Genomic DNA, 115,343 nt, shown 5'->3' with positions numbered 1-115,343 from the left:
TCATCGCGCACCCGCTCAGCCGAAATAATCTGAATGCGGTCGGCCATATCAACCATGGCCTCAAAAACCTCAGGGGCCAGATCAATATCCAGGCGGGAGGCAAAACGAGCGGCCCGCATCATGCGCAGCGGGTCGTCCGAAAAGGACGCCTGCGGGGTGCCGGGGGTGCGGATAATACCCTTCTGCAAGTCCTCCTGACCCCCAAAGGGATCAACCAGTTCAAGGGAGGGCAGGCGCAGAGCCATCGAATTAATGGTGAAATCGCGGCGGAAGAGGTCTTCCTTCAAATCTGTACCGAAAGCGACCACCGGCTTACGGGAATCAGGGTCGTACTTTTCAGCCCGGTAGGTGGTGATTTCAACCATCTCATTGCCCTTGCGGATGCCGATGGTGCCGTACTCCTTGCCGATCTCCCAGGTAGCGTCGGCCCAGCCGTCCACCACAGCCAGGGTTTGATCGGGAGTGGCGTTGGTAGTGAAGTCCAAATCTACCGAGGTTTCCCCCAAAAACAGGTCACGGACGGGCCCGCCCACCAGGGCTAGTTCAAAGCCCGCGCGGGCAAAGAGCTCACCCGCCTCTAGGGCAACGGGGTGAATGAGAGAAGTATCAAAAACATGCGCCATAACCCTTCAATCGTGCCAGCAAACCACACAAGTTACCACTTACACCCCCGCATTTAAACACACACCCTGCTCTATCGGTTAAGGTAGAGACATGACTTTTCCTATTCCCCGGGCACCCAAGAGGCGGGCTTTCACGCCCGTAGCTGCCATGCCCACGGTAGAGGAGGTCTCAGCAGGTGGCGTCATCGTCAACTTCGATGACCGCAACCTCCCCGTTGCCATCATCGCCCGCGTCAACCGCGGCGGCCGCCTCGAATGGTGCCTCCCCAAGGGCCACCCCGAAGGCAAAGAAACCAAAGCGCAGGCAGCAGCCCGCGAAATCGAAGAAGAAACTGGAATCGCCGGTGAGGTTATCACCTCCCTAGGCTCCATCGACTACTGGTTCAACGTGTCAGGCCACCGCGTCCACAAGACCGTCCACCACTTTCTCTTCTCGGCCACCGGCGGGGAACTCACCACAGAAAACGATCCCGACCACGAAGCCGTCGACGTCGCCTGGGTCAATATCGACGACCTGGGCCGCAAACTCTCCTTCCCCAATGAGCGGCGCATTGCTGAAATCGCCCGTGAATACATCATTCACCAGCTCACCTAACTAAGTAGATAAGGATTCCCGTGGCACGTTCCGGTGCTCTCTCCAGCGCGATCATGGCCGCAGGTACCCTGGTCTCTAGGGTTCTAGGCTTCGTCAAAACCTTCCTCATCACCGTCGCCTTAGGTGCCACCACCACCGTGGGCGACATTTTTGAAACCGCCAACACCCTACCCAACCTGATTTATGTCCTGGTAGCTGGCGGCATTTTTAACGCTGTGCTGGTGCCGCAAATTATCAAGGCCGCCAAGCACGACGACGGCGGCTCCGACTACGTCTCCCGCCTAGTGACGCTGGCAGTCAGCGGTATCGCGGCAGTGACTGCCATCGTCCTGCTCTTCTCCTGGCCCATCATTACCGTCATGGGCAGCAAATGGACACCCGAGCAGCAGCATTTCGGCTGGATCTTCGCCCTCTGGTGCCTCCCCCAAATCTTCTTCTACGGCCTCTACACCGTCCTGGGCCAGGTCCTCAACGCCCGCGGGGCCTTCGGCTGGTACATGTGGGCGCCCGTCCTCAACAACGTCGTCGCCATTGCCGCCCTTATCCTCTTCATCTTCGCCTTCGGCCCCCAGGACGTCACCACCAACCCGCCCTTCCACAACCTCGAAAGCTGGACGTCCGCCCAAACCCTCGTTCTGGCAGGTTCGGCAACCCTGGGCGTCGCCCTGCAGGCTCTCATTCTCTTCATCCCCCTGCGAAAAGTAGGGCTTACCCTCCGCCCGAAATTCGGCTGGCGCGGCATCGGCCTCAGCACCGCAGCCCACCTCGCAGGCTGGACGTTGGCCACCGGTGTCATCTCCAACCTCGCCTTCATGTACCTCACCAAGGTCGCCGCCGACGTCGTCGGTGCCCGCGAAGAATTCCTGGCCATGGGCGTCCAAATCCCCGGAGTGCAGGCCCTCAACTACTCCTCCATGCTCTACTCCCTGCCCCACGGCGTCATCGGCCTCTCCATCGCCACCGTCCTCTTCAACCGCATGTCAGCCGCCTCGCAAGACGACGACCACAGCACCGTCGCAGCAGCCCTCTCATCTGGCCTACGGACCGCCTCCATCGCCACCATCTTCTGCGCCGTCGCCCTCATCGTCTTCGCCGGCCCCATCGGCATGATCTTCGGTGGCGGCTCCCCCCAAGCAGGCGCCGTCATCGGCCAAACCATCACCGTCATCGCCCTGGGAGGGCCCTTCCTCACTATCTCCTTCATGATGGCCCGCGTCTTCTACTCCCAAGAAGACGCCAAAACCCCCTTCTACATCCAGCTCATCTCAGCCTTCGTCATCATCGCCCTCGGCTTCACGGCCTCCCGCCTAGCCCCCCAACACATCATCTACGGCCTGGCCCTCACCTACGCCCTCCAAAACGTCCTGGCGGTCTACCTCAGCCACCGCGTCCTAGCCCGCCGCCTTGGCGACTACGGCGTTGCAGACATCATCTCAACCCACGCCCGGGTCTCCTTCGCCTCCATCGGAGCAGGCCTCGCAGGCGTCGCCGCCCTCTACCTCCTCGGCGGCTACGACTTCACCGGCTTCGCCTGGGCCTCCAGAGGCACCGCCTTCATCACCGTCATGATCGGCGGAATCGTCATGGGCCTGGCCTACTACGCCATGCTCATGCTCTTCAGAGTCCGAGAACTCGACACCCTCATCAACCCAATTCTGAACAAACTCGGCGCCCGGCGACGCACCACCGCAAGCTAACGGGTAATATCAGATACCAGACGCAATCACCCACCTTACTTTTCCGCATGGGAGGCTACCCCTTTGACACAGCAGATCCCTCTGAGCACCATGCTCGGCGACCGCTACAAGGTCACCGCTCACATCCTCGAAACCGCTAGCGGCGACCTCGTCCTCGACGGCCTCGACCAGGTACTTTCCCGCAAGGTATCCATCGTCGTGGCAGCCCCCTCCCACAACCGACTGCTGGTTGCTAACGCCCGCAATTCAGCGGCGCTCTCCCGCTCCAACGTGCAGGTCCTTGACCTGGGCAACACCGGCGACAGCACCTACCTCATCACCTCCCACTCCCGCCCGGACGTCCTCCTCGACGCCCTGCTCACCGACTCAGACTCCGGCTCCTCCGAAAAATTCGGCGAAGAGATCTTCGGTGACACCGGGCCCATGAGCGCCCCCAACACCTACGTCCGGGCAAAGGACGCAAGCCCCGCAGCCGCCGCAGGCACCGCCGCCCCCATCAGCGCAACCCGCACCATCGAAACCGTCCCCCAGGACGAATTCGAAGAATACGACGCCGAACAAGACGGCTACTACGAAGGCGAAGAATCACCCGAACGCAATGGCGGCAAATGGGCCATCGGCATCGCAGCCATCCTCCTGCTCGTCATCGCAGCAGGTGTAGCCTTCAACGGCCTTGGCACCATGGTCGACTCCGACGCCTCCCAGGAGGCCTTCGGCCGCACCACCGCCACCCCCACCGCAACAGCCCAGGCCAGCACAACCCCCACGCCCTCCCCCACCCCCACCGCAGAGAAGAAGCTCCCCGCTCCCAAGCTGGACGGCAACTTCACCCGCACCGTCCCCTCCAGCCCCAACCTCATGGCTGAAAGCGACGCCCTGCTCGGCACCATCACCGACGGCAACCCCGAAACCCACTGGATCTCCCTGGCCTTCGGCTCAGCTAACTTCGGCGGCCTCACCGACTCCTTCTACCTGGCCGCCAAGCTCGACGAAGCAACCACCGTCAACTCCCTGACTATCAACCAGATCTCAGGCACCGGTGGCGCCTTCAAGGTGTTCGCTTCATCCTCCGCTTCTATCGACGGCGCCAAAGAAATCGGATCCGGCACCTTCGCCAACCCCGGTGAAACCACCGTTGAACTCAACAAGGACGTCCAGGACGGCAATACCGAGTACATCATCGTCCAGTTCACCAGCGCCCCCCAGCTCACCCAGCCCATCGTCGGGAACTTCCCCTTCGGCCTGCGTCTTGCTGAAATCAGTGTCAAATAAGTTTTAGCCCTACCGGCGGGTGGGTGGGAATAAGACCCACCCACCCGCCGTTATATTGCATAAGTTCACCTCTCACCCATCCACAAGGAGAACCATGACCGACTCTGCACTCGGCGGCCTCTTCGGCGGCACCGCAGCCGGCCTCAACCTGGCTGCAGCTACCGACTCCGCACCTGCTACTGCAGCAACCGAAGCTGGCGACCAGACCGTCCACAATGTCATCATCGTTGGCTCAGGCCCTGCAGGCTACACCGCAGCTATCTACACCGCCCGGGCCAACCTCAAGCCCGTCCTCTTCGCTTCTTCTATCTCCCCCGGTGGCGACCTCATGACCACCACAGAGGTTGAAAACTTCCCCGGCTTTATCGAGGGCATCCAGGGCCCTGAGCTCATGACCAACATCGGAGCTCAGGCCGAGCGTTTTGGTGCTGATATCCGTTACGAGGACGTCGCTGAGGTTGAGCTGGACGGCGACGTCAAGAAAGTTATTTTGACCGACGGGTCAGTTCACCTGGCTAAGGCCGTGATTTTCTCCACCGGCTCCGAATACCGCAAGCTGGGCGTGGACGGCGAAGCCCGCCTCTCAGGCCACGGCGTCTCCTGGTGTGCAACCTGCGACGGTTTCTTCTTCAAGGAAAAGGCCCTGGCTGTGATCGGCGGCGGAGATTCAGCTCTTGAAGAGGCCCTCTTCTTGACCTCTTTTGCCTCCAAGGTCTACCTGGTCCACCGCCGCGACTCCTTCCGCGCCTCAGAAATCATGGCCCAGCGGGCCCTGGCCCACGAAAAGATCGAGGTCATCTGGGACTCCGTCGTCAAGACCATTGACGGCGACGAGAAGGTCTCCGGCCTGACCCTGACCAACGTCAAGACCGGCGAAGAGTCTGTTCTGGACGTTGAAGGCGTCTTCGTTGCTATCGGCTCAGACCCCCGCACCGCCCTGGTCGAGGGCAAGCTGGAGCTTACTGAGGCCGGCACCATTGCCGTCGACGGCCGCTCTTCCCGCACCTCTATTCCCGGTGTTTTTGCCGCCGGTGACGTTATCGACCCCACCTACCGCCAGGCTATTACCGCCGCCGGTTCAGGCTGTGTGGCCGCTATCGACGCCCAGCACTACCTGGAATCCCTCTAAGTTTTATTCACCCTCTAGAAAAGGAAAAATTATTATGGCAGCTCAGGTTACTGACGCTACTTTTGCTGACGAAGTTCTGAAGTCAGACAAGCCCGTTATCGTTGATTTTTGGGCTGAATGGTGCGGCCCCTGCCGCATGGTTGGCCCCATCATCGACCAGCTGGGTGAAGAGTACGGCGACAAGGTCAAGGTTCTCAAGCTGGACGTCGAGAACAACCCCGCCACCGCCATGAAGTACGGCATCACCTCTATCCCGGCAATCTACGTCTTCAAGGACGGCGAGGTTGCCAAGCAGACCGTGGGCGCTAAGCCCAAGGCTGCCCTGGAGCAGGAATTCGCTGAGTTCCTCAAGTAGGAAGTAGCCCCTGTAGGGCCCCTAGGGGTCTTTACCCAATAAGCTGGCCCCAAGGCCCCTCAGAGCGATCTGAGGGGCCTTTGCATGTTCTCTTTTAGGGGTCTCTCCTTTGGGGGCGCGGTGGTGCTTGAGCGCAGGTAGGGTACGGACGCCCAGGAGGTCAGGAAAGTTTCACGTGAAACATAGGAGGCTAACTGCCAACGAGGTCAGGGGCGAATGGCACAAGACACGAGAAAACGCATGAGCTGAGTTGCGTTATCACTCGTGAAAAGGGTATCAAGTGCCTGATTAAACTCCAGGCGCCTAGCAAATGGAATGTTGATGGCATCAAAACCGTGAGACATGAGTTCCCCAGCCATCATCAAGCGGGCTGTACGTTTATTGCCGTCGAAATAGAACTGAGAACGCACGGCAGAGCAGAAATAGGCCAGGGCCCGTTCCCGAGGATCTGTTATCTGACTCAAGGATGCCAGGAGGTTTGCGTAGTCTGCCAGGAGGTTTTGCCCTTGTTCACCGTGATCGTCACCGTCGATGACACCACCCTGGGAAAGGCGCACCGTGCCGCCACCGGTCACAGCCCCCTGCCCGCGAAAGAATCCGCTCTCGATAGCCTCATGACGAGCGACAAGGGCATGGACTTGGTTGGAGAACTCCCGGGTCAGAGCAAAGGTTCCAGAGGCAACATGGTCGGCTACAAAATTGTACCCCTCGCTCAAGGCAAGAATTTGTTCCTCATCTTCAATACTCTTTCCCCCTACCGTTACCCCATCGAGCAAGGTGATCACCTCAGGCAGGGTAAAGGCATTCCCCTCCAAGGCTGCAGTGTTCCAGATGAGTTCGCTCAGGTTGTGTTTAAAGCGGGCTAGGGCCCGTTGAGGCATGCTGGAAAGGATAGGGGAGGTGTCTAATGGGACCGCCCAGTACACTCGGCCGGTTGTGCGGCTCTGTCCGGGAGGACCTTGGGGCTTTTCTCCGGGTGACGGCACTGAGGGGGGTTGCGACAGTCTTTTTCTGCCCCAGTGTATGCGTTGAGGTGGGTTGTTCACGACTAGTTTTCTCCCCAGTGGCTTGTGATGTCTTGGGCCAGGGATCCAAATCCGAGTGAGTGCAAATCGAGGACACCCTGAATGGGGGCAACCAGGTTTACACCTCCATCTTGGGTAGCAGCTTCAAGTTCAAGAGTTTCAGCCTGCACGAGGACAACACCTGCTGGTTGAAAAATCGGTGTTTCGGTGAGAGTCAGGGAGAGGTTTCGGGCGGCAGGATTGAGGTCCCCTTCAACCCAGAGGACGGTGGGTCCCTGGGTAGCCTTTTGCCCTAAGAAGTGGGAAGCTATGGGGGCACCAGAAAGAGCCCAGGAGGCCCCGGCTTGGTCGCCTGCTGAGGCGACGCGCAGGGCAAGTTCGGCGGGTGACAGCAAGGGGGTTGGAGCATAGAAATATACCCCAGGGCGCTGGGGGAGGTTCCCGTAAGGGGCGGCTTCTTCAGCAAGTTTTTCCGGGTCTGGGGCTACCCCGGGGGCACTGGGGATAACCCCCCACCGTGCATATCTGGCTAGCCATTGGGCTATTTCAGGACGCTCCTGGGGTAGGTTTTCTGGCAGGGTTGGGTCAAGCAGGTAGCGTGCTGCTGTGATGGCCCAGGGATCTGATGCTGGCTTGAGCGAGTAGTTGAGATCGCATCCATGGGCTAGGGCTATTTCACGCAAGGTCGCGGGTGTGGGCTCAGTTTTTTCTTGGGTGATTCGGAGAAGGGTTGAACGAGCTATGCCGGCTTTTCTGGCTGTTTGCGTAGGGTGCTCTGCAGCTTCGCGGAGGAGTTCAATAATTTCCACACTCCCATCATAAGATGCCTGTTGCACGTGTGCAACACCTGGTGCATGTGTGCAACTGTTTTCTCATTTTAACGCCACACGCACCCCGCCTACCCCCACCCATAAACAAAACCAGAATATAGAATTTTATTTAGAGAGAACCCAGCAAATGCAAAATAATAAATATATTTCAAAACTTTGAGGGGTAGTATAGGATTAGATTACCTCAATTGATATTCCTATATTTTCCCTAAAACACTATATTTATTTATTTTAAATCCCCACCACCGCCCAAATTAACTACCCTATAAGACACCCAGCTCAAAGAATTTTCTATTCCTATACCCAAAAGGTGGCACTCTATATCCAGATCATACAAGCCCTACACACTTACCTAAATACCTAGACATCTCAGCCACAGGACACTACAAGGAACCCTCGCCACCAACCCGGAAAAGGTGCAAAAAACGCCCAGAAGGGTGATTTTGCCTACTAACCACCATTATTACGCTTCCTCAAACCGCCCCTTAAATATGCATTAGCACAGGCAATTCATACTACTAATTACTGATTCCCAATTGATTTCTTAGAACAAAATCCTTCTCCCTTGACAAAACGATTCTTTACATATCAATTTTGCCTATTTACAATTATTTTCACACCTCGCTACTTCACCCTTGAATCGTTCCCCACTCCGCTTTTAACGCTCATTTCACCCCCATAAAGACAAGAAGAATATCCTTCATATATTTTTCATGAGATAAAAAATGAACTCCCCAAGGGGAGTTTTCATTTGATTTCCTTGCATTATTCTAGGTATTCAATACCTGCCTACTGAGATTCTCTAAACCCTGAATAGAAGGCAGAAACATAGAGGAGCAGGGGTCCACACAGCCCTAGCGAACCAGGGCATGTTTCACGTGAAACAAGGTAGGCTTTTGGAGGCCCTGCAGGGCGGGTTAGCAAACCGAGATACCCCTGGTTCAAAGACCCCCTCACCAACCCACTCGATGCCGGCAGGTAAAGGTAAAGCCAAAACCGGAGCTTTGCATAGACCAGAGAACCTTGAGAATAGAACGACTAAAGGATTATGATCCCCCGGCATCACCGGCAGATTGTTGGGCAGGGTCCTGTTTAGTATTCTGCAAGCCCTGGTGGGGCCTACCCAGCACCCTCTTCTTGATAAGGAGAGCTGAAGCCAGCCAGGGAAGAAGCATCAAGAGGGCACCAAGACCCCACCCTGCAATCTCAATAAGCCAGGGTTCCCCAGACAGAAGAAGTATCGATTGAAAATTTATCCTCTTAAACACTTGCCTTACCTCCTACAGTTTTTCCCAGTATAGGGGCAGGCAGCACATAGCGACGATAGCTAATGAAACGTTGTGCCTATATGCCAGACCAAACCATATCTGGCAGTGAATGCGCCAAGAACGGTGGACGCTGCCGCCCCTAGGAAGGGGCTCCCTAATAGACATACCCCTGAATATCACCACGCTGAGTCACCCAGTTCGAAACACCAGAAGATCCCAACCGCCACTTCTTGTATGGTTATTTCGTGCAATTTGGTGTAACAATCCACAAAAACACCCCCTCCAGAAGCCGCTCTGAGCGCCTAACACCAGCAGGCTGGGGTGATTGCTCATTTTTTCCGCAACAGGCCACCAGAGGGGCTTCTAGCGCCTTCAAAGCCAGCAGCTACTCTCAAAACCAGCAAAAGTCCCCACCAAAGACCCCAAGCTTGGTTTTGGGGGACAAAATGGGGGACAAAACCCCAATTTCACCCCTCGCCCCCTTCCTACAGGAGAACCATAGACACCGACAGGCTGAACAAATAGGGGACAAACAGGAGGCAATCAACCGCAAAAGGCCTAGCCAGCAGGTTTTAGGGGACAAATAGGGGGCAGATTGCCCCCAAATCCTTCCCTGCGCCCACCCCTACTTCCCCTTTATGCCGCCCCAGCCGTCCTTTTGGGGGACAAAATGGGGTACAAGTAGCCATGTGCACCCCTATTTGATCCAGAGATGGTCCAAAAGAAGAGTTTTGGGGGACAAACTCAACCTGCTTTACTTAAAAAATTTTCGCTATTTTGCCTAGATAGAGCAGTTTAGGGGACAAGTTCAAAACATTATCCAAAAAAATTTTCAGCCTCATAACCCTGCACTGACTAGTGTAAACATTATTGCTTTCAGCTGAAAGCATCAGATTTGTCCCCATATCGACTTGCCTTGTCCCCCAAACGTCCGTAAAGTTATCTACCGAAGCACGGCGGGCCACCCAGCCAGCCAGGGATCCTCCCCAAGGAACCCACCCCGAAGAACTTCCCCAAAGGTTCTTCAGATTCCTCCCCAAGGAATCACCCAACACCCCAAAGGTTCCACCCAGAACCTCCCAACCCAAACAACTGAAAGCGAAACCCAAACCATGATCTCCGTATCACGTCGCAACTTCCTGTCCCTGACCGCCGCAACCGCAGTCGCAGTTGCACTGACCACCCAGTCAGCCCAGGCTGCCACCGTAGCAACCCCCCTCAACGGTGCAAACCTGAAGTCAGGCACCATGCGTGTAGTCCCCCTGGCAGACGTCAACTACACCTCCCCCTTCGCCCAGGCATTCACCAACGCAGCAGCCTTCACCGCTGCAGGCCTCAAGGCATCAGATGCTCTAGTGGAAGCTACCTTCACCACCTCCCGTCCGGCAACCGGCGCCATCTACACCCGCGTCCACGCCCGCCGCTCAGCCAACGGCCGCGACACCTACGCAGCCCTGGTCGAGCTCAACAACGCAGGCCGCCTGCGCCTCATCATCGAGCGCACCATGGCAGGTCGCACCACCGTCCTGGCCCAGAAGGTCCTGACCTCAAAGGCACCCGCAGGTACCTTCGCCTTCGACCTGGCCCTCTCCGTCCGCGCCACCCGCCTGGTTGCCCAGACCATCATCAACGGTGTTGCAGAAAACCTGACCTTCGACGACGTCAACGTTCCTTTCCAGAACACCCCCGCAGGCGTCGGCACCGCAGCCTCCGTCTACGCAGGCAAGACCGCACCCGCAACCCACGCCATCGAACTCACCGCCGCCAAGGCTGATAACTGGGGCGAACACCGCGGTGCCCTCACCGCAGCCGGCTGGGGCCGAATGATCTTCGAGGACGACTTCAACAACGGCGCTATCGACGGTGCTAAGTGGCGCGTCCGCGACAAGTCCTACGTAGGTTACGACTCATCCGTCAACCTCAAGGAAGCCGTCACCATGGGTGACTCCTCCGCTAAAATCTGGCTCAAGAAGCTGGCTACCCCCGTCACCTACAAGGACGGCAAGACCCGCGAATGGGCCACCGGCTACATCGACACCATGGGCAAGTTCTCAGCAGAAAACTTCCGCCTGGAATACCGCGCCAAGCAGCCCGCTTCAACCGTTGAGCACATCGGCGCCTGGGGTGGCATCTGGATGCGCCCCGACAACACCACCCTGCTCGGTGAAATCGATATCTCTGAGTCCTACGGCTACACCTCCGGCAAGCAGAAGATCGACATCTCCAACCGCTCTGAAGGCACCGTCCACTACGGCCAGCAGCAGGGTAACACCGCTAAGAAGTCAGCAATGATCCCCGTCCTCGGCCAGAACCTGGCTGACGAGTACCACACCTGGGCCATTGAAAAGACCCCCGCAGGCGTCAAGTTCTTCTTCGACGGCGTTGAATACCTCTTCGTTTCATCTGAAGATCCCCGCTACCAGGCAGCCCTGCCCAAGGGTGAAAAGTTCAACATCCGCCTCTGCATGCAGGCAGGCAACGCCTACTGGGGTGGCTTGGCCTCCACCACCGCAGACTGCGCCGTTGAGGTTGACTACGTCCGTGTCTGGGAATACACCGGCAAATAAGCCACATAGATTTCAAATCCCCTGGGAAGGATTTGTTACAGGCAGATCGGGGCTTTGGCCCCCTGCTTGAATAGCTCACCGAGCTAGTTTGGGAATGAGAGCCTACCGCTGTTTGGGTGCGGTAGGCTCTCGCTTTTATCTGCAGGGCAGCTACCGGTTTCGCTCCTTTGTTTCACGTGAAACAAGGACGGCTGGGGCAGGTTTTCTGCCCCCCGACACCGGCAGCTTCAGGCCAAGTTTCAGGCTATGCCGCCAGCGCCCCCCTAGGCAGGCCGACCCCACGCTGCAGCAAATACAAAGCGGCCCCCACCGAGGTTGGTGGGGGCCGCTTCGTCCTGAGCCGGGATAACCAGTCTGCGGTTACTTCTTCAGGCCGGGATTTACAAGGTCAATAATCCGGTTGAGGTCTTCAACCGAGGCAAACTCAATGGTGACTTTACCCTTGCGGGCACCCAGATTGATCTTGACGTCGGTATCGAGATAGTCCCCCAGGGCATCGGCTAGGTAGTCCAGTCGCTCTGTGTGGCTCTGGACGGCAGGGGCCTTCCGGGGCTTGGCGGGCTTGGCATCAGATGCCTGGGCGACCAGCTCTTCAACAGCCCGCACAGAAAGGCCCTCGTTGACGATCTTCTGGGCCAGGGTTTCGATGTCAGCTGCCTTCTTGAGGCCCAGCAGGGCCCGGGCGTGGCCAGCTGATAAGGTGCCTGCAGCAACCCGGCGCTGCACCAGAGCAGGTAGCTTAAGCAAACGGATTGTATTGGAAATCTGCGGTCGTGAGCGGCCAATCTTCTGGGCCAGCTGCTCCTGGGTGGTGCCAAATTCTTCCAGGAGCTGCTGGTATGCCGCAGCTTCTTCAATGGCGTTGAGCTGGGAGCGGTGCAGGTTTTCGAGCAGGGCATCACGGAGCAGGTCTTCGTCCTGGGTTTCGCGGATGATAGCCGGAATGGTGGTGAGGCCTGCCCGCTGGGTCGCCCGCCAGCGACGCTCACCCATAATCAGTTCATATTTCTGCTCCCCGTCTTCCCGGCTGGGACGGACCACGATCGGCTGCAGAATACCGATTTCCTTGATGGAGTGGACGAGCTCCTGCATATCGTGCTCGTCAAAGTCGGTGCGGGGCTGCTTGCGGTTGGGGTGGATGTCTGTGACGTCCAGGGTAGCGAAATCTGCACCGGGAACTGGAACCAGGCCGTCCCCTGCAGCGGCAGTCTCATCGCCGAAGAAGAAATCTACTGGACGGCGGGAAGCGGTGGTAGAGCGCAGGGCGGCCCCCATATCTGCCCGCTTCTTCTTCGATGTTTCACGTGAAACAGGCTTCTTGACGCCCCTCTTTCCTGTGGGCGTCTCAACACCCAGGTCCAGCTCGTCCTGAGGCTGAGCCAGGGTGCTTTCCGGAATAAGGGCCCCCAGGCCGCGTCCGAGTCCTCGCTTTTTTTCTGCCATGGCTTCCTCCATCGTCGTGTAGTCCTCCCCCAGTTTAGTGGAGAAAACCTAGAAACCCGAACAAAAAATCCGTCCCCGGCGCTGTGCTGGGAACGGACTTTTGTAAGTTTTTCGGCTTCAATATTACAGAAGAACTACCTATATATAGTGTTTATACTTTTTCTGCAATTTCAACAGCCGCCTTGAGGTAGGCAATTGCACCGGGGGAAGCCGGGTCGTAGCTGATGACGGTTTGCTGGTAGCTGGGCGCTTCTGAGATACGCACAGAGCGGGGAATCGGGGTGGTGAGAACCTGATGGGGGAAGTGCTCCCGCACCTCGTCAGCCACCTGGGATGAGAGGTTGGTGCGGCCGTCGTACATGGTGAGAAGGATTGTGCTGATGGCCAGCTGGGGGTTGAGGTGTTTTTGGATCATGCTGATGTTTTTCAGCAGCTGGCTCAGGCCTTCGAGGGCGTAGTACTCACACTGAATGGGAATGAGGACTTCGCGGGCAGCGCAGAAGGCGTTGATAGTGAGTAGGCCCAGGGAGGGCGGGCAGTCGATGAAGATGTAGTCGAGGCGGGGCTGGCCAGCTGCCTCCCGGGCGGCGGCATAATCGGAGATTGCCGTGGAGAGGCGGGATTCACGGGCCATCATGGACACCAGCTCAATTTCGGCACCGGCCAAATCAATGGTGGCCGGGGCGCACCAGAGGTTGTCGACGTCCGGGCAGGGTTGAATAATGTCAGCCAGCGGGGTGTCGTTGATGAGGACATCGTAGGTAGAGGGGACATCAACACCGTGGTCGATCCCGAGGGCGGTTGATGCGTTGCCCTGGGGGTCGTTGTCAATCACCAGGACGTTCATACCCCGGTGGGCGAGCGCGGCGGCCAGGTTTACTGCGGTGGAGGTTTTTCCGACCCCACCTTTCTGGTTGGAGATAGTGAAGATGCGGGTTTCGCGGGGACGGCTCAGGGTTCGACTGGTGAGGTCAGCGAGTTGTTCGCGGGCGCTGGCAGCCTGCTGGCCCAGGGGGCTATCTGGCATGACAGCGGCATCTGAACGACCCAGTTTTTCGAGTGTTTCACGTGAAACAGCAGAACCCTTGTCGGGCTTGCTAGCTGCCGCAAGCGGTTCGGGTGGGAGGCCAAAATCAGGAATGTTAGGCATGGTGGACACTGTTTTCTCCCCTGGGGTTTGCTCAGATTTCTGTTCCCTACAAGACTACCCGCTCCCCTGACGACCTCAAACCATTCGCTTTTAAACAACTTATCAAGAGCGCTTATCTGATGTTTCACGTGAAACCTAGCGGCCGACTATAATCACGAACCATGACAACCATTCGCCCTGCCACCCCCGCCGACGCCGCCGAGCTGGCCGTCCTTTCAGCCACAACTTTCTCTGAAACCTTCACCTACTACCCGCCCGAAGATTTAGCCACCTACCTGGCTGAGGCCTACACCGAAGAAGGGTACGCCCGTGAGATTGCCAGCCCCGACTACGGTATCTGGGTGGCGGAGCAGGACGGCTCCCTCATCGGCTATGTGGTGGCCGGCAGCGCCCACCTCCCCCACCCTGAGCTCAAGGGCGCTGACGGGGAGATCAGGCGGCTCTATGTGCGTTCTGAGTACCAGGGGCAGGGTCTGGGCTCCCAGTTGCTTGAAAAGGCCCTCCAGTGGCTCCTGAAGGACAATGACCAAAGAACCCTCTGGCTGGGGGTCTGGTCTGAAAACTACGGGGCCCAGCGCCTCTATAGCCGCTACGGTTTTGAACGCGTGGGCGACTACTACTTTGAAGTCGGTGCCACCCGAGATTTTGAGTTCATTTTCCGACGTAACCCCCGCTAGGTGCTAAGAACAAAGCCCGGCTTCCCCACTACAGGGGAAGCCGGGCTTTGCCGTCCGCAGGTAAGACCTAGAGGGTTACCCGCACAACGGTGGTGGGCTCTTCCAGCAGGTCCTCACCGGCGACCAGAATCTCAGTCTGGCGAGCGCCGTAGCGGTTGAGCTTCTTCTGGGCCTTCTCGATTTCTTCGGCGGCGCTGCGGCCCTTGAGGGCCAGCAGCTGGCCGGTTCCGCGCAGGATCGGCAGGGTGATGTCCAGCAGGCCCACGAGGGCAGAAACAGCGCGGGCGGTGACGTAATCAGCGTCAACGTAACCGACGGCCTGCTCGGCGCGAGAACGCATGATGTCCACGTTCTCTAGGCCCAGGTCATCTACCACCTCGGTCAGCCAGATGACGCGGCGCTCAAGCGGCTCAATGAGGGTCAGCTGCAGGTCGGGGCGGGCAATAGCCAGGCAGAGGCCGGGAAGGCCTGCACCGGAGCCGACGTCAGCCACAGAGGCGCCTTCTTCGATGAACTCTTCAACGACAGCGCAGTTGAGCACATGGCGCTCCCAGAGGCGGGGAACCTCACGGGGGCCGATCAGTCCGCGTTCGATACCGCTGGTGGCCAGGTGTTCGACGTATCGTTCTGCCAGGGGCAGGCGGTCGCCGAAGATTTGGTCGGCAGCAACGAGGGCGGGACCTGCGAGCGCGGGGATTTCAGTCTTGGTTTCGCTCACGGTTTAGTCCTCTGCCGGCATGATGACGATGTGGCGGTCTGCCCCGGCGCCTTCAGATTCTGAGTAGAGGCCGGCTGCGGCCACGATGTCATGGATGAGTTTGCGCTCGTAGGAGCCCAGGGGTTCGAGGTGGACTTCGTCGCCGGTTTCCTTGACCTCGGCGATGGCTGTTTCCGCCAGGGTGACGAGGGCTTTTTGGCGGTCTGCGCGGTAGCCTGCGATGTCGAGGATCAGGCGGGTGCGCTGGCCGGTGGCTGCCAGGACGGAGAGGCGGACGAGTTCCTGGAGGGCGTCGAGGACTTCGCCGTCGGCACCGACGAGGGCATCGAGTTCTTCGGTGTTTCCGTCTTCGGTGACAACGGAGAGGTAGGTGCGGCCGTTGCGGATTTCGATGTCGATGTCGCCGTCGATGTCGGCGATGTCGAGGAGTTCTTCGAGGTAGTCGGCTGCGATGTCGCCTTCGTCGTCAAAGGCTTCTTCGATGACCTCTTCGGGGGTGGTGGGGGTTTCAGTCATGGGGTGGTCCTCCTTTGCTGACTAGTTCTTTTTCTTCTGCTGCTTTTGGCGCTTCTTGCTCATAGGCTGCTGACGCTGGCCACGGTTGGCGCGTTCGCGCTGTTCGGCGATTTCAGCTTCGTGCTGTTCCTTGGTTTTGCCGACGGGGGGCAGGCCCTTGGCGGCGCGGCGTTCGTTGAGTTCGCGTTCTGCCTGGGAGCCGGGGGTGGGGTTGTTCTTGATGACCCAGTACTGCTGGCCGAGGGACCAGAAGTTGGAGACGGTCCAGTAGACGAGCACGCCCAGGGGGAAGTTGATGCCGGAGACAGCGAAGATGAGGGGCAGCACGTAGAGCATGATCTGCTGCTGGCGGTACATGGGGGACTGCTTGGCGGCGTCCGACATGTTCTTCACGGAGAGCTGCTTGGTGATGTAGAACTGGGTGGCGCTCATGAGCACGACCATGATGGCGGCAATGATGATGGTAGCGACGTGGTTGCCGTTGCCGGGGTTCAGCATGGTGGAGAAGAGGGGGGCGCCGAAGATGTAGGCGTCGTTGAACTGCTCTACCTTGTCGTTGGAGAGCATGAGGATGCTCTCGTTGTTAGCTGCTGCGCTGGGGACGCCGTTGAGCACCTGGAAGAGGCCGAAGAAGATGGGCATCTGCACGAGGATGGGCATGCAGGAGGCCAGGGGGTTGGAGCCTGATTCCTTGTAGAGGGCCATTTGCTCCTGGGCCATTTTTTGGCGGGAGAGCTGGTCGGTCTTGCCCTTGTATTTGGCTTGAAGCTTGGCGAGTTCGGGCTGCAGTTCCTGCATTCCGCGCATGGCCTTGATTTGCTTCATGAAGAGGGGGATGGTGAGGGTTCGCATGACGATGGTCAGGCCGATGATGGCGAGGACCCAGGTGGTGCCGGAGGCGGGGTCCATGCCGATGGCTGCGAAGATTTCGTGGAATGCCCAGAGGATCGCTGAGACGATCCATTTGAAGGGCCAGAGAATGATGTCGAACATGGTTCTCTTCCTGGCTCGGTGTGTGGTGAGCCGGTTGTTGGGGCACGGTCAGCGTCGGTGCTTTTAGCTGCTGGTGTGCTGGTGGGGGTGGTTTAGAAGAATGATTTTGGGTTCGGTGCCGGGGGTGAAGGTTCGGCGGCCGGTGGGGACGGGGTCGAGGCCTCCGGTTGCCCAGGGGTGGCAGCGGAGGATACGGCGGACGGTCAGAGAGAGTCCCCGGACGGCTCCGTGGGTGGTGAGGGCTTCGAGCCCGTAGGCGGAGCAGGTGGGGTAGTACTTGCAGACGTCGCCGTAAAGGGGGGAGACGATGGCCCGGTAGAGCTTGATGAAGGCTATGAGGGCGTTTTGGGGCAGGGTGATGAGGGCCTGCGTGAAGGTGGCGGGGACGACGAATTCGTGGGGGGCTTTGTTGAGCAGGACGTCGTTGTCCGTTTCGGGGGTGGGGTGGGAGGTGCCCATGGTGTTAGAGCTCCTCTCGGGTGGGGTTGGGGGGAGCTGCCTGCGGGGCGCTGAGTTTTTTTAGGGTGGCAGCCAGGGCTCCGGTGAGGTCGGCGGCAAGTTCCCGGTAGGACGCTGTTGCGGCAGGTGGGAGGGCTCGGACGACGATGGAGTAGCCGGTGGGGTTTTCGGCGACGAAGGGGGCTATGGCTTCCCGTAGGCGGCGTTTGGTTTTGTTGCGGGTGACGGCGTTGCCGACGGCTTTTGAGACGATGAAACCGATAGTGGTTGCTTGTTCGTCTGTTTTGGCTGTATATAGAACTAAGTTCCGACGCCCTGAGCGGGCGCCGGAACGTGTAGTTGCTGAGAATTGAGCCGAGGCTCGCATCCGGTGCTGTTGTGCCAGCACGTATTCTCCTTTTCGGGTTCGGTCGTCTCTTGGCGGGCTGCGTTATCACGCTGGCCTGCGAAGCTAGGCCGAGGCGAGGAGATGAAAAGCCTTATGCTGAGAGGCTTGCGCGGCCCTTTGAACGACGGTTCGCGAGGATGGCGCGGCCTGCACGGGTACGCATGCGAAGACGGAAGCCGTGCTTCTTGGCGCGGCGGCGGTTATTCGGCTGGAAAGTCCGCTTGCTCATTTGGTTACTCCAAAAATGGTTGGTACGGGGGCCAACCTTTCAACAGTTCTTCGAACAGGTTGACGCTTCTTGCTGGTGTGCTGCCCTTAGGGTGCGCTGTGGTGCGCGGTCTAAGGTCATGCCCCGCGTGTGGGCATAGTTTTAGCACACTTTGACTAATCAACTCTAGAAGAGGTCTTGATACAAGGTCAAGCCCACAAGCGGTAGGTCTTTAATCACAGGCTGGCAAGAGAGTTTGGGCACACCTGTGGATAGCGACAGAAAACCTTCCCCCTAGCCGGAGTTATCCACAGAAGCACGGAAGGTTTTGTAAGTTACAAATTTTTGGGCTTTGGAGCTAGCGGTGGGAGGTTTAATCACATACTGTAAACAGGTATCCCACCGATAAATCACAAGTTTTCCACTCTGTGGATAAACCTGGTGATAACTGTGGAGAACCGCCTAACGGTGTGGATATCATGTTGATAAATTTTTTCGTATGAGGAGGCCTGCGTGGGCGATTATTTGGATCCTGAGCTGCAGAAGCAGTGGATGCGGCTGGTTGCGCTCTTACGCGCTGATACGTCGGTTGCCCAGCGCCATCGGGCCCACATTGGGTTGGCCCAGCCTCATGCCTTTATGGGGAATGTGCTGCTGATTGCGGTTCCCAGTGAGTTCACCCGCGATATCTTCCAGCACGAGCTCAAGGACACCCTGCAGGAGGCCATAACGGCAACCTTCGGCCAGGGGGTCACAGAGGCCTTCATTATTGATACCAGCCTGGAGAGCTCCCCGGAGAAGGCTGCCCCTGCGGTGGAGCGGGTTATTCCAGACCAGCAGGCACCGGTTGCGCCAGCTCCCGGGGCTTTTGAGGACGGCCCTGCCCCCGCCCCGGTGGCTGCAGATGAGGATTATTCCCCCCTTCTTGCTGAAGAGCCTGCTTCTGCGGAGGAAGAGGAGGTGGCTGCGTCCGCACCCGGAGCCCCTGCCGAAGCAAGCGGGGCGACCGTCACGACCTGGGATTCCACAGCCCGTCTGAACCCCAAGTACACCTTCGATAGCTTCGTGATTGGCCAGTCCAACCGTTTTGCCCACGCGGCAGCTTTCGCGGTGTCGGAGACCCCGGCCTCGGCCTACAACCCCCTCTTTATCTACGGTGGCTCGGGCTTGGGCAAGACCCACCTCTTGCACGCTATTGGCCACTACGCCAAGAGTCTCTACCCGGGCCTGCGCGTGCGCTACGTGAATTCTGAGGAGTTCACCAACGACTTCATTAACTCGCTGGCTAATAAGAACGACAACTCTTTCAAGCAGATTTACCGCAACGTCGATATGCTCCTGATCGATGACATCCAGTTCCTGGCAGGTAAAGAGAGCACCCAGGAGGAGTTTTTCCATACCTTCAATGCCTTGCATAACCACCAGAAGCAGGTGGTCATTACCTCTGATTTGCCGCCGAAGCAGCTGACCGGATTTGAGGAGCGCATGCGCTCGCGCTTTGAGTGGGGTCTGATTACGGACGTCCAGCCGCCGGAGCTTGAGACCCGTATTGCGATTTTGCGGAAGAAGGCCCAGAACGAGGGCCTGGATGTGCCTGATGATGTCATGGAGTACATTGCGTCTCGGATTTCAACCAATATCCGGGAGCTGGAAGGTGCCCTGATTAGGGTGACGGCCTTTGCTTCCTTGCAGCAGCAGGCCGTGGATATGCAGTTGGCTGAGCAGGTTCTCAAGGATCTTCTTCTGGACGACGGGGTGCAGGAGATTACGGCCTCGCAGGTGCTGGCGGCTACCGCTGAGTATTTTGAGGTGACGATTGAGGATCTGCGGTCGAAGTCTCGTAGCCGCACCCTGGTGAATGCCCGGCAGATCGCTATGTACCTGTTGCGGGAGCTGACGGATATGTCCCTGCCCCGGATTGGTCAGGAGCTGGGCGACCGCGATCATACAACCGTGATGTACGCAGACCGGAAGATTCGCAGTTTGATGGCTGAGCGCCGTCCGATCTTCAACCAGGTAACGGAGCTGACCAACCGCATCAAGCAGGCCTCCAAGGAGTAAATCTGCCAGTTTATGGGGTTTGACGTGGGTAAATACTGCTTCAAGCCCCTTACGCAGGCCCTGTGGATAACTTAATGAAGAAGGGCTGAATTAATGTGGATGTTAAGTGCATAGATATGCAGAAGCTGTGCAGATTCTTTTATGCATAAATATCCATCCACTATTCATTCACAGAAGTGGGTAACCTTATGCACACTCGGTTCACAAGCTCTTCCTTGAGTTTGCGGGGCTAAAACTGGTTTTCCACAGTTTTCACAAGGGCTATTAACACTACTTTCCCTTAAGAAAAAACGTCAAATAACAATAAATGCTCTGCGGATGGCGGTGCGGCGGGTTGGTTTCTGTAATTACATGTTTCGCGCCAGGGGGCTACTTGGGGTCAGTAGATTTTTGAAATTACACAAATTTCGTCAGGCCTTGTTCGGGTAGACTGAAAGACTGAGTTATGCCCTGCGCTCTGCACGGCTTTGTCTTTGTTCATCTGAAAGGTGCTCCAGTGAAATTTACTGTTGAACGCGATACCTTGGCCGATGCGGTAACCTGGACCGCCCGCTCCCTATCACCGCGTCCCCCGGTGCCGGTACTCTCCGGTCTACTCATGCGTGCGTCTGCCGGTGAAGTATCCATTGCCAGCTTTGACTACGAGACCTCAGCTAAGCTCACTATCGAAGCCAATATCGCTGAAGAAGGCGAAGCTCTGGTTTCAGGTCGTCTTTTAGCAGATATTTGCCGCTCCCTGCCCAAGTCCAACGAAGTCACTTTTGAACTTCGCGACAGCAAAGTCCATATCTCCTGCGGTACTTCTAACTTCAACCTGGCATCGATGCCGGTTGCTGACTACCCGGAGCTCCCTGCCCTTCCCGCTTTGTCAGGTACCGTCGAAGGCTCCGAATTCGCCCAGGCAGTTGCTCAGGTATCGGTAGCAGCCTCTAAGGACGACACCCTGCCGATTCTGACCGGCGTCCGCATGGAAATTGAGGGCGACCAGATTACCCTGCTCGCCACCGACCGTTACCGCCTGGCCATGCGCGAACTGACCTGGTCACCGGCTGATTCCTCTATCTCAACCGCAGCGCTTGTCAAAGCCAAGACCCTCTCTGAGGTCGCTAAAACCCTGGGCGGCGCAGGAGACTTGTCTATCGCCCTCTCCGACGCCCACGAACTTATCGGCTTCGAGTCAGATTCCCGCCGCACCACCAGCCTGCTGGTTGACGGTGAATACCCCAAGATCCGCTCCCTCTTCCCTGAAGTTACCCCCGTCCACGCCATTGTGCGCACCTCAGACCTTATGGAGGCCGTCCGCCGTGTCTCCCTGGTCGCTGAGCGCAACACCCCCGTCCGCCTAGCCTTTGCCCAGGGCCAGGTCACCCTGGACGCCGGCACCGGCGAGGACGCCCAGGCAACGGAAGTAATTCAGGCCCAGCTGCACGGCGAAGACATCACCGTTGCCTTCAATCCCAGCTACCTCTCAGAAGGCCTCCACACCTTCACCGCCAACAAGTTCGTGCGGTTCTCCTTCACCGACCCGCGCAAGCCCGTCGTGCTCTCTGAACAGGATGACTGGCAGGCTGATGACGAGAAGAACTACCGCTACCTGCTCATGCCCATCCGCCTCCAGAACAACTAACACCGCCATCAGGTGTAACCCTCACCCAAGGAGTTAGCGCTGTACATCGACCATCTTTCGTTGATGGACTTCCGCACCTACCAGCTCCTGAACCTGCCGCTCACCCCCGGTGTCACGGTTTTTCTCGGCTCCAACGGAGTCGGTAAAACCAACATTGTGGAAGCTGTGGACTACACCGCCCAGCTCTCCTCCCACCGGGTGAGCCAGGATTCTCCGCTGGTCCGTGTGGGCGCTGACCGCGCCTACATTCGAACCCGGACGATTCGGGGCAACCAGCAGACCGTCCTGGAGTTTGAACTGGCTCCCGGCAAAAGCAACCGGGTACGGATCAACCGGGCGGCCCCCGTCCGCGCCCGCGAGGCCCTGGGGGTAACCCGCACGGTGCTCTTCTCCCCCGAAGACCTGCAGCTGGTCAAGGGGGACCCGGCAGGCCGCCGCCGTTTCATCGACGACCTTGCAGTTTCCCTGCGCCCCTCTGTAGCCTCCTACCGGGCTGACTACGAGAAAATCCTGCGCCAGCGTAATTCTCTGCTCAAGTCCATGCGCTCGCGGCGGGTTTCATCTGGGGACGATCTCTACACCCTTGAGGTTTGGAATAAGCAGCTTGCGGACGTCGGCGCCCATCTCTTGCAGGCAAGGCTCCGCACGCTTGACTTGCTCCTCCCCCAGCTTCAGAAGGCCTACGGCCAGCTAACTGACGGGTCGAAGTCGGTGGGGATTACCTACGAGTCCACCATTTTTCCAGCGATTTCAGGGGAGGTACTCCCCCGCGCTGCCCTCATGTCCGCTGACGATATCCGGCAGGCTATGCTGCGCGGGTTTGCCGAGAAGCAGCGGGAAGAGCTTGAGCGCGGTGTCACCCTGGTTGGCCCCCACCGTGATGATCTTGCCTTGGAATTGGGAGGTATTCCGGTCAAGGGATTTGCCTCCCACGGGGAAAGCTGGTCTTTTGCCCTGGCTTTGAAGCTGGCGGCCTGGTATGTTCACCTGGCTGATAATGAGACTCCCGGGGCTTCTCCCATTCTGATTCTTGATGATGTCTTTGCTGAGCTTGATACTGCCCGCCGCCACCGGTTGGGGGCTATTGTTGCAGGGGCTGAGCAGGTCTTAGTTACCTGCGCGGTGGCCAGCGATATTCCCCAAGAGCTGGGGGAGATTACCCTGGTGAGGGTTGAGCCTGGCCAGGTGAGGATAGAATCCCCACCTGCGAATATGCAGAGTGAGGCATAAATGGATTCTCGGGATGATATTTACGAGTCGGAATATTCCGAAGATGTGCTCGATGCCCCCCATGCCCTCCTTTCTCGGATTCGGGCCTCAAAAGAAGCCCGGGGGGAACTCAGAGTGCAGGGGGCTGCCGGCCGAAAGATCATCAAAGACTTCAGTAAGGTAATGACAGCAGAGCCCGGCACGAAGCTGCGCACCTACCGCTCCCCTGGCTCAAACAACCAACTGGGCGGGTATACCGGCCCCGGCCCCAGTGCCCGTGACCCCCAGCCCCTCAGTGGCCTCATCGGCCGGATCATTATGGAACGGGGATGGACAACCCCGCTTGCTGTTTCATCTGTCATGGCCAGATGGCCCGAGCTGGTGGGGCAGAACGTGGCCGGTAAGACCACCCCTGAAAGTTTCGACCAGGGTGTGCTTGTTGTGCGCTGTGAATCAACGGCCTGGGCGGTGCAGATCCGCCATATGAAGTACGACATCATGCGCCGCTTCAACAGTGAACTCGGTGATGAGGTCGTCACCGACATTCAAGCCTTTGGCCCCCACGCCCCCAGCTGGAAGAAGGGGCGCTACCGGGTGCCCGGCGGCCGTGGCCCCCGCGATACCTACGGATAAGCTGCCCGCTTGCCGTCCTGCCCCCGGGTGTGCAGGGAGGGGAGACGGGATATGGAAAAATCGCTTCTGCGCCCCCGACCCCCGCTGGCTGTATGAACCCACAGCAAGCGGGGGTTATTCGCTCCCGTGGCCAGCTAAGGCGGTTTAAGCCGGTAGGCCCCTGCTGAAACATCACAAAACCGGTCGATAAAAGCTAAATTGCGGTAGAATTGGCAGAGAATACGCGCACCTCTCTGCGGGCCCTCCAAGCGCTCTCCGCCCCGGCGGAGCTGAGCTTTGGTCACCTTTCCCTGGCCTGGTGCGATACCGACCATGCAAGGAGCCTAACTACCTGTGGCAACTGAAGAAACAACCCATGAATACGGCGCCGCCGATATTACCGTTCTTGAAGGCCTCGAAGCGGTCCGCAAGCGTCCCGGTATGTACATCGGCTCAACCGGCGAACGCGGCCTGCACCACCTGGTCTACGAAGTCGTTGACAACTCCGTTGACGAAGCCTTGGCCGGGCACGCTGACCTGATTGAGGTCGTCATTCAGAAGGACGGCGCCGTTCGAGTTGCCGACAACGGTCGCGGCATTCCGGTGGACGAACACCCCACCGAGAAGAAGCCCACCGTCGAGGTCGTGATGACCATCCTGCACGCTGGCGGTAAGTTCGGCGGTGGCGGTTACGCTGTCTCCGGCGGTCTGCACGGCGTGGGTATTTCTGTTGTGAATGCGCTCTCGACCAGGGTTGAAACCGAGGTGCGTCGCCAGGGCTACAAGTGGCACATCAGCTACGCCAACGGCGGCAACACCGTCAAGCCCCTGACCCGCGGGGAGGCTACCGACGAAACCGGCACCACCCAGACCTTCTACCCCGACCCCGACATCTTCGAAACCGTCGAGTTTGATTTCGAGACCCTGCGGGCCCGCTTCCAGCAGATGGCTTTCCTCAACAAGGGTCTGACCATCCAGCTGACCGATGAGCGTGAGCTGCACGAGGGGGATGAAGTTACCGGTGAAGAGAAGCCTGCGACCCTGCCCCTCAACCAGGTAGGGGCTGACGCCAACGGCTACAAGACCGTCACCTACATGTACAAGGACGGCCTCTTTGACTACGTCAACTTCCTGAACACCTCCAAGAAGCTCACCACCGTGCATGAAGACATCATCGCCTTCGAAAGCGAAGATACTGACCGCATGATGAGCCTGGAAGTGGCTATGCAGTGGACCACCGCCTACAAGGAATCGGTGCACACCTACGCCAACACCATTAACACCCACGAGGGCGGCACCCACGAAGAAGGCTTCCGCACCGCCCTGACCACCCTGATTAACCGCTTCGCCCGCGATAACAAGCTGCTGCGCGAGAAGGACGATAACCTCACCGGTGAGGACGTCCGCGAAGGTCTGACCGCCGTCGTCTCCGTCAAGATCTCTGAGCCCCAGTTTGAGGGCCAGACCAAGACCAAGCTGGGCAATTCCGAAGCCAAGGCTTTCGTCCAGCGCGAGACTATGGATCAGCTGGGTGACTGGTTGGAGCGCAACCCCGGCACCGGCAAGGAAATCGTCCGTCGTGCCATTACCGCAGCCCAGGCCCGCCTGGCTGCCCGTAAGGCCCGTGAGACCACCCGCCGCAAGGGCCTGCTCGAAACTGGCTCCATGCCCGGCAAGCTCAAGGACTGCTCCTCCAAGGACCCCTCAATTTCCGAGATTTACCTGGTGGAGGGTGACTCCGCGGGTGGTTCAGCTGTGCGCGGCCGCAACCCCGAAACCCAGGCCATTCTGCCCCTGCGCGGTAAGGTCCTGAACGTCGAACGCGCCCGCCTCGACCGGGCCCTGTCCAACGCTGAAATCCAGTCGCTGATTACCGCCTTTGGTACCGGCATCGGCGAGGACTTCGATATCGAGAAGGCCCGATACCACAAGGTCGTACTGATGGCAGACGCGGATGTGGACGGCCAGCACATCACCACCCTGCTGCTGACCCTGCTCTTCCGCTACATGCGTCCCCTCATCGAGGCCGGCTACGTCTACCTGGCCCAGCCCCCGCTCTACCGCATCAAGTGGTCTAATGCCCCGCACGACTACGTCTTCTCGGACGCCGAGCGCGACGCTGCCCTGGAAGCTGGCTACGCCAAGAACCAGCGCCTGCCCAAGGACAACGGCATCCAGCGCTACAAGGGTCTGGGCGAGATGGACTACACCGAGCTCTGGGATACCACCATGGACCCCGAGCGTCGCACCCTCCTGCAGGTCAAGATGGAGGACGCGGCTGCGGCCGACCAGATCTTCTCCGTCCTGATGGGTGAGGACGTCGAGGCCCGCCGAGAATTTATCCAGCAGAACGCAAAGGACATCCGATTCCTTGATATCTAAAAGGTTTCCGCATGAAAAATGCGCTATATAACCTTTAGGGAATAAAAGAAGTCAAGGATACGAACAGAGGAATTTATGAGCGACGAGAACACCACTAGCTCACACCAGCCCGTCGAAGGCGAGATTGTTGCCCCCACCGCAGGGAACGTGCCTCCCGGTGGCAACGTCGAGGTTGTCGACCTGCGTTCTGAGATGGAACGCTCCTACCTGGACTACGCCATGGCCGTCATTATCGGCCGCGCCCTGCCCGATGTGCGTGACGGCCTCAAGCCCGTGCACCGCCGCGTCATCTACGCCATGTACGACGGCGGCTACCGCCCCGAGCGCTCCTTCAACAAGTGCGCCCGCGTCGTCGGTGAAGTCATGGGCCAGTACCACCCCCACGGCGACGCCGCTATCTACGACACCCTGGTCCGCCTGATTCAGGACTGGGTTATGCGCTACCCCCTGGCTCTTGGCCAGGGCAACTTCGGCTCCCCCGGTAACGACGGCGCTGCAGCCCCCCGTTACACCGAAACCAAGATGGCCCCCCTGGCCCTCGAAATGGTGCGAGACATCAACGAGGACGCCGTGGACTTCCAGCCCAACTACGACGGCAAGAACCAGGAACCGGTTGTCCTGCCCTCCCGTATCCCCAACCTGCTGGTCAACGGCTCATCAGGTATTGCGGTCGGCATGGCCACCAACATTCCCCCGCACAACCTGCGCGAAGTAGCCGACGGTGTGCAGTGGTTCCTGCAGAACCCCGAAGCCTCCAACGAAGAGCTGCTGGAAGCCCTGATCGCCCGCATTAAGGGCCCCGACTTCCCCACCGGCGCCACCATCCTGGGCCACAAGGGAATCGAGCAGGCCTACCGCACCGGCCGCGGCTCCATCACCATGCGGGCTGTAGTCAACGTCGAGGAAATTCAGGGCCGCACCTGCCTGGTCGTCACCGAGCTGCCCTACCAGGCCAACCCCGATAACCTGGCCATCAAAATTGCTGAACTGGTCAAGGACGGCAAGATCACCGGCATCGCTGACCTGCGCGATGAAACCTCCGGCCGCACCGGCCAGCGCCTGGTCATCGTCCTTAAGCGCGATGCTGTGCCCAAGGTGGTGCTGAACAACCTCTACAAGCACACCCAGCTGCAGGAGAACTTCTCCGCCAATATGCTGGCGATTGTGGACGGCGTGCCCCGCACGCTTTCTCTCGACGCCTTCATTCGCCACTGGGTCAACCACCAGCTCGAAGTCATCGTGCGCCGCACCCGCTACCGCCTGCGTCAGGCTGAGGAAGAAGCACATATCCTGCGCGGCCTGCTCAAGGCCCTCGATGCCCTCGACGAGGTCATCGCCCTGATCCGCCGCTCCCCCACCGCCGACGACGCCCGCACCGGCCTCATGGACTTCCTCGATATCGACGAGGCCCAGGCCCAGGCCATTTTGAACATGCAGCTGCGCCGCCTGGCCGCCCTGGAACGCCAGAAGATTCAGGACCGCCACGACGAGCTCATGCGCATGATCGATGAATACAACGCGATCATCGCCTCAGAAGACCGCCAGCGATCCATCATCTCCGAAGAACTGGCCGAAATCGTTGGCCGCTTCGGCGATGACCGCCGCACCAAGATCCTCATGGGCTACGACGGTGACATGTCCATGGAAGACCTCATTCCCGAGGAAGAAATGGTCGTCACCATCACCCGCGGCGGCTACGTCAAGCGCACCCGCAGCGACCAGTACCGCTCCCAGCACCGCGGTGGCAAGGGCATCAAGGGTGCCTCCCTGCGCGGGGACGACGTCGTCCAGCACTTCTTCGTCACCTCCACCCACTCCTGGATCCTCTTCTTCACCAACCTGGGCCGTGTCTACCGCACCAAGGCCTACGAGCTCATGGAAGCCGGCCGTGACGCCAAGGGCCAGCATGTGGCTAACCTGCTAGCCTTCCAGCCCGAGGAAACCATTGCCAAGGTCATGGAGCTCAAGTCCTACGAGGACGCCCCCTACCTGATCCTGGCCACCAAGAAGGGCCTGGTGAAGAAAACCGCCCTGTCGGACTACGACACCAACCGCGCCGCCGGCGTCATCGCCATCAACCTGCGTGACGGCGACGAACTGGTCTCAGCCCAGCTGGCCAGCGCCGAGGACGACCTGCTGCTGATCTCCCGTCAGGGCCAGTCCCTGCGCTTCACTGCCACCGATGAAGCCCTGCGCCCCATGGGCCGCGCAACCTCTGGTGTGACCGGCATGAAGTTCCGCGAGGGCGATGAGCTGCTCTCAGCCAACGTCGTCACCGACGACTCCTTCGTCTTCGTTGTCACCGCAGGCGGCTACGCCAAGCGCACCCAGGTCGACCAGTACCGCGTCCAGGGCCGTGGCGGCCTCGGTATCAAGGTTGCCAAGCTGGCCGAAGACCGCGGCGACCTCGTTGGAGGCCTCATCGTCAGTGAAGAGGACGAAGTCATGGTCGTTATGCAGTCCGGCAAGGTCGTGCGTACCGCAGTCTCAGAAGTACCCGCTAAGGGCCGCGACACCATGGGCGTCATCTTCGCCAAACCCGGCAAGAACGACGAAATCCTCGAAGTTGCCCGCAACTACGAACGCAACCTTGATGAGTCAGACGACACCGACGAAAACAGCGCCGAAGGTACCGAAAAGTCGGCAGATGAAGTACCTTTAGAAAACAAGACCACACCGGCGGACCTAGAGACCGCAGACATCACTGGAGGTAAGAGTGAGCAATAACAGCACCGCAGCCCGCCCCGCGCCGCGTGTAGGAACCCCGCGCGCCGCCCAGGGCAAGGGTCGCCCGCAGGCTCGCCCCCAAGCCGGTGTCGCCCCTGGCGGCCAGCGCAAGCCCCTCGTGCGTCCTGCCCCCCGCTCCAAAATCCGCCGCGCCCGCCTCGTCGTCGCGAAGGTAGATACCTTCTCCGTCGCCAAGCTGGCCTTCCTCCTATCCGTGGCCATCGGTATCGTTACCGTCGTCGCTGCCGTCATTCTCTGGCTGGTCATGCAGGCTACCGGTGCCTTCCAGAGCCTGAACGACCTGCTGCAGCTGCTCGGCACCACCAGCAACGCTGTTGATATCTCCGAATACCTGTCCCTTGGCCAGGTAGCCCTCTACAGCACCATCGTTTCTGTCGTCAACGTCGTTCTGCTGACCATTCTCGGCGCCCTCTCTGCCATGCTCTACAACGTAGCAGCCCGCCTCGTCGGTGGCATTGGGGTTACCCTCACCGACGAATAAGTCGACAAGCGGCCCCCTGAACCCCGTGACGACCCCCTGGCCATTGTCAGGGGGTCGTTGCCTATCCCCCACCCCCAGGAAAATATGTGACTCAGAACATGCTTTTTCGATTTGGCAAGGGCTGGAAATCTGTGTAAAGTTATATCTCGTTCTGATGAACACCAAGGGCGTATAGCTCAGACGGTTAGAGCGCTACACTGATAATGTAGAGGTCCCAGGTTCAATTCCTGGTACGCCCACCACCTTGGTCGAAGGGTTGACATGAAGAAATTTATGACAATCGCAATCGCCGCAGTCCTAGCAACTGTCGCAGCGAAACAAGCCAAGAATTCTCAAGAGAATAAAAAGACTTGGGAAGAAGCTACAGACAAAATTTCATAGGTAGCACCCGATGGGGGCGTGGCGCAATTGGTAGCGCACCTGCTTTGCAAGCAGGGGGTTAGGGGTTCGAGTCCCCTCGCCTCCACTCTTCGGTGATTATAGCAAGAGGGAAACACCCGGTCCCATCCCGAACCCGGAAGTTAAGGCTCTTAGCGCCGATGGTACTGCACTGGCGACGGTGTGGGAGAGTAGGTCATCGCCGAATTAAATTTGGTGAGGAACCCCCGGTCGAAAGACTGGGGGTTCCTTTTTTGTATGCGGGGGCAGGTGTGCCTGGGGTGTTCGTGCCTGGGGGGCAGGTGGTCTGTAGCTCCTGGTTTGTGTTTCTAACGGCTTCGCCGATTCAGCAAACTTTTATTTTCCTCGCTCGCTCGGAAAAGTTTGCCTCATGGTGTGGGAGAGTAGGTCATCGCCGAATTAATTTTCAAGGGAAACCCCCGACCAGAGATGGTCGGGGGTTTTTCTGTTTCTAGTGGCTGTTTGCGCGGCTGGCTTCCCGCAGAATAGGCCCCACAGCGTGGGCCTCTGGTTTTAGACGGTTTATCCGGCAGGTCTCAAGTGAAACTTGAAACTCTTTCCTGCCCCGTGGGTGATGCCACACGATTTAAAGGTGAACAGTAGGTAAACAAACCGCCCCGGGGTGCTCCCTCTCCAAGGTTTAAGAACCTCACGGGCTGCATAAAGCCAAGTAAAGCCATATGGCCCAAAAAGGGGATACCCGCGTATTCCCTTGAAACCTGGGAAATCGCCTCTGTTCCCGGAAATCTCCCCCCAGTCTGTATTTGTTTATGTGGGTTTAAGAAGACTTAAGCAACATTTAAGAATCTGGCAACACTTCAGTTCCCTGATGTTTCCCAAAATAGGCTGAACACAGAACAATAGATTCGTGACTACAGAACTCATTATCCTGGTGATCGTAGTGCTGACCGCACTTGCCTTCGATTTCACCAACGGCTTCCACGACACCGCCAACGCCATGGCGTCCTCCATAGCGACCGGTGCCCTCAAGCCCAAAGCAGCAGTAGCCCTCTCAGCTCTCCTCAACCTCGTTGGAGCTTTCCTCTCCATCGAAGTGGCAAAGACCGTTGGCTCCGGCCTCATTGACCTAGAAACTGCCGGCGGCGGGCCCAACCTCATGCTGATTGTCTTTACCGGCCTGGTCGGCGCTATCCTCTGGAACGTCTTCACCTGGCTGCTGGGTCTGCCCTCCAGCTCCTCCCACGCCCTCTTCGGCGGCCTCATCGGCGCCACCCTAGCCTCCTTGGGCACCGACGGCGTGCTCTGGAACGGCGTGCTCATGAAGATCATCGTCCCCGCCCTCATGGCCCCGCTAATCGCAGGTGTGGTTGCCTGCATCGGTACCGCCACTATCTACGCCCTCACCAACAAGGTCTCAGAGAAGAACAAGACCAAAAACTTCCGCTTCGGCCAAATCTCAGCAGCCTCCCTCATGTCACTGGCCCACGGCACCAACGACGCCCAGAAAACCATGGGTGTCATCTTCCTGGCCCTGGTAGCTGCCAATGAAATCAACCCCGAAGCTGATATTCCCTTCTGGGTTCGTTTCGTCTGTGCTGTTGCTATCGCCCTGGGCACCTACCTGGGTGGCTGGCGCATCATCAAGACCATGGGCAAGGGCATTGTCGACATTGACGGCCCCCAGGGCTTTGCCGCCGACGGCTCCTCGGCAGCTATCATTCTGACCTCCTCCCACTTCGGTATGGCTCTATCCACTACCCATGTGGCAACCGGCTCCATTATCGGCTCCGGCGTTGGCCGCCGCGCCAAGGTAAGCTGGTCAACCGCCCGTCGTATGGTGATTGCCTGGATCATCACCCTGCCCGCCGCTGGCTCTGTCGGCGCCATTACCTGGTTCGTTGGCAACGGCATCAACTCAATCACTGGGAGCGCCTGGATGGGTGAGGCAACCGTCTTCCTGATTCTCATTGGCTTCTGCTTCTGGATGTGGGCCCACTCCCGCAAGAACGCAGTCACCCACCTGGACATGCACTCCGGCGAAGCAAGCAAACTGCGCGAGGTACACACCGAGTCCCTCCCTATCGTTGAGAAGGCAGGTTCCTAATGCTCATCCTTGAAATCTTCCATAAGATTTACCCCGTCTTCCTGGCCGGCCTCTTCTTCGGCGCTGGCCTCCCCGCCCTTTACGCCCTGGGGGTGCGCCTGATGAGTGGCACCGCCGCGGACGGGGACAACCCTGCCCTGGCCCAGGTTAGCCCGGTGGCCCGCGTCCTGGCCTACCTCATTTTCGCGGTGCTGGCCCTGGCTGTTCTCAGCGGGATTCTGTGGATCGCCAAGGACTTCCTCTACGCCTACACTGGCTTCAACTTCCTGGGAGCTGCAGGCTAAAAGTTCTGTCAACACACGGCGGGGGCCGGTGGTTTCGTCTGAACCCACCGGCCCCTGCTGGTTTTAAAGGGTGGACGCCGGTGGGTTGGCGAGCGCCGCGAGGGAGGCTGCAATATCACCCGGGATGAGAAGAGAGCGGTCTGCAATTTGGGAAGGGGCCTGGGCTTCGAAGCCAAGAGCTGCGTAGACAGCCTGGGGGTTGGAGTTGGTGAGCCTCCAGAAGGGGTATTTGATAATGCCCGGGGTGTTAGCGCCAACCCCGAGTTCTAGATAGAGGATTGTTCCCCCTGCATGGGTGGCAATGAAATTTTGGTAGCGGGCGGACGCGCCGTCCCACCCTGCGTCCTGCACAAAACGGTGGTCAATGCGCAGGTTGGTATCCATAGGAGCACCGCACCTGGGGCAGGTGGGAATCAGGTGGGTGGGAACCTCACGGCCGACCTGCTGTTCAACCAATTGGCGGATAGTCTCTTCGTTATCGTAGGTGCCCTGGTGGCAGGGGACAGAGCACTGGAAAAGGCCGAAGTCTCCCTGCATGTAGTAGAGGCGGTCCTTGTCGAAGCCAGCCCTTTGAAAGCAGTGATCGACGTTGGTGGTTACGACAAAGTAGTTTTTATCTGCAACCAGTGAAAGCAGGTCGCGGTAGGCCTGGCCCGGTTGCTGGGCATAGCGGTTAAGGTAAATGAAGCGGCTCCAAAAACCCCATTTTTCTTCCAGGGTGGGGAAGGGGTAGAAGCCTGCGCTGTAGGCGTCGGTGAGCCCGTAGGCGGTAGCAAAATCTCCGAAGTGTTCGGTAAACCAGATGCCGCCGTACTGGTAGCCGTCGGCTGCCGACAGCCCAGCACCTGCCCCGACGACGACGGCGTCAGCGTCCTTGAGGGCCTGGCTTAGGCTCTGAATCTGTTGGGTTGAGGAGGGTGCTGTAGATGTCATGGTCTCTTTCTGAAAATACGTTGAAAATAATGGTGAAGTTTTCATGGGCAGGTAGCTGGTTGAGGAAGCGCTGGGCCTCTTCCACTGCCACCTGGGCGGCCTGTTCCTGGGGGTAGCCGAAGACCCCCGTTGAAACACAGCAGAGGGCTATGGAACTTAGCCCTGAATCCCGAGCCAGGGTGAGGCAGGAGCGGTAGCTTGAGGCTAGTTCTTCCTTCTGAGTGGCTGTGGGGGAGTGGTGGCTAACGATAGGGCCTACCGTGTGAATAACCGCCTGAGCCGGCAGATTGTAGGCCGGGGTGATGACAGCTGACCCTGTGGGCTCGGCATAGCCCGGAGCCTGCTGGCGCATGTAGTCTGCACAGGCAAGGCGTAGCTGTAGTCCCGCCGCTGAGTGGATGGCGTTATCAATGCAGTGGTGCCCCGGTGCGAAGCAGCCGAGCAGGGCGCTGTTGGCGGCGTTAACGATTGCCCCTACCTGCAGGCGGGTAATATCGCCCTTCCACAGGCGGATCCTCTGATCACTACCGCTGGCAGGTAGGCTCTCTAACCCCACTACCCCTTGACGGGCCGTGAGGGCCTGCAGAGCGGCGTCCTGAATCTGCCAAAAGTCGGCGGGAAGTTCACCTGGCTGCCAGGTATTCATCAGGGCCCGGAGCAGGGCCAAGAGGTCAGGCTCGGTAAGGTGCCCGAGCTGGGCTTCGGTCAGAGCGGACGTACCCGCCCTACCGCCGGTCGTTAGGGTAGGCTGGGCGCTCGCCAAGGTTGTCACTAGGTAGCGAAGTTTCTCGGGGGTGAGGGCGGGGTGCATGGGATTTCCTTGGGGCGGTAGGGCGCGTGGGGTAACAGCAGCATCTTTTGGTATCTCTTAGATACTTTAGTATGTATAGGATATTAGTAACCTAATGGTGACTATATATCTTTTGTGTTTATGGAATTGATCAGGGGAAACAATGGAGAGTAGCGAGCAGAAACTAGAAGTGACCCGGTGGGACCCCTATAACCGCAACTGTCCCACCCGGAAAATCCTCAACAAGATAGGGGACCAGTGGACTGTCTTGGTCATCGGCTCTCTCGAACAGGGCCCCCTGCGGTATGGGGAGCTCAAAAAGAAAATAGATGGAATCTCCCCCAAGATGCTGACCCAGACCCTGCGCGGTCTTGAAGAGGACGGGCTGGTGCAGCGGACCGTCACTGCCCAAATACCACCGCGCGTAGACTACGAACTGACTGAGCTGGGCCGGACTCTCATCGAACCCCTCGCTGAGTTGGAACGTTGGGCTACAACCTATATGGGTCGTATTCTCGATGCTCGAAATTCTGAGTAAACAAGTATGAAGTAGGTTTCTATAATGGCGAAGTGTGACCCCTTTAATGTCTAAAGCACCGAGTAAACACCCTGCCGGTGGATCGGTACTCCTGGCTGTTCTGGCTGTTCTAGCTGTCACCATGACGTCGATCCTGCGGGGGACAACTGGGGCCGTGGCAGCCTATGCTCCAGATCTGAGTTCCCTAGCTGTAGGAGCAGCTGCGCTTGGGCTTGCCGGGTTACTTCTGGTATTAGTTGCCCTGCCCCGTATCAAGAGTGGAACGCCTATAAGAGAGTCAGCGGGGCACCATGAGCATTAATGACCTACCCCTGCGCAGTATCACCGCCCGCAGTGACTTCGAGCCGCTCACGGACGTCCGCGCACAGGCCTGGCCCTATTGTCTTGCGGTTACTCGGGCAGCGCTCGCCGGCCTCAGCTTCGGGCAGCTCACGGTTATCGTGGGAGAAAACGGGGCTGGCAAGTCTTCCCTGGTTGAATCCATCGCAGAAGCCTATGGCCTGCCACTTGGCGGTGGAGATAACCGGGTTGCCCGGCCTACCTTTGACCAGGCCTCCGCTTTTGGGGCCGACCTGCAGGTAGTGCGAGGTGCGGCAGGACGCCGGGCAGGGCTCTTCCTGCGAGCTGAAGGAATGCTGGGGCACCTAGAATACATGGCTAGTCTCGAATCGAAACAGGCAACCGATATTCTGCGCCTCTCTCACGGGGAGGGTACCCAGCGTTTACTTGAAGAATCCTTCGAAGATTACGGCCTCTGGATCCTTGATGAACCAGAATCGGGCCTATCTTTCTCCGGGCAGCTTGAGTTGTGTGCCCGCGTCCTTGCCTTCCTTGAACGGGGCGGGCAGGTAGTGCTCTGCACCCATAGCCCCCTGCTTGCAGCCCTCGCCGCCCACCGCAACGAGCTGGTGTGGGAGATAGGGGAGTGGGGCGTGCGCCAGCTGGCCTGGGCTGAACTTGATATGACCGTCCACTGGCGCAATATGCTCGATGACCCCGAGATGTACCTGCACCATCTGGGATAAATCGGGGTGGAGAGTCTGTTTTTCAGATTTTTATCTAAAATCTGTGGCGGAGCTAACCGCGCATTTGGTAGAATTGGTTTGCGCGTGCAAAAAACCTGTAGTAAGGTAGAAGCATAACACCACGGGGGCGTGGCGCAATTGGTAGCGCACCTGCTTTGCAAGCAGGGGGTTAGGGGTTCGAGTCCCCTCGCCTCCACTCTTCGGTGATTATAGCAAGAGGGAAACACCCGGTCCCATCCCGAACCCGGAAGTTAAGGCTCTTAGCGCCGATGGTACTGCACTGGCGACGGTGTGGGAGAGTAGGTCATCGCCGAATTAAATTTGGTGAGGAACCCCCAGTCGAAAGACTGGGGGTTCCTTTTTTGTGTGTGCGGTTTTCGTGGGGTGCAGGCTGGTGGCTGGCGGGAGGCGGCACGCATGCGAGCGTGCGTGATATCGCTGAGCGTGTGCCTGCCGTGTGCACGCTCGGCGATTTGGTGCACTCTCGCAATTTGCCCCGTCATAAATAGCCAGGTGCAACCCAGTATGGGTAAACTGGACACTCAAAAAGTAAGTAGTATTGCAATCTCTGTGATTGCAGGTGCAAGGACGCACCAGCGAGAGCAAAGGCAAAACCATGTCACCACAAGCAGTTGGCTTCGCCCTCCTGATACTCGGCGTAGCCCTTCTTATCGGAAAAATTATTCGAGTCAAAGTGGGCTGGGTGCAGACCCTCTTTTTGCCCAGCTCCATTGTGGCGGGCGTCCTGCTGCTCCTACTCGGCCCGCAAGTACTCGGCCGCTTCTCCGGCCCCTGGGGTGAAAACGGACTCTTCACCGACGCTATGCTCACCACCTGGGGTGCCCTCCCCGGGCTGCTGATTAGCGTCATTTTTGCCACCATGTTCTTGGGCCAAGAACTCCCCACCCCTAAGCGAGCAGTGCAACTGGCCGGGCCCCAGCTCTCCCTGGGCGTAGCGCTGGGCTCTGGCCAGTACGTGGTGGGTCTGCTGCTTGCAGCCCTGGTGCTTGTGCCGATTTTCGCAGCATCCCCCATGACCGGTGCCCTGATCGAAATCGCCTTTGAAGGCGGGCACGGTACCGCTGCCGGTATGCGCGGAGTGATGGAAGATCTCGGCTTCGGTGAAGGTGCCGACCTGGCTGTCGGTCTGGCAACCGTCGGTATTGTGGGAGGTATAGTTATCGGTATCGCTCTCATCAACTGGGGTGTACGCACCGGCAAGACCGAGATTCTTAAGGGCGATGCCAAGATGTCGATTGCTGAGCAGAAAGGGCTCTTCCGCGAGGACGAGCACTACTCGGCTGGCACGATGACCTCCCGCCCTGCGTCCGTTGAACCGCTCTCCCTGCACATGGCGATTATGGCTCTGGCCGTGCTGATTGGCTGGCTAATTTTGGAGGCCCTGCGTTGGATTGAGCAGCAGACCTACGCCTCCATCATGCTGGATGAAAATACCCCGCTTGAAATTTTTGCTTACGTGCCGCTCTTTCCTATGGCCCTGCTCGGCGGCGTTATCGTGCAGATGGTTGCTAAGGCGGTGTGCGCTGACTCTATCATTGACCACCAGATGATGCTGCGTATTCAGGGCTGGGCTCTGGACTTCCTCATCGTTGCCGCTATCGCCAACCTGTCCCTGCAGGCTGTGGGTGAGAACATCGCTGTCTTTGCCATTCTGGCGGTTACCGGTGTCGGCTTCAACGTGGCCATGTTCCTCTGGCTGGCCCCGCGCCTGATCGGCCGCTACTGGTTCGAACGCGGCATCGGCGATTTTGGCCAGTCTATGGGCGTGACCGCCACCGGCCTGATTCTGATGCGGGTGGTGGACCCCAAGGGCGAATCCCCAGCTTTCGAGGCCTTTGGCTACAAACAGCTGGTTTTTGAGCCCTTCTTCGGCGGTGGTCTGGTCACGGCCCTGGCGGTGCCCGTCATTTACCTGACCGGCATTTGGCCCCTCTTCTTCGTTATGCTCGCTATCTTCATGATCTCTATTGCGGTGGGCCTGATTTTCCTGCGCCCCAAGGAGATGAAGGACCGCGAGCGCCACACCCAGCAGATGCAGCAGGTCAAGGCTAAGGACGCTTAAGCACGGAAGGACGCCCGGGTGCCTCGGGCGCGGGGAAGGGCTCTGCTAGGCTGAAACCACCATGACCCACCCATACCCAGAACAGCCTTTGAATACCCCATCTGGGGGAAGCGCGTCCGTTCAGACCCCGCCTGGGCAAACCGTGCCAGCTCCGCCTGTGCCGGTTGAAGCCGCGCCTGCCAGTGTGCCTTCCCAGACGCCTGTTGCTGCCTCCCCTGGAGTTGAGAACAAGTCCTACACCCGGCGTAATATTCTGATTCTGCTGGGTGTGCTGGCCGTTCCTACGGTGCTGGCTCTGTCGCTCGTGGCCTACTTCGCGGGGTCCCGTAGCCACATGACGTTGGGTGGTGGGAGCATCTGGGATTCGTCGATACTGGCTGATGACGGCTCATCAAGCTCAGACGCCACCTGGCTCAGCGTTGCCGATACCGGCAGCATAGAGTCGGGCGCCCTTGCCGAGCACCTTGCGCAGACAGTGCCCCAGCTGGGTGGTACCAGCGGGGTTTTCCGGCGAGAGCCCACCCACACCACCTATATCCGTCTGCCCGAGGGCGGCTCCATCGACATCGACAGCCACGAGGAAATCCCTATTACCCTCTCTGCCGAGACCTGGCAGACGATCCTCACGCGGGCGTCCGACGAGCGCATGGGGTCGGTGAGCGTTTCTGCTCGCGGGGCTGGTGAGTATGAAACCGAGGCTCCCTGGGTTGAGGTCAAGTACTACCTCTACGGAGATAACAGCTCAGACCAGCAGGTTCTCCTTGCCGACATGGCTAGCTGGGAGCCCCTGGACGGGGTAGACATGGAGAGCGTCTCGTCCATGGACGAGATAGAGCTTGATACTGATACGGTGCAGGTTTTTGCCTTTGGACCGCTGAGCGAGGTGCAGGCCTGGTCGAGTTCTGCCGCCCCGATTGCCCAGGCATTCGCGGCGCACACCGAGGGGCTAGAGGTCGTGAGTATCAACAAATACCGGGACTTTACCAACTACTTTGTGACCGCCCGCTTCGAGAGCTACACAGGCGATACGGATGCCGCCCGCCAGGCCATGGTCGAGGGTATACAGGGCACAGCAATCGGCAGTGCCTTTGACCTTGACCTGATGGACGCCACCACCTCGGCCTCCTACTTTGAGGGGCAGTGGGAGGTCTACGAAACAGAAACCTCAGAATGAGGCCTCTCAAGCAAACGGCCCCGGTCTCCCTGTGCGGGAGCCGGGGCCGGGCGTCCGCGCTCGCAATCAACGAGGGACGGACGCGCGTGAGCAGCTAGTGAGGACTAGGCAGCGGGGGTCTTCCAGGGATCCTCAACGGGGCGAGAAGCCTTGAAGGCAGCTGCGCCAGCAACAGCACCAGCAACCAGCAGACCAAAGACCAGCAGGCCCTTACCACCGCTCTTAGAAGCCTTCTTCTGCTCCTTAGCGTAAGACTTCGCAGCCTTAACAGCGGCCTTCTGAGCCTGCTTCAGGGCCTTCTTGTCGCCGGTTACCTTAGCGGCGGCAGTGTGGGCAACAGCAGGAGCCTCAACATCGGCCAGCTTGCCAGCAACAGTCTCAGCAACGTCAGCAGCCTTAACGCGGGCGGTGGCTACAGCGTTCTCAACAGCGGGGGTGACGTCGTCAATCTTTGCCTGAATCTTGTCAGCCAGGGTTGCCTGGGCATTCTCAAGCTTCTGGGATCCGTCCTTGGCAACTGACTTAGCTGCCTTCTGCAGGGAAGCAACCTTTGACGCGGTTAGCTTCTCGGCGCGGGCGGTCTTCTTCTCAGCCAGGGCAGTCAGCTTGTCAGCCTTCTTGCCGCTGGTCTTAGCTGCCTTAGCCAGGAACTTTTCTGCCTGCTTCTGAGCTTTCTTAGCCTTGCTCTTCTTGCACAGTGCCATGATTACCTCCAGGGTATGCCCGCACCTGCACCCCGCTTTTCGGGGTGGGTGGCAGACGGGTTAGCTTTAGTATCAGCTTACTTTCTAAAACCTCAAAAGTGCTCTGAGGGGCCGTAAAAACCCTCGTGTTTCTCTGCCCGCTAAAGTTAAGGGTTTCTGAAGGGTAGGCGGACGCCGGTGCGCACCTGTGAGAATGCGACGTGAATTCCCGAGCGGGCTTCGTCTTGAGGGCTAACGCTGTGCGATAAGAGTAAAGATATGCCAAAACTTCTCACCGGTGAAAGTTTTTCCATGGTGGGCTTTTTCATCGAAATGCAACACGGTGAAATCTTCTAATGAGTCCTCAACCCAGCTGCGCTCTACCGTGGAGATAAGCGGTTGCTCGGCCCATGAATCACGCGGGCCAAGAAGGTCGACTGCGAGGATACCGCCGGGAGCTACAGCATTGAGTATGCGTGACCACGCAGCAGGAAAATGCTCTGGTGGGCAAAAGGGAAGTGCGAAACCGGAGTAAATGAAATCAAAGCTGTGCTTATCAAAGACAAAATCTTGGGCAGTTGCTACAGAATGCGACCAGCGTTTTAGACAGTCGGGGTCTGCCTGCATGATGGTGCTCTGAATGAGGTTCTCACTGTGCGCGTCAGGCTCTACAGAATGAACCTCAAATCCGTGAGAGAGAAGTCTGGCAGTTTCTACTCCTGCGCCAGCGCCCAGGTCTAGAGCCCTACCTTTGCCTGGTGAATGGCAGTAGCTCAGCGCCTGTATAAGGAGAGGGCGGACAGGACGGCCTGCTTGCGCCTGATTGTACTTAGTCCAATGGTTTTCGTCGGAGGAAAGCATGTTTTGATAGTAGCCAGCGGAAATTTGGCATACAAGATATTGCGTGAGCTGAATGTGGGATCAGCGCTGTTTTGCCACCGACCTAGCTAGAAGGCTATGGCTGTAGGGCTACCCTTGTTCTAAATCTTTCTAAGGCGTTCTAAAAAATTTTTTAGAACGCCTTAGAAAGATTTAGAAAGCAGCGAACGAGGAATCAAGATCTCAACCTTCACCCCGGATCAGGGCTCACACCGCCTGAACTCATAGGCCGAGATCAAGAAATCATCGACTTTACACTCCGGCTGGCTCACCTGCTGGCAGCGGACTACCGATGCAGAACAGGACTACCTGGTTGCTATACTTCGTGCTGAGACAGGCGGGGCTGGTGTAAGCCGCACCCCGGCGTCCGCCCCTTTCACTCACCGCAAAAGCACAGGTCATATCTAGCGGGTACCCACCTGACCGTGCGAGAATAGGGGCATGACTGCAACTGCAAAAGCAACTATTCACACCAACCACGGTGATATCGTCGTTAACCTCTTCGGTAACCACGCACCGCTGACCGTCAAGAACTTCATCGGCCTGTCCGACGGCACCCAGGAATGGCGCCACCCCCGCACCGGTGAGGTGCAGGAAGGCCCCCTCTACAAGGACGTCATCTTCCACCGCATTATCCGCGACTTCATGATCCAGGGTGGCGACCCCCTCGGTCAGGGTATCGGCGGCCCCGGCTACCAGTTCAAGGACGAAATCCACCCCGAACTGAGCTTCAACAAGCCCTACCTGCTGGCTATGGCCAACGCAGGCCCCGGCACCAACGGCTCCCAGTTCTTCATCACCACCGTTGAGACCCCCTGGCTCAACGGCCGCCACACCATCTTCGGTGAGGTTGCAGACGAAGACTCCAAGAAGGTCGTTGACGCCATTGAAGGCGTCGCAACTGGCGCTATGGACCGCCCCGTTGAGGACGTCGTTATCTCCTCCATCGACATTGAGCAGCTCTAAGCTTTAGAAGCTCTTAGAGGTAAAGGCCCGCCCGCCCTGGGTGGGCCTTTGCTCTACCCCTAGAAAATTTTTTGCGTGAGCGGCTGACGCCGCAGGTGAAAGGACGAGCGCGTGAGTGAGCAGGCAGGCCAATTTGGCTATAACAGCGGGGACGTATCAGTGTGCCCGCGCCACCCTGACCAGGTGACCTATGTGCGGTGCGGCCGCTGCGGGCGGCTCGCCTGCGGGGCCTGCCAGGTGCCGCTTGAGGTGGGCATGATGTGTGTGGACTGCATGGCCGCCGCCCAGAAAGCTGCCCCCAGGATTCGGTACGCTACTGCCAAGCCCCTTGTCACCTACACCCTCATCGGGGTGAACGTGGCGCTCTGGCTCCTGCAACTGATATTCCCGGCGGTGACCCGGGCCGGTATCTACGTCCCGCTCTACGTTGAGGTAACGGGGGAGTGGTACCGCCTGCTGACGGCTGGCTTCTTGCACTCACCCAGCAATTTCACCCACCTGGGCCTCAACATGTTCACCCTCTACCTCTTTGGCCAGGCCCTAGAGCCGGTCCTGGGCCGCTGGAAGTTCCTGGCCACCTACCTGGCCTCTATTGTGGGCGGTTCGATAGCGGTGCACCTGATTTCTGCCCTGGTCACCGGTGACATGAACGTTGCCACCCTGGGGGCCTCCGGCGGTGTCTTTGGCCTCTTCGGTGCCTTCTTTGCGATCGCCCGCGCTCGCCAGCAGAGCACCAGTAGCATCATCATTCTGGTTGCTATCAACTTTGCTTTCGGTTTCCTCATGCCAGGTATCTCCTGGGAGGCCCACCTGGGTGGTCTGGTCACAGGTGCCCTGGTGGCTTCTGTGCTTGACCGCCTGCCAGGTTCGGGGCAGCGGGGGCGCGGCCGTCCTACCCTGTAAAAGGGGTGAGGACGTAGCCGGGGCGGGGCAGGTGCCTCCCCCGGCTTTTGTGTGCCGGAAGGGAGTTAACTGGTGTTCTCCACAGGGTTTATCCACAGCTGTTGATAAATACAAGAGTGTAATTCCACAGATGTTAAAAAGCTGTGTATAGCTCAAAAGAGCCTTAAAAACAGGGTGAATTACACGGGTGTAAGAGATTTCCCCAGTTTTATCCCCACCTGTGGATAACTTTCATTCGCAGCCTGTAGAAAACCTGTAATTTCAAAAATTTCTTCCCCTCCGGGGAAGACCAGACCCCGGCAACCCAGCCCCACCCAGGGCACAAGAAAGGGAGGCCCCACTGGGGAGCCTCCCTCACACAAGATCTAAAAACTAGAACTTACTGGCCACCGAACTTTTCGGTCAGCTTGCCAGCGACGCCAGCAGCAGCGTCCTTAGCCTGCTGGGCCTGCTCTTCGTTGACAACTTCCTGGCCAACCTTCTCGTTGACGACGTCCTTAGCCTTGTCGATACCGTCGTTGATTGCGCTGTTGAGATCGAAACCCATGGGGGTCCCCTTTCATCTAAAAATGCGAGATACAGAAAAACGAATCGTTCTTCCTGTTCACAGTGTAAGGCTCCAGGGTGAGAAAAAACCCTGAAACCTGTTCGGCGCGCCCAAAATCACAGGAGAGTTTCTAGAGGTCACGGTCGGCCGGGCTTCCTGCCACCATGGGGAGGAACTCAGGGGCAGCAAAGCCCCGCTGGGCGTAGGCCAGGGTCACCTGTTCCGCTGCAGAACCGACCAGGTCAGCCGGCATAAGTGCCATGACAGCCCCGCCAAAACCACCGCCAACCAGGCGGGCGCCCAGAGCCCCGGCCTTCAGGCAGGTATCAACCGCCACATCAATCTCAGGACGCGACACCCGCAGCTCATCGCGCATAGATACAAAGCTCTCGGTGAAGAGGCGGCCCAGCTCCTTCCAGGCTACCTGGCCGGTGGCATCCGGGGTTTTGAGCAGGTAGGCGGCCCGCTCTACCAGGGTCATATCGTGCAGAGTATGGCGCGCCCAGCCGCGCGGAAAATCCAGGGGGACCCCGGCCTCTTCCAGGGCGTCCAGGGCCCGGTTGACAGTGTGGTCTACCAAATCCAGGCGGTGCTGCTTGGCTTCGCGTTCGCTCAGGCCAGCGCAGGTCAGGTCCCAGGGGAGGGCGTTGCGGAGGTAATCAAGTCCCATAGCGTCGGTGACGGCTTCGTTGGCTGCCCGGCGGGCAGCAAATTCGCCCCCGGCAAGCTCATGCGGGGTATTGGTATTGATGACCAGCCAGGCCAGGCCTGCTGATTCAAGATCAACAGTTAGGGGCTCAATAGAGAAGTCCCGGAAGTCGACCACCAGGGCCTTACCCGGTTCTGAGCGCAGGGAGGCGGTCTGATCTAGGCCGCCGGTGCGGGCTCCTGCCACCTCATTTTCGGCCCGCATACAGACCTGGGCCAGGCGGGCTCGCAGGGCGTCGTTGCGGGGGGAGCAGTCATCGGGAATGGCCTCGGTGCAGTCGCAATCCTTGCGGAGGGGGCAGGAAAGCTCCAAGAGGGCAAGGGCGGTGGAACATTCAAGGGCAGCCGATGAGGAGAGCCCGCCGCCCACCGGAACCTGGGAGGTAATCAAAAGGTCAGCGCCGAAGGCGTGGGGGAGGGAGATATCCTTGCCCCCTTCCTGATTCATAGCCCAGGCAACGCCTGCAACGTAGGTGAACCAGCCCTTGAAGGTACCGGGGGTGATCTCACGGATGACGACGGTGCGGTCGTCCCCCGGCATTTGGAGGGAGGCAGCCCGCAGGACGCCGTCGGTGCGGAGCTTACCGGCCACATAGGTCCGGTAGGGCAGGGGCAGGGGCATACAGGAGCCACCTAAGAAGTCGATGTATTCGCCCAGGAGGTTGAGGCGGCCGGGGGCTGACCAGACACCGTCCGGTTCTACCCCGTACTTGTCGATAAAGGCAGTGCGGGCAGCTTCTACCTGCTGCTGGTGGTCGGGCAGGGTGGCCCAGGTGGGCTCTACACGAAAGGTCACGGTGGTCTTCTTACTGGTCGGTGAGGTGGGTGTAGCCGGTGATCAGGGCGGTCAGGGCCTGCCGGTAGGACGCGGGCGGTTCGGCTGGTGGGACGCTGCCGGTCAGGAGGGCCCGGGTCTGCTCTTGCTCAAGGAGGCTGAGGGCCAAATGGAGCAGGCTTTCTGCAGCCAAAGGGGCATATTGCTGGTTGGTAATATATGTGAAGTGGCTTGTGAAAACAGGAATGAGGGGGAGGGGGGTCTGGCTGTCTGCCGGGGGAGTGAGGGCCAGGGCCAGGCGGACTACCTCTGAAGATTCCTTAATGGGAATAAGCTGCCGGTAGAGCTCCTCACAGGCCCCCAAAAGGGCGGGGACAGCCCGTCCTGCCTCTTCACGACTGCTGGTCGCTGGTTCAACCGGAACTGTCGACAGCATACGGGAGGCTAACGAACCCAGTAGCTCCTGCTTATTTTTCACATGGTAGTAAAGGGCACCGGGGGCTACTCCCAGCTCGGTAGCTAGGCGACGCATGGAGAGGTCAGCCAAGCCAAAAGAATGGAGGACCTCCAGGGCAGTCTCAAGAATTTTTTCACGGGTTAAAGCCACCCCCTCATTGTGTCCTACTTTGCAGGCGGTGAACAGTTTAGCTGGCTCGGTTTAGCTCACACAGGGAGTAAATTGGAGGGCATGACACTCAACTTCTCAGACCTCACCCGCCGCCTGCGCGCCGGAGAAACCGCCAGTCCCGACGATATTCACGATGTGCTGACCGCCAGCCCCGCGGCCACCTTTGCCCTCATGGAATTCGCCGCTGAACTGCGGGATACCCACTTTGGGCCCGCCGTCACCGTTACCAACCTGCTGGGGGCTGAAAAGCAGGGGGGAGGCGTCCTGATGGAAGTTGCTGCCCCATTTGATGCCGATGCCCTCACAGCCACCCTGCTTGATACCGCAGAAGAGGCCCTGCGCCTGGAATTTGTCACCGGTGAAGCAAGCCTGATTCCTATGGAGGCCCTGCGGGTGCTGGCGGCAGCCCGCATTGCCAACCCCGCCCGAAGCCTGCACCTGGGGTTGAGCCGTGAAGCCACCCTGCGCTCCCTGCAGCCCCTGGCGATGGGGGCTATTGACTCCCTTGAGCTCCAGGTTAGCCAGGACGCACCCCGCCTGGTCTTTGAAGACCTGAAGCTGATCGTGGGGGCAGGGTTGACCATTGCTGAGGCTGGCGAGCGCGACCTGGTGGCTGAGTATGTTCAGCACCTGGAGGGCCTGGGGGTTGAGGACGCTGCCGCCTACGCTGAGGTGGTCCTGGCAGGTGCCCAGGCGGGTGGAGGGTGCGGGGGTAACTGCGCCTGCGGCTCTGGGGGTTGCGGCTCCTAGTCTTTCTGCCGAAGGTACCATCTAAACAAGAAAAACCCACCTAGTTCGTGGGTTTTTCTGATTTAAATGGTACCTACCTGCTGTCATAAAACTAGACAATTTGAACACTGTTCAAAAACGGTGTTCACTAGTTTCATGATCGACTTTTCAGCTATCGCAGACCGCGCCCTGGCCGGTCAGCCCGCAAGCCGCAACGAAGCGCTTGCCGCCCTCACCGCCACCGACGCCGAAACCTTCGCCCTCGTAGACGCCGCCTCCCGCCTGCGCCGCCACTACTTCGGAAACACCGTCAAGGTCAACTACCTGGTCAACCTCAAATCCGGCCTCTGCCCCGAAGACTGCACCTACTGCTCCCAGCGCCTCGGCTCAGAAGCAGAAGTGCTCAAATACTCCTGGATCAAGACCGATGAAGCCATCAAACAGGCCGGCTACGGTATCGCCGGTGGGGCTTCTCGCGTCTGCATGGTCGCCTCCGGCAAGGGGCCAACCGACCGCGACGTCGAACGCGTAGCCAGCATGGTTGAAGGGCTCAAAGAAGAACACCCCCATGTTGAAGTCTGCGCCTGCCTGGGTATTCTCAAAGACGGCCAGGCCACCCGCCTGAAAGAAGCAGGAGTGGATGCCTACAACCACAACCTCAACACCAGCGAAGACCACTACGCCGACATCTGCACCACCCACACCTACCAGGACCGCCTGGACACCGTCGATAAGGCCCAGGCCGCCGGGCTCTCAGCCTGCTCCGGCCTGATCGTCGGCATGAAAGAAACCGACGAACAGCTGGTCGATGCTATCTTTGCCCTGCGCGACCTGGGCGGTGACTCCATTCCCGTCAACTTCCTCATGCCCTTTGAAGGCACCCCGCTGGCCGGAACCTGGGAACTCACCCCCATGCGCTGTTTGCGGATCCTCGCCACCGTGCGCCTGGTCGCCCCCGAGAAAGAACTCCGCATGGCAGGCGGCCGGGAAATGCACCTGCGCACCCTCCAGCCCCTCGCCCTGCACGTCGTCAACTCCCTCTTCCTGGGCGACTACTTGACCTCAACCGGCCAGTCAGCCCTTGAGGACCTGAAGATGATTCGGGACGGCGGGTTCGTCGTCCTCGGCGCCGAAGACCGCGACCTGGTAGCCGAACACGAAGACTACCTGCGGGCCCATGGCGTAGACCTCGCCCAAGAAGTCGCCCCAGCTACCGCCCCCTGCGGGGCCACCGGCGGCTGCGGCGGGTGTAGCTCCGGGGCCTGCGGAACCCACACCCCGGCAGGCGAGCCAGCTACCGGCACCCGAGCTGCCGGCGTCCTCGTGCCCGAAATCCGCCGCCGCGGCGTCGGGACGGACGCCACCCCCAACTTCTAGCCCCGGGGAGAGTCTCTCAAAACCATACCTGGGGCACAGGTTCATCCTAGGAGGGCAGAGTAGAGTTAAAAGCTGGTCTTAAAGGTCGGTTGTGAAAGGGTGAACGTGGACGTCCTCATTGTTATTGCGGTGCTACTGCTAGCAACGGTGGTGCTGGTGAGTGTGGGGGATAGGCTGAACCTGCCCTGGCCGGTGCTACTGACTATCGTCACCGGTGTGGTCATCGTGATTCCGCAGATGCCCAGCTTGCACATTGAACCTGAGATTATTCTGCCCATCTTCCTGCCGCCTTTGCTGTGGGCGATTGGTCAACGCGTCTCCTGGGGTATGCTACGCAGAAGCTGGCGGAGCGTCCTCATCTACTCTATTGCCCTCACCGCTGTATCTGCCCTAGTGGTAGGTTGGGCAACCTGGGTTATCGTCCCCGGTATCAGCATTGCCCTAGCCCTGGCAATCGGCGCAGCTGTTGCCCCGCCCGACCCGGTAGCCGTTGAAGCAGTGGCAGAACCGGTGGGTATCCCCCGCCGCGTCATCTCTAACCTCCAAACCGAAGGCATCTTCAACGACGCTGTCTCGCTGGTGCTCTTTCAGATTGCCCTCGCCGCCCTCACCGCTGGCACTAACCCCCAACCCCTGGCGGCCCTGAGCAGCTTTGCCTACAGCGCAGTCATTGCCGTAGCCCTGGGCCTGCTGGTGGGCTGGGCAGGCAGCCTGTTGCGCCGCAACCTCTCAGACACCACTGCCCGCAGTGCCCTCACCCTGGTGATCCCCTTCGGCGTCTACATCATCGCTGAAGAACTACACGCCTCCGGGGTTGTGGCCGTAGTCATTGCCGCCATTCAGATGGCCAGCTACAGCGCCGACCTCACCGCCGAAGAACGCCTAGCCAACACTGCCTTCTGGAACGTGCTTGAAATGCTGGTGACCGGCCTAGCCTTCGGCCTCATAGGCCTACAGGCCGGTGAGCTACTGTATGCAGCAGACCAGAACGTCCTGACCATGCTCTGGCACGGCGTGCTCATCTCAGCCGTCGCTATCGGAACCCGTCTGGCCTGGCTCACCGGCATGTGGCTCTGGGGCCGCTGGCGGGGCTCCCGCCGCACAACTCCGCGCTCTTTTGCTGAGGTGCTGGTGATGACCTGGGCCGGTATGCGCGGTCTAGTGACCCTAGCGCTCGCTCTGAGCCTGCCCGAACTAGCCGATGGGATGCGTACCGAAGCTGTCTTCATCGTACTGACCGTCCTCTTCTTCACCATGGTCTTCCCCGGCCTGACCCTGCCCTGGCTGGTGCGGGTGCTGGGCGTAAGTGCCACCGCCGAAAAGGACGACCACGAAGAAGAGGAACTCTTGCAGATCGCCCAGAGGGCTATGTGGAAATCTATGTATCAAACCGTTGCCGACAGCGGGGATTTGCAGTCCTTCGACCAGCTCAAGCATGTGGTCACCAGCATGATGGACCGTATCGAGGAGGGGCAGAAGGCCGGTGACTTCCAGGAGCGTTGGGCTGAACGCCAGCGGCAGCGCGAGTTCATGAACCTGGTGCGGCAGAAATCGGTGCTGGCCGCCCAGGCTGCGGTGCTCGATGTGCGCAACAAGTACGACTATGAGGTGGTGAGCAACGTGCTCTACCAGATTGACGTGCAGGTGCAGGCCCAGGACGCTCTGGACCAGGGCCCCGGGGCCCTCACCATGTCACTGCCTAAGTCCTTCATCAACGGCGAGCACAAGTTGGATCGCGAGAAGGCAGAGCAGCTTTTCAAGACCACCGAAATGCGTATCATTTCGGCCCAGAAAGAAATTGACGAAGAAACACAGCGGGTAGCAACCCGTCAGATTCCAATCATTAGCCGAGACCAGCGGGGGCCCAAGGCGTGATGTGAGACGGTTCCGGGTGTTGGTAAGGTGGCGCTCAAGAAATTCCGAGGATAATCACCTACCATGGGTAAGTGCTTATACCGCTAGAGGCTTATATGTGATGAGGCCTTTGTTATCTGGCAGAATAGGCAAGACGCCCTCCCAAAATATTCCATTCATGGAATTTATCGCATGAGTGGACCCAGAGAATCAGGATCAATGAATACCTCAGACCTTTCCCCGGCCTACCTTACCTCCCTTGCAGCAATCATCTTCGGCACCGTCCTGATGGGGAGTATCGACGCACTCTGGGTCGCCGTCATCGGCTGGATCTTCATCGTTGCCGGTATCGGTCTGAACATCTTCTCTACCCATGTCATGATCCAGCGCCTCAAGGGAGGGCCCCTGCCCGTCGTCCTCACCGGCGGGGCTACCCCGGTAGAGTATGACGAGGAAGAAGATACCGTCACCACCGACCCTGTCGAACCCGAGCCCGTCACCGAAGCCCAGCCCGTCCTGCAGGCTGAGACAGACGAACCTGCCGATGAAGACCGTATCTTCCGCTCCCGTCCGTCCGGCGTCCCCCGCGTCCGCTAACCACCCTAGAGAGGTTCACCATGGATACCCGTTTCCTGCTATCCCCGGCCTACCTGGTTTCCGTCACCGCCCTCATCGTGGGCGCCATTCTGAGCGGAACCTCCCTCATGGTGATCGGCTGGATCATCTTCATCATCGGCCTGGCCCTCAATGCCATGGCCCTCGTGGTACTCGCAAACCGCGAACAGCTTTACAAGGCCCAGCGCGTCGGCGTCATTCCGAAGGCCAGCACCTCCCCCGCCCCTGAAGCCAAGGACGCTGGCAAGTAAAGGCCACCTACTAGCTCAAAACACAAGCCGCCCCGGTAGCTCTTAGGCTACCGGGGCGGCTTGTAGGTGCTGGGGCTAGTCCATGATGGCGCGGACGCGGCGGGTAAACTCCGCAAGGGCATGCTCTAGTTCCTGGGGGGCTCCATCGAACATGAGAGCATGAACCTCCCTGGTATACACAAGGGTTGCCTTCTTGTATTTCTTACGCCCTGCCTCAGTGATGATGACGCCCTTCCCACGCTTATCCGTGGGGATATCCACCTTCTGCACCAGCCCTAGCTTCTCCAGGCTATTGACCTGGTAGGTCAGTCGCGAAGCTGAGACATTGGTGGCGCGGGCCAGTGTTTGCATTCGGATGGGGCTTCCCGGGGGCAAGCCGGGAGCCGCCTGAAAATCTATGATCGCCCCCAAGAGCCGGTACTCTGCCAGCTTGCTATCTACCTCACGCTTTAAATGGCGGTCGAGGTGGTTGCTGAGGGAGGTAAGGGCCTCGGTGAAGCGTTTCCACAGATTTTCCTGGTCGGCGGTGAGTCCGCCTATTTTCGGTTCGGTCATTGAACCTCCTCTCCTTGGCCTGCTGGCGGCAGGCCTGTGGCTCAGGAGACTTTCAGGAAGAAATCTCTACTACAAATTCAGCGTAGCGCCTTAAATTTTTAGAGGGGAGTACATGAGTGAAATATTAATACAGGCTTCCGGGGTGACCTGCCTGCCACCTGCACTTTTGATTTTAATATGTTGTCAGAAATATGCCACCCTGACCCTAAAAAATAGTCAAATTTTTAAATATGTAGGTGTTCAGGCCGCCCACTCATCGGTGGGCGGCCTGAACACCTGGGAGGCTACTGACCGGCTGCCTTGAGGAGCTGCTCAAAAGGGGTTACGGTCAAAGCCTCTAAGCCCGGTGCCTTGTAGGCTGGCGCAGGTGCCTTCCCGCCCCGCTCTTTCTCAAGGATCCCGAAGAAGGAGCCGGCGTTGGCGTCCTGAACCGCCTGCTGCTTGGCCTCGTCTGCCCCGTTTTCGCGGGTCTGCTGGGGCGCCTGCTGGGACACCTGCCCGGCAGGTGCTGCCCCGAGCGTCCAGAGGATCAGCTGGGCGAACTCGGTTGCGGCCTTGGCAACTCGTGGAGCCAGGTTGGTATCGGAGCCAAAATCGTCGGTAGCGGCAAAGACGCCCGAGGGGGCGACGGTTGCCTTGAGGTAGCTAAAGAGCGGACGCATGGCCGTCTCCAGCATGAGGGAATGGCGGGCGGTGCCGCCGGTAGCAGCAATCAGCACGGGCTTGCCAGCCAAAGAGCCGTCCTCCACTAAATCCCAGAAGCTCTTGAAAAGCCCCGAGTAGCTGGCCTTGAAGACCGGGGTGACTGCGATAATCGCGTCAGCATCGCGCACCTGATCCAGGGCGGTAGCCAGTGCCCCCAGTGGGAAGCCAGTGAGGTAGTGGTTGGTGATGTCCTTGGCTAAAGAGCGCAGGGAGATATGGGTGAAGCTCGCCTCAACTCCGGCTCGACCCAGGGCGCGCCCGGTGGCCTCGCTCAGGTTCTCACCCAGAAGGGCGGTGGTGGACGGCTCGCCCAAACCCGCTGTGACAACAACAATTGACGGGGTGCTCACGACTCTTCCTCCCTACTTGCCCTGCTCAGCCAGGTGGGCTGCGTAGCGGGGGTGGACGGGGGCCTCGGGCACGCCGGCGGGGCGCAGCTTGGCGAACTCTTCGCGCAGGACGGGCACAACCTGCTCACCCAGCATGTCGATCTGGTTCAGAACTTCCTTGAGGGGCAGGCCTGCATGGTCTACCAGGAAGAGCTGACGCTGGTAGTCGCCAGCGTAGTCGCGGAAGGAGAGGGTCTTCTCAATGACCTGCTGGGGGGAGCCTACAGTCAGCGGGGTCTGGTCAGCAAAATCTTCCAGGGAGGGACCGCCGCCGTAGACGGGAGCATTGTCGAAGTAGGGGCGGAACTTGGTGACAGCGTCCTGGGAGTTCTTGCTCATGAAGACCTGCCCGCCCAGGCCCACAATGGCCTGCTCGGCGCTGCCGTGGCCGTAGTGTTCGTAGCGCTCGCGGTAGAGGTTGATCATCTGCTGAGTATGCTCTTTGTTCCAGAAGATGTTGTTGTGGAAGAAGCCGTCTCCGTAGTAGGCGGCCTGCTCGGCGATTTCGGGGGTGCGAATCGATCCGTGCCAGACGAAGGGGGCGGTGCCGTCCAGGGGCTGCGGGGTGACGGTGAAGGAGTTGAGGGGGGTGCGGAAGTTGCCGGACCAGTTGACCACCTGCTCGCTCCAGAGCTTACGCAGCAGGGCGTAGTTTTCGATGGCCAGGTTGACGCCCTGGCGGATGTCCTTGCCGAACCAGGGGTAGACGGGGCCGGTGTTGCCGCGGCCCAGCATGAGGTCCATGCGGCCGTCGGTCAGGTGCTGTAAGGTGCCGTAGTCTTCGGCGATACGAACGGGGTCGGTGGTGGTAATCAGGGTGGTGGAGGTGGAGAGCAGGATGTTCTTGGTCTGGGCTGCGATGTAGGCCAGGGTGGTGGTCGGTGAGGACGCAATAAAGGGCGGGTTGTGGTGCTGGCCGACGGCAAAGACGTCCAGGCCTACTTCGTCTGCCTTCTTGGCGATTTCAACGATGGCCTTTTGGCGCTCGTGTTCGCTGGGGGTCTTGCCGGTGGTGGGGTCCATGGTGACGTCGCCGACTGAGAAGATTCCGAACTGCATGGTGGTGGCCTTTCGAGGAAGAAGGTTCGCTTTGATGTTTTTAATCTATCCCAAAATACTTTCGTTGTAAAGTATTTTGAGTACCGGCATAAGGGGTGGGGTGGGCAAGGTGTAATAATTTTCTTTGTAAACTATTTCTGTTTCAATTTTTCACAAAAAAGAGTAGGGTGAGAGACGAAAAAGACATCGACAAACTATCTGAAAGGTTTAGTCATGGAAACCATCTCAACCGCCCAGCAACTCACCGACGCCCTCTCGGCCGGCACCAGCGTCCTTAATATCTCTGGCCGTATCACCGGTATGCCCTCCCTCAAACTTCCCGAGGGAGTCACCTTGCGCGGCGTCACCGACGACGCCGAGCTGGCTTTCGGCGCCAAGGGGCTGCAGCTCACCGCCAACAACACCGTCTCCCACCTCAAAATCTCAACCTCGGTTCAAGAACTCGCCATCTTCAACTCCGACGACGTGGAAGACTTCGGAACCCTACGCCTAGAAGACGTACGCACGGTAGGGCAGGTCTTCCTCACCGCCGCTGGCACAAACCGAGCAGGCCGCTTCGAAGCTGACGGTGTGCACGTCATCGCCGCTGACCTGCGCGGGCGCACCCTACGCCCCCATGCCTACGGCGTCGATGCCCTCCAGGGCGGCTTCACAGCCTGGAACCTGCAAAAGGACGAGGAGGTCGTTATCACCGCAGAACTGCTGAACATCTCCGCGGGAACCGAAGATACCCCCGTCCGTGGCTCCGGCGTATTCGTTGGTGGTCAGGGGACGGAGGACGGCACCCCGGCAGGTGGCACCCTCGTTATCTCAGAGCTGACCACTGGTGACATCTACACCGACGGCGGCATCGCCCCCGGCACCCCCGACCTCATCTCTGGCGGCGTCTTCCTCATCTACGGCGGAGTTGCCGACAAGGTAATCAACCTCGGCTCCACCACTACCTACGGCCAAAACGACATGGTGCTCGATAACTGGGGTGTTGCCACCGAATGGATTTCCGAAGGGCGCGTCACCTCCCACGGGCCCTCCGGCATCGGCTTCGTCAACTTTGGTGGTATTGATACCCTCGATATCCGCCAGCCCATCCTTACCACCGGCAAGGGTGCTCGCGGCTTCAACCTCTACGACGGCTACCTCAAGGAGGCTATCTTCGACTCCATCGCCACCACCGGTGACGGATCCATCGGTATTCAGGTCTCCAAGCCCCTGCCGTCATTGACCGTCAAGCGCAACCTCACCACCGTCGGCGGCGAAGGTATGAGCCTGGTGCGTGGCGTCCAAGTCACCCTGCAAGCCATCGCCCTATCTATCAAGGAGGGCGGCGAGCTCGACTCCATCGAGGTCGGCGGCGAAATCTCAACCAGCGGCGACAATGTGCCCGCCATTGAATCTGCCGGCTCCGTCAAGGCTTTTGCTGCCACCGTCGTCCGTGCAATGGGAGCCGGGGCGGACGCCGTCCGCTACCGCGCAGGATCCCTGCCCCTAGAAGGGATAGCCCTGTACGCCCGCGATGGCGAAGAGACTAGCGAACTCTAAGCTGGCCAGTGCTGACCACCCTATTCTTTCTCTCTTGCCCCTAGGGATTAACCCGGGGGAGGGGAGAAAAAATTAGGGTGCTTTTTATTAAGGCGCTATGAGGTCCCGTACTGGTCTCGGGCCAGGCGGGCAATATGAATCGTCAAATAGGTCAACTCGTCATCCGTCAGCGCCTGCCCCAAATGATTCTCAAGCACCAGCTTCACCTTCACCGCCACCGCAAAAGCCTTGGGGTGGGCGTCCTTCATGCTTTCAAGCAAAAGGGGGACGCCCGTGCCCGGGTCTGCAACCTGGGCAGCGCTCGCCCGCACAAACAAATACCGCAAATGGGTCACAAAACGGGCTGCGCTCATGAGTGACCGATCCATCGGCCCACCGAAACCAGCCCCAATCACCTCAAAAATTTCAGCAAAAATCTCGGTCATCCGGTAGGTGCCCGCCATGCCCGTTGATTCAAACTGGGAATTCACCAGGTGCATGGCCAGGGGAATAGCCTCAATCTCAGGCAGGTCAACACCTAAGCGCTCGCGAATCAACTGCAGGGCCCGCTCACCAAAACGGACCTCCTGCGGGTAGAGCTGACGCACCTCCAAAGCCAGCGGGTAATCAACCTCCAAAGAGTTACGAGCCCGCTCCACCGCGAAATTCACGTGATCTGCCACCGGCACCACAAAAGAATGGGCAACAGTAATCCCCTCGGCCTTCACCAAAGCCTCAAGCTCGGTGGCAACAGCCAGAATATCGGACGGAATTTTCGCCAGCGACCACGCCAGGTTCTCATCAGACGCACCCTGCTCAGGCACAAAAGTCTGCTCAATGAGGGTGGGATCGAGCATGTCACCCTTGCGCTTCCCAAAGGCCAGGCCGCGCCCAATGACCACCATTTCCTCACCCGAATACGAGCGGGCCAGTGCCACATTGTTGTTGTAAATGCGTGAAATGCGCAACATGACCCCCTTCCTGAAACGGGTATGCAACCGGCAGATATCCTTACCAGTTTACCGAGCAGGATCCCCCCCAGCTCTTAACCGCCCCTCGTTCGGTTTTAGCCAACGGGAGTAAACTAAACTCTTCAGTCTGAATACGAAGCAGGAACGATGAAAACACCCACCGCCCACCCCACACCGCTCACCACCGTCATCATGACAGCCCTCATGCTGTTCTCCATGTTCTTCGGCGCAGGCAACCTCATCTTCCCCGCAATGCTCGGCGCCGAGGCCGGAACCAACACCGGCCCCGCCATCGCAGGATTCCTGGCCACCGGCGTCCTCATGCCCATTCTGGCCGTCATCGCCCTGGCTGTTACCGGTCGCGACCTCACCGCGCTCGCAAGCCGCGGCGGCCCCCTTTTTGTCTTACTCTTCCCGCCCCTGGTCTACCTCTCCATTGGCGCCCTCTACGCCCTGCCCCGCACCGGCTCCGTCAGCTACGCCATGGCGGTTGAACCCTACCTGGACAGCTTCGGAATAGAAGCCGGCCCCCTACCGCTTATCATCTTTGCCGCCCTCTTCTTTGGTCTCTCCTTCGCGCTGGCCATGAACCCCACCGGCATCGTCGAGACCCTGGGCAAGTACCTGACCCCGGCCCTCGTCCTCCTGCTAGCAGCCCTGATAGCCGTCAGCTACTTCACCCTCCGCACCCCGGCAGCTGCCCCCGTCGAAGACTACGCCACCGGTGCCTTTGCCACCGGCTTCGTGCAGGGCTACCTGACCATGGACTCCCTGGCTGGCCTGGCCTTTGGCATTATCGTGATTGCCTCCCTGCAGTCCCGCGGAATAACCGGCCGCGGTGAACTCCTGCGCGGTGTTGCAGCTTCTGGCGTTATTGCCGGTCTCCTGCTGGGGGCGGTCTACCTGGGCCTGGCCTACATCGGCTCCCACCTTGAGAACGGGCAGGGGTACAAGGACGGCGCCGCCCTCCTCACCGAGGCGGCCTCCCTCACCATGGGTAGGGCAGGGGCTGTGATGTTCGGCCTGATCGTCTTATTAGCCTGCCTAACTACCGCGGTGGGACTCATCGGGGCCACCAGCTCCTTCTTTGCCGAACTCATCCCGGCAATCTCCTACCGGACCTGGGCCATCATCTTCACCCTCCTCGCCTTCGTCCTGGCCTCCTTTGGCCTGGAAGGACTGATGAGCTTTGCCATTCCCATCATTACCACCCTGTACCCGCCCGCCATTACCCTGGTCGTCCTCACCCTTATTGAGGCTGCCCTGCGGGCCCCCTGGCTGCGCCTGACCCACCGGCTGGCTCTCTGGGTTGCAGTGGTCTGGGCACTGCTGATGACCCTGAGCTCTCACGGTGTAGGGACCAATGTGATTTCCCCGCTGATAAGTTGGGCGCCGGGACACGCTAACGACCTGGGCTGGTGCCTGCCGACCCTCATCGCAGCTGCCCTGGGCCTGGCCCTAGATGTGGTCTTCCGCCGCCCTCGCACCCGCTAACTGGCGAAAGAGGATAGAAAAAAGGGTCTTGCGCCGCATAAAGCGACGCAAGACCCTTTCATATGTAGAGGCTCGCGCTGAGGGGAACCACAACCATCAACGCGAGCCCGTCCCACGAGTTGCGAGGTGGTTCATTCAACTCAAATTTAGAAGGCCTCTAGGCAACCCGTCATAAAGTTTCTTCAAAAATAAACAATTGACAGCCTCTGCAAAACTTTACCCCATACCAGGCTAGAAATAAACTTGTTGGTCTTAAGCGTTACGGCGGCCAGTCATAAAGCGAATATGACCAGGTGGGAGCCATACAAAAGATCAGGTGGCAACCCGCAGGGTTCCCCCTCCCTATGAACCAGCTGAGAATCAAACAAGTTCTTGCTGAGCACTTCAAGAGCAAGGCCTTTCTAAGCCACCGAAAGAACCCCAATTAGCTACTCTTAGAAGTATGAGCAGCACAGCAACCGATATCGCCAAAAACCTCCCGACCCTCGAACACCCCGACGGATCGCCCATCCGCGCCCTCGTCGTCGACGATGAACGCATGCTCGAAGAGCTCGTCAGCGTAGCCCTCAAAATGATTGGCTGGGAGGTCAAATCAGCCGGGGACGGCCCCTCCGCCCTGGCTATTGCCCGGGACTGGCGCCCGGACGTCCTCGTTCTAGACATCATGATGCCCGGCTTTGACGGCGTTGAGCTGCTCACCCGCATCCGCAAGCTCTACCCCGAAGTTCCCTGCCTCTTCCTCACCGCCAAGGACTCCGTCGACGACCGTATTGTAGGCCTGGCAGCCGGGGCTGACGACTACGTCACCAAGCCCTTCTCCATGGAAGAGGTCATCATCCGCCTGCACCGCCTGGTGCAGCGTTCCGGTGTCGCTGCAGCCAACGACGCTGAACTCGTAGTCGGCGACCTGGTACTCAACCAGGACACCCGCGAAGTCACCCGCGGCGGCGAAGACATCCAGCTGACTGCCACCCAGTTCGAGTTGCTGCGCTACCTCATGGAAAACGCTAAGCGCGTTGTCTCAAAATCTCAGATTCTCGATAACGTCTGGAACTACGACTTCGGTGGCCAGGCCAACATTGTAGAGCTCTACATCTCCTACCTACGTAAAAAAATTGATGCGGGCCGGGAGCCCATGATTCACACCGTGCGCGGAGCCGGTTACGTTATCAAACCTGCAGGCCAGTAAGCATCAGTGAAAACCTTCCACGCCAGTCGGCCGCGCCTCCGCACCAAGCTCATTGCCATCCTCGTCTCCATGCTGGGCGTAGCCTGCCTCATTATTGGTATCTCAAGCTACTGGGTCCTCTCCAATTCCCTCATGGGCCGGGCCTACGAGCAGCTCGATGAGACAGCCCACCGCGCTGTGATGTTCAAACCGCGAGACCACGAAGCCGCCATGGAAGCAAACGGCTGTCAGCTGTGGGACGGACGCACCATGCTCGACGCCCCCGGCCAAGGCCCCGGAACCCTGGGAGTCTGCACCACCAACGGGGAAACCGTCGTCTCCGGCCTGCTGGACTCTGTAGGCGCCGTCCAGGAGCTCAGCCAGGCTGACCGGGACACTCTGCTGGCGCTCTCTACCTCCGACGGAACCGTTGAGGTAGACCTAGAGGTGGGCGATTACCTGGTGGTTGTCCAGGACAACCCAATGAGCGAGGGCGTCGTGATCACCGGCGTCCCTTTGAGTGAAACCCACCGAACCCTGGCAGTGCTGGTCGCTGTGACCGTAGCCGGTTCCCTTGCCGTCATGGTCCTGGCCGGGGTTCTTGGGTCATGGATTATCCGCCGGACCATGCAGCCCCTGGAACGTGTATCCGCTGTTGCCTCCGGGGTTGCAACCATGGACCTGGCCCTGGAAAGCCTGCCTGAAGCCAGCCGCGTCCGACCCGCAGATTCCCGCCCGGGGGACGAAGTCGGGGATGTTGGATATGCCCTGAATCAGCTGCTTGACAACGTCCAATCCGCCCTCGAAGCCCGCACCCGCACCGAGGAGCAAATGCGGGTGTTTGTGGCAGATGCCTCCCATGAGCTGCGCACCCCGCTGGCCTCCATTAAGGGCTATACGGATATGATTCGCTGGACTGAAACCCTCTCTGACCAGGGAAAAACCTCCCTAGACCGGGTAGCTTCGCAGACCGAGCGTATGTCCCGTCTGGTGGGTGACCTTCTGCTGCTGGCCCGCCTTGACGAAGGCCGGGAACCTGAAATGACCGACGTTGATTTGACCGAGCTGCTGGTTGAAAACGTGATGGACCTCCAGGCTGCTGCCCCCAGTCACATCTGGCAGCTAGACCTGCCTGATGACATTGTTGAGGTGCGCGGGGACCGGAGCCAAATCCAGCAGGTGATCCTCAACCTGCTCTCAAACGCCCGCAAGCACACCGATGAGGGCACGACGGTCACAGCCTCCCTGGCCCTGGCGGCCAACGGGAAAGAGGCCCTGGTGACGGTGAGTGATAACGGCCCCGGTATTGATCCAGGGTTCAAGGAGAAAATTTTTGACCGCTTCACCCGGGCGGACGCGGCCCGCTCCGGCTCGGATGGCACGACCGGCTTGGGGCTCCCCATCGCTAAGGCTATTGTTGAAGCCCACGGGGGGAGTATCGGGGTTGTTTCCCGCCCGGGTCGCACCGAGTTTACGGTGCGCCTCCCCCTGCTCACAGCTGCTTCTTAGGCTGGGTTAACCCGGGGTATAGAGGGGGTAGGCACACTGGACGTATGACTGAAACCCAAGAACTTCCCGTAGCTCCCGGAACCCCCGACATTGTCACGCCGCTGGCCTTTTACCTGGCCCTGACCCTCACCAGCGTGGCCGGCGCTGCCCTGACCCAGGTCTTCTAAGCCAGGCTGGCTAGGGCCTCTTTCTGTGGGCTAGGTGCTTCTGGGGGCCGGTGGTAGCCTGGGGCTGTGACCCTGAGATTCCCTGATGTGTGGCTTGTCTTTATGGGTGGAGGTGCTGGCGCCCTGGCCCGGGCCCTCCTGCTGCAAGCCTGGCCCTCCCCCTTCTTTCCTGTGCCCGTGCTGGCTATCAATCTGCTGGGGGCCCTGGCCCTGGGCTGTCTGACCGGCTACTTGGCCCAGCGGGAGGCAACGTCTAGGCAGGGGGCGGTTCGGCTCCTGCTTGGTACTGGCTTCTTGGGTGGCTTTACCACCTATTCCACCCTGGCCTTGGGGCTGGTTCAGCTGGGCCAGGACGGACGGTGGGCCTCAGCCCTGCTGTACGGCGGGGTATCGCTGGTGGGCGGCTATCTGTTGGCTGGGGCTGGCCTGAGACTGGGTCGGTTGTGGGCGGGTCGAGGGGCCCTATGATCTATCTGCTTGTTTTTGTGGCCGGGGGTGCCGGGGCTGTTGCCCGGTATCTCATTGATTCCTTCATTAAATCCCTGTGGCATGGGTCTATGCCTCTAGGGACATTTTTTCTCAACCTGACCGGATCCTTCCTTTTGGGGATGCTGACGGGGTGGCTTGCAGGGCCTATTCCCCCTGCGGAAAGTTTTGTAATTACAGAAAATCTCACCCTAGTTATCGGAGTAGGATTCCTGGGAGGCTACACCACCTTTTCCACCGCCCTGCTCGAAGCCGCCCAGGCCCCCGGTTGCCGGGAGGTGCTCGTCCTAACCCTGGGCCAACTGCTGGCCACCAGCCTGGCCGCTGCTGCGGGCCTGACCCTGGGGGCCTGACCTTCGGCTCGTGCCGGTGGCCGCCTCTGGGGAAGTTGGGGGCATCGGCAGGGTAGGTGGGGACGCCCCACCCCGGCCCTGTCTTGCTATGTGAGTTCCCCGGTTGCGGGCTTGGTCACAGACGGCGGGGGAGGGGGCTAAAAATGGCTTAAGAGTAAGAGAACTTTTACCCCTAAGCCTTGTCGGAAGAAACCCACTCGTTCACACTTAAAGCCAAGTAAAGCAAAAATTGGCTCAGGGGTGCTCCCCGCTAAGCCCGAACCCGCTGGAGACACCCGTGAATACCATCAGCCCCTACCTGGCCGAATTCCTGGGCACCATGATTATGGTGACCATCGGCTGCGGCGTCATTGCCACCGTCGAACTACGCCGCTCCAAGGGCCACGGCGACAACTTCTTTACTATCGCCTTCGGCTGGGGCTTTGCCGTCACCTTCGGCGTCTACGCCTCCCACGCCTACTCCGGCGGCCACCTCAACCCCGCCGTCTCTATCGGCCTGGCCGCCTACGGGGAGTTCGACTGGGCCATGGTACCCGGCTACATTCTTGCCCAGGTCGCTGGCGCCATGGTGGGCGCGGGCTTCGTCTTCCTCAACTACCTGCCCCACTGGAAGGCCACCGCAGACCGCAAAATCAAGCTCGGCGTCTTCGCCACCGTGCCCGCCATTCACAACTACTTCACCAACGCCCTCTCCGAAATCATCGGCACCTTCCTGCTGGTCTTCTCAGCCCTCTATGTGGGCGTGAACTTCACCCCCGTCCTTGAGGGTTCAGAGCTGGCGCTCAACCTGAATCACGTGCTCAAGCCCCTGGCCTTTGGTTTCTTGGTCACCGTGCTCGTGATTGGCCTGGGTGGCCAGACCGGCTTTGCCCTTAACCCCGCCCGCGACTTTGGCCCCCGCCTCATGCACGCCCTGCTACCCATTCACGGTAAGGGAAGCTCCCGCTGGTACTACGCCTGGGTGCCGGTCTGCGCCCCTATCGCAGGTGGCCTGATGGGTGGATCCTTCTTCAAGCTCTACTACGACGGCCAGTTCTCACTCTTCCAGGTAGTCGGTGCTGTACTGGCTCTGGCTGTACTCGGGTTTGGCCTCTGGGCTAACAAGCACATGTACCGCTCCAAGTCAGCTGAGGTCCTGCCCCAGAGCGAGGATACGGCGGCAACCGCCGCGTCCGCTGCCGCCACCTACGTGCCCACCGGTCAGCTGCCGGTCGTGCAGAAGCGGGCCTTCTGGGAGTAGCCCCCACCCGGTGCTGCGCAGATTTTGTGGGCTGGGTGCAGGGTTTTCTCTGCACCCAGCCCAAAAAGTTTGCACCGCCCGGCTCTAGGCGCGGTCTTGCAAGTCGCTCCAGGGCTGGCTACGGCTTACCAGGTGGAGCTTGACGGTGTAGCCCACACCCAATTCGCTGGTGAGGGTATCGCGCAGTCTCTCCCCCAGCTGCCGCCAGGCTCGGGTTTTAGGGTTGGTGGGGTCTTCCGGGTCCATTTCCAGGTCTTCCCAGAGACTGGCCCAATTGCCCAGCAGCTGCCGGGTGGCCGGGGCCAGCTCAAGATCCTTGGCCAGACCCTTCCCGTCTGCGTACCAGAGGGGGAAGAACTCGCCCCAATCATTGGCAAGGGCCAGATGTACTGCCTGAGAATCTGGCCCGATACGCCACTGCGCTACCGGCGGCAGGCCGGGTTCCTCGTAGAGATCCCGGTGGATCGCCCGCACCAGGGGTTCTAGGGCGGAGGCGGCGCGGACGTCCGCCACCTCGTACTTGCCCCGGGTAAAGGGGAGATTGAGGCCCAGGCCAGGCCGTAGGGGGCCGTACATTAAATCCCAGCCGCCGTCAGCCAGGACGTACAGGGTCAAGGGGTTGAGCCACTGGAGCTCTACCACCCAGCAGGTGCTGGACGTATCGCGCAGCCTGCGGGTAGTCGTCGGCTGAAAGGGCTCAGTGAAGGGCCAGCCGTGGGTGTATCCACCGTGCCCTACCTCATCGGGGTAGACTCGGCTCGCTCGGGCCGCTAGCCCTTGTATATTTTCCAGGGTGACGTGGGCAGGGAGATAACCCCACCAGCGGAGCGGGGTCGGCGGTAAGACAAGAGTGAGGTCGGTATCAGAGAAGGCCTGCGTCGCCCTGGTGAGATATTCCAGGTTGCTACACCGGGCCACCACCCCGGGGGTGAGCCGGGGCCAGGTCGCCGGGTAGGGTTGGTTGCCCAGTTCCCGGTCAATCAGGGCACGGACGCCCCGGCAAAAGCCAGTGAGGAGCTCCAGCTCCTCGGTGAGTTCGTCACCCGTAATGGCAGGCTGAAAGGTGCCCGGGCTGGTTTCGATGAGGACGGGGATCCCCTCCCCACCGAGTAGGGGAGCCGACGAGGCGGTGATCTGCCAGGTGCCTGCGTCCGCATGCTCTCCGCGCCCGGCGCGATAGAGGGCTCTTATCTGCACCCCCGCCACGGTGTCGGGTCGGTAGGTGACGGTAATCTTTCCCCGGCCGGGCGGCTGGGGGTGCTGCTCAACCTCTCCCTGAAGATAGACCAGGAGGGACGGCTCACCCGCCCGCTCAAGGCTGACGGGAACCGTCAGACTACCGGCCAGCAGGGGAGGACGGTCGGGCTCAAGAGGGTAGGGTAAAAAGTGATGTGGAACACTCATGAGGCCAGTTTAGGCCCCTGCCCTCAGTCTGGCTAGCCCCCAGCACCACCCCCACACCCGGCAGGTAAGGGCAAGACCTGGAAAACCAGCCCTTGCCCGCTAGGCGCCTATTTAGTGGAAGCCCAGATGAGGACCTCTTCCATAAAGCGGTCGCAAGCCTCAATCTGACTCAGCTCAATCCACTCATTGGGGGTATGGGCCTGGGCGATATCACCGGGGCCGCACACCACCGCCTGCAAGTCACCGTAGAGGGCAAACTGGCCAGCCTCAGTACCGTAGGTCACCTTCTGGGCTTCGGTGGAACCGGGGCGGCCTGCCCAGGTATTGGCCAGGCCAATAATCGCAGCATCATCAGCCGTACCCAGGGCAGGGACGGCCGCCAGCAGCTCATGCTCAATCCCCACCGCGTCCACAAACTCGCCGGGGGTAGCACCAGTCAGGGCTTCGGCGTCAGCCGCCCGCGCCTTCAGGGCAGGAAGAAGATCATCGGCAATCTTGGCCTCAATCTGGGCAACGACCTCGTCGGTGGTCATCTGCGGAACCGTGCGGAAGTCATACTCCAGAACCACATGCTCACCCACAATGTTGTACTGAATACCACCGCGGGCAAAATTCACCCCGCCAGTGGAATGGGCAACAACAAAACCCTCATCAAAGGGGCCGTTCTCACGCCAGTGCCCAGCAAGATTCTCAAAGAAAGTAATAAACTCCGCCGCAGGCACCAGGGCATTGACCCCGTGTGGGCCCAAAGAGGCGTGCTTGGCAATACCCGTGAAAGTCACCCGGCCCCGGTGGGCCCCCTTATGGGCAGAAATCACCTGCATCATAGACGGCTCACCAATGACCGCAAAGTCGGGATTGATACCGCGGGCCTTGAAATCTTTGACCATGGCGGGCGCACCTACACACCCAATTTCTTCATCGTATGACCAGGCGAAATGGATGGGGCGGGCCAGCTTCGCATCCACCATGCGGGGCAGAAGCCACATGGCTGAGCCAATAAATGACTTCATATCCGAGGCCCCGCGCCCGTAGAGCTTGCCGTCCTTCACCAGGGGGGTGAAAGGGTCGGTGACAGTCCAGGCCTGGCCCTCAACCGGCACCACGTCAGTGTGCCCTGAAAGGACGACGCCGCCGTCCGTCGTGCCGTCAGCAGCCGGGATGGTGGCAAAAAGATTGGCGCGGGAGCCGTCCTCGCTATAGGTATAGAGCGGGGTAATTCCGCACCGGGTGAACTCGGCGGCGAGAAGGTCAATGACGGGCTTGTTGCTGGTCTGGCTGATGGATTGGGCAGCGATGAGCTTTTCAATCCAGGGGAGGGAGGCAGGGGTGCTCACAGGAATCACCTTTCGGACGGCGGGGCATAAACTCTTATTCTTTAGCTTACTCGCGGGGCGGAGGTTGGGTGCCCTCAGGGCATAAATGCCCACACAAAAATATGCCCACCACGTCATATAGAGATGTGGTGGGCATATTCTTCTGAAGTATTACAGGGCTGAGTGGTCACCCAGGCCGTGGAAACGACGGGCGTGGTAAACGGTGGGGGTGGCGTTAGCGTCGTGGCGGATAAAGTCGGTAACCTCAGCGGTGAAGACGACGGCCGGGCCAGCGTTCAGGGTGCCAACAGGCTTGACGCGCAGGACGCGGCTAATGCCGTGCAGCAGGGGCTCACCGGTGGGAAGGCGATCCCAGGTGGAGGTATCACCGAACTTATCGGCCTTGCTGACCGCAAAGAGCTTGGCAATCTCAACGTTGTCAGCCCCAATGAGGTGAATCAAGAAGGAATCAGCGTCAATAATGCGGGCGGCAGAGCCGGTGCGGTCCTTGAAAGAGAAGGAGACAATGGGGGGCTCAGCGGAAACCGATGAGAGAGAAGAAATGGTCAGGCCACCCGGTAGCCCATCGGAACCTTCTGCGGTAATAATGGCGACGCCCGCTGCCTGGGCACCGAAGGCCTCGCAGAATAGCTCGGTAGCGGTTTTCTCGGAGATATCGATCTGGGTGGTCATGTTTTGGTTTCCTTTGTGCGGCTGCTTGGGGATGACAGCGCATCTGCGCTTGGTCTTTAGCCTAGAACCCCCACCGGCCGAAACCCTAGCGCCATCTCACATATTGCCCCTATGAGTAGAACTATGACTCTGTTACGCCCAAAGACGTAACAAAAAGCGGGGCGCCCCCGTCCTTCAAGGGAAGAACCCGCTCCACGGAGCGGGTTCTTCCACCAGGGTAAGGGTTACTTCTTCTTGTTCAGCTGGGCTGCCTGGGCGCCGAACTTCTCCAGCAGCTCAGGCATATCCATGGGGGCGGTGACTACCTCAATGAACACCAGCTTGTCGCGGTTCTCCTTGGCTACCTGGCAGGCCTTGTTGAACTGGCTTACCGTCTTGGCCCGCAGGACGACGGTGTTCTCCTTGGTGCCGCCAAAGGCCGCCGGGATCTTAGACCAGTCGTAGGCGGTGATGTCGTTGTACTCGGCCTCAACACCGTGGATCGACCGCTCAATGGTGTAGCCGTCATTGTTAATCAGGAAGATCACGGGGTTGACCTTCTCCCGGATGATGGTGCCGAGCTCCTGGATGGTCAGCTGGGCTGAGCCGTCGCCCACCATGAGGACGCCGCGTGACTCGGTATCGGCCATCGCGGCCCCCAGCAGGGCCGGAATAGAGTAGCCAATCGAACCCCACAGGGGCATGCCGATAAAGCGAGAGTCGCGGGGGAACTTGCGGGTTGCCATGCCGAAGAAGGAGGTGCCCATATCGACCACCACGGTGTTCTTCTCATCCAGGTTGGAGGAGAGTACCTTCCACAGGGTGTCCTGGGTGAGGGCTTTGTTGGTGATCTTAGGCAGGGGCTCTTCATCAGCGGGGGCCTCAAAGGTGGTGCCCTCAAGTTTCAGATCGAGGGCCACCTCCTTGAGGATATCCAGGGCCCGGGCCATGGTCAGCGGGGCGTAGTGGCGGCCGGCAATGCTGGTGCTCTCTGCAGCCACATTAATAACCCGGCCAAAGTCAATCTGATGTGAGTATATGCCGGTAGTGGTATCTGTAAATTCGACACCGACGCAGAGCAGAACCTCAGCTTCTTCCACGACCTTACGGGTAGGCTCAGCGGAGAGGCCACCCACATAGATACCCGCGAAATTAGGCTCGGTTTCATCCAGCACAGCCTTGCCCCACATGAGGGAAGCGAAGGGGAACTTGGTTTCGGTCACCAGGGCCCGCACCTCATCAACCGCGCCCAGGCGCTCAGCCATGATATCGGCCAGCACCGTTACCTTCTTGCCCCGCATAAACTCGGTGGCAGCGTCCTTAAAGACAGCCTCAATATCGGGGGAAGAAACATGGCGGTTGACGTCCAGGGGGCGGGCCGGGGGCTGGGTGGGCATGGTGGACACATCGACCGGCAGCATGAGGTAGCCGGGCTTACGGTGGACGACGGCAGTGCGGATAACGCGGTCAATGTCGGACGCGGCGGTCGCCGGGTGGATTGCTGCGGCGGCGATAGAGACCTCAGAGGCCATACGCATGAAGTGCTTGAAGTCGCCATCGCCCAGGGTGTGGTGCATGCGCAGGTGGGAATTCTGGGCTGCCAGGGAGGGGGCACCTACGATGTGAATAACAGGTACGTTTTCGGCATAGGATCCGGCTGTTGCGTTAATGGCCGAGAGCTCACCGACGCCGTAGGTGGTCACCAGGGCGCCCAGACCCTTGACGCGGGCGTAGCCGTCCGCCGCATAGCCGGCATTGAGCTCATTGGCGTTGCCCACCCAATCCAGCTTCTCGTGGGCCAAGACGTCGTCGAGGAAAAAGAGATTGAAGTCCCCGGGAACACCGAAGACCCTGTCAACGCCCAGCTCAGCCAGGCGATCGAGAATGTAATTACCAACTGTATAGGTCATCATTGACTCCTTGTGAAGGTAGAGAAAGTCCAGCAGGCCTGTGACCTGCACCATTTATTTCTAGTCTAAAAGGACGACCCCGCCCCGGTTTGGGCGGTCAGTGTCACCGCCTGGGGTGAGGGTGCATGAATGGTTCATTCTTTCCCATGTTTGGTGACCCCTACCGCTCACCGCGAGATGGGGAGCTTCTGCGGGTTTCCGGTAGAATGGAGGGTTCGAGAGCCTCGCATTCTAGATGACTACCGCAGGGCTCTTATCCTGAATACCCCAAAGAACGGAGCAAACCCGCTGTGGAATGGTGGACCCCCGCTATCGTGCCTTTTGTGGTGGCACTTGCCCTGTTCTTTGTGCCCGGTCTGCCGATTGCTCTTGCAGCTCGCCAGAGGGGCTTTGACGCGATAGCTCTTGCGCCAGCCCTATCGGTCGCTGCTATTGCGGTAAGCGCCATTCTTGCCCCCATGCTGGGCATGGGCTGGTCGGTGTGGGTTCCCTTAGTTTTTGCCCTATTAATCGCAGCTGTTGTTGCAGGTGGGTTTGCCCTAGCAGGACGCCTCCGCCCTGCTTCCCTTGAGGGGGGCACGAAAGCTGGGGAACTGCGTCCTGCCCGCTGGTGGAGCGCTGACCAAGCGTGGGCCTGGGCTGCCTTTGCTGTGGGTGCCATGATTCTGGGCCGCAACCTAGCGGTAGCTATGGGCAACCCCCACTGGGTATCACAGACCTACGATGCTGTATTTCACCTCAACGCCTTGCGTTACATCATTGATACAGCAAATGCGTCTTCCTTGAATATCGGCACAATGACTTCCGGTGGTGGCCCAGCAGCCTTCTACCCGGCTGCTTGGCACGGGATTGCCTCCCTGGTTTTTGACCTATCCGGTACGACGATTCCCGTCACCGCAAACACCATGAGCCTAGTGGTGGGAGCAATCCTGTGGCCACTCAGTGCAGTCTATTTTGTTCGTCAGTCCTTTACTCTGGGCCGCTCTGCCCTGCTGGCAACCGGGGCCGTGGTGGCTGCTTATGTCTCCTTCCCCGTCCTACTGGTGTACTTCGGGGTGCTTTACCCCAACAGCCTGGGTATCGCCCTCATGCCGCTGTTACTGGGCCTGGTCGTTCAGATTTTTCATCTGGGTGATAAGCGCCGTATTGCCCTTGCACCGGCCCTGGTCCTGGGTGTTCTCGTAAGTCTGGCCCTGGCCCTGGCCCACCCCAACGTCATTATGTCGGCCCTGGCCTTTATCGTTCCCATGGTGGCCTTCATCATCGGCCGGCAGCTACTCCGCGGCGCTCGCCGGGAGATTCGCCCTGCCCTGCTGGTCGTTCAGTTAGCTGGTAGCGCCGCTCTTATCTGGCTGATTGTCTTCCTCTGGGGCCTTGTGCGTCCGCCCAAGGATGCCGGCGGCTGGGAGCCCTACCAGGCTGACACCACCGGCCTGGGCGAAGCCCTGCTCAACAACACCATCGGGGCCGGTAACCTCTGGATCATCTCAATCCTCGCGATTATCGGTGTCTACTCTGTCCTCAGTGCCCGCCGCAACCTCCTGTGGCTCCCCCTCATGTGGGGCCTGGGAGTACATCTGTACGTCGCTGGTCGCTCCATGGAATGGGACGACGGTCGCGATTGGCTCCTGGGTGTCTGGTACCACGACCCCTACCGCGTCGCCGCCCTGCTGCCCGTCGTTGCCTTCCCCCTGGCCGTCCTGGGCGTCGATTACCTCGCTACATACCTGCAAAGGGCCCTGGCTACCTTGCCGATGAAGCGCACCGAACTCACCGCGCTAGCCCTTACCACTGCCCTAGTCCTAGGACTGGTGACCTGGTCAACCCAGCAGAATGTGCGCTTACAGAACTTCATTGAGTACACCTCCAAGGTCTACAGCCCTGACCTCCTCTCGCCCCTGCTGACCCCTGACGAGTACGCCGTCCTCAACGCAGTTGCAGACTACGTCCCCGAGGACGCAACCATTATCACCAACCCCTGGACTGGTGCCTCCCTCGCTTACGCCTTCTCCGGGCGGAAGGTCACCGGCTACCACACCTGGTACACCAAGGATGCCGACACCGAAATCCTCATCGATGATCTCGCCCAATACGACACCAATCCTGCTGTCTGTGAGACCATCCGTAAGCACAATGCCTACTACGCCATCTACTTCGGAACTCGCGAGGTTAATGAGCACGTCAGCGGCACCCATACTGACGAATACGGAACCCTGGAATACCTAGCTATTCCCGAGGTTATTGATAATGGGGGCGTTGCCGACGTTATTTTCCGCTCCGAGGGCGCTACCCTCTACCGTATTACCGCCTGTGACTAAACCTCTAAAGAGTAGTAGTTAGGACTTAACTGCTAGACTGAAGTGCAACCATGTGGGGGAGCGAAAGAGACCAGGAGAGCACTGTTTCGATGAACAACCTGCCCGATCCGAGCGGTGGGCGCCGCGTCCTCGTCATCATGCCCGCCTACAACGAAGAGGAAGCAATCTCAGCAACCATTGCTGACTTGCACCTTAAGGCTCCCTGGGCTGACCTTGTCGTTATTAACGACGGTTCTACTGACGCCACCTCCCGGGTAGCCCGCGCAGCCGGTGCCTTCGTCATTGACCTTCCTTACAACATGGGAGTCGGTGCGGCCATGCGAACCGGTTATAAGTATGCCCGCCGCATGGAGTATGACATTGCTCTGCAAATGGACTCGGACGGCCAGCACCTGCCCGAGTATATCCCCACCCTCATTGAGGGGTTGAGCCGGGCTGATATCGCTATCGGGTCCCGGTTTGCTGCCTCTGATAACTATGAGGTTCGCGGCCCCCGTAAGTGGGCTATGGGGCTACTAGCTTTCCTTTTCACGAGAATCTCTGGTGAAAAGTTCACCGATGTTACCAGCGGTTTTAAGGCGGCTAACCGCCGGGGCATCCAGCAGTACTGCGACTTTTACCCGGCAGAATACCTGGGCGACACCATTGACGCGACCGTCATGGCGATTCGCTCTGGATGCAGGGTTATTCAGGTTCCCGTTGAGATGCGGGAGCGGCAGGGCGGAACCCCGTCCTCAGGCCCCCTCAAGTCAGCCTTCTATCTTGTGCGGTCCCTTTTCGCGTTTGCGATTTCCATGACCCGCGCAAAAACCAAGCCGGTAGAGTAAGGAGCGCCGATGTCGTCTAATGTTTTCTTCCTCCTGCTCTCTATCGTCATCTTTGCGTTGGTGTTCGCCCAGGTGCGCAACCAGAAGATGAAAGAGAAGTACGCCGTTTTGTGGCTTGTGATTTCAGCTGCCATCATCGTGTTGGCGCTGTTTCCGTCCCTGCTGTGGAAACTAGCTGCTCTCACCGGAGTGGTTGCCCCGGTGAACCTGCTCTTTGCTCTTTCCATTATTATGCTGATAGCTATCTGCTTGCACCTCACCCTGGAGGTCTCTAGGTCGGCAGACGAGACGCGGGCTCTTGCTGAAGAAGTGGCTATTTTACGGGCCATCCTTGACCAGGGGAACCCTACCCACAAGAACTCCTCCAAGCCGGGAATAAACCGGCCTGATTCAACCTCATCGACCCCCTCTAACCAGGAGTAATCACCCCATGACCGTTGATATTCTCTTCCCCTACTACGGCGACGTAGATTTCATGAAGCAGGCCGTGCGCTCCGTGCTGGGCCAGACCAACCCTGACTGGCGTCTCATTGTGGTCGATGACGGCTACCCTGACGACTCAATCCCCGGCTGGTTTGAGTCTCTGAACGATGAGCGCATTACCTACATGCGCAACGAAAAGAACCTGGGCGCTAACGGTAACTACACCAAGGCCCTGACCTTCGTTGAGAACGACCTGGTGACCGTCATGGGCGCTGACGACGTCATGCTACCTAACTACGTTGAGTGGTTCGTCGCCGCTGCTGAGGCTAACCCCAATGCAAAGATTTTCCAGCCCGGTTGCGTCGTGATCGACGAGAACAACGCGCTGTCAAACACCCTGGTTGAGAAGACCAAGGCCTACTACCGCCCGAATGGCACCACTGAGCTGTCGGGTGAAGATCTGGCCGTTTCTATTCTGCGCGGCGACTGGCTCTACTTCCCCTCCTTGGGCTGGCGGGCTGAGACTATCGTGGGTCTGGGCTTCCGTGAGGGCCTGAACGTGGTTCAGGACATGGCCCTGGTGCTGGACGTTGCCATGACCGGCGGCTCCCTCTACTACGACGAGGCCGTGGCCTTCATGTACCGCCGCCACAAGGCGTCCGACTCCTCCTGGCGGGCCCTTGAAGGCACCCGCTTCGACGAGGAACGCACCTACTTCTACACCATTGCCGCCGAGATGGAGGCCAAGGGCTGGAAGAAGGCTGCTAAGGTCGCCCGTGCCCACGTTTCTTCCCGTCTGCATGCGGTCACCCTGCTGCCCAAGGCAGCTCTGGCCAAGAAGTGGAACGGCGTGAAGAACCTGGCTGTTCACGTCGTCAAATAAAACAAGGACGCAGACGCACGCGGCTGGGCCTGGCACCTGATATCAGGTGCCACCCGGCCGCCTTTTAGTAGCCACACATTCCCCGCAGGGGAGTTATAGAGAAGAGCGCTCATGAGCAATAGGGTTCCGGCTGAGCAGCCTGAGCAGGTCAGTGTTGATGAAAAGAAACGGGGAATTACCCGCAAGGAGTCAACTGCGATTTTGCTAGCTTCGTTGGTGGCGGCAGTGTCTGCTTTTGCAGCAACCGTGATTGCTCAGCGGAGTTTGAGCGCTGAACAGAACACGGAGTTTCTCTTGTTCTGGTCCTTGCTGTTTGGCTTATTCGGTGTGATTGCAGGTATTCAGCAAGAGACCACTCGTGCTGTGGGGGCTGCGCGTTTGCAAGGGGCTGCATCTGGGCAGCAGGGGGCGCGAGTTGTGCCTGTTGCCCTACTGCTGGGAACGTGTATTGCTCTTGGGGCTGCAGTGACCTCACCGGAATGGGCCCCTGACCAGATTCCTTCACATGTGGGGCTGGGGGTAGCTTTAATTGCGGTGGGTGCTGTGCTGTATTCGGCTCATTCTGCGATGAGTGGCGCTGCTGCTGGCCGTGAGAAGTGGTATATTTTTGCGATTCTTGGTGGCGGTGAAGCTGCCTGGCGTCTGGTAGCGATGCTCCTGGCGGCAGTGTTGGTGGGTTCTTTAGTTGGCCTTGAAGCTGCGGTGGTGTCTGCAAGTTTACTGTGGGTAGTCTTGCTACTGGCCTCGTCCCAGGTGCGCCAGGTGGCGGGTTCCCGCGCTGATGTGGGGGCAGGGCGTCTGACGCGCAATATCCTGTTTGCTATGGGGTCATCGGCAGCGTCCGCGGTGCTGACGGTGGCTTTTCCCACGCTCTTGAATTGGAGTTTGGAGGAGCAGTCCACCTCGGTTGAGACAGCTGCTTTGGGTTTTTTGATTTTGGCCATTTCGCTGACGCGCTCACCCATTATGATTCCCCTGCAGGCTTTTCAGGGCGTCGCTATTTCTGCCTTTTTAAAGCAGCGTCACCGCCCTGTTGCTGCCATGTCTAAACCGGCAGGTGCTCTGCTGGCTGTGGGGGCGCTTGGCGCGGTCGCCGCTTGGCTGATTGGCCCCTGGCTGTTTTCGCTGATTTATGAGCGTAAGGACGACGCGGGTGCGGCCTACGACATGGTGAACCAGGGTTGGGTGCTGGGCGGCTTGACCTTTGCCTCGGCAATCATGGCCCTGCTGGTGCTCTCAGGAACTGCGGTCATCGCTCTAAATGCCCATAAGGTATACATCACCGGCTGGCTGGTGGGGGCCGTGGTGACTACGGGCTTGCTCTTTGTGGTTCCCCTTGATCTGGTGCCGCGTGCAATGGTTGCCCTGTATGTGGGCCCCCTGCTGGGATTCTTGACGCACCTGGCGGGTATGGTCGCGGTGGCGCGTGCAGAGAATTCAGATGCTTAAAGGCCGTAGGTGCGTTTAATATAGGCACCGTAGAGGGCGCGGTAGAGAGTCGGGGACATCTTGAGTAGGGTGCCTGCCGCAGCGAAGACGGGGCGCCTTGTAGCTGTTGCGATGATATGGGACCAGGCGATGGCGCTCCGGCACTCACCAATGGTTTCGGCCGCTAAGGGTCCCCCGACCACCAGCGCCTGTTGGGCGTTATTGAGGAAGGTGAGAAGCCAGGAAACCGAAAAAGCGCGGTTTCCTTCGGGGGAATTAAGGACGGGGGCGGCGGCGTCCTTCATGTAATCCATGAGGCGGCGGCTCTCTGCAACCGGGGTGATTTTTCCCCAGGTGAGGCCGCCGGCGTCCACCCGGTACTCATACAGGGAGGTCGGGGCGACCGCTACCTTGTTCGCCCGGGTGTAGGCGTTGAGGCAGAAGACGGCGTCCTCCGCCCGGTGGATATCTTCAGGGAAGCGCACACCCTCTAAGAGGTCAGCTCGGACTATTTTGTCCCAGACGTAGGGGGTGAGCTGGTCTGAAAGGAGCTCCAGGGCAGCCTGCTGGCCGGTGCGTACTCCGGGCTTTCCTCGGAAGCGGTCGCGGGTACTACCGTCAGCCTCGATGAGGGTGTGCCCGGCAAGAACCAGGTCAGCTGCATGGGCAGTAGCCCACGCATGTTGGGTTGCCAGGAAGTTGGGGCGGTAGCGGTCATCAGAATCGAGAAAGGCAATCCACCGACCCCGGGCCTCGTCCAGCCCCTGATTGCGGACGGCAGAGACACCCCGGTTGACCGGGTTATCGAAGAAGCGGACGCGCGGATCCGGGTTGGCCTCAAGAAAGCGGGTGATGCGCTCGGCAGCATCATCGGGGGAAGCGTCATTGAGGACGAGGAGCTCGAAATCGGGGTCGGTCTGGGCCAAAACCGATTCGATTGCTGCCACCACTTCGGCACCGGTGTTATACACAGGCATGATAATCGAGGTACGGGGGGTATTCATGGCCCTTCTTCCCTTGAAATATATGGGTGGTCTCACCCATAAGATTGTCAGTATGCTGTGGTAAGATTCCCACGAGAACGCGCGAAAAGCAAAGAGCTTTTTTGGGGTTATCCAGCCCCTAGAGGGCCCTCTGTGCTCGCCATATCAATCCTACCCCGGCAGATGCGGTGTAGGATTTTTTCACTTTTACCCCACCTGATGTGGCGGTAACCACGGCATCACGATTGGTGCGTCACACAGGGGGAAACGCAGGGGCCATGAACAGACAGGCTAAACGCTATATACCGGTGGGTAGTTTTATTGAACAACCCAAATTCCGGCCGGAGGTGCAGGGCCTGCGTTCCCTGGCCGTGTTACTTGTGGTGACCTACCATATCTGGTTCGGTAAGGTCTCTGGCGGTGTGGATGTCTTCCTCTTCATCTCCGCTTTCCTGCTCTCCCTCTCCTCCTTAAAGAAGATTCAAGCTGGCCAGCCCCTCAAGGTAGTGGGCTATTGGCTGCACGTCTTCCAGCGTCTCCTGCCCGCTGCAGCCGCCGTCATCGCTACCACCCTGGTAGCGGCCTACTTCATCGTCGCCCCCTCCCGCTGGGGTGGCCTGCTGGCCGATGCCAAGGCCGCCCTCTTCTACTTTTTGAACTGGCGGCTAGCCTTCAACTCTGTTGATTACTACGCCCAGGACGCTACCACCAAGACTCCCTTCCAGCACTTCTGGTCCCTTTCAATGCAGGGGCAGATTTTTGTGCTCTGGCCCCTGTTCTTTGTATTCGTGGCTTTTTTGGTGGGTTACCTGCGGTTTAAGGTTCTGCCTACTGCCCTGCTGGTGTTTGGCTCTATCTTTATTGCCTCTTTAACTTTCTCGATTTACCAGACCTCCACCAATCAGGCTTTTGCTTACTTCGACACCCGCACCCGCCTCTGGGAGTTTGCAGCAGGTACCCTGTTGGCTATGTTGATGCTGGCCTGGCGGGTGCCTCAGACGCTCAAGGTGCCGCTGGGCTGGCTGGGTGTTATCGGCCTGGTCTCCTGCGGGTGGTTGCTTCCCGTTGAACAGGCCTTCCCGGGCTACCTGGCCCTCTGGCCCCTGCTCTCGGGTGCTTTCGTCATCGCGGCCGGCCAAACCGGGTCAGCTTTTGGCGTTGACCGGCTCCTCTCAGCCGCCCCCCTCCAAAAGATGGGTGCTATCTCTTACTGCCTCTATTTGGTCCACTGGCCAGTATTTATTCTTTACACAACATATGTTGGCAAGCCTCAAGCCGGTTGGCTAGACGGCACCTTACTGATCCTTGTCTCTATTGCCGGAGCCTGGGTTCTGCACAACCTCGTCGAAAAGCCCCTGCGGGCCTGGGAAAAGAAGCCCAGCCGGAAGGCCCTGCAGGCTTCAAAAACCCAGGCCCCCTGGGCCCTGAAGCAGAAGAAGGACGCCAGAAGCTGGATTCGACCCGCAGCCGTCATCGCCGTATGCCTGGCCCTCGTCGGCGGCTCAATCACCACCGCCCAGGCCATCGCCCGCTACCAGTACAACCAGAAAATCGCCCTGGCTGAAACTGCCGGCAGCGACGACTTCCCCGGGGCCCGTGCCCTCACCGAATCCTTCACTGACTACCGGTACGACCCGATCCCTGCCGTCGAGCCCTACAGCCAATACGACGGGGCCACCGAAGCCTGCTCCGGTGCCTTCGCTACCGTTAACCCCGACCTTGCCGACTACTGCACCTACGAACAGTACGGCCCTGAAGACGCCCCGCTGACCATGGTCATCGGCGCATCCCACGCAGGTCAGTCCATCGCTATGTGGCGTGAAATCGCCCGTGAAACTGGCACCAACCTGGTGGATATGCACCTGGGCTCCTGCCGCTTCCCTGAAGAACCTGAACCAGGTGAGGAATGCACCTTCCTCAACGAGCGCATCACCCAGGAAGTCATCGATCGGGCACCTGACAATGTGCTGCTACTTGCCACCGTCACTGAACCTGCCAGCCACCTCGAAACCCTCATGCCCGGCATCGAAGAGCAAGTCCGCATCTTCACCGAAGCAGGTATCAACGTTATTGCCCTCCGCGATAACCCCCGCTACACCATTAACGTGTATGAGTGCGCCCAGACCGCCGACGACATGGCTCACTGTAGCCTGCCCGTCCACGAACGCCTTGCTGAAACCAACCCCGCCGAAGTGTTAGCCGCCATGCCCGGTGTCTATCTGGCCGATATGACTGACTACTACTGCCCCGGTGGCCTCTGCCAGCCAGTTATTGGCAATATCATCGTATATATGGACGATAACCACATCAGCCGGGCCTACGGAAAAACTGTAGCCCCCTACCTGCACACCCAGCTTCTTGAACAAGGCTGGGAGGTTGATGTAACCGAGCCCGAAAGCAACGACCTCTAACCCCTGATGAGTAGACCTACCCGCCGTCACAAGCCCCTGGGCAGCTTCATTGAGCAACCCAAATTCCGGCCAGAAGTGCAGGGCCTGCGATCCCTGGCCGTGTTACTTGTGGTGACCTACCACGTCTGGTTCGGTAAGGTCTCTGGCGGTGTGGACGTCTTCCTCTTCATCTCCGCCTTCCTGCTCTCCCTCTCGTCCCTCAAGAAGATCAAGGCCGGCCAACCCCTCAAGGTGGTGGGTTACTGGCTCCACGTCTTCCAGCGCCTGCTGCCTGCAGCCGCTACCGTCATCGCCGTAACCCTGGTAGCCTCCTACTTCATCCTGCCTCCCTCCCGCTGGGGTGGGGTCATCAGCGACGCATGGGCTTCCCTCTTCTACTACCAGAACTGGCACCTGGCAATCGGATCCGTTGACTACTATGCCAACGATGCCACCCTCAAAACCCCCTTCCAGCACTTCTGGTCCCTCTCTATGCAGGGCCAAATCTTCATACTCTGGCCTCTGCTCTTTACTATCGTTGCCTTTCTCGTCGGCTACCTGAGATTCAAAGTAATCCCTACCGCCCTCCTTATCTTTGGGTCAGTTTTCGCTGCTTCCCTAACCTTCTCTATTCTTGAAACAAGCAGCAACCAGTCCTTTGCCTACTTTGATACCCGTACCCGCCTCTGGGAATTCGCTGCCGGTGCCCTCCTCGCCATGCTGGTTCTTACCTGGCGCGTACCCCAAGTCCTTAAAGTCCCACTGGGCTGGTTAGGTGTCCTTGGCCTTATTTCCTGCGGCTGGCTGCTCCCCGTCGAACAGGCTTTCCCCGGCTACCTAGCCCTCTGGCCCCTGCTCTCGGGTGCTTTCGTCATCGCAGCTGGCCAGACTGGTTCCCGCTTCGGGGTCGACCGGCTTCTCTCCGCCAAGCCCCTCCAAAAGATGGGGGCTATTTCCTACTGCCTCTATCTGGTGCACTGGCCCCTGCTCATCCTCTACACCACCGCAACCGACAAACCCCAAGCAGGCTGGCTAGACGGAACCCTCATCATCCTCGCCTCCATCGCCGGAGCCTGGGTTCTGCACAACCTCGTCGAAAAGCCCCTGCGAGCCTGGGAGAAAAAACCGGGCCGAAGCGTCCTCACACCCACCACCCCCTGGACACAGGCAAAGGACGCCGCCCGTGCCACCTGGGTGCGCCCCGCCACCGTCATCGCCGCCTGCCTCCTACTCATCGGCGGCGGAATATACGGCACCGGCACCTGGCTCAACGCCAAAATAACAGCCTGGGAAACCAACACCCAATACGCCGGAACCGACCGCTTCCCCGGTGCCCTCGCCGCCGGAGAAAACCGCACCTACAGCGACCTCCCCATTCCCATGGTTGCCGACCACCAGCGCGCCTTCCTCTCAGGCAGCTGTGCTGTGCACCCCGGCATCAACGAACCCAACCTCGACGATGCCTCCAACGACAACTACTGCTGGGCCACCCTCAACACCTCACTCTCAGCCCCCCTCACCGTCATCGTCGGCGATTCCCACGCCCACCACAACGCCCTACCCATCTTCAAACAAATAGCTGAAGACACCAACAGCAACATCATCGCCATCATCCGCCCCGGCTGCCGCTTCACCTTCGCAGACTTCCAAGACGAAGCCTGCCAGAAGCACAACACCGAAGCCTACGAGCAGATTCTTGACCTCGACCCCGACAACGTCGTACTCATCACCACCTGGACCAGCCCAACCACCACCCAAGAAGACTTCACCCCCGGCCTCGAACCAATCATCGAAGACTTCACCGACGCCGGAATCAAGGTCATTGGCATCCGCGACAACCCCCGCTGGGAAGACAACATGTTCGACTGCGCCCAACGCAACATCCGCGACGCCACCAGCTGCGGCGCCCCCGTTAACGTCAAAATGGGCCCGGTCGACGAAAGCCTCGACATCCTCGACAAGTACCCACGCACCTACACCCTGGACTTCACCCCGCAACTATGCCCTAACGACTACTGCGAAGCAATTATCGGCAACGTTATTGTCTACATGGACGACGACCACCTCAACAAGTCCTTCGTAGAAACTCTCGTCGACGAAACCTACCGGCAACTCGACGAACAGGGCTGGGACATCAAAAACCCCAACAAGCCCAAAACAACCCAGCAGCCCTCACCCAGCCCCGGTAGCCAGGAGTCATAGCATTACACCACCGGGCCCCTCCATAACGAACTATGACTCGTCACAAAGGCCAAAAAGCCACAATACGGAATGCAAGCGCCCCAGCTTTGACCGCGGGGGCGCTCGCGTTTACGCTCAGGGTACAAAGACCGCACCCACAGCCTGCTGAGCGCAGGTGAGGTGGGGCAACCCCGTCCTTACCCAAGGGAAAACACACCCATGACCGCACCTGCCCTCCCCCAGAAAAAACCACGCAAGGCCGCTCTGGCCTCCTGGATTGGCTCAGCCCTCGAATACTACGATTTCGCTGTGTTCGGCACGGCTGCTGCCCTCGTCCTTAACCGCATTTTCTTCCCTGAAGACTCCGACGCCGCAGGCATTTTGAAGTCCATGATGGTTTTGGGGGTCGCCTATGTGGTGCGCCCCTTCGGCGCCATGCTAATGGGCCCTCTCGGTGATAAGTTTGGCCGCCGTTTCGTGCTGATGCTGACCCTCTTCATGATGGGCGGGGCGACTTTCGCAATCGGCCTGCTGCCTACCTATGAGCAGGTCGGTATCCTGGCCCCGGTCCTGCTGGTCATCTGCCGGGTCTTCCAGGGCCTCTCTGCTGCCGGTGAGCAGGCCTCTGCTATTTCGATGTCGCTGGAGCACGCCAATGAGCACCAGCGGGCCTTCACCACCTCCTGGACCCTGCACGGCACCCAGTTCGGTTCCCTGCTTGCTACCGCCGTCTTCCTGCCCTTTGCGGCCCTGCCCGAAGAGGACCTGCTGACCTGGGGCTGGCGTGTCCCCTTCCTGCTTTCAGCCTTCGTGCTTGTTGTGGCGTGGTTGATCCGCCGCCGCCTTGAAGAGGCCCCCTCCTTTGTGCAGACCCAGGCCCAGCAGGTGGTTGACCCTGCCCGCCGGAAGACCCCCCTCGGCCAGGTCTTCGCCCACCATAAGCGCGGAGTTATCACCGTTGCCCTGTGCGCCATGGTCAATACCGTCAACATGGTCTTTACGACCTTCTCGATTTCTTTTGCCACCAAGGGGCACGGCCTGGACGCGGGCGTCATGCTCTGGGTGCCCATTGCCTCTAACGGCCTGAGCCTGCTGGCAATCCCCTTCTGGGCCCTGGTAGCCGATAAGGTGGGCCGCAAGCCGATTTTCGCTATTGGTGCCCTGGTTGCCGGTAGCCTCATGTTCCCCTACTTGAACGCGATTACCGCTGGCAATGTCCCTCTGGTCTTCATGTTCGGTGTGCTCATGCACGGGGCCTTCTACTCTATGGCCAATGGCATCTGGCCGTCCTTCTACGCTGAAATGTTCCCCACGGCCGTTCGTGTCACCGGCCTGGCCCTGGGCACCCAGATCGGCTTTGCCTTATCGGGTGGTATTGCCCCGGCGGCTGCTACCGCCCTGGCTGGCCATGACTTGAGCAACTGGGTTGCCCCCGCTGCCTTTACTCTCGCAATGGCTGCCTTAGCTTCCGTCATGGCCCTGACCGCCTGCGAAACCAGCAAGCTGACCCTCGCTGAGGTTGATAGGGTGCAGTCCCGCTAAATCCCCTGTTAGAGGCTTAGGACGCACCTGCCCCACCTTCTCACCAGAAGGTGGGGCAGGTGCGTCCTTGGTTTAACCCGGGGTCGGGCATACAAAGGCCACCGGGCTGCTTGGGGCAGGCCCGGTGGCCTTGAATCGGTATGGGGTCAGGTAGCTGCTTACTTGGCGGCTAGCTTGGCCTCAATCGCGGCGCGGAGTTCGAGGGCGCCCTTGGACCAGGCCTCGAAGTCGCCGTTGCCCTCAAGATCGGGCAGGGAGCCGATTTCGAGGCGGGCGGCGCGGAAGGCGCGGGCAATGTCGTTGATCTGGGCGCCGTACTTCTTTTCCATTTCGTAGATGAAGGTGATACCGGCGTGGTTGATCATGCGGTTAGCGGCGCGGGTTGCGATGATTTCGCTGCGCAGGGGGTGCTCAGCGAAGTAGTCTTCGAAGCGGTCGGTGGCTGACTCGGGGAAGTAATCCACCAGGACGTCGTGCAGGTCCAGGTCGGGCAGGTCGGCGTAGCCGCTTTCTACGAGCTGGGCGGTGACGTCGATCTTGGCGTAGGCGGTCAGGACTGACAGTTCCGGGCTGGTCAGGGGGACGTGGGCCTCGGCGCGGTCGGCCAAATCAGCGTCGGAGGGCAGCAGCTCAACCTCGCGGTCCAGGTGGACGCTCTTGGCCAGGTAATCCATGAATTCACCGGCGATGTCGTTGGTGTTGAAGAGCTCGGTGCGTTCTGCCTGCAGGAGGACGTTCTGTTCCAGGTTGGAGCGCAGGACGCGGCGGCCTACTTCTTCGACCTGGTCAGCGATGAAGGCGGCGCGGTCGGCTTCGTCGAAGCCACCGGCTGCGATAGCGCGGCTCATGAGGATCTTGAGGTTGACTTCGCGGTCGGAGGTTTCAACACCGGCTGAGTTGTCGATGGCGTCGGTGTTGACCAGGACGCCGCCGGCGGCAGCTTCGATGCGGGCCCGCTGGGTGAGGCCCAGGTTGCCGCCTTCGGAGATGACGCGGACGCGCAGCTCGGGGGCGGTGATACGCAGCTTGTCGTTGGTGGAGTCGCCGACCTGGGCGTCTGTCTCTTCGGTGGAGCGGACGTAGGTGCCGGTGCCGCCGGTGTAGAGCAGGTCAACGGGGGCCTTGAGGAGGGCGACGATGAGTTCGTCGGCGGTCAGGGTTTCGGCTGAGGTTTCCAGGCCGAGGGCTTCACGCATTTGGTCGGTGACGGGGATTTCCTTGTCCTTGCGGGAGAAGACGCCGCCGCCGGCTGAGATGAGGTCGCGGTTGTAGTCGGTCCAGTAGGCGCGGGGGAGGTCGAACATGCGCTTGCGCTCTGCGAAGGAGACTGCCGTGTCGGGGTTGGGGTCGATGAAGATGTGGCGGGAGTCGAAGGCGCCAATCAGGCGGATGTGCTCTGAGAGCAGGGCGCCGTTGCCGAAGACGTCGCCAGCCATGCCGCCGATACCGACCATGGTGAAGTCTTCAGCCTGGGAGTCGTGGCCCAGGGAGGCGAAGTGGCGCTTGACGGACTCCCAGGCGCCGCGGGCGGTAATACCCATTTCCTTGTGGTCAAAGCCTACAGAGCCGCCGGAGGCGAAGGCGTCGCCCAGCCAGAAGCCGTTGGCGATAGAGATAGCGTTGGCGGTGTCAGAGAAGGTTGCGGTGCCCTTGTCGGCTGCAACGACCAGGTAGTGGTCGTTCTCGTCGAGGGCGACGACGTTTTCGGGGCGGACGATCTGCTGCTCGCCCTGCTCGTCGGTAACCAGGTTGTCGGTGACGTCCAGCAGGGACTGGATGAAGAGCTTGTAGGCGGCAACACCCATCTCGTTGTACTTGTCCTGCTCGGCGTCGCGGTCGGGCAGGTTCTTGGGGACGAAACCGCCCTTGGAGCCGGTGGGAATGATGACGGCGTTCTTGGTGACCTGGGCCTTGACCAGGCCCAGGACCTCGGTGCGGAAGTCTTCGGGGCGGTCAGACCAGCGCAGGCCACCGCGGGCTACCTTGCCAAAGCGCAGGTGGACGCCTTCGAGGGCGTCGCCTTCAACGAAAATTTCGAAGAGGGGCTTGGGCAGGGGAGCGAAGGAGATGTCGCGGGTTGATACCTTGACAGCGATGGTTTCCTTGCCCTGGTAGGCGTTGGTGCGGACGGTAGCCAGGACGGCCTCGACCAGGTTCTCGAAGAAGCGGCGGGTTTCTGCGTCCAGCTTTTCTGCTGAGGTGCGGACGGCCTCTGCCAGCTTGGCCTGGGCGGCGCGGCGGGCGCTCGCGTCCCCTTCTGCTGCAGGGTCAAAGCCGGTGGTGAAGATTTCTGCGACCTGGGCGGCGAGGTCTGCGTTGTGCGCAAGGGCGTCTGCCATGAAGTCGTCTGAGAATCCTGCGCCGAGCTGAACCAGGTAGCGGGAGTAGGTGTAAAGAACCTTCTGTGAAAGATCTGCATTCTGTGAGGCTGACATGTCTGCCCTTCTTCTTGATAGTGCGCCTGCTGAGAGGCGCAAGGAGGTAGAGATTCAAGCATAAAAGCGATAAGAGGCCCAGTCGATCTACAGTTTTGGAATGTGAGACTCGGCGTCTCGAAGAGAGTCTGGATAATTTATCCCAGCCGAGTCGGTTTGCCCCTGAAAAGGATAGTGTTGGAGTTCACTCTGACCGGCGGGGAGACTACTATTAACGGAAGCGCACAACCGCGTCTTGATTTCACAACGGAGTGACTTCCACCCAGCGAAAGGTAATCCCTTGCTCACCCACGAACGCTCAGTCTCATGGTCCGGGAACGAAGACTGGATCAACGATTACTACCGTCATAGCTCCGCTGAGGAGCTGGAGGGTCTCACCGACCAGCAGCTGACCGACTTCGCCCAGGCGCACCGCGCCTTGGCTACCACCCGCCCCGCTGACCAGCCGATTGTTGCTGTGCGGAGTGACGAGGCTGGAAGCACCCTCTACATCGTTACCGATGACACCAGCTTCTTGGTGTCTTCTGTGACTGCCCAGATTGCTGCGACCTGGGGCGGGATTGCCGGTCTGATCCACCCCACTTTCGTGGTGGAGCGGTCTGCTTCTGGCGAGCTGGTGTCCCTGACCGGCCCGGGCCTGTCCCAGCCGGTGGCAAGCGGTGATACTGTCTCTATGCCGATTATCCGGGAGAACTCCCAGGGCGCTGCGGGGTCCGTCATTGAATCCTGGATCGCGGTGCGTCTGACCGGCCGGGTTGAAGGCGCTGACGCTGAGGCCCTGGAACAGGAAATCACCTCGATTCTGCGTGACGTCCGCCGGGCTGCCCGCGACAACGAATCCATGGCCAGCCGCGTCCTTGATATTGCTGACAAGCTGACCGAACTGTCGGGTGTGACCCTGGGCGGGGCTGAGCACTACACCGGCGAGATCAACTCAGAGGCCGACCCCATGACCCGGGTCGAGTCTGTGCAGGAGTTTTTGCGCTGGCTGACCCGCGGCAACTTCCTGTTTATGGGTATCAAGGAGCGCGACCTCACCGGCCGTTCCGGCAGCCTCATGCTGACCGACCGCGCTGGCTCTGGCCTGGGTATCCTGGCCGAAACCGGGGAAGGGGAGCCCATCGTCCTGACCGGCCTGGGCCTTGAAAACGCCCGCGACCCCAAGCCCCTCTACATCACCAAGGCCAACTCCCGCTCCACCGTCCACCGCCACGAATACCTGGACTACATCGGGGTGCGCGATTTTGACCGCTCCGGCAAAATCATCGGGGAGTACGTCATTCTGGGCCTCTTCTCCCGCCAGGCCTACTCCCTGCCTGCTGTTGAAACCCCGCTGGTCCGGGAGCGAATCGCCATTATGCGCCGCCATCTGGGCTACCAGCCCGGATCCCATTCCGACAAGACCCTAGCCGGCATTATCGAGGACTACCCCCGCCTCGAACTCTTGCACGCTGACCTGGACGAACTCACCGAAACCTTCCGGGGCATTATGGGCCTTGAAGAGCGCCGAACCACCCGCCTCTTCCTGCGTCCTGACACCTTCGGCCGCTTCGTCTCAGCCACCGTCTTCTTGCCCCGCGACCGCTACAACACCCTGGTACGCCAGCGCCTGGAAGCCGTCTTCCACGAATTCATTGACATCGACAGCCTGGACTTCGAGGTCTACCTCTCCACCTCATCCCTGGCCCGCGTCTTCTTCCGCCTGCAACTGAGCGAACCCAACACCATTCCCTCCCTAGACACCCGGGAGATTGAGCGCCGCCTGCAGGCCGCGACCCGCTCCTGGGGCGAAGCCACCGCCGCCGCCGTCGAAGCTGCCGCCCTGGAGGGCGGCCAGAGCCCTGCGGACGGACGCGGGGTCGCTGCTGCCTGGGCCGAGGCTGTTCCCATGACCTACCGGGCTGACTACGAGGTGGAGAACGCTGTGGAGGACATGGCCATCTTCGAGACCCTCAGCGAGGCCAAGCCCGCCGCGATCCGCATTGGCCAGGACGCCGACGGCGAGACCCGCATTAAGACCTACCTGGCGACCTCCCACACCCTCACCGAGCTGCTACCTATCATGCAGAACCTGGGCCTGATCGTCATTGACCAGAAGCCCTACGACATCACCCCCGCCGACGGCCGCTCCTTCTCTCTCTACGACTTCGGTGTGCAGCTTCCTGCCGGGGTTGACGCAGGCGAGACTGCTGACCTCTACGAGGCCGCCCTCAACGCCTACCTGCTGGGCAAGCGTGAATCCGACAGCCTGGACCGCCTGATCCTGGCCGAAGGCCTCACCTGGGAGCAGGTGCAGGTGCTCCGCGCCTACACCCACTACCTGGTGCAGCTGGGCCAGGTCTACACCGCAGAGTTCATGTCAGATACCCTGCTGAACCAGCCGGAAGCCACCCGCCTGCTGGTGCGCTACTTCGCGGTCACCTTCGACCCCGACTACACAAGCCCCGCCACCCGCGAAGCTGACCGGGAACAGGTCTGGGCCGAGCTGGGCACCGTCCTGGACGCTATCCCCACCCTGGACGTCGACCGCTTCATGCGCTCCCTGGCCTCCGTCATGCAGGCGACCCTGCGCACCAACGCCTACCTGGACCGTCCTACCCTGGCCCTCAAGGTAGCCCCCGGCCAGATCGACTTCGCCCCCCTGCCCCGCCCGTCCTTCGAAATTTTCGTCTACTCCCCCCGGGTCGAGGGCGTCCACCTGCGCTTCGGCAAGGTAGCCCGCGGTGGCCTGCGCTGGTCCGACCGCCGCGAGGACTTCCGCACCGAGGTCCTGGGCCTGGTCAAGGCCCAGATGGTCAAGAACTCCGTCATTATCCCCACCGGCGCTAAGGGCGGCTTCTACCCCAAGCAGCTCCCCAACCCCGCCGTCGACCGCGACGCCTGGCTCACCGAGGGCCGGGAGTCCTACAAGCTCTTCATCGCCTCCCTCCTGGACGTCACCGACAACCTCCAGATTGGAGCCGACGGCAGCGAAACCGTTATCCACGACCCCCGCGTTATCGCCCGGGACGGCGACGACTACTACCTGGTTGTGGCCGCCGATAAGGGCACAGCCTCCTTCTCAGACACCGCCAACGCTATCAGCGCCGACTACGGCTTCTGGCTGGGCGACGCCTTCGCCTCCGGCGGCTCCGTCGGCTACGACCACAAGGCCATGGGCATCACTGCCCGCGGTGCCTGGGAGTCCGTCAAGCGCCACTTCGCTGAGCTGGGCATTGACTGCCAGACCCAAGAGTTCACCGCCGTCGGTATCGGCGATATGAGCGGCGACGTCTTTGGTAACGGCCTCATGCGCTCCCGCGCCACCCGCCTGGTAGCAGCCTTTGACCACCGCGACATCTTCCTGGACCCCAACCCCCAGGCTGAGGTCGCCTTTGACGAGCGCGTCCGCCTCTACAACCTGCCCCGCTCCTCCTGGCAGGACTACAACCGCGAGCTCATCTCAGCAGGCGGCGGCGTTTACTCCCGTGGATCCAAGTCCATCCCCATCTCTGAGCAGGTACGCCAGGTCCTAGGCTTGGGTGAGGACGTCACCGAAATGGCCCCGCCCGAACTACTCTCCGCTATCCTCAAGGCCCCCGTCGACCTGCTCTACAACGGTGGTATCGGCACCTACGTCAAGGGCTCTGGTGAAACCCACGCTGAGGTAGGCGACAAGGCCAACGACGCCATCCGCGTGGACGGTCGCGACCTGCGGGCCCGCATCGTCGGCGAAGGCGGCAACCTGGGCTTCACCCAGCTGGGCCGTATCGAAGCAGCCCGCGCAGGGATCCTGCTCAACACCGACGCTATCGACAACTCAGCCGGTGTTGAAACCTCCGACCGCGAGGTTAACATCAAGATTCTGGTAGACCGCCTGGTGACCGCCGGTGAGCTCACCGCCGAAGAACGCGCAGGCTTCATCGAAGCTCAGCGGGAGGACGTCGGCGCCCAGGTCCTCAAGACCAACCGGGAGCAGAACGTCCTGCTGCAGGCAGAACGCCACGGGGTCATCCCCGGCGTTGAAGCCTACATCCGCCTCATTCACGACCTGGAACAGAAGGCAGGCCTGAACCGGGCCGTCGAGTTCCTCCCCACCGACGAGGAAATCCGCGCCCGCTACGAAGCCAGCGGGGAAACCCTCAACGGCCCCGAACTGGCCGTGCTGGCTGCCTACGTCAAGATCCACCTGACCGCCGAGCTTGAAAAGACCGACCTGGCCGACGACCCCTACCTGGGCCGCGTCCTCACCGACTACTTCCCGCCGGCCCTGGTTGAACGCTTCGGTGACCACCTCGAATCCCACCCCTTGCGCAAGCAGATTATCTGCACCCGGGTCGCTAACGAGATGGTCAACCTGGGCGGTATCACCCACGTCTTCCGCGCCATTGAAGAAACCGGCGTAGGGGTGGACGCCCTGGCCCGTGCCTTCTATGTTTCCCGTGAAACCTTCGGCATCGGTAACTCTGCCCGCCTGCACCAGGATCTTCCCGCCTCCACCCCGCTGGACGGCTGGCAGGCCGTCATCAAGGACTGGCAGCGCATGCTTGACCGCCTGGCCCGCTGGTTCGCCGCCGAACGGTCCGTCGTCGTGGGCACCCCCATTGCCGACATGATCGAGCGCTTCAAGCCGGTTGCCGAACTGATCCCCTCCCTCAAGGACTACTTCTCCGATGACACCCGCGCCCGCGTCCGCACCATGCGCGACCAGGCAGAAGCCTGGGGTCTACCCGAGGAGCTCATCGTCAACTGGATCCGCGAATTTGAGGCTTTCGCCCTCATGGACGTGGTCCGCACGGCAGAAGCTAACGGCCTCTCCACCGAGCAGGTCGCCCGGGTCTACTACTCGGTCTACGACCGCTTCCAGGTGGACACCCTGCTCACCACTATCTCCAAGCTCCCCCGCAACGACCGTTGGGAGACTCTGGCTCGTTCCTCCCTGCGTGACGGCCTCTACGAGATTGCAGCCCTGCTGGCCCTCAAGGTCGTCCAGGAGTTCGGTGAAGGGGTAGCTACAGGCACCGAGGACGGCGACGCCGCTGTCGAGCGCTGGGTAGCTGCCCACCCCGTCCGTATGGAACGCGTGGACACCATGCTGGAAGAAATCCAGAACGCTGCCCCCGGTGCGGACGGACGCCCCCGCCTGGCCGTCCTGCAGGTAGCCCTGCGTACCCTGCGCGGCGCCGTCAGCTAGACCCCGGTTAATGCAAAGTAGCCCGCCCCTTCCCTCTTGATTTCCAATAGCTCAGTAGCAGGAAATCAAGGGGAGTCGGGGCGGGCTTCCTAGCTTTATCCGCGGGCCTCTAAGCAGGCTTTACCGGAATCCACACCTGCATCTCAAAGTCCTGAGAGGAGGGGTCCCCGGGGCCGTAGGCCTCAAAGACAGGGCCGTTCGGTTTGAAACCAGCCTGCGGCAGGAAACTACCCAGCAGCAATTCAACACCGCCCATGGTGCTCACCGGAGGGGCTCCCTTCACCGGGGCAACAGCGAACTCGCCGCCGTCCACCTTCAAGGCATTGAGGCCCAGCCCCTGGGCCGTCTCAAGGTTCTCAACCAAAAAACCGGCCATGTAATCCATTTCGCCGCTGGTGTTCATGCCGATCATGACGCCCATCGAGTGGACGCCCGCCATGGTTACGCCCCGCTCAGCAGCGTGCTTGCTCAACTGTTCCCACAGCTGGCCAGGGCCCTGGCCCTGCTTCACGGTTCCACGGAACCCGGCAATGAAAAACTCATCCTTGTGCTCTACACGGGCACCGAACATAACAACTCCTTGAAAAAGACAATCAGGTCTATTCTAGTGGCCGCAGCCGCAGGAGCCCCCGCAACAGCCACCTGTTTGTTCCGCCCCGCCTGCCCCGTGGCCGTCCAGCAGATTAACCCGGCCACCCATATCGGGGCCACCGGTAGGACGCGGCGTCACCCCGGCCAGTACCGCCGCGAAACCAGCCGGCTCCACTGCAGGAGCAGTCGCCGGGGCCTCAGCGCCACCGGTGCCACAGGCAGCGGCCGCCGCGTTCACCTTGGGCTGCTTCACCTCACCAAAATGCGAAAAACGACGCAGCTGCTCGCCGGTGGGGTACATGTAAGAAACCTTCACCAGGCCCTCCACCAGCAGAATCGGCAGCACCTCGTCCCCCGCCATAGCAATCTGGTCGGCCACCGGCTCACAGTCAGTAAAGGCTGACGGGTAGGAATCGGGGGAGTAGACCGCAATATCAAGGCCCTGGTCCAGAAGCTCCTGCGCCTCTGCTAAAAAGGCCTCGCGGGCGGTATCACCGGGATCGTCCGGGTTCTGGCCGGGGGCAGGAATAAAGACTTCAAGGGGGGTGGCGCCAATGGCGTCCTTGGGTATGCGGGCCACGGGAAACTCCTCGTCAAGGCACAAACAGACGGTTACTCCCCTCTAGCCTACGCCTGCCTACTACCTGGCGGAAAGAAGTTTCGCCCACCGCGTCCTGGCCCGGGGCAGACCGGGGAGGTAGTGGCGCTCGCCGGGAAGGAGACCAGGGGATACAGCAAGGCCCCAGCCGGGCGGGCTGGGGCCTTGAGTATCGGAGGGTTAGCCGATGAAGAATTTACGCAGGGCAGAGCGGAAGCCGCCTTCCTCCTGCTTTTTCTGCTCAGCGGGCTGAGACTTGTCGTGCGGGGCGACCTGCGACTCGGGGGCTGCTGCCGGGGCAGGCTGGGTGGCCTCGGCTGGGCCCTGGCTGTCGGCTTCCCCAAAGGCTAGGGTCTCAATGGTGGAGGCTATGTTCTTCTGCTGGGGGGAAGCCGGGACCTTGGCAACGCCGGGGTCGATGTCGCGGATGTCCTGCTTGGGAGCTTCGGCTTCTTCAGCCTGCCCAGCCTCTTCAGCCTGCCCGACGGTGGCTGCGGCAGGGTCGGAACTCACTGGAAGGTCGGTTGAGATGAGCTCCTCAGCCGGGGCTTCTTCAGAGGCCTCATCGGCTGAGCTGGTGAAGAGGGATGAAGCATTTTCTAAGGTGGTGGTGGACTTAATAACCACAGGGGCGGCCGGGGCCGGACGCACCTCTTGAAGGGCTTCGGTGGCAGGACGTACCTGCTCGGCCCCTGCGGGGGCAGCAGGTTCAGCCCCAGCGGGGGCTTCTTCAGTTACCTCAGGGGTTTCTTCCGGGGTGGGCTCGGGCATTATCTGGGCCAGAACAGCGCGGTAGCGGCCCTCGGTGGGGGCCAGGGTCCAGCCCAGGAAGCCGGGCAGGGCCTTGGGTTCGACAGAACCTACCCAGGCGATAGTCTGGGCAAGAGCCCGCCGGCCGGCGTCGGGGGCAGGAGCCTGCCCCGTGGCGGGCGCCGGGGCGGGGGCGTCCTGACCCACAAAATCACCGGTCACGAAATCTGCCAGGGAGAGGGCAACTCGCACGGGCACCGAGGCCTCACCGATACGGCGGGCGATAACCTGGCCTGCGATGCCCTTGGCGCCGGGAGCTAGGTCGATGGCGTAGAGGTGGGTGGGGGAGTTGGCGATCTCGATCCAGAGGCTGTTACTGAGCACTGCCTGAACGGTGCCGTCAGTCTTTTCGGGGGCCTTCCAGGGGGCTGATTCTAGGGTGGAGGCCCCAAAGTCAGCCTGGGGGGTTGAGGCGATGACGTTCTGGCCCTGAACTTCGGCCACGACGCCGTTGCGGACCAGGGCGCGGTAGAACTTGAGTTCGGGGGTGAAGGTGAAGCCGCGCTGTTTTTCTTCGGCGGTCACCTCGTCAGCGGAGTAGCCGGAGGTGTGGCCCCGGGCAATCAGGGCGCTACGGAGCTGCAGGCCGTTGTTGGAGACGGCGGCCTCTGGCTCGGACGGCTCTGCGGGGGTTTCTTCTGCCTTATCGGCTGGGGCGGCGATCGGCATCTGCTTGACAATGGCCTGCCCGCCGGGGGAGGTGTTAATGCGGACCTGGTAGGAGCCGTCGAAGTGGCCTGCGGTGACCAGCTCAAAGACGGCGACAGTCGCTGACTGGGTGAAATCGGCGGGGGCGGCGGTGCCCAGGTTGCCGGTGATTGCAGCGGTGACAGTCTCTACGGTTGTCCCATGAACCGTAAAGCGAAAATCCAGGGGCTGCTGGTACGAATCAGCGTGCCACTGGGTCAGTTGGGCTAGAGCTACAAGGTGCGAAGGGAGCTCGGAGTGCGAATCAAAACTCATGGTCTCTATTTTTGCACGGTTTGCTAGGAGCGAGGGGGGTCACGGTGGTGGTGGCGGTAGATTTCTTGCTCACAGGCTTGAGGGGCCCTGGGGGCGGGGGCCTTAGAGGGGGAGGGTGGCGGCGAGGCCGGTGAGGAGGGCGGTGAGGCCAATGGTGAAGGCTTCTTCCTGGGGGCTGGGGCCCAGGGCGGGGAAGGCGGCCTGCATGGTGGGGTGGTGGGCGGCTTCGTCGCCGGGGTTGAAGATGTCGCTGGGGGCGTGCAGGTCGGTGGCTGCCCCCAGCAGGAAGGCTTCGACGGCCTCGACGGTGAGCAGGGCCTGGCGGGGGCTCATGCCGAAGGCGGTGAAGGCGCTGGTGACCTGCTCGTACATGGCGAGGGTGGCGGGGGCCTGGCGGACGGGGGTCACCGCCAGGGTCATGACGATGGCCGGGGCCAGGGAGAAGGCCTGGCGGTAGGAACGGGCCCAGGCTTCGGTGGCCTCAATCCAGAGGGCCCGGGCTGTTAGGGGGCTGATGTTTCCGGCGGTGAGTTGGGCGGCGGCGTCCTGGAGGGCCTGGGTGCTGATTCCCTGGGCGACCTGGTCTGAGATTCCGGCGAGGACTTCGTCGCGGGAGGCGACGTGGTTGTAGAGGGAACTGGGTGCTACCCCCAGGGCCTTGGCCAGCTTGGACATGGTGAAGTCCCCCTGTTTTTCCATGAGGGTCAGGGCGGCGCTGGTGATTTTGTCGGGGGTCAGAAGGGACGCGGTGGGGCGCCCAGCCTGACGGGGGGTAGCGGGTGCTGTCATGGGTTTAACGGTAGCACCGTGCCTACTGGGGGAGTGGTGGGCTGGCTGATAGGGGGCCCAGCCCGGCTGGACGGGGGCAGGGGGCTGCCCACCCCCCCGTCCTTAAAGTGCGTAAGGTACTTCACAGGTGTTAGGGTTTGAGTTACACTAAAACGAACGGTATTCGTTTTCCTAGGTTTCATCGCAGAAACCCAACCCCAGGGAAGGTACACATGGCACCCCAAGAAATCACCCGCGACGTCGTCATCATCGGCGCAGGCCCCTCCGGCCTCACCGCCGCCTACCGCCTACAACAGGCGGGCCACTCCGTCGCCGTCCTCGAAGCCCGCCACCGCGTCGGCGGCCGCACCTGGAACGGCGACCTCGACGGCGCCTTCATCGAAATCGGTGGCCAGTGGGTTTCACCCGACCAAACCGCCCTCAAGGCCCTCCTCAAGGAACTCGGCCTCACCACCTTCTCCCGCTACCGCGAAGGCGACTCCATCTACAAAACCCTCGACGGCCAGGTCAAGCGCTACTCCGGCGACATCTTCCCCGTCGATGAAGCCACCAAGGCAGAAATGCTGCGCCTCATCGACATGATGGACGAGATCGTTGCCGAAGTCGGTCCCGAAGCCCCCTGGGCCCACCCCCTCGCCAAGGAACTCGACTCCGTCAGCTTCCGCGAATGGCTCAAAACCAAGACCGACAACCAAGAGGCCCTCAACAACATCTCCCTCTTCATCGCCGGCGCCATGCTGACCAAGCCCTCCCACGCCTTCTCAGCCCTGCAGGCCATCCTCATGGCAGCCTCCGCAGGCTCCTTCTCCAACCTGGTCGACGAAAACTTCATCCTCGACCAGCGCGTCCTCGGCGGTATGCAGAAGGTCTCCCTCACCCTGGCTGAAAAGGTTGGGTCTGAGAACATCATCCTGGGCCACCCCGTGCGCGTGCTGCGCTGGCAGGAAGAGGGCGACTACCCCGTCCTGGCCGAGGCTGAAGACTTCACCGAGGACGGCGTCGCCAACCCCGACGGGGCCGTCAAGGTTCGTGCCAAGTACGCCATCATGGCCGTCCCGCCCAACCTCTACAACCGTGTCTCCTACGTTCCTGCCCTGGGCCGCCGCCAGCACCAGATGCACATGCACCAGTCCCTGGGTCTGGTCATCAAGGTTCACGCCGTCTACGACCGCCCCTTCTGGCGCGAAAAGGGCCTCTCAGGCACCTCCTTTGCATGCGACAACCTGGTGCAGGAAATCTACGACAACACCAACTACGATCCGGCAACCGGCCAGGAAGAAGAGCGCGGCACCCTGGTCGGCTTCGTCTCCGACGAAAAGGCCGACCGCATGTTCACCCTCTCGGCTGAGGAGCGCAAGCGCACCATCCTCGAATCCATGGCCGAAATGCTGGGTGAAGAAACCCTGAACCCCATCCGCTACTACGAATCCGACTGGGGTGCTGAAGAGTGGACCCGCGGCGCCTACGCCTCCAGCTTCGATTTGGGTGGCCTCTCCCGCTACGGTGCCTACCAGTCAGAGCCCGTGGGCCCCATCCACTGGTCCTGCTCCGACCTGGCTGCCGAGGGCTACCAGCACGTCGATGGCGCGGTGCGCATGGGCGAAAAAACTGCCGCTATGATTAGCGAAAAGCTCAAGGGCTAAGAACCCGACCCCCCCCGGCCTGGCCCGGCAGGTGCAGGAACCACCACGGCACCTGCCGGGCCTCACACAAGAAAGAAAACCTATGCGCTACGTTGTCGGTTACTCCCCCTCCTCCCGTGGACGCGACGCCATTAATCTGGCCGTTGCCCTGGCCTCTTCCCTGGGGGCTGAGCTGGATGTGGTCTATGTGCTCAAGCACCAGAACCCGCGCCTGGCTGCTCCCCGCTCTAACTTTGGGGCCATGCTGCAGGAGCAGGCTGTTGGCTGGCTGGAGGAGGCCCAGCAGTGGGTGCCCACCAGCCTTAAGGCCCGGTTCCATCTGCGCCAGGCAGAATCTACCGCTGCCGGACTCATGGAGTTTGCCGAGGCGATTGGGGCCGGGGCGATTGTGGTCGGCGGCGCCAAGACCGGTGGCTGGCTCTTCCACTCCCTGGGTTCGGTGGATAACGCCCTGCTGCACCGCTCCCGGATTCCGGTGATCCTGGCCCCCCATGACTACTCGGAGCAGACCAAGATTGGCCAGATTGACTGCGCTGTGTCTGCTGAGATTGATTCGATTTCCCTCGTCGAGGAGGCTGTGGCCACCGCCAACCGTACCGGCCTGCCGGTGCGTCTGGTCTCCCTGGTTGAGGGTGAGGACGGGGCCGGGGCCCGGGCTGAGGCTGAGGCGGCTGTGCGTGAGCTGCTGGACCAGTCCTCCGTGGCCCCGGCTGAGTCCGCCCAGGTCAGCATTGCTGTGGGCGTGGGGGTGACGGTTCCGGACGCCGTGGAGTCGGTGGACTGGTCTACCGGGTCTGTGCTCATGGCTGGTTCCTCTAAGCTGGCCCAGCGCGGGGAGCTCTTCTTGAGCTCCAATACCGCCAAGATTCTGACCCGCCTGCCGGTGCCCCTGGTGGTTGTTCCCCGCGATTATTCACCGGGACGTCGCGGTTCGGCCCAGGAGCCCTGGACCGGCTCAATCCCGGTGGTGGGGAAAAACTAGGTTTACCTAGCGTCTATTGTCTTCTGTGAGGGGCCGGTTGTTACCGGCCCCTCTGTTCTTGGGTGCCGGGCTGGCCTGTTGTGGGGCTGGTCTATAGGCCCTGCTTATCTGTACCCGGTGTAAAAATTTCGTTACGCACTTCACAAATCTTCCTTAAGGTTGTAGTGTATCTAACTAAACGAACGACATTCGTTTAACTCTTTGGTCCCCACCACTCCATGAAGGTGATGAATAGAAGGAGCTCACAGGTGAGTCAAACATCCCCCACCCCCCACGGTGCCGTCAACGTCAGTGCCGCCAACAAAAAAGGCCTGTCCTCCGGCAACGTCACCCTCTTCTCCTCCATCATCATCGGCATCTCCGTTGTCGCCCCCGCCTACTCCCTCTCGGGCGCCCTCGGCCCCGTTGCCGCCGAAGCTGGCATCTACATGCCCGCCATGTTCCTCATCGGCTTCATCCCCATGCTCCTGGTCGCTATCGGCTACCGCGAACTCAACGCCGCCATGCCCGACGCTGGCACCACCTTCACCTGGACCACCAAGGCCTTCGGCCCCTACGTCGGCTGGATGGGTGGCTGGGCCTTGCTGGTTGCCACCATCCTGGTGCTCTCCAACCTGGCCGGAATCGCCGTCGACTTCTTCTACCTCTTCCTTTCCCAGGCCCTAGGTAACCCCGATATCGCAGACCTTGCCTCCAACAACCTGGTCAATATCGCAACCTTCATCGCCTTCATGGCCTTTGGCTGCTACATCACCTACCGCGGCCTGGACGCCACCCAGAAACTCCAGACCGTCCTCATCATCTTCCAGCTGATCGTCCTGGCCCTCTTCTCTGCCGTTGCCCTCTACAAGGCCGCCACCGGCACCGGCTTTGCCAACCTCAGCTTCAGCCTCGAATGGTTCAATCCCTTCGGCATCGACTCCTTCTCCACCCTGGCAGCCTCCATGTCCCTGGTCTTCTTCCTCTACTGGGGCTGGGACGCCGTGCTCACCATGAACGAAGAAACCGAGGGTAAGCACACCACCAGCGGCACCGCCGCCGTCGGCACGATCCTGACCATCGTCGTCCTCTACCTCTTCCTCTCCGTCGGCACCCTCTCCTTCGCGGGCACCAGCGAGGACGGCCTGGGCCTGGGGAATCCCGACAACCAGGAAAACATCTTCGCAGCCCTCTCCGGCCCCGTCCTCGGCTCCCTGGGTATCCTCATGTCCATTGCCGTGATGGTCGCCGCCCTCGCCTCCCTGCAGTCCACCGCCGTCTCCCCGGCCCGCACCCTGCTGGCCATGGGCTACTACAAGGCCCTCGGCCCCAAGTTCGCCCGCCTCTCACCCAAGTACCAGGCCCCCTCCTACGCCACTATCGCCTCCTGCCTGATTGCCACCGTCTTCTATGTGGCCATGCGCTTCATCTCCACCTCGGTTCTCTGGGACACCATCGCAGCGCTGAGCCTCATGGTCTGCCTCTACTACGGTGTTACCGCCTTCGCCTGCGTCTGGTACTTCCGCAAGACCTCCCTCACCAGCGGTGCCCGCAACCTCATCAACCAGTTCCTCCTGCCCCTCATCGGCGGCCTGATCCTGGTGGTCTTCTTCGCCCAGACCTTCTTCGACTCCATGGACCCGGCCTACGGCTCCGGCTCAGAAATCGGTGGAATCGGCCTGGTCTTCATCCTCTCCCTCGTCCTGCTGGTTCTTGGCGTCATTGTCATGCTCTACCAGCGCTTCAAGCGCCCCGACTTCTTCGCAGGCCGCGTCCCCATGGACGTCGAGCATATGCTGGATTTGCCCGAGTAAACCACTGGATAAAACGCCCACCCCCTTGGATAAAGAGTGTGAGAGAGGCTACTAGCCCCGCAGCGGCAGGCGTAGGATAGCAGGAGGGGCCAGCCCCCTGCCACTGGCAATGACGCTTCACAACTGAAAGGTACACCCCCACCATGACCGTAGATGTCAAAGAACTCCTCGCCAAAGTACCCACCGGCCTGCTCATTGACGGCCAGTGGCGCGACGCCTCCGACGGCGGCACCTTCGACGTAGAAAACCCCGCCACCGGTGAAGTCATCGCAACCCTGGCTTCTGCCACCGAAGAGGACGCCCTCGCCGCCCTCGACGCCGCCTGCCGCGCCGAAAAAGAAGCCGGTGAGCACGGCTGGGTCGCAACCCCTCCGCGTGAACGCGCCGAAATCCTGCGCCGCGCCTTCGAACTGGTCACCGAACGCGCCGAAGAATTCGCCACCCTCATGACCCTAGAGATGGGCAAGCCCTACGCCGAAGCCCTCGGTGAGGTCAAGTACGGGGCCGAGTTCCTGCGCTGGTTCGCCGAAGAAACCCCCCGCCACTACGGCCGCTCCCTCAACATGCCCGAGGGCACCCTGCGCATGATCACCCGCCACAAGCCCGTCGGCCCCTGCCTGCTGATCACCCCCTGGAACTTCCCGTTGGCCATGGGCACCCGCAAGGTCGCCCCCGCCGTAGCGGCAGGCTGCACCATGGTGCTCAAGCCCGCCCGTCTGACCCCGCTGACCAGCCAGTACTTCGCCCAGACCATGCTGGACGCTGGCCTGCCCGCAGGCGTCCTCAACGTCGTCTCCTCCAAGTCAGCAGCAGCTATCTCTGAGCCCATCATGAGCGATTCCCGCCTGCGGAAGGTCTCCTTCACCGGCTCCACCCCCGTCGGCAAGGACCTGCTCAAGAAGGCCGCCGACAACGTCCTGCGCACCTCCATGGAACTGGGCGGCAACGCCCCCTTCCTGGTCTTCGAGGACGCCGACATCGACCAGGCCGTTGCCGGAGCCATGGCCGCCAAGATGCGTAACATCGGCGAAGCCTGCACCGCCGCCAACCGCTTCATCGTCCACGAATCCCTGGCCGAAGAATTCTCCCAGAAGTTCGCCGACGCCATGGCCGCCCTCAAGGTCGGCAACGGCCTGGACGAGGGTGTTACCTGTGGCCCCCTCATCGAGCAGAAAGCCCAGGACTCCATGGTTGCCCTCGTTGAGGACGCCGTCGCCAAGGGCGCCCGCGTGCTCACCGGCGGCGAAAAGGGGGAGGGCGCAGGCTACTTCTACAAGCCCACCGTCCTGGTCGATGTGCCCCGCGACGCCCGCGTCGCCCGCGAAGAGATCTTCGGCCCCATCGCCCCCATCTTCACCTTCAGCAACGAATACGAGGCCTACGAGCTGGCCAACGACACCGAATACGGCCTGGCCTCCTACGTCTACACCGAATCCATTGACCGCCTCTACCGCGCCAGCGACCACCTAGAGTTCGGCATCATGGGCTTCAACGCCGGAGTCGTCTCTAACGCCGCTGCCCCCTTCGGTGGCGTCAAGCAGTCCGGCATGGGCCGCGAAGGAGCCGCCGAAGGCATCGCCGAATACTCCTCCATTCAGTACATCGGCATGCGCGACCCCTACGCCCAGCAGTAATCACCTGCCCACCCCACCAAGGACGCGCCCGCCCCGCCCCCTGCCTACGGGCAAGGAGCCGGGACGGGCCCGTCCTCTCTACACAGCCAGCCCCCACCGGGCCACGACAGTAAAGGAGCACCCCGTGAGCGCCACCTACCGCCTCGAAGACCCCACCACCGGCACCGTCCTCGAAACCTTCGACACCCTCACCGACGAGCAGGCCACCGCCGCCGTAGACCGGGCCCACACCGCCTACCTGACCTGGCGCACCACCAGCGTTGAAGAACGCGCCGCCATCGTGAACCGGATCGCTGAACTCTTTGAAGAACGCAAGCAGCAGCTGGCCGAAATCATCTCCCAGGAAATGGGTAAGCCCATCTCAGAGGGCATTGAAGAAGCCGAGTTCTCCTCCGCAATCTTCGCCTACTACGCCGGGATCGCCGCCGACCACCTGAAGGACGAGCCGATCCCCTCTTCCGCTGAGAACTCCGAGGCCTACATTCAGCGCAAGCCCCTGGGCGCCCTACTGGGTATCATGCCCTGGAACTTCCCCTACTACCAGGTCGCCCGCTTCGCCGCCCCCAACCTCATGCTGGGCAACACCATTGTGCTCAAGCACGCCGAAATCTGCCCCAAGTCCGCGCTTGCCATTGCCGAGATTATGAAGGACGCCGGGGTCCCCGAGGGTGCCTACGAGGCAGTTTTCGCTAGCCACAACCAGATTGAGGCCATGATCGGCCACCGCCACATCCAGGGTGTCTCCCTGACCGGCTCCGAACGCGCCGGTGCCATTGTGGCCGGGATTGCCGGGCGTAACCTCAAGAAGGCCGTGCTGGAACTGGGCGGCTCTGACCCCTACATCGTGCTCGATACCGACAACGTCGCTGAAGCTGCGGCCACCGCCTGGGGCTTCCGTATGTACAACACCGGCCAGGCCTGTAACTCCAACAAGCGCATAATCGTCATGGCCGATATCTACGACGAGTTCGTGGCTGAGCTGGTCAAGCTGGCCGAAGCTATGAAGCCCGGCAAGCCCGCCGAAGCAGACGAAACCACCTACATGGCCCTTTCCTCCCGCTCAGCAGCCGAAGGCCTCAAGAAGCAGCTGGACGCCGCTGTTGCCGCCGGCGCCACCCTTCGCGCCGGTGGGCAGCTGCTGGATGAGAAGAGCGCCTACCTCTCCCCGGCCGTCCTCACTGATGTGCCTGTTGGCTCTGAGGTTTACTATCAGGAGCTCTTCGGCCCCGTCGCTACCGTCTACCGGGTAGAGAGCGATGAGGAAGCCATTGAGCTGGCTAACAACACCCAGTACGGTCTGGGTGGGGCTGTCTTCTCGCAGGACGAGGCCCGCGCCCGCCGCCTGGCCCAGCAGATTGACGCCGGCATGGTCAACGTCAACACCCCCGCCGGTGAAGGCGCCGAGATTCCCTTCGGCGGTGTGAAGAACTCCGGCTACGGCCGCGAACTCGGCCCCTACGGCATGGATGAGTTCGTTAACAAGCGCCTCTACTACGTAGCTGGCTAAACTAGGTTCCCTGGCTGTCAGGGGCCCATACCCTGCGGGGTATGGGCCCCTCTTTATGTCATGGAGGTCTAGAAGGGCGGGGAGGGCCTGTTCCTTTCAGTCATGTGAAGGTATGTTCACATCTGGTATTGTGATGGTACGTTCACATTCAGTGGTGTGAACGTATTGACACATAACTCTTGTAGTGCGGGAGGTAAAAATGGAGCGGAAAATCACCCATCAGAAAAATCTGGGAGCTTTTATTCATGACGCCCGCACAAAATCTGGTCTAACTCAGCAAGAGCTTGCCCAAAGGGCTAAGGTCTCACGCGAATGGATAAGCGGTATCGAACAGGGCAAACGCCCTAGGGCAGAGTTGGATAAAGTCCTGGACCTGTTGAAAGTTCTGGGGGTCGATATCACCCTGTCCTGGTCTGCGGCAGAGGGGGCACCCCGCCCTCAAAAAACGACAGACGATATACCCGATGTTATGTTTCCTACGGATAATCAACTGAGCCACCTTTTCGGTGAGACTAGGTTGCAGCAAGAAGTGCGTGCCACCCTAGAAGGTGGTAGAAAGTCATGAAACAACTTGTAGCCTACTCCTATGGCCAGAAAATCGGCACTCTGAGCCAGTCAGACGCAGGTAGTCTTTCCTTCCAATATTTTTCTGGTGTGAGTGATGCTCTGCAGCTCTCAGTTGCTATGCCAGTGCGTGAAGCCCCTTACTCAGCAAAGGTGACGAGAGCTTTTATCGAGGGCCTTGTGCCAGAAGGCTACGGGGTGCGTGAGGCCTTGGGGCGGGAGTTTGGTGTTTCCCCCCGAAATCCTTTTGCCCTGCTTGAACACATTGGTGCTGATTGCGCCGGAGCGGTTCAGTTTTTCGACCCCAAAAGTGAAGACCCTTCTCTGAACCTTACTGGCGAGCTGATCTCCTGCGATGAAGAGACAATAGCTAACCGTTTGAGGAGCCTGGCAGATTCGGGGCAGTCGTGGATTCTTCCTCGGGAGCGGTGGTCCTTGGCTGGCGCACAGAGTAAATTTGCGCTACGACAGGAGAACGGTGGCTGGTTCGAAGCTAGAGGTGCAGAACCAACAACCCATATCTTTAAGCCGGGTATCCATACCTTAAAAGACCAGGCTCTTAATGAGCACCTCTGCCTTAAGGCCTTGGGTGAAGTGGGGCTAGCGGTTGCCTCTACGGAGTACCGTACTTTCGATGGAGTGCCGGCGATTATTGTTGAGCGTTACGATCGCTTACGTCTAGGTGATGGGCAGGTTATGCGTCTGCATCAGGAAGATTTCTGCCAGGCAACCTCAACTCTCCCGCAGAATAAATACGAATCCAATAAAGGGCCCAGTGCCCTAAAAATAATTGAAGTTTTAAGGCTGAATGGGGCGGCTGATTCAGAAATTGAAAAATTCGTTCAAGGGCTTATCGGCAACTATCTGTTGGGTGCTCCTGACGCCCACGCGAAGAATTATTCGCTGATGCACCTTCCTGGGGGTCGCTTGGTTTTGGCTCCTTTTTATGATGTTGCCTCAGCCTTACCCTACGAGCCGGGAGGCTCGGAGTTCGGTTATAGTGAAAACGATGGGCTTCCTGGGGTTTCTGATGAGCTGAGAAAGGCTGCTATGGCTATTGGGGGTGAACGACGCTTTGGCAAAATCTCCCGTAGGCATTGGGAGAGGTTTGCGGCAGCGGCCCGTATAGAGGCAGACTGGGTGGTAGCCACGGTGAGGGAGATTGCAGAGAGATTGCCGGTTGCATTAGAGGCTGTATTCACTGCAGAGTCTAAGGCCATAGGAAACAGTGCTTTGCCTGAGCGTCTGTACCCGGAGGTCAAACACCTATCTGATGTGACGCTGACTCTTCTGGGTCGGGGGGGGACTAGATCATAGGGGCTAGTGGGGGAGCTGGCTTGCTGGTTTTGGGTGCAGCCCTTGGCGGCCCTGCTCGCCCGGTACCTGGCAAGATTCAGCAGGGTGGACGCCCTCCGCTCCTCGTGACAAAGCGTGGGGTTTAGTTTTTTGGGGTGTTGCTACTCAGCTAAAAGGGCCAGCGGGACTACCGCTATGCCGTCCTGACGGCGGTAGGCCTGAGAGCCAGTTGTCACCACCACCAGGTTTGTTACTGAGCTTCCTGCCTTCTCCCGCAACCACAGGAGGTGGCGGACGTCCGCGTCCGTAACGCTCGCGGTCAACTTCACCTCGATGCCCAGTACCTGCCCTTCAGGCCCCTGAACAATCAAATCAACCTCCCTATCTCCCTTGGGGGTGCGCAGGTGGCTGACCGTCGCCTCAGCAGCCTGGGCGGCTGTACGCACACTCAGAGTTGCCAGCGATTCGAAGAGAGGCCCTGCCATGTGGGCTCCCTGGCTTGTGGCTAAACCCCGCGCCCCTAAGCCCAGAAGTCGCGCTGCCAGGGCCGGGTCTGCCAGCTGGTGCTTAGGAGAAACCGCGAGTTTCGTGAACTCATTATTGACCGGCACCCACCCCGGAACCGGGTCAAGGAGCCACAGTTTCGTCAAAAAATCCCGGTACATTGCGGTTGTTGTCTTGGCGGGCTGGCTGCCATCACCTGCACTCGTCGCATCGAGAATTCGAGAATAACTTGTAGTAGTAGAACTTGCCGCCGCGTAGGCGGTTAGCCAGCGGCGGAAGGTTTCAGGGCGTCTTACTGCATACCCTGAGTCGGGTAAATCCTTGTCGATGACGCGCTGTAGGTAGGCGTCAAGCAGACGCCGGCGAATCTGCTCCGGGGCCTGGAAAATGCCGGGGAAACCACTGCTGACGATTGCGGTGAAGTAGTCTGCAAGTGTCGCTTGGGTTGTCTGCCCCGCGATGGGGTCGCTATCCCCAAGAAGGAGCTCTGAGAGACTCACAGGTGCGTGTGGACGGTAGCGTTCATAGTAAGTCAGAGGACGCATACGCAGGCTCAGAATGCGCCCCGCCCCGCTGTGGGTGTCAACACCTGCAAGAGGGGAGGCACTACCCGTGAGCAAAAAACGTCCCGGGGGAGCGCCCTGATCAACCTGGCGACGCACCGAGTTCCATACCTCTGGAACATATTGCCATTCATCAAAGAGTAGGGTGCCGTCGGGAACCATCGTGAATGCAGGGTCGGCTCGTGCGATGTTCTGCTGCTCTACCTGATCAAGGTAAAAAATAGCGTCTGCATGGCGGCTGGCTGTGCCTGTTTTGCCAACACCCTTGGGGCCGTCAATCGCAATAGCCGGGGCGTAGGGCATTAGGAGGGAAAGTTCCCGGTCGAGTGTGCGCTGGAGGTAGGGGGATTTTTCTTCTGACAAGGGCATAATTCCAGTATTCTGCTCTCTACACTGCTGAAATTCTTTTCTTTACACTACCAAAATTACCTAATCTAGACTACTAAAATTCCAGCTCATAACGTCGCCCACCCCTACATCTTGTTTTCAAGATACCCCTAGGGGTACTCTCTCTAGGGTAAAGAAGGAGAAAGGGTAAAGGTGCTGTTAGCTCTTGCAGGCGGTCTAGCCGTCGGGTTGCTCATGGGTGCCCTGGGTGGGGGAGGGGCTATTTTGGCCATTCCCCTGCTGGTCTACGGCTTTGGCTTTACGCCCGCCCAGGCAACCCTTGCCTCCCTGGTTGTGGTGGGTATCGGTGCCGTCACCGGTGTGATCACCCGGGCCCGCTCCCTCGACTGGCGGCGCGGCACCCTCTTCGGTGCCCTCGGCTTAGCCGGTGCCTACGGTGGCAGGGTTCTAGCCCACGGCCTCGACGGGCAGCTACTCCTGCTAGCCTTTTCCCTCCTGCTGCTGGTGGTGGCCAGTCTGATGGTGCGCAAGGCCCGCAGGGAATCTATACCAGTGAGCAGGACGGACGCCCCCTCCCGCCCTTCTGCCTTCCGTCAAGGGGCCGCGCTGGTGGGGGCAGCCACTGGGGTCGGCTTCTTAACTGGCTTCTTCGGGGTAGGCGGTGGTTTTGCCATTGTCCCCGCCCTGACCCTGATTCTGGGGCTCAGTATGGCAACCGCCGTGGGAACCTCTCTACTGGTTATCCTCATCAACAGCCTTGTTGCCCTGACCCTGGGTGCCGGGGCCCTGCCGTCCTTAGACTGGGCGGCGCTAGCCCCCCTGCTAGCCACAACCATAGTCGGCACCCTGGTGGGCACCTGGGGCGGAAAGCGGCTACCCCAGCCTGCCCTCCAGCTAGCTTTCGCAGCCTTTCTCTACCTGGTTGCGGCCTATATGGCAGTTAGCACCCTCGCGCACCTGGCGGTGTAGGCGGGAAGGTGAGCTGCCTCGGCTGCGCTACTTAAGGACGTCGCACCCCGGCTCTTATCTCAGCACCAGTAGAGTGCAAGGTAAGAGCCGGGGTGCGGCGTTTTGGTGTGCTGGGGGAACCTAGGCCAGGGAGAGGAACATTTTCTCTAGCTGCTCGGGGGTCATTTCGGGCTCATCTGCGGTGAGGCACTGCTGGAGCCCGCTGGCAACCACGGCAAAGCTAGCGCGGTCGACCGCCTTGGAAGCAGCAGCCAGCTGGGTGACGATTTTTTGGCAGTCATCGCCTTCTTCAAGCATGCGGATAATACCGTTGAGCTGCCCTTGGGCGCGCTTGAGGCGGTTGATGACCGGTTTCATCTCGTCGGGGTTTAGTTGCACGACTCCTGCTTTCTGTAAAAAACTTTCCCCTAGTATACCCCTGGGGGTTTGTTTTGTGTTAGGACCCTGCTGCCTTGTGGCAGCGGCTCGGGATACGGCGGGGTCGGCTATTTTTAGCTGATGGGTGGTGAGAAACCCACGTCCGTCAGGGCGTGGATGAATCACCACAAAGGGTTCCCCGGCCCACGAGGCACCTGCCCCTGCTGCTGCACATAGACCCTCACCTTCTCCAAAGGCGCCCCGCCCGTTGAAGCTACAAAATACGACGGTGACCAAAAATGTTCACCCCATAAAGCCCGCTGCACTTCCTCAAACCCAGCAGCTCGCACCCGCTTAGCAGTGTTGGTCTTAATAGCCCCAATCAGGGTAGATAGAGAAACCTTGGGTGGGTATGTAATCAGCAGATGGGCGTGGTCTTGATCTGTATTGAACTCATCTATCACAACATCGAAGCGGTGGCAGACTTCCTTGGTGGTCTCTTCAATCAGAGCATGGACACGCTCGGTCATCACTTTTCTGCGGTATTTGGGGGTCAGGACAATATGAGCATGCAAATCATAGACCACATGCCTACCGCGCCTGTAATCATCTTTATTCACAGTGGTTTTCCTTATTGTAGAGTATATAATTCTAGGTAGTATTTTACGGTAGGTTGGAGGTGAACAATGAGTAAGCGAGGATATAAAACGAGGATTTACCCAACCAGCGGGCAAGAACAAGACTTGGCGCGTGTCTTCGGCTGCGTCCGGTTCATCTTCAACCAGTACACCGCCTACCGAGCCTACGAGTACGAGAACCAGGTGCTGCAGCGTAAGACTCACTCACAATTACGCTCTATCCTGACCGTCAGTAACAAAAAGACAGCTTTCCCCTGGCTTACACAGGCCCCGGCAGCTGCCTTGCAAGAATCCTGTGCTCAGGCAAAAGATGCCTACGCTGCAATGGTGAAAAAACGTGCCGCAGGCAAGAAAGCAAGAACCCCCAGACGCACTCGTAAAGGGGTGCAGTCGTTTCGCCTACCTGGGGCCAACTCCTTCAAAGTCAAGGTTTATGACGCCAAGCATGGGAAGTTCAAGCTCTATATCCCCAAGGTTGGCTGGGTCAAAGGCAAAGCAGGGCGCAATGTAGAGAACGCCACCAGCCTTACCATCAGCAAAGATAGCACCGGCAAATACTGGGCCTCTTTTATCCTCGAAGCCCAGCACCACACTGCCACCCCCGCCCAGGCTGCCAGTATTGACCTGGGGCTTACCCACCTTGCCACTATCACCACTACTAGCGGGCAGCGATACAGGATTGACACCCCACAGTTTTACCAGAAAAACCAGCGCAAACTTACCCGTGCTCAACGCAAGTTTGCTCGCACCAAGAAAGGCTCAAACAACCGTACAAAAGCTGCCATTGCTGTAGCTAAAATCCACCAAAAAATCCGCAACCAGCGCAATGACTACCTGCATCAACTCACCTCTACTATCACCCGTGAAAACCAAACAGTGGCAGTAGAAACACTGAACATTACAGGGCTGTCGCGCACCCGGTTAGGGAAATCAATCAATAACGCTGCCTGGGCAATGCTGGTAAGCATGTTGGAATACAAACTAGCTACCGCCGGTGGAAGGCTTATCAAGATTGATAGGTTTGCCCCTACCACCCAGACCTGCTCTGTTTGCGGGGCCCCAGGTGGGAAGAAAGCCCTGAACATCAGGGCCTGGCAATGTCAGGAATGTGAAACCTGGCTTGACCGTGATTACAATGCGGCGGTTAATATCATGCTCGCGGCAGGGCTTGCCGAGAGCCTAAACGCTTGTGGAGAGGATGTAAGACGTCAGCTTGCTGGCGCTGTCCTTGTGTGAAGCAAGAACCCATCGAGAACTAGCCTGTGGTGGTGATGGCCGGTGATGAACTCGCCTGGTCGGAATCGCGGGTTAGTTGGTAGGAAGCCCCTCCCGTGAGGGAGGGGAGGAAGTCACGAGTTGGCGCGGGTCAGCGCTGCGGCCACGTCGGCCAGCAGGGCGGGAACGTCGTCCTTATCCATCATGATTTCCAGGAAGACCAGCTTGTCGCGGGTTGCTTGGGTCAGGGCGGTCGCCTCCAACAGCTCGGCGGCGGTGGTCACGCGCAGCATGAGCACATCGTCCTCGGTTGCCCCCAGGGCCGCCGGGACCAGCTGCCAGTTGTAGCGGCGGATGTCGTTGTAGGGCTGGGTGGCCCCGTGAATGGCACGCTCTACTGTGTAGCCATCATTGTTAATGAGCACCACCACCGGGTTGATTTTCTGCTCCAGCATGGTGCCGATTTCCTGGAAGGTCAGCTGGGCTGAGCCGTCGCCAATGAGCAGGACGCCGCGTGCCTGGCGGTCGGCAATCGCGGCCCCCAGCATGGCGGGCAGGGTATAGCCAATGGAACCCCACAGGGGCTGGCCGATGAACATGGAGTTCTCGGGGAAGCGGCGGGAGGCCATGCCGAAGAAGGAGGTGCCCTGGTCGGCCACCACAATGTTGCCCGGTGACAGTTCGCGGGAGAGCAGGGACCAGAGGACGTCCTGGGTCAGCGGGGCGGTCATGTCGATGTCCTCGTGGGTTTCTTCATCCCAGGGCAGCAGCTCCTTGGGGGTTGCGCCGACCTCGCGGGCAACCTCGCGCACAATATCCAGGGCGGTATCGAGGGTTAGCGGGGCGTAGGTCTTCCGGCCAATCTTGGCGGTCTGGGCACCCAAGAAGACGGTGTTTTCGGGGAGGTTCTGGGAGAAACCTGCGGTCGTGGTGTCGGTGAAGGTCACGCCCGCGCAGATCAGGGCTTGGGCCTGCTCAACGGCGTCCTTGGTGCGGGCGGACGACACCACCCCGGCGTAAATGCCCGCAAAAGCCGGCTTGGACTCGTCCACCAGGGTCTTACCCCACATGAGGGTGGCATAGGGCAGATCGGTGGCCTCCAGCATCTCAGTCAGGTTGGCCTGGGCTCCCATGCGGTGCACCAAAAGGTCGGCGAGAACCGTGGTCTGCTTGCCCGCCAGCACCTCGGCCAGGTCTGCGCGGAAAGCCTCAGCAGCGCCGGGGGAGGACAGGGCCTTGGGCACCTCCAGGGGGCCGGACGGCGGGGCCACCTCAACCCGGGCCACGTCGGTCGCTAGCAGAATATAACCGGGACGCTTCTGGATCATCATCTCCCGCAGCACGCGGTCGATCTCGGCAGTGGCGGTAGCGTGCTCAAGGTTAGCAACCGCGCAGGACACCTCGGAGGCCATGCGAATAAAGTGGCTGAAGTCCCCATCCCCCAGGGTGTGGTGCATGGTCAGGTGGGCGGCCTGGGCGTCCTTGGAAGGGGCACCCACAATGTGCAGGACGGGCACGTGCTCAGCATAGGAGCCTGCTGTTGCGTTAATAGCTGAAAGCTCACCCACACCGTAGGTAGTGACCAGGGCGCCGATACCACCCACGCGGGCGTAGCCGTCCGCAGCATACCCGGCGTTCAGCTCATTGGCGTTGCCCACCCAGGTGAGTTCCTTATGGGCAATCACATGGTCAAGGAACTGAAGGTTGAAGTCGCCGGGCACACCGAAAATATCGGTAGCGCCCAAGGAAACAAGGCGGTCAAGCAGGTAATCGCTGACGGTGTAGGTCATGGGTGGTGTCCTTACTGGTGGGTGCTCGCAGGGTGTTGCGGGCATCACGGATTTATCTTCTCTATGATAGGGGCGCATGGAGAGGGTGCGCTAGATAGATGCCTGCCGCACCAGGCGTAAACTGGGAGCTATGACACAGCCAGACATTCTCGGCGCCCCCTACACCGCCGAAACTATCGACCTGGGCAGGGACTCCGAAGGCTCCCTCGTCGCCACCCTCGTTCGCCGCCCCGCCAGCGGCCAGGACGCCGCGTCCTGTCCACCGGCGTCCGCCCGGGAAGCGCACGGGGCGGCAAAACCCGCCGTGCTCTACCTGCACGGCTTTGTGGACTACTTCTTCCAAAAAGACCTCGGTGACTGGTGGGCCGAGCGCGGCCACGACGTCTACGCCCTAGACCTGCGCAAATACGGCCGCTCCCTGCGCCCCGGTCAAACCCCCTTCTACACCGAAAACCTCGACGACTATTTCGAAGACCTCACCGCCGCCTGGGGCCTCATCACCGGCCGTGACGGCCACCGGCAGGTTATTCTCCTGGCCCACTCCACCGGCGGGCTCATCGCCTCTCTCTGGGCTGACCGCACCGCCCCGCCCGAGCTGGCCGCCCTCGTCCTCAATTCCCCCTGGTTTGATCACTTCAACAACCCCCTCGAACGCGCCCTCATGACCAGCGCTGTCACTGCGCTCGCACGTCTCAAGCCCCGCGCGATTGTCCAAAAAGAACAAGAGGACGCCTACGCCCGCTCCTTGCATGCCGATCACGCAGGTACCTGGCACTTCAACACCGACTGGAAAACCCTCAACTTCCCGCCCATCTACGCAGGCTGGCTAGCGGCAGTGCGCCGGGCCCAGAAGCAACTCCAGCGCGGCCTCGATATCCAGGCCCCCGTCCTGGTGCTCACCTCAGCCCGCTCCGGCACACTCAAAAACCCCACCGACCGCCACGACTTCGACGCCGTCCTCAACGTGCAGGGCATCCGCCGTTGGGCAACCTCCCTCGGCCCCCACGTCACCAGCCGCGTTATCGAAGGAGCCACCCACGACGTCTTCCTCTCACCTGAACCCGCCCGCACCGCCGCCTACCGGGCAATGGGCGAGTTCCTCGACCGCCTCTAGGAAACCCAGCCTAGCCTCACCTGCCGGTTAAGCCCCGCCGAGCAGGGGGTAACTGGGCACTCGCTAGAAAGCACCCGCGAGCCGGTCTAGAGTAAAGGCATGACGAACCAAGCGAAGGAAACCACACCCCACTTCCACACCGGTGAAGCCCACGACATGGGCGGTGCCTACCAAGAGAAACTGAACCGCCTACGGGCCGCCGTCCTCGGCGCTAACGACGGTATTGTTTCGGTGGCCGCCACCGTGGTCGGTGTTGCCGGTGCAACTACCAGCACCTCGGCTATTGGCGTGGCCGCAGCGGCCGCCGTAGTCGGTGGTGCTATTTCTATGGCCCTGGGTGAGTACGTTTCAGTCTCCTCCCAGGTAGACAGCCAGGAAGCCTTGATCGCCAAGGAAAAGGCTGAACTGCGCGACCTACCCGAACAAGAGCTGGATGAGCTGACCGAAATTCTTGAAGAGCGCGGTATCTCCCCGGAAACCGCCCGCAAGGCGGCCATCGAAATGACCGAGAAGAACGCCCTCAAAACCCACCTGCACTTTGAGTTGGGTATCGACGATGAGGACATTCCCTCCCCCTGGTCAGCGGCCTTCGCGTCAGCCGGTGCCTTCCTGGTCGGCGCCCTGCTACCCACCCTGCTGATTCTGGTTTTCCCCGAGTCGATTCGTATTCCGGTGACCTTCGCCGGTGTGCTGATCGCCCTGGCTGTTACCGGGTCGCTGGGGGCTAAGTGGGGTGGCTCCCCGCACTACGGCAAGGCGGCGGTGCGCGTGGTCGTTGGCGGTGCCCTGGCCCTGGCTGTTACCTTCGCTGTGGGCTCCCTGCTGGGGGCAAGCGGCGTGATCTAACGAAGAGGCTTCGCGAGTTGCGGGGTTTCCTTCGAGATGCGGTTCTTCCTACCGCATCTCGAAGGAAACCCCGCATTTCGTTTAAACGGTCCCCTGGGGGCTGGTGGGGTGCAGGCTCTGCAGGGTCCAGCTGAAGGCGGCGCCAGCGTCCTTACCGCAGGACGCCGGGCGCGGCGGCAACTCAGTGCGGCGGGCAGTTGCCACCCAGGAGCGGCCGTCACGGTGGGTGACGCGGGCGGCGTGCAGATCAGGTTCAGTGGCGGTTACTTCAGCAGGGGTCAGGTCATCGGGGCCGGGGTGTTCGCCGGTATCCGCCAAGAGGGTGCGGACGGCCACCTCGGCTACCTGCTCGATAGGGGAGTGGGAGGAGCGGCCGCGCAGACCCTCCAGGGCTACCTGCCCTTTTTGGGCCTCCTGGGCCAGGGCGAGGGCCTGCTCGAAGTTCAGCCGCCCGTAGGTATAGCCGGTGGGCAGGCTGATAGCGACCGGGGCGAAACGGTGCCCGCCGGTGTGGGAGCACTCCCAGACGCTGCCGTCAGCTAGCTGTTCGGCAACAAAGGACGCGATAGGGCGGCCCCGCACCGCGCAGCAGCGGTCGCGCTTGGAATGGGTGCAGATAAGGGTCAAGGTTTCACGTGAAACAACCGCACCAGGTATATTTTCCGGGGTTTCCAGGGGGAGGGTGGGCAAATCTTCTGCCCCGGTGACCTCAAAGGAGTAGAGGCGGGCTATTGTGTCAGCCTGCCCCCCGGTGACGGCGACGAAGGCGCGGCGGCGGGTGCCTGCGTCCTTAGCTTTTTGCCCCTCGCGGCCGGGGTGGCGGATCAGCAGAAGGCGGCCCCCAGCCTGGGCCATTTTTTCTTTGAGGGCGGCAGAGAGGTCGGGGCCGAAGGTGGTGCCGTCAAGGATGTCGCGCCCCCACCCACCGGGGTGTTCCAGCAATACCCAGAGAGACTCGCGGGCGGCGGTGCCCGGCAGGTTCTCATCAAGTGGCAGAGAGCAAGAATCGGCAGGAATAGTGGGTGGAACAGGGGTAGTCATGGGCACCAGTGTACGGGAGGTGAGGCGGGGTGACCCAGGGGTATCTCAGGGCTAGGGGGTTCCTTCAGGGGGATGACGCCGGGGCAGGTGGTAGGCAACCGTCGGTGGCCCTGCGGTAAAAGATAGGTTTCACAAGGGGAAACAGTGGTTTGGGTTGAATGGGGAGGGGCACTTTCTTGAAGTATGGCTTACTGCCCAGGGGGCGGCCTCTTCAAAAATCGCTTTTATAGAACATATATTCGTACAATAATCGAAAATATGTACTATATTTAAAGCATGAAAGCCCTACTGGTAGGCCAGCTGAACCCGGGGGCTCCCTGGCCGCTACGCACCAGCCCCCTGCCTGTGCCTGCGGGCTTCCCCTCGCCTGCCCAGGATTACTCCGCCACCGAAATAGACCTTAACGAGGTTCTCATTGCCGACCGAAACTCCACCTATATCTTGCGGGTTTCCGGCTCCTCCATGATCGATGCGGGGATTGCTGACGGCGACGAAATCATCGTCGACCGCTCGCGGCGTCCCGTTGAAGGGTCGGTGGTTGTGGCGGCCATTGACGGTGAATTTACCGTCAAACGCTTCCATATCGACCGGTCAGGGGCTGGCTGGCTCCTGCCCGATAACCCCGCCTACCCACCCATTCCCATACCGGCAGAATCTGACTTCATGATCTTTGGGGTCGTCACCCGCTGCCTGCACCGGGTCTAGCCCAGGGTAGGTAGGGCTCCGGGGCTTATGCCCGATGGAACCTAACGAAAGGAGGGAGTATGGGTACCCGGCAGGTTGTTCACGTTGACATCAACTCCTGCTATGTCTCGTGTGAGCGGATCTTTGACCCGCGCCTTGAAGGACGCCCGGTTGTGGTGCTCTCGAATAATGACGGCTGCGTGGTGGCCCTCTCGGCAGAGGCCAAGGCCCTGGGTTACCGCATGGGTGATCCCTGGTTCATGATCGAAGACCGGGCCACCGCCCAGGGGGTTATCGCCCGGTCCTCAAACTACGAGCTCTACGGTGATATCTCCCGCCGGGTCATGCGGGTGCTTGCTGCCCGGGCTGCTGACTTTGAGCAGTATTCCATTGACGAAGCCTTCCTGACCGTGCCCCTGGATGTTGGGCAGGTGCGTCCTTTCGCCCGGGGAATTAAGGACGAGCTGGCCTCCACCGTCGGGGTGCCCGTCTGCGTGGGTGTTGCCCCCACAAAAACCCTTGCCAAACTGGCCAACAAAACCGCCAAAAAAATACCGGCACTCGGTGGGGTCTGTGTGTGGGGCGCCCTGCCCCCTGAGCGCAAGGCCGCCTTGCTAGCAGCTCTGCCGGTCTCAGAAGTCTGGGGTATAGGAGGGCAAACCACCAAGAAACTAGCTGGCATGGGTATCGTCTCGATTGCTGATTTAGCTGCTGTTCGGCCGGATGTCATCCGCAAGAAGTTCTCGGTCGTCCTCATGCGTACAGTTTTGGAATTACAAGAAATTCCGGCCCTCGACCTTGAAGAGCAGCGCCGCTTCAAAGACCAGCTGATTTACTCCCGGGCCTTCTCCCAGCCGGTGGCAGACCAGGATTCTTTACGCCAGGTGCTTAGCATCTACGCCCAAAAAGCGGCCTCCCGGCTAGCCCGGCACGGCCAGCTAGCTGGCCTACTCACCGCCTTTTGCGGAACGGCAGTGTTCGGGGGCGGGCAACAGCACCACCCCGCCCTGCAGGTGCGCCTGCCGGGGTATACGTCCGACCCCGTCATTCTCACCCGGGCCGCCCACCAGCTTCTAGGGCAGGTCGATTTCTCGACCGTCTCCTACGCCCGGGCGGGCATTATGCTCACCGACCTGCGGCCATCAGGCGGGCAAGAACCCCTCACCGGCCTCGAATACCGCCACGAGTCCCGCGATATTGCCGGGCTCCTCACCCGGGTGCAGGAAGCCTGCGGGGAAGGCTCCCTGGGCCTGGGGTACGCCGGGCTAGCCCGCCCGCCCCAGTGGCAGATGAAACGGGCCATGCTCTCCCCCCGGGCGACCACCCACTGGGACGAACTCGTGACAGTGCAGGTGGGCTCATGAGGCGCGGTAGCCTAGAAACATGACCTCCCCAGTAGAGAGCCCCCAGACAGAGCCCCAGGTGCCCGTCCGGCTGGACGCCTGGCTCTGGGCCGTGCGCGTCTTCAAGACCCGCTCCCTCGCCTCCACCGAAGTCAAGGCCGGGCACGTCAGACTCAACGGCGACCACACCAAACCCTCCCAAAAAATTAAACCCGGCGACACCGTCACCGTCCGCTATCCCGGGTGGGAACGCGTCCTGATCGTCCGAAAAACTATCGCCAAGCGCGTCGGTGCCCCCGTGGCCGTCACCTGCTACGAGGACATCTCAGCCCCCAAGCCCGCCTACCTCACCAGCGGTGTCCTGCCCAAACGCGACCGCGGAACCGGCCGCCCCACCAAAAACGAACGCCGCGCCCTCAACAAACTCCGCGGCTATGAAAAGGAATAAGCATGACCTACACAATCCGCCCCGCCACCAGTAGCGACGCCACCGCCCTCGCCGAGCTTGCTGCCGCCACCTTCCCCGACGCCGCCCCACCCGTCATCCCGGTTGAAGCCGTCCAGGAGTTCATCGCCACCCAGCTCACCGAAGAAGCCTTTGGCCGATACCTACGCCCCGGGGCCTGGTTGATCACCGTCGCCCAGGATTCCGACGGCCACCTGGTCGGCTATAGTGCCCTTGACCAGCAAGAACCCCAGCCCGAGGCCGTCCCTGGGGATGCCATCTACCTCAGCAAGTTCTATCTGCGCCCCGAAACCCGAGGAAGCGGCCTTGCAGCCGATCTCTTCACCGCCACCCAAAACCTGGCCCGGAGCCTCGGCAAAACCACCCTGCACCTGGCTACCCACGAAGACAATCTGAGGGCCCAAAAGTTCTATGAAAAGAGCGGCTTTACCCTCTACGGCACCCGGGACTTCCAAATCACCCCAGAAATCATTGGCCACGACTACACCTACTACCTGGCTCTCAACTAAAATCTCCATGTCAGAAGGGATAACTGACCAGGTCGCCTAAATTCACAGTGCGGTCTCTTCAGTTACATGGACTCGCAGGAGTATCATTGCCCTAAGTAGCACTCGGCCGTCCCCCGCTTCACTCGCACAGGGCCGGGTCACAAGGAGAATCATGGATTACGAGATTCGCCCACCCCTGCCTGCGGAGGCCCTGGAGTGGGAGAAGCTACGAATGGTGTCATGGCGGGAGGCCTACGCCGGCACCTTCACCCCCGAAATGTTTGAAAAACAGGACGCCCAACTTCAGGCCCGCGCCACCGGCTTCGCCGAATGGGTTGAAGGAACCGGCGGCACCGGCGAGGACGTCCAACCCCGACTCGGCCAGCGCCGTCGCGCCCTGGTTGCGGCCCGCCCTGCCCTGGCCCTGCCCGTCCCACCCGAGCTGCCCGCGTCCTTAGGGGCAGACTCAGACCTGCTCACCCCCGGGGGAACTGCCCTGGCTGCGCCCCCTGCTGCCTCCCAGCTGCTGGGCCTGGCCTTTGCCTCCCAAATGCCCTATGACGTGCAGAAACTTGAAATGCTCTACCTGCACCCCGAGGCTTTCGGCACCGGTATCGCCCAGGCCCTGCTGCGGAGCGCCCTCGACCAGGGGCCAGCTGAACTTGAAGTGCTCACCACCAATGCCCGCGCCATTCGCTTCTACGAAAAAGAGGGCTTCACTATTGCCCGCACTGACGAATTCGCCGGCCGGAAAAGCTACATTATGATCCGCCCCTAGCGGTCGGGTCCGGGCCCTGCTGCGCGGTAGGGTGGTGTGCATGGCCCATCCTTCATCTGCCCCTTCTCTGAACCGTCAGATTCTCACCCTGGCGGTTCCCGCCTTTGGCGCCCTGATCGCTGAGCCCCTGCTGGTGCTGGCTGACTCTGCCATTGTGGGCCACCTGGGCAGTGCCCCGCTGGCTGGCCTGACGCTGGGTTCAACCGTGGTGCAGACCCTGGTGGGCTTCATGGTTTTTCTGGCCTACTCCACCACCCCGGCAGTTGCCCGGGCCGTGGGCGCTGGAGATGTGCCCCGCGCCTTTGCTGCCGCCCGCAACGGCCTGTGGGTAGCTCTTGGTCTGGGTATTCTCTGCGCTCTCCTGCTTACTGCTACAGCTACCCCTCTTCTGACTGCCCTGGGTGGTTCAGGTGAGGTGCTCACCCACGCCACCGCCTACCTGCTGCCCTCCCTGGCAGGGTTGCCGGCCATGCTCCTGGTGCTGGCGGCAACCGGGGCCCTGCGGGGGTTCCAGGACGCTAAAACCCCCCTCTACATCGCTACCCTGGGGGCCGCCCTCAACGTGCCGTTGAGCTGGGCCCTGGTCTACCCGGCAGGGTGGGGTGTTGCTGGTTCAGCGGTGGCAACAGCGGTGGTGCAGTGGGGCATGGCCCTGGCTCTGACCTGGGCTGTTATCGGAAGAATCCGCGCCCAGGCCGGGGCAGGAGCGTCCTTACCCGGCAGCTCAGCCCGCCGGATTTGGCTGCCCGACCTCGCCGGTCTTAAGGCTGTCTTTAGGGTGGGGGCCTGGCTGATGGTGCGGGCCGCCTGCCTGCGCCTTGCCTTGCTGGCTACGGTCTTTGTGGTGACCAGCCAGGGGGAGAAAAACCTGGCCGCCTACCAGCTGACGATGGCTTTCTTTAACCTGCTGGCCTTCGCCCTAGATGCCCTGGCCATTGCCGCCCAGGCCCTGCTGGGTAAGGAGATGGGCGCACAGGATCTTTCCACCCGGCAGGGGCAGGGCGCGGTGGTTCAGCTCAAAAACCGCCTGGTGCGGTGGAGCCTGGCCTTTGGCCTGGTCACGGCCCTGGTCTGCCCTGCGGTCGGGTTTGGCCTGGCCTGGGTCTTTACCCCCGATCCCGAGGTGCAGCGCCTCTTTGCTCTCTCTTTGCTGGTGCTGGCGGTGGGCCAGCCCCTGGCTGCCTACGTCTTCATTCTGGACGGCGTGCTCATCGGCGCCCAGGACGTGCGCTACCTGGGTCTGGCGGGGCTCTTTACCCTGGTGGCCTACCTGCCGGTGCTGGCTGGACTATATGTCTGGTTCGGTGCCGGTGCGGACGCTCCCGCCCCGCTTGCTGGGGGCACCTCCTGGGGCGGTCTGTTCGGTGGCCCCACCCTGGCCTATCTGCTGCTGTGGTGCTCCTACGCCCTGTGGTACATGGGCGCCCGCGCCCTCACCCTGGGCTGGCGAGCCCGTAGCGGGGTTTGGGTGGCTTAGGGAGGCTTGAGTTATAAGAAGATGACCGATAAATCCCCAGGTTGGTTATAAAATCAGCTCTATGGAACTAAAGAATTTGGAATGGTCGTGTAAAAACTCTAATAAGTCAAAATTTCAACAAATAACCCATGGTGAAGTGATTGTTAACGGAAAGACCATAAGAACTGTTGTGCAGGCGGTGAAAAAAGATGAAAACTGCGGCTACTGATATTTCGGATTTTATCTACATAGTTTTGCACATCCCTTTTGGGGATGTATCAGTTGCAGCTGTATATTCCAGCTACCAGAAGGCAGAGAAATACTGTCAGGTCTATCGTGAGACAGAAAAATCTGTGGCCCCCTGGATTATCTGTGCACCTAAAAGAACCAGGCTCTATAATCTTTACCCCCAGACCATGGGGCAGATGGGAGCAATACGGGAAAAAATATCGGCAAACCCTTACTCCCAGGAAGGGGTGGATTCTGATGTCTCTCCCGGAGAAATTGTCCATGATGGTTACATTCTCTTAGTGGAAGGTGGCCCTAATGCCCCTCACATCTTGGGTGTTTCCCCCAGTGCAAGTTGGGGGGAAGCTGACCTTTATACGGATGAATACCTTGCTGTCCACCCTAAACAGGTTATTGAATTTTGGGATTACACTATAGATACTATCTATTTTCCTTTAGTGGAATATGATGATGAGAGAAAAGTTTTCATCAATAAAATAGATGGAAATATTTGGGAAGGTCAAGGCGTAGAAATTTATCGCCAAAATAAAATTTAGGCTCAGAAAGAGGGTTGCTCATAAGGGGTGCCCAGTACATATCAGATAGT

The 115,343-nt window shown here is 60.1% G+C and carries 100 protein-coding genes, 3 tRNA genes and 2 rRNA genes (1 of these 105 running past the window's edge); 68 read left to right on the top strand and 37 right to left on the bottom strand.

From position 1 onward, the window contains the following. Positions 1-623, bottom strand: partial view of a CCA tRNA nucleotidyltransferase gene (locus tag ACMXX3_RS08495; RefSeq protein WP_421084294.1) — the start only. The gene continues 784 nt to the left of window position 1, outside the view; 623 of the gene's 1,407 nt are visible here — the first part of the coding sequence; its start codon is at positions 621-623; its stop codon lies off the left edge, out of view. Positions 624-714: 91 nt separating this feature from the next. Here ACMXX3_RS08495 and ACMXX3_RS08490 point away from each other — a divergent pair, with 91 nt between their 5' ends. From ACMXX3_RS08490 to trxA, 5 genes are all read left to right on the top strand, one after another. After that, positions 715-1,218, top strand: a complete 504-nt coding sequence (locus ACMXX3_RS08490) for an NUDIX hydrolase (protein WP_421084293.1) — start codon at positions 715-717, stop codon at positions 1,216-1,218. Positions 1,219-1,238: 20 nt separating this feature from the next. After that, positions 1,239-2,915, top strand: coding sequence for a murein biosynthesis integral membrane protein MurJ (gene murJ, locus ACMXX3_RS08485; protein ID WP_421084292.1), 1,677 nt, complete (start codon positions 1,239-1,241; stop codon positions 2,913-2,915). A gap of 63 nt (positions 2,916-2,978) precedes the next feature. Further along, on the top strand, positions 2,979-4,187 hold the full coding sequence (locus tag ACMXX3_RS08480; RefSeq protein WP_421084291.1) for a serine/threonine protein kinase: 1,209 nt from the start codon (positions 2,979-2,981) through the stop codon (positions 4,185-4,187). A gap of 94 nt (positions 4,188-4,281) precedes the next feature. After that, a complete protein-coding gene (trxB, locus tag ACMXX3_RS08475; RefSeq protein ID WP_421084290.1) occupies positions 4,282-5,316 on the top strand; it encodes a thioredoxin-disulfide reductase in 1,035 nt (344 codons plus the stop codon). A gap of 34 nt (positions 5,317-5,350) precedes the next feature. Then, entirely contained in the window at positions 5,351-5,671 is a 321-nt protein-coding gene (trxA, locus tag ACMXX3_RS08470) for a thioredoxin (RefSeq protein ID WP_237189728.1), read from the top strand. Between the two features lie 206 nt (positions 5,672-5,877). Here trxA and ACMXX3_RS08465 read toward each other — a convergent pair whose 3' ends face one another. Together ACMXX3_RS08465 and ACMXX3_RS08460 are read right to left on the bottom strand one after the other, a co-directional pair. Continuing rightward, a complete protein-coding gene (locus ACMXX3_RS08465; RefSeq protein WP_421084289.1) occupies positions 5,878-6,552 on the bottom strand; it encodes a hypothetical protein in 675 nt (224 codons plus the stop codon). Between the two features lie 167 nt (positions 6,553-6,719). After that, a complete protein-coding gene (locus ACMXX3_RS08460) occupies positions 6,720-7,505 on the bottom strand; it encodes a helix-turn-helix domain-containing protein (RefSeq protein WP_421084288.1) in 786 nt (261 codons plus the stop codon). A gap of 2,401 nt (positions 7,506-9,906) precedes the next feature. Between ACMXX3_RS08460 and ACMXX3_RS08455 the strand changes: the two genes are divergently transcribed. Beyond that, on the top strand, positions 9,907-11,361 hold the full coding sequence (locus ACMXX3_RS08455; protein WP_421084287.1) for a glycoside hydrolase family 16 protein: 1,455 nt from the start codon (positions 9,907-9,909) through the stop codon (positions 11,359-11,361). 360 nt (positions 11,362-11,721) lie between these two features. On the opposite strand, the gene ACMXX3_RS08450 is transcribed toward ACMXX3_RS08455, so the two are convergent. Further along, a complete protein-coding gene (locus ACMXX3_RS08450; RefSeq protein WP_421084286.1) occupies positions 11,722-12,804 on the bottom strand; it encodes a ParB/RepB/Spo0J family partition protein in 1,083 nt (360 codons plus the stop codon). A 151-nt stretch (positions 12,805-12,955) separates the two neighbouring features. Continuing rightward, positions 12,956-13,954 (bottom strand): ParA family protein, encoded by a 999-nt coding sequence (locus ACMXX3_RS08445; RefSeq protein ID WP_421084285.1) that lies wholly within the window; start codon positions 13,952-13,954, stop codon positions 12,956-12,958. Positions 13,955-14,115: 161 nt separating this feature from the next. On the opposite strand from ACMXX3_RS08445, the gene ACMXX3_RS08440 reads away from it, so the two are divergent. Further along, positions 14,116-14,631 carry a GNAT family N-acetyltransferase gene (locus ACMXX3_RS08440; RefSeq protein WP_421084284.1) on the top strand — a complete coding sequence of 172 codons (516 nt, stop codon included), beginning with the start codon at positions 14,116-14,118 and terminating at the stop codon, positions 14,629-14,631. A 67-nt stretch (positions 14,632-14,698) separates the two neighbouring features. Here ACMXX3_RS08440 and rsmG read toward each other — a convergent pair whose 3' ends face one another. From rsmG to rpmH, 6 genes are all read right to left on the bottom strand, one after another. Continuing rightward, complete coding sequence (gene rsmG / locus ACMXX3_RS08435; protein ID WP_421084315.1) at positions 14,699-15,328, bottom strand: 16S rRNA (guanine(527)-N(7))-methyltransferase RsmG; 630 nt, start codon at positions 15,326-15,328, stop codon at positions 14,699-14,701. Between the two features lie 24 nt (positions 15,329-15,352). Further along, the gene (locus ACMXX3_RS08430) at positions 15,353-15,865 is read right to left on the bottom strand and encodes a protein jag (protein WP_421084283.1); all 513 of its coding nucleotides are present in this window, start codon (positions 15,863-15,865) and stop codon (positions 15,353-15,355) included. Between the two features lie 21 nt (positions 15,866-15,886). Further along, positions 15,887-16,858 (bottom strand): membrane protein insertase YidC, encoded by a 972-nt coding sequence (yidC, locus tag ACMXX3_RS08425; protein WP_421084282.1) that lies wholly within the window; start codon positions 16,856-16,858, stop codon positions 15,887-15,889. A gap of 63 nt (positions 16,859-16,921) precedes the next feature. Next, positions 16,922-17,317: a membrane protein insertion efficiency factor YidD gene (yidD, locus tag ACMXX3_RS08420; protein ID WP_421084281.1), complete on the bottom strand. Its 396-nt coding sequence runs from the start codon at positions 17,315-17,317 to the stop codon at positions 16,922-16,924. 4 nt (positions 17,318-17,321) lie between these two features. Continuing rightward, a complete protein-coding gene (gene rnpA / locus ACMXX3_RS08415) occupies positions 17,322-17,705 on the bottom strand; it encodes a ribonuclease P protein component (protein ID WP_421084280.1) in 384 nt (127 codons plus the stop codon). Positions 17,706-17,796: 91 nt separating this feature from the next. Further along, positions 17,797-17,934, bottom strand: coding sequence for a 50S ribosomal protein L34 (gene rpmH / locus ACMXX3_RS08410; RefSeq protein ID WP_083091541.1), 138 nt, complete (start codon positions 17,932-17,934; stop codon positions 17,797-17,799). A gap of 531 nt (positions 17,935-18,465) precedes the next feature. Here rpmH and dnaA point away from each other — a divergent pair. From dnaA to ACMXX3_RS08345, 13 genes are all read left to right on the top strand, one after another. After that, positions 18,466-19,974, top strand: a complete 1,509-nt coding sequence (dnaA, locus tag ACMXX3_RS08405) for a chromosomal replication initiator protein DnaA (RefSeq protein ID WP_421084314.1) — start codon at positions 18,466-18,468, stop codon at positions 19,972-19,974. A 496-nt stretch (positions 19,975-20,470) separates the two neighbouring features. Continuing rightward, positions 20,471-21,601: a DNA polymerase III subunit beta gene (dnaN, locus tag ACMXX3_RS08400; RefSeq protein WP_421084279.1), complete on the top strand. Its 1,131-nt coding sequence runs from the start codon at positions 20,471-20,473 to the stop codon at positions 21,599-21,601. 39 nt (positions 21,602-21,640) lie between these two features. After that, entirely contained in the window at positions 21,641-22,831 is a 1,191-nt protein-coding gene (gene recF / locus ACMXX3_RS08395) for a DNA replication/repair protein RecF (protein WP_421084313.1), read from the top strand. Next, positions 22,832-23,443 carry a DUF721 domain-containing protein gene (locus tag ACMXX3_RS08390; protein WP_421084278.1) on the top strand — a complete coding sequence of 204 codons (612 nt, stop codon included), beginning with the start codon at positions 22,832-22,834 and terminating at the stop codon, positions 23,441-23,443. Between the two features lie 333 nt (positions 23,444-23,776). Then, positions 23,777-25,804 carry a DNA topoisomerase (ATP-hydrolyzing) subunit B gene (gyrB, locus tag ACMXX3_RS08385; protein ID WP_421084277.1) on the top strand — a complete coding sequence of 676 codons (2,028 nt, stop codon included), beginning with the start codon at positions 23,777-23,779 and terminating at the stop codon, positions 25,802-25,804. Between the two features lie 75 nt (positions 25,805-25,879). Next, a complete protein-coding gene (gyrA, locus tag ACMXX3_RS08380; protein WP_421084276.1) occupies positions 25,880-28,531 on the top strand; it encodes a DNA gyrase subunit A in 2,652 nt (883 codons plus the stop codon). Beyond that, the gene (locus tag ACMXX3_RS08375) at positions 28,521-29,033 is read left to right on the top strand and encodes a DUF3566 domain-containing protein (protein WP_421084275.1); all 513 of its coding nucleotides are present in this window, start codon (positions 28,521-28,523) and stop codon (positions 29,031-29,033) included. The genes gyrA and ACMXX3_RS08375 overlap by 11 nt, the downstream gene beginning before the upstream one ends. A 165-nt stretch (positions 29,034-29,198) precedes the next feature. Then, positions 29,199-29,275: transfer RNA gene (locus ACMXX3_RS08370), tRNA-Ile, on the top strand. A 19-nt stretch (positions 29,276-29,294) separates the two neighbouring features. After that, positions 29,295-29,414, top strand: a complete 120-nt coding sequence (locus ACMXX3_RS08365; RefSeq protein ID WP_237204453.1) for a DLW-39 family protein — start codon at positions 29,295-29,297, stop codon at positions 29,412-29,414. A 12-nt stretch (positions 29,415-29,426) separates the two neighbouring features. Continuing rightward, positions 29,427-29,499: transfer RNA gene (locus ACMXX3_RS08360), tRNA-Ala, on the top strand. 3 nt (positions 29,500-29,502) lie between these two features. Next, positions 29,503-29,619 (top strand): 5S ribosomal RNA (gene rrf, locus ACMXX3_RS08355). Positions 29,620-30,300: 681 nt separating this feature from the next. Further along, complete coding sequence (locus ACMXX3_RS08350; protein ID WP_421084274.1) at positions 30,301-31,497, top strand: inorganic phosphate transporter; 1,197 nt, start codon at positions 30,301-30,303, stop codon at positions 31,495-31,497. Beyond that, positions 31,497-31,781: a hypothetical protein gene (locus tag ACMXX3_RS08345; RefSeq protein ID WP_421084273.1), complete on the top strand. Its 285-nt coding sequence runs from the start codon at positions 31,497-31,499 to the stop codon at positions 31,779-31,781. Before ACMXX3_RS08350 ends, ACMXX3_RS08345 begins: the two co-directional genes overlap by 1 nt. Before the next feature lie 63 nt (positions 31,782-31,844). On the opposite strand, the gene ACMXX3_RS08340 is transcribed toward ACMXX3_RS08345, so the two are convergent. Both ACMXX3_RS08340 and ACMXX3_RS08335 read right to left on the bottom strand, forming a co-directional pair. Next, positions 31,845-32,714: an SIR2 family NAD-dependent protein deacylase gene (locus tag ACMXX3_RS08340; protein WP_421084272.1), complete on the bottom strand. Its 870-nt coding sequence runs from the start codon at positions 32,712-32,714 to the stop codon at positions 31,845-31,847. Further along, positions 32,647-33,525 carry a protein-ADP-ribose hydrolase gene (locus ACMXX3_RS08335; RefSeq protein WP_421084271.1) on the bottom strand — a complete coding sequence of 293 codons (879 nt, stop codon included), beginning with the start codon at positions 33,523-33,525 and terminating at the stop codon, positions 32,647-32,649. The genes ACMXX3_RS08340 and ACMXX3_RS08335 overlap by 68 nt, the downstream gene beginning before the upstream one ends. Before the next feature lie 142 nt (positions 33,526-33,667). Between ACMXX3_RS08335 and ACMXX3_RS08330 the strand changes: the two genes are divergently transcribed. From ACMXX3_RS08330 to ACMXX3_RS08305, 6 genes are all read left to right on the top strand, one after another. Beyond that, on the top strand, positions 33,668-34,042 hold the full coding sequence (locus tag ACMXX3_RS08330; protein WP_421084270.1) for a winged helix-turn-helix transcriptional regulator: 375 nt from the start codon (positions 33,668-33,670) through the stop codon (positions 34,040-34,042). 290 nt (positions 34,043-34,332) lie between these two features. After that, positions 34,333-35,067, top strand: coding sequence for an ATP-binding cassette domain-containing protein (locus ACMXX3_RS08325; RefSeq protein WP_421084269.1), 735 nt, complete (start codon positions 34,333-34,335; stop codon positions 35,065-35,067). 123 nt (positions 35,068-35,190) lie between these two features. Continuing rightward, a tRNA-Ala gene (locus ACMXX3_RS08320) sits at positions 35,191-35,263 on the top strand. A gap of 3 nt (positions 35,264-35,266) precedes the next feature. After that, positions 35,267-35,383 (top strand): 5S ribosomal RNA (rrf, locus tag ACMXX3_RS08315). Positions 35,384-35,683: 300 nt separating this feature from the next. Beyond that, positions 35,684-37,150 (top strand): sodium/glutamate symporter, encoded by a 1,467-nt coding sequence (locus tag ACMXX3_RS08310; RefSeq protein WP_421084268.1) that lies wholly within the window; start codon positions 35,684-35,686, stop codon positions 37,148-37,150. Positions 37,151-37,211: 61 nt separating this feature from the next. Continuing rightward, on the top strand, positions 37,212-38,324 hold the full coding sequence (locus ACMXX3_RS08305) for a hypothetical protein (protein ID WP_421084267.1): 1,113 nt from the start codon (positions 37,212-37,214) through the stop codon (positions 38,322-38,324). 104 nt (positions 38,325-38,428) lie between these two features. Here the strand turns inward: ACMXX3_RS08305 and ACMXX3_RS08300 are convergent, their stop codons facing one another. Together ACMXX3_RS08300 and ACMXX3_RS08295 are read right to left on the bottom strand one after the other, a co-directional pair. Then, on the bottom strand, positions 38,429-39,028 hold the full coding sequence (locus ACMXX3_RS08300) for a hypothetical protein (protein ID WP_421084266.1): 600 nt from the start codon (positions 39,026-39,028) through the stop codon (positions 38,429-38,431). A gap of 231 nt (positions 39,029-39,259) precedes the next feature. Next, positions 39,260-39,868 (bottom strand): class I SAM-dependent methyltransferase, encoded by a 609-nt coding sequence (locus tag ACMXX3_RS08295; RefSeq protein WP_421084265.1) that lies wholly within the window; start codon positions 39,866-39,868, stop codon positions 39,260-39,262. Positions 39,869-40,327: 459 nt separating this feature from the next. Between ACMXX3_RS08295 and ACMXX3_RS08290 the strand changes: the two genes are divergently transcribed. Continuing rightward, entirely contained in the window at positions 40,328-40,852 is a 525-nt protein-coding gene (locus tag ACMXX3_RS08290) for a peptidylprolyl isomerase (protein WP_237201101.1), read from the top strand. 111 nt (positions 40,853-40,963) lie between these two features. Then, entirely contained in the window at positions 40,964-41,755 is a 792-nt protein-coding gene (locus tag ACMXX3_RS08285) for a rhomboid family intramembrane serine protease (protein WP_421084264.1), read from the top strand. Between the two features lie 379 nt (positions 41,756-42,134). Here ACMXX3_RS08285 and ACMXX3_RS08280 read toward each other — a convergent pair whose 3' ends face one another. The 3 genes from ACMXX3_RS08280 to ACMXX3_RS08270 all read right to left on the bottom strand — a co-directional run bounded on the left by ACMXX3_RS08280 (position 42,135) and on the right by ACMXX3_RS08270 (position 44,392). Beyond that, on the bottom strand, positions 42,135-42,302 hold the full coding sequence (locus ACMXX3_RS08280) for a ribosome recycling factor (protein WP_421084263.1): 168 nt from the start codon (positions 42,300-42,302) through the stop codon (positions 42,135-42,137). A gap of 130 nt (positions 42,303-42,432) precedes the next feature. After that, positions 42,433-43,806, bottom strand: coding sequence for a galactokinase (locus tag ACMXX3_RS08275; protein WP_421084262.1), 1,374 nt, complete (start codon positions 43,804-43,806; stop codon positions 42,433-42,435). Between the two features lie 10 nt (positions 43,807-43,816). Then, positions 43,817-44,392 carry a TetR/AcrR family transcriptional regulator gene (locus ACMXX3_RS08270; protein WP_421084261.1) on the bottom strand — a complete coding sequence of 192 codons (576 nt, stop codon included), beginning with the start codon at positions 44,390-44,392 and terminating at the stop codon, positions 43,817-43,819. 81 nt (positions 44,393-44,473) lie between these two features. Here ACMXX3_RS08270 and ACMXX3_RS08265 point away from each other — a divergent pair, with 81 nt between their 5' ends. The 5 genes from ACMXX3_RS08265 (at position 44,474) to ACMXX3_RS08245 (ending at position 49,239) form a co-directional block, all read left to right on the top strand. Further along, positions 44,474-45,163 carry a hypothetical protein gene (locus tag ACMXX3_RS08265; protein ID WP_421084260.1) on the top strand — a complete coding sequence of 230 codons (690 nt, stop codon included), beginning with the start codon at positions 44,474-44,476 and terminating at the stop codon, positions 45,161-45,163. Positions 45,164-45,298: 135 nt separating this feature from the next. Next, a complete protein-coding gene (gene bioB / locus ACMXX3_RS08260) occupies positions 45,299-46,519 on the top strand; it encodes a biotin synthase BioB (protein ID WP_421084259.1) in 1,221 nt (406 codons plus the stop codon). Between the two features lie 105 nt (positions 46,520-46,624). Further along, positions 46,625-48,394, top strand: a complete 1,770-nt coding sequence (locus tag ACMXX3_RS08255) for a cation:proton antiporter (RefSeq protein WP_421084258.1) — start codon at positions 46,625-46,627, stop codon at positions 48,392-48,394. Between the two features lie 198 nt (positions 48,395-48,592). Continuing rightward, positions 48,593-48,970, top strand: a complete 378-nt coding sequence (locus tag ACMXX3_RS08250) for a hypothetical protein (protein WP_421084257.1) — start codon at positions 48,593-48,595, stop codon at positions 48,968-48,970. Between the two features lie 20 nt (positions 48,971-48,990). Next, the gene (locus ACMXX3_RS08245) at positions 48,991-49,239 is read left to right on the top strand and encodes an ATPase (protein WP_421084256.1); all 249 of its coding nucleotides are present in this window, start codon (positions 48,991-48,993) and stop codon (positions 49,237-49,239) included. A 75-nt stretch (positions 49,240-49,314) separates the two neighbouring features. On the opposite strand, the gene ACMXX3_RS08240 is transcribed toward ACMXX3_RS08245, so the two are convergent. The 3 genes from ACMXX3_RS08240 to ACMXX3_RS08230 form a co-directional block, all read right to left on the bottom strand. After that, positions 49,315-49,794 (bottom strand): MarR family winged helix-turn-helix transcriptional regulator, encoded by a 480-nt coding sequence (locus ACMXX3_RS08240; protein ID WP_421084255.1) that lies wholly within the window; start codon positions 49,792-49,794, stop codon positions 49,315-49,317. A gap of 284 nt (positions 49,795-50,078) precedes the next feature. Beyond that, positions 50,079-50,849 carry a CE1759 family FMN reductase gene (locus ACMXX3_RS08235; protein WP_421084254.1) on the bottom strand — a complete coding sequence of 257 codons (771 nt, stop codon included), beginning with the start codon at positions 50,847-50,849 and terminating at the stop codon, positions 50,079-50,081. A gap of 12 nt (positions 50,850-50,861) precedes the next feature. Further along, positions 50,862-51,947: an LLM class flavin-dependent oxidoreductase gene (locus ACMXX3_RS08230; RefSeq protein ID WP_421084253.1), complete on the bottom strand. Its 1,086-nt coding sequence runs from the start codon at positions 51,945-51,947 to the stop codon at positions 50,862-50,864. A 213-nt stretch (positions 51,948-52,160) separates the two neighbouring features. Here ACMXX3_RS08230 and ACMXX3_RS08225 point away from each other — a divergent pair, with 213 nt between their 5' ends. Beyond that, positions 52,161-53,486 carry a hypothetical protein gene (locus ACMXX3_RS08225; RefSeq protein WP_421084252.1) on the top strand — a complete coding sequence of 442 codons (1,326 nt, stop codon included), beginning with the start codon at positions 52,161-52,163 and terminating at the stop codon, positions 53,484-53,486. A gap of 95 nt (positions 53,487-53,581) precedes the next feature. Here ACMXX3_RS08225 and ACMXX3_RS08220 read toward each other — a convergent pair whose 3' ends face one another. Next, on the bottom strand, positions 53,582-54,436 hold the full coding sequence (locus tag ACMXX3_RS08220; RefSeq protein WP_421084251.1) for a PRD domain-containing protein: 855 nt from the start codon (positions 54,434-54,436) through the stop codon (positions 53,582-53,584). Between the two features lie 147 nt (positions 54,437-54,583). Here ACMXX3_RS08220 and brnQ point away from each other — a divergent pair, with 147 nt between their 5' ends. From brnQ to ACMXX3_RS08185, 7 genes are all read left to right on the top strand, one after another. Beyond that, positions 54,584-55,930 (top strand): branched-chain amino acid transport system II carrier protein, encoded by a 1,347-nt coding sequence (gene brnQ, locus ACMXX3_RS08215; RefSeq protein ID WP_421084250.1) that lies wholly within the window; start codon positions 54,584-54,586, stop codon positions 55,928-55,930. A 442-nt stretch (positions 55,931-56,372) separates the two neighbouring features. Next, positions 56,373-57,119, top strand: a complete 747-nt coding sequence (locus ACMXX3_RS08210) for a response regulator transcription factor (protein WP_421084249.1) — start codon at positions 56,373-56,375, stop codon at positions 57,117-57,119. 6 nt (positions 57,120-57,125) lie between these two features. After that, positions 57,126-58,607 (top strand): sensor histidine kinase, encoded by a 1,482-nt coding sequence (locus ACMXX3_RS08205; RefSeq protein WP_421084248.1) that lies wholly within the window; start codon positions 57,126-57,128, stop codon positions 58,605-58,607. 44 nt (positions 58,608-58,651) lie between these two features. Beyond that, complete coding sequence (locus ACMXX3_RS08200; RefSeq protein WP_421084247.1) at positions 58,652-58,774, top strand: hypothetical protein; 123 nt, start codon at positions 58,652-58,654, stop codon at positions 58,772-58,774. A gap of 66 nt (positions 58,775-58,840) precedes the next feature. Further along, positions 58,841-59,242, top strand: coding sequence for a CrcB family protein (locus ACMXX3_RS08195; protein WP_421084246.1), 402 nt, complete (start codon positions 58,841-58,843; stop codon positions 59,240-59,242). Beyond that, the gene (locus ACMXX3_RS08190; protein WP_421084245.1) at positions 59,239-59,613 is read left to right on the top strand and encodes a fluoride efflux transporter FluC; all 375 of its coding nucleotides are present in this window, start codon (positions 59,239-59,241) and stop codon (positions 59,611-59,613) included. The genes ACMXX3_RS08195 and ACMXX3_RS08190 overlap by 4 nt, the downstream gene beginning before the upstream one ends. Positions 59,614-59,890: 277 nt before the next feature. Next, on the top strand, positions 59,891-60,853 hold the full coding sequence (locus ACMXX3_RS08185; RefSeq protein ID WP_421084244.1) for an MIP/aquaporin family protein: 963 nt from the start codon (positions 59,891-59,893) through the stop codon (positions 60,851-60,853). Between the two features lie 84 nt (positions 60,854-60,937). Here the strand turns inward: ACMXX3_RS08185 and ACMXX3_RS08180 are convergent, their stop codons facing one another. The 4 genes from ACMXX3_RS08180 to ACMXX3_RS08165 form a co-directional block, all read right to left on the bottom strand. Continuing rightward, on the bottom strand, positions 60,938-62,257 hold the full coding sequence (locus tag ACMXX3_RS08180) for a hypothetical protein (protein ID WP_421084243.1): 1,320 nt from the start codon (positions 62,255-62,257) through the stop codon (positions 60,938-60,940). A gap of 107 nt (positions 62,258-62,364) precedes the next feature. Beyond that, positions 62,365-63,594: an acetylornithine deacetylase gene (locus tag ACMXX3_RS08175; protein WP_421084242.1), complete on the bottom strand. Its 1,230-nt coding sequence runs from the start codon at positions 63,592-63,594 to the stop codon at positions 62,365-62,367. 150 nt (positions 63,595-63,744) lie between these two features. Beyond that, positions 63,745-64,266, bottom strand: a complete 522-nt coding sequence (locus tag ACMXX3_RS08170) for a flavin reductase family protein (RefSeq protein WP_421084241.1) — start codon at positions 64,264-64,266, stop codon at positions 63,745-63,747. Positions 64,267-64,490: 224 nt separating this feature from the next. Further along, positions 64,491-66,155, bottom strand: coding sequence for an alpha-keto acid decarboxylase family protein (locus ACMXX3_RS08165; protein ID WP_421084240.1), 1,665 nt, complete (start codon positions 66,153-66,155; stop codon positions 64,491-64,493). A gap of 290 nt (positions 66,156-66,445) precedes the next feature. Here ACMXX3_RS08165 and ACMXX3_RS08160 point away from each other — a divergent pair, with 290 nt between their 5' ends. The 5 genes from ACMXX3_RS08160 to ACMXX3_RS08140 all read left to right on the top strand — a co-directional run bounded on the left by ACMXX3_RS08160 (position 66,446) and on the right by ACMXX3_RS08140 (position 72,055). After that, on the top strand, positions 66,446-68,473 hold the full coding sequence (locus tag ACMXX3_RS08160) for a DUF6541 family protein (protein WP_421084239.1): 2,028 nt from the start codon (positions 66,446-66,448) through the stop codon (positions 68,471-68,473). Between the two features lie 89 nt (positions 68,474-68,562). Continuing rightward, positions 68,563-69,300, top strand: coding sequence for a glycosyltransferase family 2 protein (locus ACMXX3_RS08155; protein WP_421084238.1), 738 nt, complete (start codon positions 68,563-68,565; stop codon positions 69,298-69,300). Positions 69,301-69,309: 9 nt separating this feature from the next. Next, positions 69,310-69,723 (top strand): DUF2304 domain-containing protein, encoded by a 414-nt coding sequence (locus ACMXX3_RS08150; RefSeq protein ID WP_421084237.1) that lies wholly within the window; start codon positions 69,310-69,312, stop codon positions 69,721-69,723. 7 nt (positions 69,724-69,730) lie between these two features. Continuing rightward, positions 69,731-70,606: a glycosyltransferase family 2 protein gene (locus ACMXX3_RS08145; RefSeq protein ID WP_421084236.1), complete on the top strand. Its 876-nt coding sequence runs from the start codon at positions 69,731-69,733 to the stop codon at positions 70,604-70,606. A gap of 111 nt (positions 70,607-70,717) precedes the next feature. Further along, a complete protein-coding gene (locus ACMXX3_RS08140) occupies positions 70,718-72,055 on the top strand; it encodes a hypothetical protein (protein WP_421084235.1) in 1,338 nt (445 codons plus the stop codon). Here the strand turns inward: ACMXX3_RS08140 and ACMXX3_RS08135 are convergent. Beyond that, a complete protein-coding gene (locus tag ACMXX3_RS08135; RefSeq protein ID WP_421084234.1) occupies positions 72,052-73,038 on the bottom strand; it encodes a glycosyltransferase family 2 protein in 987 nt (328 codons plus the stop codon). The genes ACMXX3_RS08140 and ACMXX3_RS08135 overlap by 4 nt on opposite strands. Before the next feature lie 257 nt (positions 73,039-73,295). On the opposite strand from ACMXX3_RS08135, the gene ACMXX3_RS08130 reads away from it, so the two are divergent. From ACMXX3_RS08130 to ACMXX3_RS08120, 3 genes are all read left to right on the top strand, one after another. Further along, entirely contained in the window at positions 73,296-75,428 is a 2,133-nt protein-coding gene (locus ACMXX3_RS08130) for an acyltransferase family protein (protein WP_421084233.1), read from the top strand. Between the two features lie 6 nt (positions 75,429-75,434). Then, complete coding sequence (locus ACMXX3_RS08125; RefSeq protein WP_421084232.1) at positions 75,435-77,609, top strand: acyltransferase family protein; 2,175 nt, start codon at positions 75,435-75,437, stop codon at positions 77,607-77,609. 198 nt (positions 77,610-77,807) lie between these two features. Further along, positions 77,808-79,130 (top strand): MFS transporter, encoded by a 1,323-nt coding sequence (locus ACMXX3_RS08120; protein WP_421084231.1) that lies wholly within the window; start codon positions 77,808-77,810, stop codon positions 79,128-79,130. A gap of 158 nt (positions 79,131-79,288) precedes the next feature. Here the strand turns inward: ACMXX3_RS08120 and ACMXX3_RS08115 are convergent, their stop codons facing one another. Then, positions 79,289-81,565, bottom strand: coding sequence for an NAD-glutamate dehydrogenase domain-containing protein (locus tag ACMXX3_RS08115; RefSeq protein WP_421084230.1), 2,277 nt, complete (start codon positions 81,563-81,565; stop codon positions 79,289-79,291). 280 nt (positions 81,566-81,845) lie between these two features. Between ACMXX3_RS08115 and ACMXX3_RS08110 the strand changes: the two genes are divergently transcribed. After that, positions 81,846-86,738: an NAD-glutamate dehydrogenase gene (locus ACMXX3_RS08110; protein WP_421084229.1), complete on the top strand. Its 4,893-nt coding sequence runs from the start codon at positions 81,846-81,848 to the stop codon at positions 86,736-86,738. Positions 86,739-86,847: 109 nt separating this feature from the next. On the opposite strand, the gene ACMXX3_RS08105 is transcribed toward ACMXX3_RS08110, so the two are convergent. From ACMXX3_RS08105 to ACMXX3_RS08090, 4 genes are all read right to left on the bottom strand, one after another. Further along, positions 86,848-87,309, bottom strand: coding sequence for a GyrI-like domain-containing protein (locus ACMXX3_RS08105; RefSeq protein WP_421084228.1), 462 nt, complete (start codon positions 87,307-87,309; stop codon positions 86,848-86,850). A 33-nt stretch (positions 87,310-87,342) separates the two neighbouring features. Beyond that, positions 87,343-87,909 carry an arsenic metallochaperone ArsD family protein gene (locus tag ACMXX3_RS08100; RefSeq protein ID WP_421084227.1) on the bottom strand — a complete coding sequence of 189 codons (567 nt, stop codon included), beginning with the start codon at positions 87,907-87,909 and terminating at the stop codon, positions 87,343-87,345. A 198-nt stretch (positions 87,910-88,107) separates the two neighbouring features. Then, positions 88,108-89,700 carry a hypothetical protein gene (locus tag ACMXX3_RS08095; protein ID WP_421084226.1) on the bottom strand — a complete coding sequence of 531 codons (1,593 nt, stop codon included), beginning with the start codon at positions 89,698-89,700 and terminating at the stop codon, positions 88,108-88,110. Between the two features lie 102 nt (positions 89,701-89,802). Beyond that, the gene (locus ACMXX3_RS08090) at positions 89,803-90,489 is read right to left on the bottom strand and encodes a TetR/AcrR family transcriptional regulator (protein WP_421084225.1); all 687 of its coding nucleotides are present in this window, start codon (positions 90,487-90,489) and stop codon (positions 89,803-89,805) included. A 212-nt stretch (positions 90,490-90,701) separates the two neighbouring features. On the opposite strand from ACMXX3_RS08090, the gene ACMXX3_RS08085 reads away from it, so the two are divergent. The 7 genes from ACMXX3_RS08085 to ACMXX3_RS08055 all read left to right on the top strand — a co-directional run bounded on the left by ACMXX3_RS08085 (position 90,702) and on the right by ACMXX3_RS08055 (position 99,929). Then, on the top strand, positions 90,702-92,132 hold the full coding sequence (locus ACMXX3_RS08085) for a flavin monoamine oxidase family protein (protein ID WP_421084224.1): 1,431 nt from the start codon (positions 90,702-90,704) through the stop codon (positions 92,130-92,132). 82 nt (positions 92,133-92,214) lie between these two features. Beyond that, entirely contained in the window at positions 92,215-93,114 is a 900-nt protein-coding gene (locus tag ACMXX3_RS08080) for a universal stress protein (RefSeq protein ID WP_421084223.1), read from the top strand. 227 nt (positions 93,115-93,341) lie between these two features. After that, entirely contained in the window at positions 93,342-94,907 is a 1,566-nt protein-coding gene (locus tag ACMXX3_RS08075; protein ID WP_421084222.1) for an APC family permease, read from the top strand. Positions 94,908-95,050: 143 nt separating this feature from the next. Then, positions 95,051-96,541 carry an NAD-dependent succinate-semialdehyde dehydrogenase gene (locus ACMXX3_RS08070; RefSeq protein WP_421084221.1) on the top strand — a complete coding sequence of 497 codons (1,491 nt, stop codon included), beginning with the start codon at positions 95,051-95,053 and terminating at the stop codon, positions 96,539-96,541. A gap of 124 nt (positions 96,542-96,665) precedes the next feature. After that, positions 96,666-98,048 carry an NAD-dependent succinate-semialdehyde dehydrogenase gene (locus ACMXX3_RS08065; protein WP_421084220.1) on the top strand — a complete coding sequence of 461 codons (1,383 nt, stop codon included), beginning with the start codon at positions 96,666-96,668 and terminating at the stop codon, positions 98,046-98,048. 199 nt (positions 98,049-98,247) lie between these two features. Beyond that, positions 98,248-98,613, top strand: a complete 366-nt coding sequence (locus ACMXX3_RS08060; protein WP_421084219.1) for a helix-turn-helix domain-containing protein — start codon at positions 98,248-98,250, stop codon at positions 98,611-98,613. Next, positions 98,610-99,929: a type II toxin-antitoxin system HipA family toxin gene (locus ACMXX3_RS08055; RefSeq protein WP_421084218.1), complete on the top strand. Its 1,320-nt coding sequence runs from the start codon at positions 98,610-98,612 to the stop codon at positions 99,927-99,929. Before ACMXX3_RS08060 ends, ACMXX3_RS08055 begins: the two co-directional genes overlap by 4 nt. A 140-nt stretch (positions 99,930-100,069) precedes the next feature. On the opposite strand, the gene ACMXX3_RS08050 is transcribed toward ACMXX3_RS08055, so the two are convergent. Continuing rightward, the gene (locus tag ACMXX3_RS08050; protein WP_421084217.1) at positions 100,070-101,338 is read right to left on the bottom strand and encodes an ATP-binding protein; all 1,269 of its coding nucleotides are present in this window, start codon (positions 101,336-101,338) and stop codon (positions 100,070-100,072) included. A gap of 177 nt (positions 101,339-101,515) precedes the next feature. Here ACMXX3_RS08050 and ACMXX3_RS08045 point away from each other — a divergent pair, with 177 nt between their 5' ends. Further along, positions 101,516-102,292, top strand: coding sequence for a sulfite exporter TauE/SafE family protein (locus ACMXX3_RS08045; protein WP_421084216.1), 777 nt, complete (start codon positions 101,516-101,518; stop codon positions 102,290-102,292). A gap of 120 nt (positions 102,293-102,412) precedes the next feature. On the opposite strand, the gene ACMXX3_RS08040 is transcribed toward ACMXX3_RS08045, so the two are convergent. Further along, the gene (locus ACMXX3_RS08040; RefSeq protein WP_421084215.1) at positions 102,413-102,670 is read right to left on the bottom strand and encodes a metal-sensitive transcriptional regulator; all 258 of its coding nucleotides are present in this window, start codon (positions 102,668-102,670) and stop codon (positions 102,413-102,415) included. 161 nt (positions 102,671-102,831) lie between these two features. Next, on the bottom strand, positions 102,832-103,269 hold the full coding sequence (gene tnpA, locus ACMXX3_RS08035; protein WP_421084214.1) for an IS200/IS605 family transposase: 438 nt from the start codon (positions 103,267-103,269) through the stop codon (positions 102,832-102,834). Between the two features lie 66 nt (positions 103,270-103,335). Between tnpA and ACMXX3_RS08030 the strand changes: the two genes are divergently transcribed. After that, positions 103,336-104,523 carry an RNA-guided endonuclease InsQ/TnpB family protein gene (locus ACMXX3_RS08030; RefSeq protein WP_421084213.1) on the top strand — a complete coding sequence of 396 codons (1,188 nt, stop codon included), beginning with the start codon at positions 103,336-103,338 and terminating at the stop codon, positions 104,521-104,523. Positions 104,524-104,636: 113 nt separating this feature from the next. Here ACMXX3_RS08030 and ACMXX3_RS08025 read toward each other — a convergent pair whose 3' ends face one another. Continuing rightward, positions 104,637-106,292 carry an alpha-keto acid decarboxylase family protein gene (locus ACMXX3_RS08025; protein ID WP_421084212.1) on the bottom strand — a complete coding sequence of 552 codons (1,656 nt, stop codon included), beginning with the start codon at positions 106,290-106,292 and terminating at the stop codon, positions 104,637-104,639. Positions 106,293-106,422: 130 nt separating this feature from the next. On the opposite strand from ACMXX3_RS08025, the gene ACMXX3_RS08020 reads away from it, so the two are divergent. Then, positions 106,423-107,406 (top strand): alpha/beta hydrolase, encoded by a 984-nt coding sequence (locus ACMXX3_RS08020; RefSeq protein ID WP_421084211.1) that lies wholly within the window; start codon positions 106,423-106,425, stop codon positions 107,404-107,406. Positions 107,407-107,505: 99 nt separating this feature from the next. Next, positions 107,506-108,252 carry a VIT1/CCC1 transporter family protein gene (locus ACMXX3_RS08015; RefSeq protein WP_421084210.1) on the top strand — a complete coding sequence of 249 codons (747 nt, stop codon included), beginning with the start codon at positions 107,506-107,508 and terminating at the stop codon, positions 108,250-108,252. 81 nt (positions 108,253-108,333) lie between these two features. Here ACMXX3_RS08015 and ACMXX3_RS08010 read toward each other — a convergent pair whose 3' ends face one another. Beyond that, entirely contained in the window at positions 108,334-109,293 is a 960-nt protein-coding gene (locus ACMXX3_RS08010; RefSeq protein WP_421084209.1) for a sucrase ferredoxin, read from the bottom strand. 276 nt (positions 109,294-109,569) lie between these two features. Here ACMXX3_RS08010 and ACMXX3_RS08005 point away from each other — a divergent pair, with 276 nt between their 5' ends. The 7 genes from ACMXX3_RS08005 (at position 109,570) to ACMXX3_RS07975 (ending at position 115,293) form a co-directional block, all read left to right on the top strand. Beyond that, entirely contained in the window at positions 109,570-109,998 is a 429-nt protein-coding gene (locus tag ACMXX3_RS08005; RefSeq protein WP_421084208.1) for a LexA family protein, read from the top strand. Between the two features lie 59 nt (positions 109,999-110,057). Continuing rightward, entirely contained in the window at positions 110,058-111,341 is a 1,284-nt protein-coding gene (locus ACMXX3_RS08000; RefSeq protein WP_421084207.1) for a Y-family DNA polymerase, read from the top strand. Positions 111,342-111,360: 19 nt separating this feature from the next. Then, complete coding sequence (locus ACMXX3_RS07995) at positions 111,361-111,768, top strand: RNA-binding S4 domain-containing protein (protein WP_421084206.1); 408 nt, start codon at positions 111,361-111,363, stop codon at positions 111,766-111,768. Between the two features lie 2 nt (positions 111,769-111,770). After that, positions 111,771-112,295, top strand: coding sequence for a GNAT family N-acetyltransferase (locus tag ACMXX3_RS07990; protein ID WP_421084205.1), 525 nt, complete (start codon positions 111,771-111,773; stop codon positions 112,293-112,295). 151 nt (positions 112,296-112,446) lie between these two features. Beyond that, a complete protein-coding gene (locus ACMXX3_RS07985) occupies positions 112,447-113,052 on the top strand; it encodes a GNAT family N-acetyltransferase (protein ID WP_421084204.1) in 606 nt (201 codons plus the stop codon). Positions 113,053-113,092: 40 nt separating this feature from the next. After that, positions 113,093-114,529, top strand: coding sequence for an MATE family efflux transporter (locus ACMXX3_RS07980; RefSeq protein WP_421084203.1), 1,437 nt, complete (start codon positions 113,093-113,095; stop codon positions 114,527-114,529). A 188-nt stretch (positions 114,530-114,717) separates the two neighbouring features. Continuing rightward, the gene (locus ACMXX3_RS07975) at positions 114,718-115,293 is read left to right on the top strand and encodes a hypothetical protein (RefSeq protein ID WP_421084202.1); all 576 of its coding nucleotides are present in this window, start codon (positions 114,718-114,720) and stop codon (positions 115,291-115,293) included. The last annotated feature ends 50 nt before the right edge of the window (positions 115,294-115,343 follow it).

Origin of the sequence: Rothia nasimurium, from assembly GCF_049068285.1 — a bacterium.
GTDB lineage: Bacteria > Actinomycetota > Actinomycetes > Actinomycetales > Micrococcaceae > Rothia > Rothia nasimurium_I.
Note: the sequence above shows the minus strand (reverse complement) of the source record. Positions and strands in the feature narration are given on the sequence as shown.

Excerpts from the sequence above, each read along its gene's own strand:
- ACMXX3_RS08330 (WP_421084270.1), top strand. The coding sequence starts at position 33,668 with ATGGAGAGTAGCGAGCAGAAACTAGAAGTGACCCGGTGGGACCCCTAT.
- ACMXX3_RS08010 (WP_421084209.1), bottom strand. The coding sequence starts at position 109,293 with ATGACTACCCCTGTTCCACCCACTATTCCTGCCGATTCTTGCTCTCTG.
- ACMXX3_RS08365 (WP_237204453.1), top strand. The coding sequence starts at position 29,295 with ATGAAGAAATTTATGACAATCGCAATCGCCGCAGTCCTAGCAACTGTC.
- ACMXX3_RS08020 (WP_421084211.1), top strand. The coding sequence starts at position 106,423 with ATGACACAGCCAGACATTCTCGGCGCCCCCTACACCGCCGAAACTATC.
- ACMXX3_RS08135 (WP_421084234.1), bottom strand. The coding sequence starts at position 73,038 with ATGAATACCCCCCGTACCTCGATTATCATGCCTGTGTATAACACCGGT.
- ACMXX3_RS07980 (WP_421084203.1), top strand. The coding sequence starts at position 113,093 with ATGGCCCATCCTTCATCTGCCCCTTCTCTGAACCGTCAGATTCTCACC.
- ACMXX3_RS07995 (WP_421084206.1), top strand. The coding sequence starts at position 111,361 with ATGACCTCCCCAGTAGAGAGCCCCCAGACAGAGCCCCAGGTGCCCGTC.
- ACMXX3_RS08345 (WP_421084273.1), top strand. The coding sequence starts at position 31,497 with ATGCTCATCCTTGAAATCTTCCATAAGATTTACCCCGTCTTCCTGGCC.
- ACMXX3_RS08465 (WP_421084289.1), bottom strand. The coding sequence starts at position 6,552 with ATGCCTCAACGGGCCCTAGCCCGCTTTAAACACAACCTGAGCGAACTC.
- ACMXX3_RS08240 (WP_421084255.1), bottom strand. The coding sequence starts at position 49,794 with ATGACCGAACCGAAAATAGGCGGACTCACCGCCGACCAGGAAAATCTG.
- ACMXX3_RS08115 (WP_421084230.1), bottom strand. The coding sequence starts at position 81,565 with ATGTCAGCCTCACAGAATGCAGATCTTTCACAGAAGGTTCTTTACACC.
- bioB (WP_421084259.1), top strand. The coding sequence starts at position 45,299 with ATGATCGACTTTTCAGCTATCGCAGACCGCGCCCTGGCCGGTCAGCCC.
- ACMXX3_RS08005 (WP_421084208.1), top strand. The coding sequence starts at position 109,570 with ATGAAAGCCCTACTGGTAGGCCAGCTGAACCCGGGGGCTCCCTGGCCG.
- ACMXX3_RS08000 (WP_421084207.1), top strand. The coding sequence starts at position 110,058 with ATGGGTACCCGGCAGGTTGTTCACGTTGACATCAACTCCTGCTATGTC.
- ACMXX3_RS08440 (WP_421084284.1), top strand. The coding sequence starts at position 14,116 with ATGACAACCATTCGCCCTGCCACCCCCGCCGACGCCGCCGAGCTGGCC.
- ACMXX3_RS08290 (WP_237201101.1), top strand. The coding sequence starts at position 40,328 with ATGACTGCAACTGCAAAAGCAACTATTCACACCAACCACGGTGATATC.
- ACMXX3_RS08145 (WP_421084236.1), top strand. The coding sequence starts at position 69,731 with ATGACCGTTGATATTCTCTTCCCCTACTACGGCGACGTAGATTTCATG.
- ACMXX3_RS08250 (WP_421084257.1), top strand. The coding sequence starts at position 48,593 with ATGAATACCTCAGACCTTTCCCCGGCCTACCTTACCTCCCTTGCAGCA.
- ACMXX3_RS08080 (WP_421084223.1), top strand. The coding sequence starts at position 92,215 with ATGCGCTACGTTGTCGGTTACTCCCCCTCCTCCCGTGGACGCGACGCC.
- ACMXX3_RS08105 (WP_421084228.1), bottom strand. The coding sequence starts at position 87,309 with ATGTTCGGTGCCCGTGTAGAGCACAAGGATGAGTTTTTCATTGCCGGG.
- ACMXX3_RS08340 (WP_421084272.1), bottom strand. The coding sequence starts at position 32,714 with ATGACATCTACAGCACCCTCCTCAACCCAACAGATTCAGAGCCTAAGC.
- ACMXX3_RS08150 (WP_421084237.1), top strand. The coding sequence starts at position 69,310 with ATGTCGTCTAATGTTTTCTTCCTCCTGCTCTCTATCGTCATCTTTGCG.
- ACMXX3_RS08445 (WP_421084285.1), bottom strand. The coding sequence starts at position 13,954 with ATGCCTAACATTCCTGATTTTGGCCTCCCACCCGAACCGCTTGCGGCA.
- ACMXX3_RS08450 (WP_421084286.1), bottom strand. The coding sequence starts at position 12,804 with ATGGCAGAAAAAAAGCGAGGACTCGGACGCGGCCTGGGGGCCCTTATT.
- ACMXX3_RS08155 (WP_421084238.1), top strand. The coding sequence starts at position 68,563 with ATGAACAACCTGCCCGATCCGAGCGGTGGGCGCCGCGTCCTCGTCATC.
- ACMXX3_RS08190 (WP_421084245.1), top strand. The coding sequence starts at position 59,239 with ATGATCTATCTGCTTGTTTTTGTGGCCGGGGGTGCCGGGGCTGTTGCC.
- trxB (WP_421084290.1), top strand. The coding sequence starts at position 4,282 with ATGACCGACTCTGCACTCGGCGGCCTCTTCGGCGGCACCGCAGCCGGC.
- ACMXX3_RS08335 (WP_421084271.1), bottom strand. The coding sequence starts at position 33,525 with ATGCACCCCGCCCTCACCCCCGAGAAACTTCGCTACCTAGTGACAACC.
- ACMXX3_RS08305 (WP_421084267.1), top strand. The coding sequence starts at position 37,212 with ATGACCCACCCATACCCAGAACAGCCTTTGAATACCCCATCTGGGGGA.
- dnaA (WP_421084314.1), top strand. The coding sequence starts at position 18,466 with ATGCGGCTGGTTGCGCTCTTACGCGCTGATACGTCGGTTGCCCAGCGC.
- ACMXX3_RS08055 (WP_421084218.1), top strand. The coding sequence starts at position 98,610 with ATGAAACAACTTGTAGCCTACTCCTATGGCCAGAAAATCGGCACTCTG.
- ACMXX3_RS07975 (WP_421084202.1), top strand. The coding sequence starts at position 114,718 with ATGAAAACTGCGGCTACTGATATTTCGGATTTTATCTACATAGTTTTG.
- ACMXX3_RS08075 (WP_421084222.1), top strand. The coding sequence starts at position 93,342 with ATGAATAGAAGGAGCTCACAGGTGAGTCAAACATCCCCCACCCCCCAC.
- ACMXX3_RS08060 (WP_421084219.1), top strand. The coding sequence starts at position 98,248 with ATGGAGCGGAAAATCACCCATCAGAAAAATCTGGGAGCTTTTATTCAT.
- ACMXX3_RS08225 (WP_421084252.1), top strand. The coding sequence starts at position 52,161 with ATGGAAACCATCTCAACCGCCCAGCAACTCACCGACGCCCTCTCGGCC.
- ACMXX3_RS08095 (WP_421084226.1), bottom strand. The coding sequence starts at position 89,700 with ATGAGTTTTGATTCGCACTCCGAGCTCCCTTCGCACCTTGTAGCTCTA.
- ACMXX3_RS08125 (WP_421084232.1), top strand. The coding sequence starts at position 75,435 with ATGAGTAGACCTACCCGCCGTCACAAGCCCCTGGGCAGCTTCATTGAG.
- brnQ (WP_421084250.1), top strand. The coding sequence starts at position 54,584 with ATGAAAACACCCACCGCCCACCCCACACCGCTCACCACCGTCATCATG.
- ACMXX3_RS08245 (WP_421084256.1), top strand. The coding sequence starts at position 48,991 with ATGGATACCCGTTTCCTGCTATCCCCGGCCTACCTGGTTTCCGTCACC.
- rpmH (WP_083091541.1), bottom strand. The coding sequence starts at position 17,934 with ATGAGCAAGCGGACTTTCCAGCCGAATAACCGCCGCCGCGCCAAGAAG.
- ACMXX3_RS08230 (WP_421084253.1), bottom strand. The coding sequence starts at position 51,947 with ATGCAGTTCGGAATCTTCTCAGTCGGCGACGTCACCATGGACCCCACC.
- ACMXX3_RS08165 (WP_421084240.1), bottom strand. The coding sequence starts at position 66,155 with ATGACCTATACAGTTGGTAATTACATTCTCGATCGCCTGGCTGAGCTG.
- yidC (WP_421084282.1), bottom strand. The coding sequence starts at position 16,858 with ATGTTCGACATCATTCTCTGGCCCTTCAAATGGATCGTCTCAGCGATC.
- ACMXX3_RS08325 (WP_421084269.1), top strand. The coding sequence starts at position 34,333 with ATGAGCATTAATGACCTACCCCTGCGCAGTATCACCGCCCGCAGTGAC.
- ACMXX3_RS08490 (WP_421084293.1), top strand. The coding sequence starts at position 715 with ATGACTTTTCCTATTCCCCGGGCACCCAAGAGGCGGGCTTTCACGCCC.
- ACMXX3_RS08090 (WP_421084225.1), bottom strand. The coding sequence starts at position 90,489 with ATGACAGCACCCGCTACCCCCCGTCAGGCTGGGCGCCCCACCGCGTCC.
- ACMXX3_RS08455 (WP_421084287.1), top strand. The coding sequence starts at position 9,907 with ATGATCTCCGTATCACGTCGCAACTTCCTGTCCCTGACCGCCGCAACC.
- ACMXX3_RS08310 (WP_421084268.1), top strand. The coding sequence starts at position 35,684 with ATGTCACCACAAGCAGTTGGCTTCGCCCTCCTGATACTCGGCGTAGCC.
- ACMXX3_RS08265 (WP_421084260.1), top strand. The coding sequence starts at position 44,474 with ATGACACTCAACTTCTCAGACCTCACCCGCCGCCTGCGCGCCGGAGAA.
- ACMXX3_RS08295 (WP_421084265.1), bottom strand. The coding sequence starts at position 39,868 with ATGCTTTCCTCCGACGAAAACCATTGGACTAAGTACAATCAGGCGCAA.
- ACMXX3_RS08085 (WP_421084224.1), top strand. The coding sequence starts at position 90,702 with ATGGCACCCCAAGAAATCACCCGCGACGTCGTCATCATCGGCGCAGGC.
- ACMXX3_RS07990 (WP_421084205.1), top strand. The coding sequence starts at position 111,771 with ATGACCTACACAATCCGCCCCGCCACCAGTAGCGACGCCACCGCCCTC.
- yidD (WP_421084281.1), bottom strand. The coding sequence starts at position 17,317 with ATGGGCACCTCCCACCCCACCCCCGAAACGGACAACGACGTCCTGCTC.
- ACMXX3_RS08170 (WP_421084241.1), bottom strand. The coding sequence starts at position 64,266 with ATGACCACCCAGATCGATATCTCCGAGAAAACCGCTACCGAGCTATTC.
- ACMXX3_RS08390 (WP_421084278.1), top strand. The coding sequence starts at position 22,832 with ATGGATTCTCGGGATGATATTTACGAGTCGGAATATTCCGAAGATGTG.
- trxA (WP_237189728.1), top strand. The coding sequence starts at position 5,351 with ATGGCAGCTCAGGTTACTGACGCTACTTTTGCTGACGAAGTTCTGAAG.
- ACMXX3_RS07985 (WP_421084204.1), top strand. The coding sequence starts at position 112,447 with ATGGATTACGAGATTCGCCCACCCCTGCCTGCGGAGGCCCTGGAGTGG.
- ACMXX3_RS08280 (WP_421084263.1), bottom strand. The coding sequence starts at position 42,302 with ATGGGTTTCGATCTCAACAGCGCAATCAACGACGGTATCGACAAGGCT.
- ACMXX3_RS08220 (WP_421084251.1), bottom strand. The coding sequence starts at position 54,436 with ATGTTGCGCATTTCACGCATTTACAACAACAATGTGGCACTGGCCCGC.
- ACMXX3_RS08200 (WP_421084247.1), top strand. The coding sequence starts at position 58,652 with ATGACTGAAACCCAAGAACTTCCCGTAGCTCCCGGAACCCCCGACATT.
- ACMXX3_RS08030 (WP_421084213.1), top strand. The coding sequence starts at position 103,336 with ATGAGTAAGCGAGGATATAAAACGAGGATTTACCCAACCAGCGGGCAA.
- ACMXX3_RS08430 (WP_421084283.1), bottom strand. The coding sequence starts at position 15,865 with ATGACTGAAACCCCCACCACCCCCGAAGAGGTCATCGAAGAAGCCTTT.
- ACMXX3_RS08300 (WP_421084266.1), bottom strand. The coding sequence starts at position 39,028 with ATGGCACTGTGCAAGAAGAGCAAGGCTAAGAAAGCTCAGAAGCAGGCA.
- ACMXX3_RS08120 (WP_421084231.1), top strand. The coding sequence starts at position 77,808 with ATGACCGCACCTGCCCTCCCCCAGAAAAAACCACGCAAGGCCGCTCTG.
- gyrA (WP_421084276.1), top strand. The coding sequence starts at position 25,880 with ATGAGCGACGAGAACACCACTAGCTCACACCAGCCCGTCGAAGGCGAG.
- ACMXX3_RS08070 (WP_421084221.1), top strand. The coding sequence starts at position 95,051 with ATGACCGTAGATGTCAAAGAACTCCTCGCCAAAGTACCCACCGGCCTG.
- ACMXX3_RS08130 (WP_421084233.1), top strand. The coding sequence starts at position 73,296 with ATGAACAGACAGGCTAAACGCTATATACCGGTGGGTAGTTTTATTGAA.
- ACMXX3_RS08015 (WP_421084210.1), top strand. The coding sequence starts at position 107,506 with ATGACGAACCAAGCGAAGGAAACCACACCCCACTTCCACACCGGTGAA.
- ACMXX3_RS08210 (WP_421084249.1), top strand. The coding sequence starts at position 56,373 with ATGAGCAGCACAGCAACCGATATCGCCAAAAACCTCCCGACCCTCGAA.
- ACMXX3_RS08140 (WP_421084235.1), top strand. The coding sequence starts at position 70,718 with ATGAGCAATAGGGTTCCGGCTGAGCAGCCTGAGCAGGTCAGTGTTGAT.
- ACMXX3_RS08180 (WP_421084243.1), bottom strand. The coding sequence starts at position 62,257 with ATGAGTGTTCCACATCACTTTTTACCCTACCCTCTTGAGCCCGACCGT.
- ACMXX3_RS08025 (WP_421084212.1), bottom strand. The coding sequence starts at position 106,292 with ATGACCTACACCGTCAGCGATTACCTGCTTGACCGCCTTGTTTCCTTG.